This window comes from Cyanobium sp. Aljojuca 7A6, from assembly GCF_024346455.1.
Lineage (GTDB): Bacteria > Cyanobacteriota > Cyanobacteriia > PCC-6307 > Cyanobiaceae > Cyanobium.
Genome location: NZ_JAGQCY010000004.1, coordinates 110538 through 224759, shown reverse-complemented (window position 1 = coordinate 224759; position 114222 = coordinate 110538). Strand labels below are relative to the sequence as shown.

Below are 114222 nucleotides of genomic sequence, written 5' to 3'. Positions count from 1 at the left end.
CAACGCCTCGCTCAACTCCGTCGGAGGCATCATCACCGAGCCCAACTCGGTGAACTTCGTCAACATCCGCCAGTGGTTGGCCTCCACGCAGTTCGTGCTGGCCTTCTTCTTCCTGGTTGGTCACCTGTGGCATGCAGGCCGCGCACGCGCAGCCGCCGCAGGCTTCGAGAAAGGCATCGACCGTCAGGCCGAGCCCACCCTGGCCATGCCGGACCTCGACTGATGAGAAGGGAATCTTCCAGAGATTCCCTTCTCATCAGACCTTCTTCAAGCCTCCGCCCATGGGCGGAGGCTTTTTGCTGCTGGTGGTGATTCTCCCGTGGATCCTTATCATGACAAACTTCACGTACCCAGGGAAGATCGGATGGAAGATCCTGCCCGAACCGCAGCCCAGAGCTTGTGGAGGAGGATTTCCGGCAAGATCCATCGCTCTCCGCGCACCATCAGGGTGTTGCTGGAGCCGAAGATCCATCGCCAAGCCAAAGCGATCCAGAAGCGCCTTCATCGGCGCACGTTCTCAAGAGTCGGAGCTTCGTTGCGCCGCCAGAACCCGAACGCTGAAAACCTGATTCTGAATACGCGGATGGTGGATGCCGTGATCCCATCCATCGCTCACTGGGCCGACTGGAGTCTGACGAAGTATGGCTTCAGCGGGAATCTCAGCTCACAACCAACCGTCATCTACGTCAAGGCCCTTCCAGAATTGCTGGATCAATTCCTGCTCCGCTATCTCCCGCGGCTCAAGGCCTCGACACGCTTCGTCCTGATCACCGGCGATGCCGATACCACCTTGCCCCGACAGGTCGACCAGCGATTTCCTGACTACATCGCCTCAGGGCTGCAGCAGCGCCTGCTGCAACTTCTGGATGATCCCAGACTGCTCCATTGGTACGCAGAAAATCTGGACATGCCCTTGGTCGGTGTCACACCGATTCCGCTGGGCTGCATCAACAGTGATGGCCATGTCCACTACCAGCAGACCGTCAGGGAAGCGGCGCCGATCGACCTGCGATCACGCCCACTCAAGGCCTTCTGCGCCCATTACGTCCGTGACGGCCAGCAGTGGGACACCAGGAGACAGGTCACAAGGCTGGCCAAAGGTCCCTGGAGTCATTTTGTGGACTATCGCGAGCAGATTCCCTACGACGATTTCTTCCCAACCCTCAAGACCTATCCCTTTGTGGTGTGTGTTGGCGGTGGCGGACTCGACCCTTCGCCGAAGGCCTTCACAGCCCTGCTGGCCGGTGCGATCCCGATCATCGAAAGGAATCCCACCACGGCCGCCTATGCAGACCTGCCGGTGGCCTATGTCGACAACTGGGACGCCGGGAGTCTTGATCCTGCCCGGCTGCAGGGTTGGCTGGATCAATTGCATCCCGATTTCGAGGATCCAGAGCGGCGTCGCCGTGTGCTCGAGACAATGTCCATGGCCAGTTGGCTACGCCGGATCCGCGCCCATCACCCTGGCCCCTAAGCCAGCACACCTGGGTCGAGCCAACGCCGCAACAGCGGCAGGCTGAGCCCGATCACGTTGCTGAAGCAACCCTCGAGCCGCTCCACCACCAGACCACCTCGGCCCTCAAGGGCAAAGCCCCCGGCACAGGCCAAGGGCTCACCACTGGCCACGTAGGACGCGATGGCGGCCTCGCTGAGCGCGGCGAAATGCACCCGGGTGGTCACCACCTCCAGCTGGGGGGCCGGGCTGGCGCCAGGGGTGGGTCGCCGCACCAGGGCATGGCCGGTGTGCAGATCGCCCCAGCCACCGGCCATGCGCCGCCAGCGGGCCATCGCCTCGGCGGCATCCCGGGGCTTGCCCCACACCTCCTGCTCCACCACCAGCAGGGAGTCGCAGCCCAGAACCCCCATGGACGGCCACGCCGCCTCGGAGCCCAGCGTGCTCGCCACGGCGCGGGCTTTGGCGAGGGCCAGCCGTTGCACAAGCTGCAAAGGATTCTGCTCCTGGATCCCCTCCTCATCCACGCCACTCACCTGGACCCGGTGGGGAACTCCGGCCTGCTCCAGCAGGCGACGCCGGGCGGGGGAAGCGGAAGCCAGCAGGAGCAAGGGTGGTGATGGCCAGGATCTCCAGCCTGCCCGGCGATTGGGGAGAATGGGGCCATGGCACAGGCCGACACCGAGTCCCGTTCGCTGGCGCGGGCCGCCCTCTCGCTTCGCTGTCTTCCCTTCCGCCGCGGTTTCTACGAGGCGGTGGGAGCCAACCCCCTCAGCAGTGAGGAGCTCGCCCGGCAAGACGATCCGGCCTTCCCCCTCACCTTCGTTCCCCTCAGCAGCGAACGGGCTGAGGACCATTTCCTCTGGCTGATCCGGCTGGGGGTGCTGCGGCGGGAAGTGGACGGTCAGGGACTCACCGAGCGGGTGCGGCTCACGCCCATGGGCCGCCAGGTGCTGCGGCGCTGGCCCAGCGAGATTCCCCGGGCGGGCCGACGGGATCGGATCCTGGAGGCGCTGCGCCGCCACCGCCCCCGCCTTTGACCCGCCCCCATCCCGACTCCCCCCAACCTCTGATGGTGCTGGGCACCAGCAGCGGTGCCGGCAAATCGCTGATGACCGCTGCCCTCTGCCGGGTGCTGCGGCGCCGGGGGGAACAGCCCCTGCCCTTCAAGGGGCAGAACATGAGCCTCAACGCCTGGGTCGACCAGCAGGGCGGTGAAATGGCCTACTCCCAGGCCCTGCAAGCCTGGGCCGCGGGCCTGGAGCCGCGGGTGGCGATGAACCCGGTGCTGCTCAAGCCCAGGGGCGACAGCACCAGTGAGGTGATCCATCTGGGCCGCTCCGTGGGCACGGCCCGGGCGGAGCACTACTACCGCGACTGGTTCCGGCCCGGCTGGGCGGCCATCCGGACGGGCTTGGCGGAGCTTCAGGCCGCCCACCCCGGCGGCCGGCTGGTGCTGGAGGGAGCTGGCAGCCCGGTGGAAGTGAACCTGCAGGCCAGGGACCTGACCAACCTGCGGCTGGCCCAGTACCTGCGCGCCCGCTGCCTGCTGGTGGCGGACATTGAGCGCGGTGGCGTCTTCGCCCAGATCGTGGGCACCCTGGCCCTGTTGCGGCCGGTGGAGCGCCCCCTGATCGGCGGCTTGCTGATCAACCGTTTCCGTGGCCGCCGTTCCCTGTTCGATGCGGGCCGCCACTGGCTGGAGCAGGAGACAGGCCTGCCCGTGCTCGGTGTGATGCCCTGGCTCGATGAGCTGTTCCCGCCGGAAGATTCGCTGGATCTGCTGGAGAGAGGCAGCCGCAAGCCCCGCAGTGAGTTGAGCATCACGGTGCTGCGACTGCCCTCCCTGAGCAACTTCTCCGATCTCGACCCGCTTGAGGCGGAGAGCAGCGTGCAGCTGCAGTGGCGCCGGCCAGGGGAGCCGCTGGACCAGCCCGATGCGGTGATCCTGCCCGGCAGCAAGCAGACCCTGAGGGACCTGGCGAGCCTGCGCAGCAGCGGTATGGCGGAGGAGCTGCAGGCCTACGTGGCCCGGGGGGGGCAACTGTTCGCCCTCTGCGGTGGTCTGCAGATGCTGGGCCAGGAGCTGCACGACCCCGAGGGACTTGAGGGGGATCGGGCCGGGGAATCGGTGGCCGGGCTGGGCCTGCTACCCCTGCGCACCGTGTTCCAGGGCAGGAAGGCCCTGCGGCAACGCCGCAGCCGGGCCCTCTGGCCCCCGGGCCCGGGTGAACCGCCCCTGGTGGAGGGATTCGAGCTCCATCAAGGGCGCAGCGAGCCAACGGATCAGGCCAGCTGCGCCCCCCTGGCCGAGGACGGCCAGCTGGGCTGGTGGACGGCCTCAGGGACCCAGGGCGGTCTGGTGGCGGGCACGTACCTGCACGGCATCTTCGAGAACGGCCCCTGGCGCCGGCGCTGGCTGAATCAGCTGCGCCGTCGGCGCCAGCTGCCGCCCCTGGAGGAGAACCAACCCCACCACGCCCGCCAGCGGGACGCCCTGCTCGACCGCCTCGCCGACGCCTTCGAAGCCCACATCGATCTGGCGCCCCTGATCCCAAGCAAGCCCTAGATTTCCACGAGAGCGAGCTTGCGCCCATCGGCATCCCCCGGCCTGCCATCACCATCGCGTGGCCAGATGGGCAGATCACCTCGGCCATCCCCGGCCAGGACTGGCTGGAGGCCGCACGTCAGGCGGCGGTGCTGATCCCCACCGGCTGTCTGGGGGGCAGCTGCGGCGCCTGCGAGATTGAGGTCAATGGGCGCATGGTGCGGGCCTGCGTGGCCACCGTGCCAGCGAGCCCGAGCGGCCGGCTGTCGGTGAGCCTGGCCAGCGATCCCTTCTGGTAGTGCCTGTGAGCTCCGCCCCCAGGTGTCACATCCTGTCGATCGATTTCCAGGATCTCGATGTGATCTGGAACGTGCGGCTGTTCTATCGGGCGGCCGGGTTTGAACTGATCCGCGAGTGGGTTGATCAGGAGCTGGAGCTGCTGGTGATCCTGCGGGGCGATCCCGGCCTGTCCCACCAGGACCACGGCGGGATCGTCCACGTCTACGACTACGTCAAGGAGCTCCAGGTGGACTGGCGCTGCCGCTTTCCCCTCGCCCGCGAGATCCGGCTGATTTCCCTGCTCCGGCCGCCTTCCCTGCCGGAAGGTGTCCGCTGGGTGCCGGGGTATCTGCCGGTGATTCCCGAGTTCTGGCAGCAGCTTCCCTTCCGGAAGCGGGCCGGCCGGCCCCTGCACATCGCCAACTTCAAGCCGATGGGCGACGACCCCTACCAGCAGGATCTGGCCCGTCTGGCCCACAGGGGTCTGGTGGAGGTCCACGGCGGCCACTGGGACAGGCTCGGGCTGAGCACCCATGGGCTCAGCTATCTGGAGGCGAACCGACGGCTGGCGAGCGCCTGGTGCTGCTACGGGCTCATGTATCCCTACCAACGGGGCACCACCCTGTCCGGCCGGATGTGGCAAGCGCCGTTGCATGGCTGCCTGGTGATCAGCGAGAAGGGCACCAATCCCTTCGGGCTGCCGGGGATCCTTGAGGTGGAGCGCTTCGCCCCGGACACCCTGCTGAGCGTGGCGTCGATCCGGGAGTGCTGGCAGGTTCGCAGTGAAGCGACCCGCTATTGGCAGCAGGCCACCGCCCAACTGGCCCGCCAGCTGGACTTACCGACCTACCGGGGGCCTTCGGCCGCCCAGCTGGCGACCTGCCGGCGGGACAGACGCTCCCAGCATCGGCGGGTGGTCTGGAGCCGCCGCCTGAATCGACTGGCCGGGTGGTTGACCCCTGCCCCGATCAGCTGCTGGTGGCGTCGCCGCCAACGGACGTTCCGATCTCTGGGGCGAATCGTGGGGACGGCGACGAGCAAAGAGGGCCAGGCCACGACCCGCTGAGATCCGCCCTCAGCCCCATCGTTGACGCGTCATCGTGGATCGAAAACCTTGGCAGCTTCGATGTCAGCAAGCAGGAGCTACGCTGAGCGGACGTATGACGCTCAGGAAGACATCTAGATGGCCTTGCCAACAGTTCTTAAGCGTGCCGTTCCCAGCCACGTGCAATCGGCCGTCAAGCGTTTCCTCTGGCCTGAATACTCCCCTAAGCCTCCCGGTCAGAAGGTCATTGAATTCTGGGTGGATGTGGTGAGTGGCTGCAACCTGCGTTGCACGGCCTGCCCCGTTGGCATGCCGGAGTTCACCAACAGCATCGGCCAAAAACTGACGGAGATGCCGATCGAGTTATTCGAAAAGATCTGCCTCAAGGCGAAGGCAGACACCAATGGCAACTGCAGGTTTGGCCTGTACAACTGGACGGAGCCAACGCTGCATTCGAAGCTCCATGAGCTGATTGCCTGCGCTGAGAGCCATGGCGTTCCCTGCGGCATCTCATCGAACCTCAATTATGACTACGACTGGGCGCTGCTCAAGCCACTGCATCTCTGGAATTTTACAATTACGGTGTCGGGCTTTACCCAGCGCACCTATCAGATCAACCACAAGGGTGGGCGGATTGAACCCGTGCTCGCCAATCTGATCCGCATCTCAGAAATTCTGGGCGATTGGGAGTGCTACAAGAATATTGATGTGCGCTATCTGGTGCACAAGCAAAATCTGCACGAAGTGCACCTGTTCAAGCACTTCTGCGACAAGTTGGGCATGAAGTTTTCCCCCTATCACGCCTACTACATGCCCATCGACAAGATGTTTGACGGCCTGGAGGAGATACCCCCAGAACTGGAGTACATCTATTACAGCCCCCAGTTGGTACAGCAGGCCATCGGTAGCCATCGCTCCCAGAATTGCTTCATGCGCGAATCTCAGGTGTGCCTGAATCATGAAGGCAACTTCTCTGTCTGTTGCGTGCAATCCCCCTCGGCCCCCTCAATCGCCAACTACCTCGATACGCCTTACAAGGAGATGCAGACCAAACGCTATGCCAGCGATCTCTGCAAACAATGCACCAGCAGCGGCATCAACATCTTTGCCACCTATGGCATGCAGGAACCGCCGGAGATTCAGCAGGCGATCGAAAATCTGCTGCCTGTGGATCTGAAGGACTTTCGCTGAGGAGTGACCACCCCCCCCTATGACTATCTGATCGTCGGCTGCGGGCTGTTTGGAGCCACGTTTGCGCGGCTGGCCACCGATGCAGGTAAGCGCTGCCTTGTCATTGACCGCCGCCCCCACATCGGCGGCAACTGCTACACAGAGAAACAGGAAGGCATCAACGTCCATTGCTATGGAGCCCACATTTTCCACACGAGCAACAAGGCCGTCTGGAGCTTTGTCAACAGGTTTGCAGAATTCAACAACTATATCAATTCTCCCAAGGCCATCTCAGGTGGGAAGCTCTATTCGCTTCCCTTCAATATGAACACGTTTTATGAGCTCTGGCAAACCCGCACGCCCGTAGAAGCCAAGCAGAAGATTGAGGCCCAGCGCTTTTTCGGTGAGCCGGCCAACCTGGAAGAGCAGGCGCTTTCCCTGGTGGGGAAGGACATCTACGAGACCTTGATTCGCGACTACACCCTTAAACAGTGGGGCAAGGATCCCCGTGAGCTACCGGCCTTCATCATCAAGCGGTTGCCACTTCGCTTCACCTACGACAACAACTACTTCACTGATCGCTATCAGGGTATCCCCATCGGCGGCTACACGTCCCTGTTCAATGCCATGCTGGAGGGCATTGAGGTCCGCCTCAACGTTGACTATCTCGACAATCAATCCCAGCTGACGTGCCTGGCCAGAAAGGTGGTGTACACCGGTTGCATCGATCAGTATTTCAATTACGAGTTTGGCCGGCTGGAGTACCGCTCACTGGACTTTGAGAACAGCATCGAAGAGCTCGAGAATTTCCAGGGGAATGCCGTGATCAACTACTGCGATACCAGTGAGTCGTTCACCCGCATCATCGAGCACAAGCATTTCGAGGCTTCAACTTCCCCGGTGACGGTGATCACAAGGGAGTATCCCAGAGCCTGCAGCGGTGAAGCCATTCCCTACTACCCGGTCAACGACCCGCCCAACCAATCGCTTTACCGGCGTTACCAGGAGTTGGCCCACAGCGCCGACAGCGTGATCTTCGGGGGGCGGCTCTCCGAGTACAAGTACATGGACATGCACGTCGTGATCGAATCAGCGATGAACCGCTTCCGCAGCGAAACCCGTCAGCCGTCGGCCTGAATCAATCCGCCGCCGAGCAGCACGTCACCGCCATAGAAGACCGCGGCCTGTCCCGGTGCCACCGAAAACTGGGGCTCAGCGAAGTCGAGCCGGGCCCGGTGGGGCCGTTCGGCGGCGTGGTCGCCGGCTGTCTCCGCCAGGGGGGTCAGCAGGGCCCGCTCCGGCAGGCTCCGGTATCTCACCTGCACCTCCACCGCGATCGGCTGGTCCGGCGGGGCGATCGACACCCAGTTGATGGCACCCACCTCGCAGGCCTGGCGGGTCGCCTCCCGGCGCGGAGCCACCACCACCCGGTTCATGGCGGCATCCAGCCGCACCACATGGAGCGGTTCGCTCCAGGCCACTCCAAGCCCCTTGCGTTGTCCGATGGTGAAATGCTCGAGGCCGTCGTGGCTGCCGAGCACCGTGCCGTCGGCCAGCACGATTTCCCCCTGGCGCGGCGGCAGATAGGCATCGAGGAAGGCTCGCATCGAACCGTGGTGGTCGGCCAGGCAGAGGTCCTGGCTCTCGGGCTTCTCGGCCGTGCGCAGGCCGAGCCGTGAGGCCTCGGCCCGCGTCGCCTCCTTGGTGAGCTCCCCCAGGGGGAACACCAGCCGGCCCAACACCGTCTGGGGCAGGTCATAGAGGAAATAGCTCTGATCCTTGAGGGGATCCAGGCCACGCAACAGCTGATGGCGATCAGCCCCATCGCCGGCAGGCCGCTGCCGGGCGTAATGGCCCGTGGCCAGGCGGCCAATGCCACGCTCCGCCTCGGCCCACTCGAGCATCGGTCCGAACTTGACCGCCCGGTTGCAGCGGGAGCAGGGCAAGGGGGTGAGGCCCTCGCCATAGCCCTCCACGAGAAACCCAACGATCTGCTCCTGAAAACGGGCCCGGCTGTCGACGACGTGGTGGGGCACCCCCAGCTGGTCGCAGATCCCGGCCGCGTCCACCAGGCCCTCGGCGCAGCAGGAGCCCTTGCCACTCATCAGCCACAGGGTGAGGCCTTCAACCTCCCAGCCAGCCGCCACCAACAGGGCCGCGGTCAGGGAGCTGTCGACGCCGCCGGAGAGTCCCACGGCCACCCGCCGCTCACCGGGCCAGGCGCGCAGCCGTGCGAGCACCGCGGCCACCTCAGGCGAGGTGGTGCTGGTGGCGGTGGTGGTGTCAGACGACGTGGGGGCGGCGGCGGGGCTCAAGGATCCCTGTGGGTGGAACGAGCAGACAGCTCCATCATGGGAGAGCACTGCTCGGGCCGCCGTGAGCTTCCGGCCGATGCCCATCTCCTGGCCGTCCGTGGATGCCGACCACCTCCTGGTGAGCGGCGCCGCGATGGCGGCCATCGAACAGGAGCTGTTCGCCAGCGGCCTGCCGGTGGAGGCCCTGATGGAGAAGGCCGCCCTGGCGGTGAGTCGCCGGCTGCTGGCGCGGCCGGGCCAGGATCGCCACGCTGGCCTGCTGGTGCTGGTGGGGCCGGGGCACAACGGCGGTGATGGCCTGGTGGTGGCCAGGGAATGGCATCTGGCCGGAGGCCGGGCGCGGATCTGGTGCCCCTTCGAGCGCCGCCGCCCCCTCACCGACGCCCACCTGCGCCACGCCCGCTGGCTGGGGATTCCCCTGCTGGAGGATCCGCCTGACCCCGCCGATCCCGCCCTCTGGGTGGATGCCCTGTTCGGCATCGGCCAGCACCGCCCGGCCGGCGCCGCCATCGAAACCCTGCTTCAGGATCGCCAGAGGCAACGGCCCGGCGCCCTTGTGGCCATTGACGTCCCGACCGGACTGGACGCCGACGACGGTGTGCTGCTTGGCACGGTGGCGGCCACCGCCTCCACCACGTACAGCATCGGGCTGATCAAGCGGGGCCTGGTGCAGGATGCGGCCCTGCGCTGGGTGGGGCAGCTGGAGCGGGTCTGTCTTGGATTGCCGCCTGCCCTTCTGGACCAGCCTCCAGGCGATCACCTGCTGGGCCTGTCGGCCGCCGACCGGGCCTCGGCCCCCTGGCCCGTGTCGGATCCGGCCGCCGGGAAATACGAACGGGGACGCCTGTTGGTCCTCGCCGGCAGCCGCCGGTTCAGGGGCGCCGCCCACCTGGTCCTGGCGGGCGCCACGGCGTCGGGATGCGGCAGCCTCAGGGCCGCGCCGCCACGGGAGCTCGCCCCCCAGCTCTGGCAGGTCCATCCCCATGTGGTGCTGGAGCCAAGCCTTGGGGCCACCCCGGCCGGCGGCCTGGCCCTGGGAGATCTGGGCGAGGGCTGGCTGAACCGCCTGGATGCGGTGCTGCTGGGTCCGGGCCTGGGCGGGCTGGGCAACGCCGATGGGCCGGTTGCGGCGGCGGTCGAAGCCCGGGAGCGGCGGCGCTGGCAGGAGCTGGTCGACTTCGGAGGACTGCTGGTGCTCGACGCCGATGGCCTGAACCGCCTCGGTTCCACGGGCAGCGACTGGCTCCAAGGGCGCCGGGGCCCCACCTGGATCACACCCCACGAGGGGGAGTTTCACAGGCTCTTTCCCGATCTGAACTCGCTGCCCCGGCCGGAGGCGGCGCTGGCGGCGGCCCGCCGTTGTGGTGCCAGCGTGCTGCTCAAGGGAGCGCGCAGCGTCGTGGCGACACCCGATGGACGCCGCTGGCAACTGCTCTCGGCCTGCCCGGATGCGGCCAGGGCCGGGCTCGGTGATGTGCTCGCCGGCTACGCCGCAGGGCGGGGGGCGATGGCCCTGGCGACCGTGGGCCTAGCACCTGAACGTGGCTCCAGCGCCGATGGGGCCTGGCTGGCGGCCGCCGTCCTCGACCATGCCCTCGCCGGTCTCCACTGCAGGGAGCGCAATGGATCCGGGGGGGTCACGCCGCTGGCTGTGGCCGAAGCACTGGCCCAACGAGAACCCGAAACCGGGTGATGGGAGCCCGCGTTGAAGATTCAGCGCCTATGGATTAAGGACAACGAGGTCACGCGCAGATGTGACAAGCCTCAGCATTCTCCGTTACATCGACCGGGAAATTAGCCCTCTGCTCATCCAAACGAAGTCAATCACTAAAGAAAAGCAATTGTGTGTGGTTTCAAAAGCAATGGCTTAAAAGTTGTTCCAGACACTTTCCTGACTTGCCAGAGGGTGGATAATTCGATAACACATTCAATGGCGCCACTTCGCCCCCTCCTATGACCGCCTCTGCCGTCGCGACGAGAAGGGAGGGCTCCAGCCGGAGAGGGGGTGATTCCATCACTTGGTATCTAACCTCAATAGGAAGAGAGCCGCTGCTGACACCAGCCGAAGAGATCGAGCTCGGCAATCAGGTTCAGGCGATGATGCACCTGGTGGAGGAGTCGAAAAGCGGCTACTCGGTGCAGGAGAACAAGACGATCAAGGTTGGCCGGCGCTCCAAGGAGCGGATGATGCGCGCCAATCTTCGGCTTGTGGTGAGCGTGGCGAAGAAGTACCAGGGCAAGGGTCTGGAGCTGCTCGATCTGATCCAGGAGGGCTCCCTCGGTCTGGAACGCGCCGTCGAAAAATTCGACCCAACCCGCGGTTACAAGTTCTCCACCTACGCCTTCTGGTGGATCCGCCAGAGCATGACGCGAGCCATTGCCTGCCAGTCCCGGTCCATCCGGCTGCCGGTCCACCTGAGCGAGCGGCTCAGCACAATCCGTAAGGTGAGCCTTGAACTGGCCCACAAGCTCGGCGCCATGCCCAGCCGTAGGGAGATCTCGGAAGCCATGGCGATTCCGATCGAAGAGCTCGACTCCGTACTTCGGCAGGCCCTCACCATTTCCAGCCTGGATGCCCCCATTCATGCGGAGGACGGTCGGAGCTTCCTGGGAGATCTGATCGCCGATGCTTCCGCCGAAGAGCCCCTCGACCGCATCGAGCGAGGCATGCATCAGGAACAGCTGGTCGAACTGATGAGCCACCTGTCTGCCCAGGAAAAGGAGGTCCTGGCCCTGCGCTTCGGACTCGACGGCATGGAGCGCCACACCCTTGCCGAGATCGGCCGGCAGTTGGATGTTTCAAGGGAGAGGGTCCGGCAGATTGAGCTCAAGGCCCTGCGCAAACTGCGCACCCTGTCATCACGCTCCACCCCTCTGCCCTGATCGGGTGGACCTTCAGCGGCGGGGTCGCCATCCGTCCAGGAATCGCTTCAGCTTGCCTTTGGCCTTCAGAGAGGCGATCTTCCATCGGCTCTCTCCCTTAAGGCCGCGATCACGGCGGATCTGGATCGGAGCATCGCCGACCATCTCCCAGTCAGGCAGCCAGCAGTTGTCGGCCCGCGGGAACCAGAATTCGAATACGGAGATCGTCGAGATCGGCAGCAACTTACCAAGAATCGAATAGATCGACTGATCATGGCGATGTTCGACGAAGCCCTCCAGGTTGGGCGCCAGCGAGGCTGAATCATCAATCATGGAGAAATCCTCGCTGAACACGCGGATCCAGCGGCGCATGAAGTCCATGGAGGCAGGGCACTTGCGCACGAAGAAGGTGGTAGCCCCCAGCTGCTGGGTGGTGGTGATGTCCGGCCTGTCTCGAACCCCCAGCCGATCGAGCAAGTCACCCTTGGACCAGTGGCCTTCCCGCTGATCCGGGAACTGCCTCTCCTGGTACACCAAGGATCCATTCGGAGGCAGGCATTCAAAACCCTGAACACCTGACGGCGCCTCCACGGTCATGGCGAACAGTTCGAGCAGCCGCTCTCGACCTGCAGGATTGAGATGGCAGCCGGAATCGATCCAATGCACCTGGTCGCCATCCTGTAAGCGCTCGAGCGTCTGCAAGACGATCTGGGGCTTCCAGGCGTAGTAGCCAAAACCGCGATGCTCAGGCGTCAGAAAGTCTTTGAAATGCTGCCGGAACTCTGGGGCGAGATCCTGCTCCGAAGCTCCAAAGATATCCGTGTAGACCTGCATCTCCTTCGCCTGCCGACAGAGTCGCCGCCGGGCCGTCTTCATGCGGCTGTCAGTGAATGTGACGAGGACGCGTTTGGCCATCAGACCGACTACCTTCTGGGCAATTGAATGATCTTAATCAACAGACAATGGCCCAGCTGATTCAATCTTCGGCCCAGATGTAGCGGGTGAGTTCGCTGCTGTCGGGCTCGGGCGCCGCGAGGGCAAACTCCACGCAATCAGCCACTTCGGCATCGATCTCCTTCTCGATCGCCTTGAGCTCCTCGGCCGTGGCCAGGCCCATGTCCGTCAGGCGCAGCGCCAGTTGCTTGATGGGATCGCGCTTGGCCCAGAATTCCTTCTCGGCTGCTTCGCGGAGCTCGTCAGGATCCGCCAGGGAATGGCCACGGAACCGGTAGGTGAGGCACTCCAACAGGGTGGGTCCTTCGCCAGCCCTGGCCCGCTCGATGGCCCGCTGGGCCGCGGCCCTTACCGCCAGAACATCCATACCATCCACTTCCTCGCCGACCATGCCGAAGCCCGCCGCCTTGCGCCAGATTTCCGGCTCGCTCGTGGCCCGGTTGTGGTCCATGCCGATGGCCCAGCGGTTGTTCTCCACCACAAACAGGATCGGCAGCTTCCACAGCGAAGCCATGTTGAGGCATTCGTAGAACTGGCCGATGTTGCAGGTGCCGTCCCCGAAGAAGGCGGCCGTGACGGCATCGCTGTCCGCCTGGCCGAGGGCGTCACGCTTGTAGCGGCTGGTGAAGGCCGCTCCCAGGGCCACCGGGATGCCCTCGCCAATGAACGCATAGCCGCCGAGCAGATGGTGCTCACGGGAAAACAGGTGCATGGAACCTCCACGGCCCTTGCTGCAGCCCGTGGCTTTGCCGAACAGCTCGCTCATGACCTCCCGGGCCGGTACACCGCAGCTCAGGGCGTGCACGTGGTCGCGATAGGTGCTGCAGAACCAGTCGTGCTGCAGGCGCATCGCCCGGATCACCCCCGTGGAGACGGCTTCCTGACCGTTGTACAGATGCACGAAGCCGAACATCTTGCCGCGGTAGTACATCTCGGCGCACTTGTCTTCGAAGCGGCGCCCCAGGGTCATGTCCCGATAAAGCATCAGGCCCTCCTCCCGGCTGACACTGGCCCGCTCAGCCGGAACCAAACCCTCCAAGCGCACCGCGTGGCTGCCGGCCTGCTCAGAAAACGCGGCTGCCCCTGGCTCAGAGGGCTGGGCTGCCCGCGCCGCAGTCATTTCCTGAGTCATGGCAGGAAGGCAAGGCGAATCGTGGTCCCGACTGTACGGGGTCCGTTCCCAGGTGACAGTCAAAACCACTGCCACTGACTACAGTCGCGCCCCAGCGTCACCATCGGATTGGACCTGCCGATCGATCATTTCCGCTTGCTGGGCGTTCCTCCGTCCGCCGATGCCCAGGGGGTCCTGCGCACCCTGCAGTCGCGCCTGGACCGTCTGCCCCACGGGGGGTTCACCGCCGATACCCTGCAGGCACGGGCGGAGCTGCTCCGGTCCAGCGCCGACCTGCTCTCCGATGCCGACCGGCGCGCCGCCTACGAAGCGGAACTGACCAGCCTGGCCAACACCGACGGCACCCTGCAGCCGGCCTTGGAGATTGCCACAGCCCTGCAGGTGGGCGGGCTGGTGTTGCTGATGGAGGGGGGCCAGCCTCTGGAGGCCTTCGAGCTCGCCAGCCGTTCTCTGCAGCCACCGCAGTCGCCCACCCTTGGCAGTGGCCGAGAAGCTGATCTCACCCTCCTGGCCGGGTTGGCCTGCCTTGCGGCCGCCGGCGAGCTGGAGGAGCAGCGTCGCTTCGAAGCCGCCGCCCGCACCCTGCAGCAGGGTCTGCAGCTACTGCAACGCCTGGGCCGGCAACCCGACCTCAGGGAAACCATGCATGCCCAGCTGGAACACCTCACGCCCTACCGGGTGCTCGACCTGCTGAGCCGGGATCTGGTCGCCGGCGTCGAGAGGCAGGAGGGCCTGGCGCTGCTTGAGCAATTGGTGCAGAGACGCGGCGGGCTTGAGGGGGATGGTGATCCCCATTTCCCCAGCCAGGACTTCCAGCCCTTCTTCCACCAGATCCGCGCCTTCCTCACCGTCCAGGAGCAGGTGGACCTGTTCAGCCGCTGGGCCGCCACCGGCTCCGACGCCGCCGACTTCCTGGCCACCATCGCCCTGACCGCCTCCGGTTTCGCCCAGCGCAAGCCCGAGCGCATCGCCGAGGCCAGACACCGCCTGCAGCGCAGCGGCCGGGAGGGCATCGAACCGCTGCTCGCCAACCTGCACCTGCTGCTGGGGGAGGCCGACACGGCGCGTGCCTGCTTCGACCAGGGGGCCAGCCAGGACCTGAAGGACTGGGCCGCCGGTAAAAGTGCTGATCCCCTGGGTCAGCTCTGTGCGTACTGCAGCGACTGGCTGGTCCGGGACGTGCTGCCGGGCTACCGGGACCTGGAAGCCGAGCCCGATCTGGTGGCCTATTTCAGTGACCGGGACGTCGTGACCTATGTCGAAAGGGAGGATCAGCGCAGGGGGCGGGCCTATCTCACCTCCCCGGCAGCCGTGGAGGGTGTGGACAGCACGGTCTTCCCACCCTTGGACGCACCCAGCTTCGCGGGGACGATGTCGCCCCCTGCATCCCTGAGCCTGGAGGGGGCTACCGCCGGGGGCTTCGCCCCGCTGTCTGCATCCGGCATGGCCACGGATCCCGAAGATGACGGGGAGCTCGATGACGAGGTGCCCCTGCGCTGGCCAGTGACCCCGAGGTCGTGGCTGCTGGGGGGCGGCGCCGTCCTGGTGTTGGTGCTGGCCGCAGCCTGGGTGCTGCGGCAGCGCCAGAGTTCACCTCCACCGGCTCCGGCACCAGCACCCCCGCTCACCTCCCCGGCCCCCACCCCACCGACTCCGGCCCCGAAGGCCGCGACGGGACTGAGCATCACGCCCCTCATGGCCACCCGGCCCGATGCGGCCCAGGTGCGTCGCCTGCTGGAGAACTGGCTGACGGTGAAGAGTGGCGTGCTGGCCGGCAAACCGATCCCGCAGGATCTGGATCGCATCGCCCGGGAGGGGCCGATCGCCCTGCTCGCCAAGGAGCGCCGCAGCGATGCCGCCAGGGGCCAGACCCAGCAACTGGACGTACGGATCACCGATCTCAGCCTGTCCGAAAGCGGCCCCCAGCGCATCGTCGCCGTCGTCCGGCTCCGCTACAGCGACCGCCGCCTCGATGCAGCCGGAAAGGTGGTGGAGACCACGGCGCCGCTGCAACTGCGCAATGGTTATGTATTCGGACGCGACGGCGACAGCTGGCGCCTGGTGGCCACCCAATCCCTCAACTGATGTTCGACGAACTCTCCCAGCGCTTCGAAGACGCCGTCAAAGGACTGCGTGGCCAGGCGGCCATTTCGGAAACGAACGTCGATGGCGCTCTCAAGGAAGTGAGACGGGCCCTGCTGGAGGCCGACGTGAGCCTGTCGGTGGTGAAGGAGTTCGTCGAAGAGGTGCGGCGCAAGGCCGTGGGATCCGAGGTGGTGCGCGGGGTGAGCCCGGATCAGAAGTTCATCCAGCTGGTCCACGAGCAGCTCGTCGACACCATGGGCGGTGCCAACGCCCCCCTGGCCCGGGCGACGGACGCCCCCACGGTGATCCTGATGGCCGGTCTGCAGGGGGCCGGCAAGACCACCGCCACCGCCAAGCTGGGCCTGTACCTCAAGGAGCAGGGTCGGCGTCCCCTGCTGGTGGCCGCCGACGTCTACCGGCCGGCTGCCATCGACCAGCTGCAGACCCTGGGCCGTCAGATTGGCGTGGAGGTGTTCAGCCTCGGTTCTGACGCCAAGCCAGAAGCGATCGCGGCCGCCGGCGTGGCCAAGGGACGGGACGAGGGCTTCGACACCGTGCTGGTGGATACCGCCGGGCGGCTCCAGATCGACACCTCGATGATGGAGGAGATGGTTCGGATCCGGGAGGCGGCGGCCCCGGATGAGGTGCTGCTGGTGGTGGATTCGATGATCGGCCAAGAGGCCGCCGAACTCACCCGCGCCTTCCATGAACAGGTGGGCATCACCGGCGCCGTGCTCACCAAGCTGGATGGGGATTCCCGCGGCGGGGCCGCCCTCTCGATCCGCAAGGTGAGCGGCGCGCCGATCAAGTTCATCGGCACCGGCGAAAAAGTGGAGGCCCTGCAGCCGTTCCACCCGGAGCGGATGGCGAGCCGCATCCTGGGGATGGGAGATGTGCTCACCCTGGTGGAGAAGGCCACCAAGGAGGTGGAGCTGGCCGATGTGGAGAAGATGCAGCGCAAGCTGCAGGAAGCCAGCTTCGATTTCTCCGATTTCGTCCAGCAGATGCGCCTGATCAAGCGCATGGGATCCCTGGGCGGGCTGATGAAGCTGATCCCGGGGATGAACAAGATCGACGACGGCATGCTCCGGCAGGGCGAGAGCCAGCTCAAGCGCATCGAGGCCATGATCGGATCGATGACCGAGGCCGAACGCCGCCAGCCCGAACTGCTCGCCTCCCAGCCCTCCCGTCGCCGCCGCATCGCCTCCGGCAGTGGCCACACACCGGCCGACGTGGACAAGGTTCTCGCCGACTTTCAGAAAATGCGTGGCTTCATGCAGCAGATGACCAGGGGTGGCATGCCCGGCATGCCTGGGATGGGTGGCTTCCCCGGGATGGGCGGAATGCCGGGGATGCCGGGAATGGGCGGCATGCCCGGGATGGGCGGGCCCGGTGGCCGCGGCGGCGGCAAGCCCCCCAGGCCCGCCAAGCCGGCCAAGAAGCGCAAGGGGTTTGGCCAGCTCTGAGCTCCCCTGTAGGATTGGGGGCTGCATTTCGAGCACAATTTTCAGATGATCAAGCTCCGGCTGAAGCGGTTCGGCAAGAAACGGGAAGCGAGTTTCCGTCTGGTGGCCACCAACAGCACCTCCCGCCGCGACGGCCGTCCGCTCGAGGAGCTGGGCTTCTACAACCCCCGCACCAAGGAAACCCGCCTGGACACTGAGGCCATCCGTCTCCGCCTCGGCCAGGGAGCCCAACCCACGGACACCGTGCGCACCCTGCTTGAGAAGGGCGGCCTGATCGAGAAAACCATCCGGCCCGCCGAAACCGTCGGCAAGCTCAAGCAGGCCGCGGCTCGCGAGGCCGCTGCTGCCGCCGCCGTCAAGGAAGCGGAAGCTGCCAAGCAAGCGGCTGCGGCCAAGTTGGCTGAGGAAGCCGCTGCTGCCGCTGAAGCCGCTGCTGCCGCTGAAGCCACGGCTGCCGCTGAAGCCGACCCTGCCACCGCCGAGGCCTGAGCGAACTCTCCTCCACGTTTTCCCTGCCTGACAGCGGTGCTGCCGTTGCCCTGGCCGGGGCGGATGGGGCCTCCCTGCGGCGGCTTGAAGCCCTCACAGGCGCCCAGATCGTGTTGCGGGGTCTCGACCTTCAGATCAGCGGCCGGACGGCCCAAGTGGAGCGACTGCAGGCTTTGATCCACTTGCTTGAGCCCCTTTGGCAACGGGGGGAGTCCATCGGTCCGGTGGACATCCAGGCCGCCATGGCGGCCCTGGACACCGGCCGCTCCGACCAGCACCGCCGCATGGGACTCCAGGTGCTGGCCACCAGCGTCAGCGGCAGGCCCCTGCGGCCCCGCACCCTGCGGCAGAACAACTACGTCGAGGCGATCGAACGCCACGATCTGACCCTGGCGATCGGCCCGGCCGGCACCGGCAAGACGTTCCTGGCCACCATCCTGGCCGTGCGGATGTTGCAGGAACGCAAGGTGGAGCGGCTGGTGCTGACGCGACCGGCGGTCGAAGCCGGCGAACGGCTTGGCTTCCTCCCCGGTGACCTGCAACAGAAGGTGGATCCCTATCTGCGTCCCCTCTACGACGCTCTTCATGGGCTGCTGGGCCAGGAACGCACCGCCCAGCTCCTGGAGAAGGGGGTGATCGAGGTGGCGCCCCTGGCCTTCATGCGCGGTCGCACGCTGGCCGACGCCTTTGTGATCCTCGATGAGGCCCAGAACACCACCTGCGCCCAGATGCGGATGGTGCTCACCCGGCTGGGGGAAAATTCCCGCATGGTCGTGACGGGAGACACCACCCAGATCGATCTGCCCCCGGGCCAGCTGAGCGGCCTGGTGGAGGCGGAGCAGGTGCTGCAGGGGGTGGAGGGCGTAGCCATCTGCCAGTTCACCGATGCGGATGTGGTGCGCCATCCCCTGGTGCAGCGTCTGGTGCAGGCCTACGCCCGACGCGATGCCCGCCCGCCGGCCCCCCCAGCCAGGAAGCGGATGGATGGCACTCCCGTCCGATCGGAACCATGAACAGCGCCGAACGGGTGCGCATCCCCGCCCAGATCGCGGTGGCCGCCCTGGTGGCCTACCTGCTGGGCTTCTGGTTCACGAGTCTGTTTCCGGGCTATCTGCCCAGAATCGGCGGGCTCTGGTCGGCGATCTCCGCCGTCGTCGTGACCCAGGTCACCCGCAAAGATGCGGCCTCTTCCGCCTCGCTGCGGATTCTGGGATCGGCGATCGGCGCCATCACCAGTGCGGTGTACCTGACGCTGCTGCCCTTTCACCCCCTCGGTATGGCCGCGGCGATCTTTGCCACGGTGTTGATCTGCGCGGCGATCAACGTGCCCAGCCACGGCCGTCTGGCGGCGATCACGGTGATCGTCGTGATGGTCACCGGCAGCCTGGATCCGGCCCTGAGTCCGGGTCTGAACGCCCTGCTGCGCTTTCTGGAATCCTGCATCGGCACGGGCGTCGCCCTGCTGGCGGTGTGGCTCTGGCCTGGATCCCGCAACCAGCCCGGGGGCGACGCCTGAAGGATGCCTTCATGGGGAGATCCGAACCGCTCTTCTCGCCGTAACCATGGGGCCGCTGGCAAGATAGATTCAGTTTGAAATGCCAGTGCCATGCCGGCCAGAAGCAATTTCCAGGAAGCGATCCGTGAGGCCCAGTCCGGTGCTCTCATCGGACCCAACGTGGTCAACAAAGCCCTTCCCTATGTGGGCGGCGGCATGGTGCTCACCGCCGTCGGCGTCGTTGGTGGTTTGTCGATGATCGGCAACCCGATCTTCATGCCCCTGTTCTGGGTGTCGCTGATCGGCAACTTCATCCTGTTCTTCGTGGCCCAGAACGCGGCGATGAAGGGCAACAACGGCACCGCCCTGCCGATCCTGACTGCCTACAGCCTGATCACCGGCTTCACCCTCAGCGGGATCGTGGCGATGGCGATCGGCACCGCCGGTATCGGTGCCATCGGCACCGCCGCCCTGGCCACCGGGATCACCTTTGTGATCGCCTCGGTGGTGGGCCGCAACATGAGTGACAACCTCGGTCAGGCCCTCAGTGGTGTGGTGGGCCTCGGCATCGTCGGCTTGCTGATTGCCATGGTGGTGCAGCTTGTGGGCGGCATCTTCATTCCAGGCTTCGGCGGCAATGGTTTTGAGCTGATGATCGCCGGCTTCGGCACCGTGTTGTTCGTCGGAGCGGCCTTCGTCGACTTCTACACGATGCCTCGCACCTACAGCGACGACCAGTACCTGGCCGGTGCCCTTGGCATGTACCTGACTTACATCAATCTCTTCATCTTCATCCTGAGGCTGATCATCGCTCTCCAGGGAGGTGGCCGTCGCGACTGAGCAGGGGACCGTCTTCCATTCATTGACTCTTCTCATGGACCTGTCCGTATCCGGATGGGTTCATGTTTTTTCATTGATGTGGCGATGACACCAGGCGTCATGGTTGACGCGTCGTCCTGCTGTCATTGCGTTGGCGCCGATCGGATCAGGGGTTTCTGACGTCATGCGTTCGTCCGGCTAAGCTCCCTGCGACCTCAATTCCACACGGCTGGCTTGGCACCAAGGAGCTTTAACCGTCAACGCCTGCCCATCACCCCATTGAATGCACAGGAAACCCCATGACCAAAACGGCTCTGATCACCGGGATCACCGGCCAAGACGGTTCCTACCTGACGGAGTTGCTCCTGGAAAAAGGGTATGTGGTGCACGGAATCAAGCGGCGGGCCAGCAGCTTCAACACCGACCGAATCGACCACCTCTACCAGGACCCCCATGAACAGAATCCTCGGCTTGTCCTGCACTATGGCGATCTGACGGACTCCACCAACCTGATCCGGATTGTTCAACAGATCCAACCGGATGAGATTTACAACCTCGGGGCCCAGAGCCACGTGGCCGTGAGTTTTGAAAGTCCCGAATATACAGCCAATTCTGATGCGCTTGGTACCCTCCGCATCCTGGAAGCCGTCCGCATTCTGGGCTTGACGGAAAAGACCCGCATCTACCAGGCGAGCACCAGCGAGCTCTATGGCCTTGTGCAGGAAATCCCCCAGAAAGAATCCACCCCGTTTTACCCCCGCAGTCCCTATGGCGTGGCCAAGCTCTATGCCTATTGGATCACGGTTAATTACCGCGAAGCCTATGGCATGTATGCCTGCAACGGCATACTTTTCAACCACGAAAGCCCCCGACGGGGCGAAACCTTTGTAACCAGGAAGATTACTCGAGGCCTGGCACGCATCGATGCCGGCCTCGACCAGGGACTGTTCATGGGCAACCTGGATTCCCTGCGCGATTGGGGGCATGCCAGGGATTACGTGGAGATGCAATGGCGGATGCTGCAGCAGGACCGTCCCGAAGACTTCGTGATCGCCACGGGCCGGCAGGAATCGGTACGGCGGTTCATCGAACTCACCGCCCAAGAACTCGGCTGGGGGGGCATGATCTGGCAGGGCAGCGGCATCGAGGAGACCGGCTCCCGTCGTGACACCGGAGACATTGTGGTGCGCATCGACCGGCGTTACTTCCGCCCTGCGGAGGTGGAAACCCTGCTCGGGGACCCGACCCGCGCGCGGGAACGGCTGGGATGGACACCCACCACGACTTTGGAGCAGCTGGTGGCGGAAATGGTCGCCACCGACAAGGAGGAAGCCGCCAAGGAGGCCACGTTGCGCCGGGAGGGGTTCACCGTCGTCGGTTCGATGGAGAATCCTCCCCAGGTCGGACTGAAGGCCGCGCCGTGAGAACACGCCCAAAACGCCGCTATGGTCAGCCTTGTGACCCGTTCTCGTCGCAGCGGATCACCGCTGGCCAGACGCCTGCTCCATCGGTCCACCCCTTGCATCAGCGCAGGGGCCTGATGTTTTCCCCATGCTGATCTCACCGAACGACCGGATCTTCATTGCCGGCCATCGCGGCATGGCCGGCTCGGCCATCACCCGTTGCCTGAAGGCGGAAGGCCATCAGCAGCTACTCACCGTGGACCGGTCCGACCTCGACCTGATGGACGGCGCTGCGGTCGCGGCGTGGTTCACCGATCAGCGGCCCGATGTGGTGGTGCTGGCGGCGGCGCGGGTGGGGGGAATTCTGGCCAACTCCACCTATCCCGCCGATTTCCTGCTCGACAACCTCAAGATCCAGCAGAACGTCATCGAGAAGGCCTGGCAGCACGGCACCCGCCGCCTTCTGTTCCTTGGCAGCAGCTGCATCTACCCCAAATTGGCCGACCAACCGATCCGGGAGGAGGCCCTGCTCGGGGGGCCACTGGAGCCCACCAATGAGTGGTATGCCGTCGCCAAGATCACCGGCATCCAGCTGTGCCGCGCCCTGCGCCAGCAGCATGGCTTCGACGCGATCAGCCTGATGCCCACCAACCTCTACGGCCCAGGCGATAACTACCACCCCACCAACAGCCATGTGCTGCCCGGTCTGATCCGGCGTTTCCAGGAGGCCCGCGAAGCTGGCTCCGAGGAAGTGATCTGCTGGGGAAGCGGCCGGCCCCGTCGTGAATTCCTGCACGTCGATGATCTGGCGGCTGCGGCCCTGTTCTGCCTGCGCCATTGGCAACCGGGTGTCGAGGATCTACAGCACATCAACGTGGGGACAGGAACGGACGTGAGCATTCAGGAGCTGGCCACGATGGTGGCCGAAGCGGTGGGATTCCACGGCCGGATCGCCTGGGACACCTCCAAACCGGATGGCACTCCACGCAAGCTGCTGGATGTCAGCCGTCTGGCCGCCCTCGGCTGGCGATCCGCGATCCCCTTGCAGGACGGATTGCGGCGCACTGTGGCGGAGTTCGTCAGTGAGCGGGCCAGCGGCGCCGAGGTGCGGCTGTGAGGATCCTCGTCACCGGCGGCGCCGGCTACATCGGCAGCCATGCCGTCAGGGCCCTGACCCGGGCAGGGCATCAACCCGTGGTGCTGGACAACCTTGTCTACGGCCATGCCGACATCGTCGAGAAGACCCTGAAGGTTCCCCTGGTTCTGGGCCAGGTGGGCGACCGTGAAGTGCTGGAGCCGCTGCTGCGCGGCCGCCACCCCGCCCTTGACGGGACGCCCCTGGAAGGCAAGCCCATTGAGGCGGTGCTCCACTTTGCCGCCTATGCCTACGTGGGCGAATCGGTCAGCGATCCTGCCAAGTACTACCGCAACAACCTTGGCGATACCCTCACCCTGCTGGAGGCCCTGGTGGCCACCGAGCGCCCGTTGCCGATCGTTTTCTCCTCCACCTGCGCCACCTATGGGATCCCCCAGCAGGTGCCGATCACCGAAGACCATCCCCAGGCTCCGATCAACCCCTACGGTCGCAGCAAGTGGATGGTGGAGCAGTTGCTCACCGACTTCGCGGCGGCCTACGGCCTGCCCAGCGTGATCTTCCGCTACTTCAATGCTGCCGGTGCCGATCCTGAGGGCGACCTGGGGGAGGACCACGACCCTGAGACCCATCTGATCCCAAGGGTGCTTGACACCATGAGTGGTCGGGAGCCCTATCTGCAGATCTTCGGCGACGATTACCCCACCCCTGACGGCACCTGCATCCGTGATTACATCCACGTGGCCGACCTTGCCGATGCCCACGTCCTGGGCCTGGAACGGTTGCTGCGGCTGCGGGAACGGGAGGAGTCCGAGCGCAAGCCCCTCATCTACAACCTTGGCAACGGCACCGGCTACTCGGTTCAGCAGGTGATCGAAACCGCCAAAGCCGTGACCGGCCGGGGCCTGCTCGCCCACATGGCCAAGCGGCGGGATGGTGATCCTCCCCAACTGGTGGCCGGGGCTAGCCGGGCCCACCAGGAACTTGGTTGGAGGCCCCGTTTCCCCGAACTGGAAACGATCATCGAGCATGCCTGGGCCTGGCACCAGAGGCGTTACCAGGGCTGAGGGCCTCTCGCACCGGCCAGGGCCTGGCCAAGGGCTCCCCGATGAACACACCCTGGCCGGGCATGGCCACACTGCGCCAGTAGCTCTCGATCAAGGTGTCGCCGCGCCGGTAATAACTGAGCAGCAGACCGGGATCGGAAAACTTGGCTGGAAAGTTGCACGGCTCCACCACCGTTCCATAACTGCCGGTGGCACCGGCCTCAAGCCAGCGAATCGCACTCATCTGCGGACTGTCGGTCAGCTGCCCCCCCAGGGAGGTGAGGTGATCGGCAACGGCTCCCGGCAGGTAGTGGTTGGTGCGGATCCCGACAGGGAAGGCCAGCCCGGTGAAATAGGCCATGACATCCTGAGCTCCCACAAGGGCATCGGAAGCGATGACCCTCACCTGGAACCGCGATCCCATGGCCGCCACGACCCGGCCATAGCCTGGGGCACGGGTGTTGCGTTTGGCGTCCTTGGTGCTCAAGAGGTAGGCCGTTCCCGGCGGTGCCGTTCCGTCCGAGGCCACACCCTGCTGAATCAGGCGCCTGGCCATCGCCAGGCTGGTGGCGGCCAGCATCATGCTGGGCCGAACCCCCAGCTGATCCCAGGGACGGCGCACATCGCCGCGGGCAAACAGGGGACTCAAGGACGTGGACCGGCAACCGGTGGCGCAGAAGCGTGCGTCCAGGCCGAAGCTGAAGGCACTGGTGATCGACTGGCAGCCAACCCGATAGGGGGCTGCCCAGGCCAGGGCATAGACCTGAACATGACCTGGAGTCCGGATATCCACCGTGCGCTTGAGGCGGCGGAAGACAGCCGGGCTCAGCGCCACTTCCCCGGGAGGGAAGCGCACGCGGATCACCTGGTCAGGGGGGATCAGGCGGGCGGCCTGGTAGGTGCGGCCAATGCTCTCGCTGAGGGGATCGGCCGCATTGATGATGATCGCGAGGTGGCGATGGTCGAGGGGACCTTGGGACAACGTCCCGACCCTGGAGACCCGTGACCCGCGCGCGAGGGGCTGGCTGGCCGACAGGGCCAGCAACAGCACCAGCGGTGCCAGCCGCGTGGGCAGCCACCGACATCGGGGAGACCGCCGAAGCCCTCTGAAAAACTCAGCAGCCATGGTGGGCTGACAACGGTATCCCGAGCTCGTCTGGGGGTGCGTTAGAGCCCATTGGACAATGGCCCAAGCCCTCTTTCAACCCTCGCATACTGGCGATGGAGCCTGTCGATGGAGCGTTCAAACGACCTTCGTGCAAGCACCCGGTGACGACCTAGATTCAGGTGCAGAACGCCTTGCAGTTCCTTGGTCATCAATTGCCTCTGTTGCGATTCCCTGATCAACTATTTTGATCAGGTGTACTTATCAGATGCGCCAATGCCAGGCAGATGCCAATCAGGGGTTCCCATCAGCCAAGCCCTTGATTCCTGATTCGACAGTTCAGCCCCCATTATGCAGCGCCGTTGATGCCATTTCTACATCGCATCGCCAGACAACTCCCCAGCCCTCTTCTTGCTCCCCTCACCGACCAAAAACCCGCAGCACGCCTGATTAGGCACTCGGCAAAGAAATACTGGAAGTTACTGGCACTCAACTTCTCCACCAGCCTGGCCGCCAGCCTCAGTGAAGGTGCCACACTTGGGATCATTTTCCTTTCGGTAAGCCTCATCAGTGCTCCCGAGAACAGTGACTGGAGTCAAATTTCGGCTCTCGGGTCTCTGAATCATTTTCCATGGCTGCAAGGCTGGCTCACCAGCGCCCTCAGCACCCGCACGGGTCGCGACGGGATCTTCGTGATGCTCCTGGCCACGGCCGTGGCCCTGCAAGCCCTCATGGCATTGACCAGTTACGTGAACAGCATCAGCACAGCCGTGATGGGGTCACGGATGGGCGCGGACATTACCGCCAAGCTGAATGATCGTGTTTTGTCACTGAGTTTTTCCTGCGCCAGCCGGTACCGAATTGGCGATCTGCTGAACTACGTCGGCTCGGGAGGCAGCACGGTTCAGAAGGAGATCTTCCTGGCCAACGGGCTGTTGATGAACAGCCTGCAGCTGTTGATCTATCTGGTCATCCTGGTGGCCATCTCACCGTGGCTGCTGCTGGTGGCCATTGCCATGGCCGCCGTCATGCAGACGGTGCAGAAGCTGCTACTACCCCGTATTCGCAGGAACTCACGAGAGCAACAGTGCGTGAATGTGGAACTCTCCAGCCACCAGAACGAACAGATTCAGGGGCTACGGTTGCTCCACAGCACGGGCCAGCTGGAAAGCTCCAGAACCAAACTGAAAAGGTTGCTTACCGAAAGCAAGCGGCTGTCAATCAGACAGAGCAAACTTTCCAACATGGTGCAGCCCATTTCCAACATGCTGCCGATCATCTCCATCGCCCTGATCGCAGCGCTCAGTCTCTTGGTTTTCAAAGATCGTAGTAGTGGCGTACTTCCGAGTCTGGTGACGTTCATCATCGCCTTGCAGAGACTCAACCAAAGGGTCGGCAGCTTGACTGGGCTCGCCACAAGCTATGCCGCCAACAGCGCCAATGTGGAACGTTTGAACGACATCTTGCGCGATGAAGACAAGCAGTTCATCCGCTCAGGTGGAGTTCCATTCGCAGCACTACACGAGGGGATCCAGCTGGATTCTGTCTCTCTTCGCTACAGCCCCGAGCTCCCTGAGGCTCTCTCCTCTATTCAACTCACCATTGGGCGCGGTCAGACCATCGCCTTGGTCGGCTCCAGCGGCGCCGGCAAGAGCTCCATCGCCGATCTGCTCGTTGGTCTCTATGACCCAACCGGAGGAAGGATTCTCATCGACGGAGTCGACTTCCGCGCCATCAACCTCGCCAGCTGGCAGCAACGACTTGGAGTCGTCAGCCAGGACACGTTTCTTTTCAATGCCAGTATCGCCAGCAACATCAGTTTCGGTGTGGAGAGCGCGTCTATGGAGGACATCATGGAAGCGGCTGCCAAAGCCCAAGCTGCTGGCTTCATCGCCAACATGCCTGAGGGCTATGACACCAAAATCGGCGAACGCGGCTACCGACTCAGCGGCGGCCAACGTCAGCGAATTTCCTTGGCGAGAGCGATTCTGAGGAAACCCGAGCTGCTGATTCTCGATGAGGCCACCAGCGCCCTCGACAGCCAGAGTGAACGGTTGGTACAGCAGGCGATTGAACAGTTCGAACGCCAGCACACCGTGCTGGTGATCGCCCACCGCCTCAGTACGATCGTCAACGCCGACGTCATCTGCGTGATGTCGGAGGGGAGGATACTGGAACGGGGCCGTCACCACGAATTGCTCGCCCAATCTGGCCTGTACGCCAAACTCTGGAGCGATCAATCCAAGCATCCCCAGCAGGCATCGATGGCGGCGACAACCGTCTGATGCACTTCATTCTGATAAGTATGCAGAGCCACGATCGCGACCATCCCACGGGACGATCGTGGATCAGATCGACGCCCAACATGGTGGGTTATAAAAGATGATCATTGCCTGCACGATCGACAACAACTACATCCGGCACTGCGCCGTGATGCTGAAGTCTCTCCAGCTTTCCAATCCGACTGAATCCATCAGCGTCTACATTCTCCACGGTGTCATTGATACCGGTGAACGTGCCCGATTAGCGGCCTACCTTGGGGAATTTCTGCCTTCGGTCTCCTTCATTCAACTGGATGAGGAGATGCTTTCGGGCTTTCCAGTTTTCGGCCACATCACCCTGGCCACCTACTTCCGGCTGTTGCTGCCAGCGGCTCTACCCCATGCAGTGGAAAAGGTTCTTTATCTGGATTCCGACCTGATCGTGGTTGACTCGATCCGTGATCTCTGGGAGTCGGCTCTCGATCACAACAGCATCGGTGCGGTGGAGGAACATAACCAGGAGCTCGACCGCAACCGCCTCGGCCTGGCTGAAGGTTCCCTGGTGTTCAATGCGGGCGCCATGCTGATCGACCTGTGCCGCTGGCGCAGGGAGAACATCCTGGCCACGGGACTGGAGTTCGCCCGCTGCCATCCCGAGCGCATCAAACACTGGGACCAGGACGTACTCAATTCCCTGCTTGAATCCCGCTGGCTGCCCCTTGACTGGCGCTTCAACGCCCTCCCCCATCTCTGGATGCATGCCGAATACGGCGATAGCACCACCCCCCTGGGCCGGCAAGCTGAGGCCACACGGGCCAACCCCGCTGTGATCCACTTCGCGGGATCAGGTGTGGCCAAGCCTTGGCACCATCGCTGCACCCATCCCTGGCGCCAGCGCTACCTGGAGATTCGCCAGCAGACCCCCTGGTCAAACCTCCCCCTGGAGGGGGCCCCCAGCGCGTCCCTTGGCGATCGCCTCGGGACGTTGCGCTTCCGGATCAAGAGTGCGGGCAAGCGGATGCTCGGCAAGCAGAAGCCCAGGAACCCATGACCATCCAGCTCGGCGACCACCGACTCACCTGCATCGGCTATTGCGACAGCACGGAGGCAGACCTGCTGGGACGCTTCCTGCGCCAGGGAAGCCAAGCACTGGCAAACAGGGAAGGGGAGTACACCCTGGTGATCGAGACCGATGCTGGGGACGTGACGGTAGTCACTTCACCCGTTGGAGCCACGCACTACTACTACGCCGAGCACAACGGCCGCCTCTTCCATGGCGACCTGGTCGCGGAGATCCAGCGTCGCAGCGGCCTGGAGTGGCGCTGGAACTGGCAGGCCCTGGGTGATCTCTGCCAGCTGGAGAACCTGACCGACAACCAGACGCTTCACCCCGAGATCCATCGGGTCCCGCCGGGCAGCATCCTGCACTTCACCGACGGCCGCGTGGCGCTGCGCTCCGAGTCGGTCCTTGACAGGATCCCGGCGGCCCCCGCTGACCCGGACGCCGCCGTTGAGGCGCTCAATGCCTCCGTGCTTCGGCTGGCTGGGGACAACCCCTACCTGTCCCTTTCGGGCGGATTCGATTCGAGGGTGATCCTGGCGTCAATGTTGCACCAGGGGCTGCGCCCCCATCTGATCACCATGGGACGGGAGGAGGCCACCGACGTAAAGGTGGCCCGCCACATCGCCCGGCGCTTCGATCTGCCCCATCAGCTGATCAACCTGGACCTGGAGGAATTCTTCGCCCACGGGCCCAGCATCTCCAGCCTTACCAATGGCACCAAGACCGCCTGCCACTGGCACACCTTCCTCTATCCCCTGAAGGCCAAGATTCCCGCCGATGCCACGTTCTTCGTTGGCACCCTGGGGGAATTCGCCCGTACCTATTACTTCGACCGTGGCTGGCTGGGCCGCATGGCGTCTCTGGCCCCCGAAGCCGCCCTGGGCCAGTTCTGGCGGATGAAACTCGAGCGACACCCCAGCTTCTCGCCCGAGGAACTGCGACATCTGGCCCCACCGCTGGCGGCTGAGCTGGTGGCTGAGGGCCGAGGTCGCCGGGCCGACAAGCTCGCCGGCTTCTGCCGCGGGAAATTCCTCGATGGCCTCACCCGCTACTACTTCGAGCAACGGGTACCCAATTTCTACGCCAATGGCATCCGTATGTACCGGGCCTCCAGCGCCTGGCGATCCCCCTTCCACGATCGCCGCTGGATCGAGACGATCTGGAATCTTCCCGATGGTTGGAAGCTGGGCTCCAATTGGCACCGCCATGCCATCGTCCGCAACTGCCCGGAGCTGCTTTCGTTTCCTGAGGAGAACGGTTTCGATAAGGGCCGCATGCTGCCCAAGGCCCCGCCCTTCTACTGGACACCTCCCGTGAGGCGGTCCCGCTACGTGAGCTACGACCTCAGCGCCGACTGGTACCGCGACCCCCGCATGCATGCCTTCCTGCTCGAGCACGGCGGGCTGATCGAGGATCTGGTCGATCCGGAGTTGCTTGGCCGCGTTCTCGACGCCCATCGCCAAGGCACCGACAGGACCCGAACCCTGGCTTTCCTGCTGACCCTGATCTACTGGAAGCAGGTGATCGCCCCATGAGGGTCCTGTTCGTCTCCCACATGGCCACCCGCAGCGGGGCCCCCCTGCTGCTGCTGTGGCTGTTGCGCTGGCTGATGGAACACGAGTGCGGGATCGATCCGGCCGTCGTGCTGCTCAGCGATGGGCCTCTGAGGCCCGAGTTCGAAGCCCTGGCGCCTACCGAGACCTGGAGTCGGCCCCTCTTCCAACCCCTTCTCAAGCGACTTACGACCCGGTTGGGCAGGGGGCAAGCCAGCAGTCCCGCCGGCCTGCTGGAGGCAGCGGTGAAGCGTCACAGCCCCGACCTGATTTACCTGAACACCCTGGTGCTGGGCCAGCACCTGAAGGGCCTCAGCGCCGACTCTGCGCGACCGGCTTGCCTCAGCCACGTCCATGAACTCGAAACCACGCTTGCGACCATGAGCACCCCGGAGGCTGTGGCCCGCCAGCTGGCCCTCTCCACCGAGGTGGTGGCCTGCGCCGCAAGGGTCAGACAATCCCTGCACCTCCATCACGGTCTGCCCCTGGATCGCTGCTCGGTGATTCCAGGCTTCCTTCACCTCTCGCCTCCCGGCGACGGCCACCCCGAGGGCGGAGAGCTCGTCGGGCAGGAATCGCTCCTGCAGCCTCTGGAGACAGCCCTGGCTGCGGGCAGCTTCGTGTTCGGCTTTGCGGGCCAGGCCATTCCCCGCAAGGGGTTCGACCTCTTCCCCCTGTTGGTGCGGGAATGCGAACGGATCTTTGCCGGCCAGCCCTTCCTGGCCGTGTGGCTCGGGGCCTCCCCCCAGCAGGAGTCAGTGATCCTGGCCCGGCGTGACCTGCAGCTGCTGGGCCTGGAGCACCGCGCTCTGCTGCTGCCGCCGATGCCCTCCGGCATCGCCGTGATCCGGCGTTATGCCGTCCACGGACTGCTGTCGCGGGAAGATCCCTACCCTTTGGTGGCGCTGGAGGCCGCCGCCTCGTCGGTGCCCACGGTCTGCTTCGAGGGGGGTGGCGGCATGGTGGAGTTTGTCGCCGATGGCTGCGGCATCGCCGTCCCCTATCTCGACCTGGAGGCCTTTGCCGCGGCCCTGCTTCGGCTCAGCAACGACCAAGAAACGCGCCGACGCCTGGGCGAACGCAGCCGGGCCAGGGTGCTGCGGGAGTCCAGCATCGACGACGTGGCGCCCCAGCTGCTGGCGTCAATGCAACGGGCCGTGGCGGCCGGAGCCCACTGTGGTTGAAGTGCCCCTGCCAAGCTCCCACCGCCTCTACGGCTGGCCCGAGGGAGAGGCGATCGCCATGCCGGAACGCTTCAACGCCGATCCATCACGGCCGTTGTTCTCCATCGTCATCCCCACCCTCAACCAGGGCCCCTTCATCGAGGACACCCTGCTCTCGATCCTCTGGCAGGGCTACGACAACGTCGAAATCATCGTGGTGGACGGGGGCAGCACCGACGAGACCCCGGCGGTGCTGGAGCGCTACCGGCCCTGGATCCGGGTGCTGATCCGCGAGCCCGACAAGGGCCAGTCAGACGCGATCAACAAAGGATTCCGCCAGTCCAGCGGCTCGATCCTCGCCTGGCTCAACTCCGACGACATTTACCTGCCCGGAGCCTTCCGCACTGTGCTGGGCTGTTTCGCCGCCGACTCCAGCGGCCGCTGGGTGATCGGCAGCGGCGACATCATCAGTGCTGATCAGCAGTTTCTGCGCCATGTGCCCGCCCGGGAGGGATCGGAGCAGACCCTGCTGGCCATCGAAAACGACTGCTTTCTGCTGCAGCAGAGCTGCTTCTGGAGCGCCTCCCTCTGGCAGGAGGCCGGGGGCCGGGTGGACGAGTCCCTCAGCCTGCTGATGGACTACGACCTCTGGTGGCGCTTCTCGCAGCGCTGCTCCGGCATCGTCACCCAGGAGAAACTGGGGGCGATGCGCTACTACGCCACCGTGAAGACCCGGCGCCAGGGGGAACGCTTTCCGTCCGAACTGGCCACCATCTATGCCCGTTATGGTGCCAGCGAACCGCTGGAGCGGCTGGTGCACCGGCTGCTGAAGGAGAAATCCGCCCTCGACGAACGCCTCCAGACCCTGGAACGTCAGCTGCCGGTGCGGCTGTTGAAGCGGCTGCGGCTCCTCCCCAGACCATGACCACACCCGAACTGTTCGTCGGCATCACCAGCTGGAACAGCGAGCTGTTCCTGCCCCACTGTCTGGAGGCGCTCCAGGCCACCACCCGGGGCCTCGACACTGAGATCTGGGTGCTGGACAACGGCTCCACCGACCGCTCCGTGGCGATCGCCAGCGAACGAGGCGCCGAGGTGGTGCAGCGCCGCTGCAGCCAGCCGGACGCGCTCAATGCCCTGCTGCGCCGATCCCGCTCCCCCTACACCCTGCTGCTGCATGCGGATGTGATCCTGCTGTCACCGCAATGGTTCAACCTTTGCCGATCCCGGCTTACCGACGGGGTGGCGCTGGTGTCGCCACAGGACATCGGCTGCGGACCGCTGACTCGCCCCTTCGGTGCCGGCATGCCGGAGAGCTCCTTCCTGCTGATGCACACGCAGCGGTTCCGCCGATGCCGGCGTCTCCACTGGAGACGCAAGGGACGCTGGCCGCGACCGCGGATTGAGGTCGACTTCCACGGCCCCCACATCACCCACCACCTGCCGCAGGAGCTGCACCGGCAGCAGCTGGACTGGGTGCCCATGGACGTCTACGTCTCCAACCGGGCCGGCGAACCGCTGTTCACGCCGCCATCGCCTCCGGCGGTCTGGAGCGACGAGCTGGCCTATCTGCGCTACGGCCTGGGTAACTTCTACGGCCTCGACGGCACAATCACCCACTACCACAACTGGTACGACCGAATCGCCGCCCGGGAAAAGAGCGAATCGGCACCAGTCCCAGGCCGCAAGGATTTTCCTGTGGAGTTCATCCGCTCCTACACCCAGCGCCTGCTGGAGGACTACGTCGCCGGCAGGCTGGAGTTGCCGACCGACCTCAGCACCACCCGCACCCCCAAAGCGCTCTAGCCCCATCCCTTCCTCCATGACCGGTCCCTCGCCACCACGGCCGATCGCCGCCCACTTCCTGCTGGTGCCGGAACTGCTGCATTCGCCGCCCAATGAGGCGATCATCTCGGCCCTGCTGGAGAACGGCTTTGACGTCCACGTCTACGCCCCCGGGCCCTGTGGCAGCACGGCTCCCTACGGGGAGAGGGTCACCACCCACCCGGTGTCCTACGCAATGCGCTGGCTGCTCGCTCAGTCCTGGCGCCCTCGCTGGCGCCGCTACAGCTGCTTTTCGGGCACCACGGAGGATCCGATCGCTGTGGTGGGCCTCCTGGCCCGTCTGCACCGCCGCCCCTGCTTCGTGCTGGGGGATGAGATCCGCGCCGGCAGCTACCGGGGTCCCCGCTCGAAACGCTGGAAACAGTTCTGCCTGGACGCCTACCGGCGGGCGCGCTTCACGATCGTCAACGACAGCCACCGGGTTCCGCTGGTGCGGGAGTACGCCAGCCTGCCGCCGGCCCAGCCGGTGCTGGTCTACCCGGGCTGCTTCCGCCACCCGCCGGAGCGGGATCCGGCCCTGCGGCAGCGGCTGCGCCAGAGCTGGGGGATCGGGCCCGACGCCCTGACCCTGGCCATTTCCGGGGGCTTCAACCTCACCGCCGGCGCCGACTGGCTGCTCGACGCCCTCCACGAGGACCCCTCTCTCTGCGCCGTGATCCAACCCCTGGGGGTGGATCCCCTGGCTCTCTACCTGCTGCGGCGGCTGAGTCTGGGTGGCCGGCTCCACATCGAGACCGAGCGGCTGTCGTGGCAGGAGGCCTGGCGATCGGCCGTCGGCTATGACATCGGCCTGGCCGTCTACACCAATCCGGCGCCCCAGTTCCAGGCCATGGGGATCAGCTCGAATCGGCTGTGCATGTACCTGGCCATGGGGGTGCCGGTGATCTGCAGCCGCCAGGCCAGTTTTCAGTTCGTCGAGGACTTCGGCTGTGGCGTGATGGTGGACGATGGCGCCGGCTTCCTGGCGGCGGCCCACCATCTGGGGGCCGACCTGGACGCCCGGCGGGAGGACTGCGCCCGCTGCTTCCGCGATCACATCCGCCCCCAGGAGCGCTACCGCGCGCTCGTGGAGGCCATCGGCACCCTCGGGCGCCCCTGAGACGGGAGCCACCACCAACGCCATGAACCGCTCCAGCCTCAACCTGCGCCTTTACCTTGCCGCCAGGGCCGTCCTGCATGGAAGCCGCCGCCGCATCCCGCGGGCCCTGCTGCCGCCGCGGCGGCCCCTGGGTGATCACGTCACGATCGCGATCACCACCTTTGAGGCCCGCTACGAGAGCTACTTCCGACCCCTCTACCGCTCCCTTCGCCGCAGCTTTCCGGAGGTGCCGATCCTTGTGGCCGTCAACGGCCACGGTGATCAGGCCAGCCAGAGCCGCTATCTGGAACGGATCTGCCGCGAGTTGGCCACTGGCGAGCCACCCCATCGACGCTTCCTGCTGCACGATCGGGTGGTGGGGCTCTGCCAGCTCTGGAATGAACTGCTCCAAGCCAGCCCGACGGCCACCACCCTGGTGCTCAACGACGATCTGTGCATCGATCCCTGGCTGAGGCGCTGGGCGGAGACCATGGCGTGGGAAACGGTGGATCTGTCCCTGCTCAACAACACCTGGTCCCACTTCGCCATCGGTCGCCATTGCTGGCAGCGGATCGGCGCCTTCGACCAGACCTTCAGTGGCATCGGCTTCGAGGACATGGACTACACCGCCCGGGCTTCGCTGGCAGGGGTCCAGATCGGAGGCGTGGCCTGCCCCTATCTGCACCATGCGAACGACCAGCCGGTCACCACCTCCTTCGATGATCAATCGGCGCGGGTCTGGGGCAAGTACACCTCCGCCAACCATGAGAGCTTCTTCCGCAAGTGGGAGAGCTGCCCGGCGCCAGAGGGGATCTACATCCGCCAGCTGGGCCACAACGTGCGCCCCATCGCTCCCCTGCCACCCCTGCCCGTGCCAACCCTGGGCCTGGCCGGGAGCGGGGTCGTCTACATGGATCGGACGCCATGAGGGTTCTGGTGCTCGCCCCCTCCGCCTATCTGCTCGGTGGGGTCCAGGACTGGCTGGCCAGCCTGGTGCCGGGCCTGCGGGCGGGCGGGCACGCGGTGACGGTGGCGGTTCCCGATGGCGACCATCACCGCCATGGCCCCTACGACCAGGCCTATCCGGCGCTTTCGGCCCAACCGCTCGCCAACCCCAGCGGCAGCGCCGAAGGCAGGATTCGTGCCATCGCCAACCTGCTGGGAGGGCTCAATCCCCAGCTTGTGCTCGGCGTCAACCTGGTCGATCTCTACCCCGCGGCCCAGCGGGCCCGCCGTCAGGGGCAGTTTGATGGGCGGGTGGTGATGACCCTGCATGCGCTGCAGGCGGCCTATTTCGACGATCTAGGGCGCCACAGGGATGGCATCGATGCCGTGATCGCCACCAATCGGCTGGCCTGCCGGCTGGCGAGCGAGCTGGGCGGGATGGATCCCGACAGGGTGCTCTATGCCCCCTATGGCGTGCCGGTGCCGCCCTGGCAGGCCCCCGACGGCGATCCGGCCGCCACTTTGAAACTGGCCTGGGTGGGCCGGCTGGAGCAGGCCCAGAAACGGGTGCACGATCTGCCGCCGCTGCTGACAGCCCTCGAGGCCCTGGGCATCAATCTGCACCTCACCATTGCCGGCGATGGTGTGGAGCGCCCGGCTCTGGAGCGATCCCTGACGCCCTGGATCGGGGCGGGCAGGGTGCGATTCCTTGGCCACGTCGACCAGCCCCGACTGGCCAAAGAAATCTATGGACATCACCATGCCCTGGTGATCACCTCGGCCTGGGAGACAGGCCCGATCGTGGCCTGGCAGGCCATGGCCAGCGGCATGGCGGTGGTGAGCAGCCGTTATGTGGGGTCAGGCCTGGAGGGGGCCCTGGAGCACAACGCCACGGCCCTGCTGTTCCCCAGCGGCGATGTCGCCGCCGCCGCCGCCCAGCTGGCACGGTTGCGACAGAGCGCCCTGCTGGAGCGGCTGTCCAGGGCTGGCCACGCCCTGGTGGCCGGGCGCTACAGCGAAGCCGCCTCGCTGGAGGCCTGGCGGCGGGCGCTCGAGAGGGTGATAGCGCTCCGCCCGCTGGCGGCGGGTCCTGCGGCACCATCACCGCCCCCCGCGGGCCGGCTGGATCGCTGGCTGGGCCGCCGCCGCGGTGAGGATCTGCGCCGACTGCTGGGGCAGCGCTTCTGCCACCACAGCGCCGGCAGCGAGTGGCCCCATTCCAGCGGCGCAAGCGATGGGGCGGCGGAAGCGGCCTTGCTGGCGGCGGCCGGCCGGCTCGACCATCCCAGTGATTCCCATGGCTGAACCGGCAAGACCCTCCCGGAAGGAGTGGTTGGGCGTCTGGCTGAAGGAGCGACTGCGCTACGAGTGGTTGCTGCGCCGGCCCGCGCCAGCTCACCTGACGATCGCCAACCGCGACGAACGGCTGGAGGCGGCCCCCGATGGCCGCGGCCAGGCCTGTCTATGGCGCTACACCTCCCGACTGCATGCAGCTGGCATCCAGCCGGAGCTGGGCCGGCGCCTGCTGCACCGGTCCCTGGCTGCGGCACCGATCCGGCGTCGCGCCGTCCCCGGCTGGGGCGATGGGCCACCGGAACTGAGTGTGCTGATCGGCCACCGGGGCAACGAGCGGCTGCCCCTGCTGCTGGCCACCCTGGAGTCCCTCGCCGCCCAGGAGGACGTGCGGATCGAGTGCCTGGTGATCGAGCAGGACAGCGAGCCCCGCATCGCCGAGCAGCTACCCCCCTGGGTGCGCCACATCCATGGCCCCCTTCCGGACCCCGCCGCGCCCTATAACCGCTCCCACACCTTCAATCTGGGCGCCCGCCAGGCCCGCGCTCCGGTGCTGCTGCTGCACGACAACGACATGCTCGTGCCGTCCGGCTACGCCCGCCGCCTGCTGGAAAGGGTCGCCCGCGGCTATGCGGTGGTGAACCCGAAGCGATTCGTCTTCTATCTCGATGCGGTCCACAGCACCTCGGTGCTCGATGGTTCGGAGAACTACGCCGAGCGGCCCGCCGAAGCCATCGTGCAGAACCTGGAGGCGGGAGGCTCGATGGCGATCACCGCCGAGGCCTATGCCGCCATCGGCGGCATGGACGAGGGCTTCGTCGGCTGGGGCGGTGAAGACAACGAGTTCTGGGACCGCTGCCTCACCCGACCCACCTGGATCTGGGGCTACGAGCCGATCGTGCACCTCTGGCACCGCGGCCAGCCCCTCAAGTACCAGCCCGGCAACCCCAACCTGGAGCGGGCCCGTGCCGTGATGCGGCGCCCCGCCCTCGAACGCATCGCCGCCCTGCGGCCTGCGCCGGTGCCCGGCCTGGTGAGCACGATCATCCCGGTGCACAACCGCTCCGCCCTGCTGCGCGAAGCCGTGGCCAGCGTGTTGGCCCAGGACCACCGGCCGATCGAGATCGTCATCGTTGACGACGGCTCCAACGACGACACTGGCGCCGTGGCCGATGGCCTGGCCACCGCCCATCCGACGGTCATCCGGGTGATCCACCAGCCCAATGGCGGGCCCGGCGCCGCCCGCCAACGGGGCCTCGACCACAGCCACGGCGAATTCGTGCAGTATCTCGACAGCGACGACCTGCTGCTGCCTGGCAAGTTCAGCGCCCAGGTGGCGGCCCTGAACAGCTCCACCGAGGCCCGGATCGCCTACGGCCCCAGCCTGGAGGAGGACCATTCCAGGCACCCGATCCAGCGCCGCGGACCGATGCGGGCCACCGGCACACCCCTGGAGCGCCTGTTCCCCCTGCTGCTGCTGGAGCGCTGGTGGACCACCAGCTGTCCGCTGTACCGGCGCGAGCTGCTCGACCGGATCGGCCCCTGGCAGCCGTGGATCAACGAGGAGGACTGGGAGTACGACGGCAGGGCCGGCGCCGCCGGGGCCCCGCTGGTGTGGGTGCCGGAGCCGGTGTCGGTGCGGCGGATCCACATGGGCAACGACCACCTCAGCGACCGGGGTCACCTCGACCCCCGCAAGCTGGGGGACCGGGCCCGGGCCCAGGACTCCCTGCTGCGCAGCGCCCTGGCCGCCGGCGTCGACCGCCGCAGCCCCGAGATGGCGCGATTCTCCCGCTCCGCCTTCCTGCTCAGCCGCCAGTGCGGCGCCGCCGGTGCGGAGCAGGCCTCAGAGCGGCTGTTCCAGCTCGCCTGGCGGACCGGGGCCTGGCAGGGGCGCCGGCAGCAGCTGGAGTTCGTCTTCTACAGGCTGCTCGCCGCCGTGCTGGGCTGGGGCCGGGCCGCACGCCTGAGCATGGGGGTCCGGACACGGCTGCCTCCAGAACCCCGCCCAGGGGGGAACATGACCTGAGCTGATGCAGGAGCCTGTGGAGCTTGAAACCGGCACGGCGCCGCTGGTCTCGGTGGTGATGGGGGTTCGCAATGGCGGCGCCGGTCTCAGCGCCAGCCTCGATTCCCTAACCAGCCAGGAGGGGGTGAATCTGGAGATCGTGGTGATCAACGATGGCTCCAGCGACGACACCGGCGCGCAGCTGGCGGCCCGCGCCGCCTGTGAGCCGCGCCTGCGGGTGCTGGAGCGGCAGGGGCGCGGCCTCACCCGCTCACTGATCGAAGGCTGCCAGGTGGCCCGCGGCTGCTTCATCGCCCGCCAGGATGCCGGCGACATCTCCCTTCCCGGCAGGTTGCAACGCCAGCTGCGCTGCCTGCAGGAGAACCCCGACGCCAGCCTTTGCTCCACCCATGTGCGCCTGGTGGTGCCCGAGGGAGCCACCGTGCGGGTGAACGCGCCGAAGCCAGAGGAGCTCGCCGATGGCCTCACCGGGCCCGCCATCCACGGCTCGGTGATGCTGCGCCGCAGCGCCTATGAACGGGCCGGCGGCTACCGCGAGATGTTCTACTTCGCCCAGGACATCGATCTGTGGAGCCGCATGGTGGAGGTCGGCAGCCACCTGGTGGTGCCGGAGGTGCTTTACGAGGCCACCCTCTCCCCCGGATCGATCAGCGGCTCGCGGCGCCAGGAGCAGGAGGCCTTCCACGCCCTGATCGTGGCGGCCACCCGGGCCCGCCGCGGCGGGCAGCCGGAGGCTCCCGTTCTGGCCGAGGCGGAGGTCCTGAGCGAGCGCTGCCGCGGCTTGCGGGCCCAACCCCGCCGGCAAGCCGATGGGGCCTACTTCATCGGCGCCTGCCTCAGCGGCGAGCGCCCTGACCTGGCCCGCCACTATCTGCGCCAGGCCCTCAGCCTCAACCCCTGGCACCTCAAGGCCCGGCTCAAACTGGCCACCCTGCCATGACCATCAGCGTCGCGATTCCCACCTACGGCCGTGATCGGGTGCTGATCGACAGCGTCGCCGCCCTGCTGGCCCTGGATCCCCCCCCCTTTGAGCTGCTGGTCATCGACCAGACCCCCCGCCACGATCCGGACTGCGAAGCCCAGCTGAGCGTCTGGCAGGCGCAGGGAAGCATCCAGTGGCTGAGGCTGCCGACTCCTTCCATCACCGGCGCCATGAATGTGGCCCTGCAGGAGGCCCGCGGCGACAGGGTGCTGTTCCTCGATGACGACATCCTGCCGGACCCGGAGCTGCTCAACGCCCACGCACTGGCCGGAGCTGGCAGCAGCGAGGCCATGCTCGCCGGTCGGGTGCTGCAGCCCTGGCACCAGGGCCAGAGCGATCCGGAGGACGGACCCTTCCTGTTCAACAGCCTGCGGCCCCGCACGGTGGCGGAATTCATGGGGGGCAACGTGGCCATCCCTCGCCAGCTGGCCCTCGACCTGGGCGGGTTCGACCAGAACTTCGTGCGGGTGGCTTACCGCTTCGAAGCCGAATTCGCCCACCGCTGGCGCCAGGCCGGCCACCCGATTCAGTACGTGCCCGGCGCCCTGATCCACCACCTCAGGGCCGAGCGGGGCGGAACCCGCAGCTATGGCAAGCACCTCACCACGGTGAAGCCCGACCATGCCGTGGGGCGCTACTACTTCCAGCTGCGCACCCAGCCCCTGACCGTGGCTCTGGCGGCCTGCCTGCGGGGCTGGCTGGGGTCGGTGCGCAGCCGGCACCACCTGCGCCATCCCTGGTGGATCCCACCCACCCTGGTCGCCGAAGGACGTGGCCTGCTCTGGGCTTTGCGCCTGCAGAAGCGGGGTCCGGCCCTGCTGCCGACGCGCCGGCGCCGGCTGCTGATCGCCGGTAGCCATCCGGTGCAGTACCAGACGCCCCTGTTCCAGACCCTCGCCCATGCCCCCGGTGTGCGCAGCGAGGTGCTGTATCTCACCCTTCCGGATGCCCGGACCCAGGGGCTGGGATTCGGGGTTGCCTTCGAGTGGGACGTGCCCCTGCTGGAGGGCTACGCCTGGCACGAAGCCACCAGCGGCCGTGGCCGCGGCATCACCTCCGGCTATCGGGGGGTCTGGCTGGCACGTCCCCTGGTGGAGCTGGGGTTCGGTCCAGGCCGGGAGCGGCCCGATGCCCTGCTGCTGACCGGCTGGCACTTCCTGGGAATGGTGCAGCTGTTCATCGCCGCCCGCCTGCAGGGTCTGCCGGTGCTGCTGCGAATGGATTCCAATGCCTTCCGCCCCAGGTCCTGGCCCCTGACGCTCGCCTATTGGCTCCTGTTCCGGGGGGTCGGCGTCGGCCTTCCGGTCGGCACGGCCAATGCCCGCTGGTACCGCCAGTTCGGGGTCCCCCAGAGGCAGCTGGTGCACTCGCCCCACTTCGTGGATAACGCCTACTTCAGCGACAGGGCCAGGGCCCTGCGCCCGCGCCGGGACGCGCTGCGCCAGGACTGGGGCATCCCCCAGGAGGCCTTCTGTTTTCTGTTCGCCGGCAAGCTGCAGCCCAAGAAGCGCCCGTTCGACCTGCTTGAAGCGCTGCGGTTGCTGCTGGTGGACCCCTTGGTCCCATCCGTGCATCTGCTCCTCGTGGGGAGCGGGCCCCTGGAGGAGGCCTGCAGGGCGCTGGCCAGCCAGCACGGCCTGCCGGTGAGCTTCGCCGGCTTCCTGAACCAGTCCGCCATGCCGTCGGCCTACGCGGTGGCCGACTGCCTCGTACTGCCCTCCGACCACGGCGAAACCTGGGGGCTGGTGGTGAACGAGGCCATGGCCTGCGGGCTGCCTGCGATCGTGAGCGACCAGGTGGGATGCGCCGAGGATCTGGTGCTCGAGGGCCGCACGGGCCTGGTGAGCCCCGTCGGCCAGCCAGCGGCCCTGGCCGTGGCCATGGGCCGGATGGCCGCCGATCCCGCCGCCGCCGCTCGCATGGGGGCAACGGCAAGGGAGTTGGTCAACAGCCACTACAGCGTGCGCAACGCCGCCGAGGGAATCCTGGCAGGCCTGGCCCTGCTGGAGCAGCGCTGACATGCCCAAGGCCCTGATCCTCTCTCTGCAACCCCCGGGGGGCAGCGGCGTCCAGGCCCGTCGCTACGCCAAGCTGCTGCCCCATCTGCCAGCGGCAGGCTGGGAGTTCCATGTCGTCGGTCCCGACCCCCGGCTGGATGCCGTCACACCGGAGCCCTGCCCCGGCCAGGACCGGTTCTGCCACTACAGCCAGCGGGTCTCCCGCTCCCATCGCTGCTCCATCCGCAAGAACCGCCGCCGGGCCGGCACCCCGCTCCACCTGTGGTTCGGCCTGCGGCAGCTGATCCATGGCCAGTTGGAGCGGCTGATCGGCCACGCCCCCCAGAGCCACACCCTTGGGGGCCTCAGGGCCACGGCCCTGGAGACGGCAGCGACGATCCCGTTCGATCTGGTGGCCGGGATCTGCCCGGATTTCCTGGTGCTCGAGGTGGCCCGGGACGTGGCCAGGCAACTCGGCAAACCCTTCATCGCCATCTATGACGACCCCTATGGCCATCGGGAGAAGGGCCTGTTTCACCCGGCCCACCCCGAGCGCCAGCGGGCCGTGCTCACCGCGGCGACGGGGGCCGTGTTCGCCTCGCCCCTCACCCTCGAGCGCTACCGGGAGCAGGGCCTGCTGGGAGCCACCCCAGCCAGCTTCCTGCCGGACTGCTTCGAGGTCGGCGAAGCCTTCCCGCCAACGGCCGGGACAGGCCCGGCGGCCCCCGCGGAGCCAACCGCCGCGGCCCGCACACTGACCCTGTTTCACCCAGGCAACCTGGGGCCATGGCGGCCGATCGAACCCCTGCTGGAAGCCGTGCGTCGCTGGCAGAAGAGTGGCCAGGGCCCGCTGCGGATCCTTCTCTACGGCTACCTCTACGAAGCGGCCCGAACGGCCATCCGCACTGACGCCAGCCTGCGCCCCATCTTCAGGGTCCATGCCGCGGTGAGTAACGACCGCTCCCACCAGCTCGCCGAGGCCGCCGATGCCCTGCTGGTTCTGATCGGACCGCGCCACACGGACAACCTGCCCTCGAAATTCTTCGAGTACCTCCCCCACGCCACCCCGGTTTTGGTGGCCGGACCGGCGGGCAACCCCCTCCAGGCCATCCTCGAAGACCTGCACAAAGGCCTCTACTGCGACATCGAGAGCAGCACGGCCATCTTCAACGCCCTGGTGGCCTTGCAACGCCAGGCCGGCTGGTATCGGGACCGCCATCACCACAACCCCGACGCCATCGGCGCCTACGCCGCCTCCCGGGTGGCCAGGGCCTGGGCCGCTGCGTTTGATGACTTCCTGGCGGCTCGCCCCTTGCCATGAGGGTCCTGCATGTCATCCCCTCGATCAGCCCGCTGCGGGGCGGTCCCAGCCGGGCCGTGATCGACATGGTGGCGGCCCTGCGCCTTCAGGGCGTGGACGCCACCATCCTCACCACCAACGACCATGGCCCGAGCCTGCATCCTGATCTGGTCACAGGGCGGTGGCAGTGGCACCAGGGGGTGCCGGTGCTGGCCTTTGCTCGCTGGAGCCCGCCCGTGGCGGCCCTGAGGGAATTTGCCGTCAGTCCCGGGCTCAGTCTGTGGCTGGCCAGGCACCTGAAGCAGTACGACCTGCTCCACGTCCACGCCCTGTTCTCCTTTCCCTCCACCAGTGCCATGGTCCAGGCCCGCTGGGCCGGTGTTCCCTACATCCTGCGCAGCATCGGCCAGCTGAGCCCGTGGAGCCTGGCCCAGAGCCGTGGCCGCAAACGCCTGCTGCTCCACCTGATCGAACGGGGCAACCTGCAGCGGGCGGCCGCCCTGCACTTCACCAGCGCAGCCGAACGGGATGAAGCCGCCGCCCTGGGCCTGACCTCCCCGAACCTGGTGCTGCCCCTGGGGGTGCACGGCCCCGACTCCCCAGCCCAGCCGACGGGTTCATCGAACACTTCAGCGCCGGTCCGCTTTCTGTTCCTGTCCCGGCTGCACCCGAAGAAGCAGCTGGAGAACCTCCTGGAAGCTCTGGCCCTGCTGCAGCGGCACCGGCCCGAAGCGAACTGGGAACTGGCCATCGCCGGCGACGGGGAGCCCCGCTACGTTGCCGGCCTTCAGGAGGAAACCAGGACGTTGGGGATCGACGTTCGCTGTCACTGGCTGGGATTCGTCGAAGGGGAAGCGAAATGGAGGGCCCTGCAGGCGGCCGATTGGTACGTGCTGCCATCGGCAGCAGAGAACTTCGGCATTGCAGCGGTTGAAGCTCTTGCCACGGGCACCCCTGTGATCCTTTCCCGTGAGGTGGCGGTCGCCGCCGACGTGGCCCGCACCGGAGCTGGTCTGGTCAGCGCCAGTGACCCGGAAGCTCTGGCCCTGACCCTGGCCAGGGCACTGCAGCGGCCTTCCCTGGCAATGCGGGCTTCCGCCATTAACCTGGCGACAATGGATTTTTCCTGGAGCTCGATCGCCCTTCAGCTGCGCGACGCCTACCGCCAGGTGCTGACCTCCTCCGCCGGCCGATGACCATTTTCTTGCTAATCGTGCTCTTCGGGGCGCTCACCGCCGTGCTTCTCGACGGGGACTGGCGCACCGGTCTGATGGTCACTCTGATCATCGGTTTCGTTCAGGATCCCCTGCGCAAGATCACGCCAGACCAACCCGGCTACATGGTCGGTCTGGTGCTGATCGGATTTGCCCTTTGCGGGGTAGTGCTCCTGGAGCGGGCGGGGCGCTTCAACCTGCGAGCCATGTTCTGGACAGTGCCGCAATTTGATGGCTGGGTGACGATCTACTTCAGCCTGATCGCCCTGCAGAGCCTCAACAGCTTCGCCCGCTTCGGCGATATCCGGCTCACCGCCATTGGGGCCGCTTTCTATCTGGCTCCGGCCTTCGGCCTGTGGGTGGGCTTCCAGGTGGGATGCAACCTGCCCGTACTGAAGCGCCTGCTGACTCTTTATCTTGTCGGCTCGGCGGTCATGGCGCTTACCGTCTACATCAGTTTCCAGGGGGTCGACCATCCCACCCTCAAGGAAGTGGGCGACGGTCTGCTGATCACCTTTCGCCATGGCTTTTCGGCCCAGGGGGCCTCGGGTTTCTGGCGAACCAGTGAAATCGCCTCCTGGCAGCTGTCGGCCGCCGCGTGCATCGCAGCGTCGATGGCCCTCGCCAGCCAGAAGCCCACTACCCAGTTCGGGCTGCTGCTGATGGCGGCCGGCTTTGCCTTCCTCACCCTACTCACCGGCCGCCGCAAGGCCCAGGTGCTCATCCTGGCGTTCGTGGCCGTCTATTTGCTGCTCTTCAGCCGCAGGGCCAGTCCCGCCTCCAAGGAACGGGTGATCGCCAGTGTGCTTGGGGTGGCAGGGATCTCCTATCCCCTTTACTCCTTCTTCCTCTCGGAGAACCTTGGCGAAAACTTTGGCGAGTACACCAATCGATCCCTCACCATCCAGCAAGATCTGGTCGAGCGCTTCGACTCCCAGGGCATCGGCGCCACTCTGAGGGCGATCGAAATCTCCGACGGCATCGGCATGGGGGTGGGGGCAGGCGCCAGCACAGGCGGCCTCGTCAGGAATGCCGCTCGCGATGCGATTCAGAGCGTGGCTTTCGTCTCCGAAGGTGGAGGAGGGCGATTGATTCTGGAACTGGGCATCCCGGGCATGGTGGTTCTTGGGGTGATCCTTGTGCTGCTGGGCCTGGTGCTGTTGCGCAACTTCCGACTCCTCAAGCAACTGCCCCAGTCCACCTCAGCCTTGCTGATGGGTCTCATGTCCTTCGCCCTTGCCAATGTCCCTGCGTTCTTCTCGGCGGCCCAGCTCTATGGCGACCCCTTTGTACTGATCTTGATGAGTCTGTCTCTGGGATCCTTCCTGGCCATTCCCAGCCTGGTGTCCCAGCAGCAGGAGCAATGGGCTCAGTGGCAACAGCACCAAGACCAGCAACGGCAGAGGCTCCTGGAGCCACGCTCCCAGCCCCTGGCATGAGCCTGCCAGAGGCTTCCAGTGCCCTCCTCACCGCACTGATCCTGACCTACAACGAAGAGGCCAACATCGGCCGGACCCTCGATCATCTGGGCTGGCTGGATTCCATCCTGGTGATCGACAGTGGCAGCAGCGACGCCACCCTGGCCATTCTCGCCGAACATGCTGCGGTGCGGGTGCTCTATCGCCCCTTCGACAGCTTTGCGCAGCAATGCAACTTCGGCCTGGACCAGATCGCCACCCCCTGGGTCCTGAGCCTGGATGCGGATTACCGCATCCCGCCGGCCCTGGCCAGCGAGATCCAGACGGTGATCAGGGATCCTGGCAACGCGGCGGTGGCTGGCTTCGCCATCCCGTTTCGTTATTGCATCGCTGGCCATCCCCTGCGCAGCGGCATGCTGCCGCCCCGGATCAGCCTGTATCGCCGCGGCCTGGGCCGCTACCGCAACGACGGCCATGGGCACCGCATGGACCTGTCGGGCCAGGTCCAACGCCTGCGGCAGCCGATCTTCCACGACGACCGCAAACCCTTGCAGCGCTGGCTGGCCTCCCAGGGCCGCTACCTGGCGATCGAAGCGGTCAAACTGCGCACCACTCCCTCCCGACAGCTGTCGCTGACGGATCGGCTGCGCAAGCACACGCCACTGGCCCCTATCGCCGCTCTGTTGTTCTGCCTGCTCTGGAAAGGTGGTGTCCTCGAGGGCTGGCGCGGCTGGGCCTATGCCCAGCAACGCATGTATGCCGAACTGCTGCTCCAGCTGATGCTTCTGGAGGACCACACCAGCCTGTCGACACCTTCTTGATTGGACGCACGATTCCGCAGGATGTGGATGTTGGATTAAGGTCCGCCCTGATTGGTGGAGGCCTTCCAGCTCCGTCACTCCGCCACACCCTTCGCGATCGGAAGGCTCACCCGCCTGCCGCGCCGTATCCGTCGATTCCCTCGCCTCGCCCATCTCGATGCCTTCGATCCTGATCACCGGCGGCGCCGGTTTCATCGGCGTCAATGCCGCCCAGCACTTCGCCTCCCTGGGGTGGGAGGTGGTGGTCCTCGACAACCTGTCCCGTCGGGGCACGGAGGACAACCTCCGCTGGCTGCTGGAGAAGCATCCCGCCATCGTCTTTCATCGGGTCGACATCCGCCAGGCGGAGGCCCTTGCCGAGGTTGTGGCCAGCCTGCGACCCGCGATGCTGCTGCACCTGGCGGCCCAGGTGGCGGTCACCACCTCTTACACCAACCCGCGGGAAGACTTCGAGATCAACGCCCTGGGCACGTTCAACGTGATGGAGGCCGTCAGGCTCCATTCCCCCGAGAGCTTCGTGCTCTACGCCTCCACCAACAAGGTCTATGGCGGCATGGAAACCGTGGCGGTGGAGATGACACCCCATGGCTATCGCTTCCGGGATCTGCCCGCCGGCGTACCCGAGACCCAGCCCCTTGACTTTCACTCGCCCTACGGCTGCTCCAAGGGGGTCGCAGATCAATACACGATCGATTACGCCCGCATCTACGACCTGCACACCTGCGCCTTCCGCCAGTCCTGCATCTACGGCACCCGGCAATTCGGCATCGAAGACCAGGGCTGGGTGGCCTGGTTCAGCATCGCCGCCCTTCTGGAGCGGCCGATCACCCTCTACGGCGACGGCTGGCAGACGCGGGACGTGCTTGACGTCCGGGATCTGGCCCGGGCCTACGAAGCCGCCTGGCACCATCGCGACACGATCAGCGGCCAGGCCTTCAACATTGGTGGTGGCCCCGTCAACACCCTCTGCCTTCGGGATCTGCTGCGCTTTCTTGAAGAGGAGCTGACCATCAAGCTCACCCCCCTCAGCGGCCAGTCCCGACCCGGCGATCAGCCCGTGTTCATCTGCGATGTCACCAAGGCCGCCGAGCAGCTGGGCTGGACACCGGAGATCAGCGTTGATGCGGGCGTCCGGCACCTGATCCGCTGGGTCCGCGACAACCGCGACCTTTTCGGCTGGCTCAAACAATGAGGCGGCCGCGGGCCCTGATCAGCACCATCGAGCCAGTGGATGGTGGTGTTCCCGCCATGACCGCCTGCGTCGCCAGGATGCTGGAGGAGCTCGACATCGAGCCCGTCTTCGCCTGGTACGCCCCCTGGAGCACCCATCCGAAGCTGTCGGTTCCGCTCCATGCCGTCGCCAGCGGCCGGCGGCCCGGCCAGATGCAACGCCGCGTCTACGGAGGCCACGAGGGCCACGGCCTTGGGGCCTGGCTGCCGGAGCTGGAATTCACCCACTACCTACCAAGGCGGGCCTGGCGGGAACTGGTCGCCGGCTGCGACCTGCATCTCTCGGTCACGGGCAATCCCCTCTGTGCCACCCCTTTCACGAGGCTGGGGATCCCCTTTCTGGCCTGGGTGGCGACCCCCTGGCAGGACGATCGGGTGGACCGCGTCAAACGCTTTTCCCGGCCGAGGCGGCTGCTCGACCGCACCCTCAACGGCCCGGTGCTGCGGCGCCTGGAGCGCCAGGTGCTCCAGGCGCCCCGGGGGCGGATCCTGGCGTTGAGCGGTTATACGGCCACGGCCCTGGCGGCCATCGCCCGCCGTCCCATGGACGGGGTGATGCGCATGCCGGTGAATCCCGCCATCTTCCATCCCGCCCCTGAACGGCTTGTGCCCTGGCGCATCGGCTTCGCCGGCCGCTACGCCGACCCGCGAAAGCAGATCACCCTGCTGCTGGAGGCCGTGGCCCGGCTCGTGGCGCAAGGGCGACCGGTGCAGCTCGTCCTGGCCGGTGAGCAGGGCGTCCATCGACTCCAGGGCCCCCTGGCGGCGATGGGACTCGAAGGACGGGTGCGGTGTTACCCCTGCCTTGGCCCCAGCGCCCTGGCGGAGCTGCTGCAGGGCCTGGACCTGTTCGTGATCCCCTCCCACCAGGAGGGCCTGTGCATTGCGGCCTTGGAGGCGATGGCCTGCGGTGTTCCTGTCGTCAGCACCCGCTGCGGCGGCCCGGAGGACTACGTGATCGACGCCTGCACAGGCCAGCTGGTGGCCAGCGAGCCCGCCGCCATGGCGGCGGCGATCGCGGCCATCTGTGCCGATCGGGACCTCCGAGAACGCCTCTCCGCCGGGGCCCTGGCCTGGGTGCGGGAGCAGGCCAGTCCGGAGGCGGCCCGGCGCACCTTCCTGGCGCACCTGGAGGCCTAGAGCGGATGTGCGGCATCGCGGGCCAGCTGGGCCGGGAACCGGACACCTTCGCCGCCAGGGTCGGCCCACGCCTGGCCCACCGGGGACCGGATGACGCCGGCGTCTGGCAGGACGCGGAGGCCTGCCTGGTCCACCGGCGCCTGGCGATTCTGGATCTCTCCCCCCTGGGCCATCAGCCGATGGCCTCCGCCTGCGGCCGCTGGCAGCTGGTGTTCAACGGCGAGATCTACAACCACGCCGAGCTGCGCTGCCGGCTGGAAGCCCAGGGGCAGCACTTCCGGGGCAGCGGCGACACCGAGGTGCTGCTGGCCTGGCTGATCCGCTGGGGCCGGGACGGGCTGGCGGCGTTACGTGGCATGTTCGCCTTCTGCCTGTACGACACCCGGGAACGCAGCGCCCTGCTGGCCCGTGACCCCCATGGCATCAAACCCCTCTACCTGCGCAGCGGGCCAGGGGGCTCTTTGTCCTTCGCCTCGGAGCTGCGGGCCCTGCTGGCGGCCGATCCAGAGCGGCCCTGCCTCAATCGTGAGGCTCTGGGGCAGTACCTGGCCACCGGATCGGTGCCGGAGCCCGCCACCCTGGTGCAAGGCGTGCAACGCCTGCCCAGTGGCCACGCCGCCACCTGGCGACAGGGTGAGCTGAGCGTGCATCCATGGGGGGCCCTGCCGGAGAGCCTCGCCGGCGCCACCAGCGACTCCGGCATGACAGCGGCGGCTGCCGTGGCCCTCACCCGCTCGGCGCTCGAGGACTCCGTGGCCGCCCACATGGTGAGCGATGTGTCGGTGGGGCTGTTCCTCAGCGCCGGACTCGACTCCGCCTCCCTGCTGGCGCTGGCCCCCCGGGGCCTGCACACCTTCACGATCGGGTTTGAGGCGGCAGGGGCGGGCGGCTTCGACGAGTCGGAGCCGGCGGCCCGCATCGCCAGCCACTTCGGGGCCCATCACACGCCCATGAACCTCACGGCCGACCAGGCCCGGGAGTGGCTGCCTTCCTTCCTGGCCAGCCAGGACCAGCCCTCCATCGACGGGTACAACACCTGGTGCGTAGCCCGGCTGGCCCGGGAGCACGGGCTGAAGGTGGCCCTCTCCGGCCTTGGCGGCGATGAACTGTTCGGGGGCTATCCCAGCTTCCGGATGGTGCCGAAGCTGTGCCGCTGGCGCCGCCGGATCGGCCCGGCCGGGCCGGCGGCGGCCTGCATCCTGCACCGGCTGCCCCAGGGGCGCCGCGCCCGGCTGCAGCGGATCACGGGTCTGCTGGAGGCTCCAGCCTCCCTGGGGCGGGCCTATGGGTGTTTCCGGGGCCTGTTCTCCCCCACCGAGACCGAGCGCCTGCTGGAGCACTGGGGGCTCTGCGCTTCCACTGGCGCTGCTGCGGCCGGTGTGGCCTCCGGGGGGGAGACACCGGGCGGGCGTGAAGGGGTGGCCTGGCTGGAAGGCACCCGCTATCTGCGCAACCAGCTCCTGCCGGACAGTGACGTGATGGCGATGGCGGCCGGACTGGAACTGCGCCTGCCCCTGGTGGATGCCCAGTTGCAACGCCGGCTGGCGCCGATCCCCGCCGCCCTGCGGCTGGCGGAAGGCAAACAGCTCCTGGCAGACAGCCTGCCGGAGCTCCCCGGCTGGTTCCTCAACCGCCCCAAGCAGGGGTTCCGCTTCCCGTTCCAGCTGTGGCTCGACGACCCGGCCTCACCCCTGGGCCTGCGACTTCCCTCGACACCGCGGGGAATTGACCTGGCCCCCTGGTACCGGCGCTGGAGCCTGATGGTGCTGCAGCACTGGCTGGAGGCGCACCTCGACGTCAGCCTGTCTGCGGCCCCGCACCTGGGTCCATCTGGGAAGGTCCCCTAAGATCCCCCTGCGGTTGGACATCCCGCCTCCCGGGTTCATTGGCCCCTTTGTTCCATCCGTTCGTTCGGGCTTTTCATGCAGGGATGTCGAGGCCGAGCGGATCCTGAGAGCCACCGCACCGGCTCCATGACTTTGCAATCGCTAACCGGTTCACCAGCTCCATGACGCTGATCCTGGGCATCAATGCCTTCCACGCCGATGCGGCCGCCGCCCTAGTCCGGGATGGGGTCATCGTCGCTGCAGCAGAAGAGGAGCGCTTCCGTCGCATCAAGCACTGGGCCGGCTTCCCCACCGAGGCCATGGCCTGGTGCCTGGCCGATGCCGGCGTGGGGCCAGCCGAACTCGACCACATCGCCATCAATTCCCAGCCCGGGGCCCACCGCTGGCGCAAGGTGGCCTACACCCTGGGGCACCGCCCCGATCCGCGCTTCCTGATGGCCCGCTGGCGCAACAAGCGCGAACGGGCCGGCCTGGCCCAGCAGCTGGCCCTGGCCTTTCCAGGGGCGGAGATCGGAGCGCGGCTTCACTTCGTGGAACACCACCGGGCCCACCTGGCCTCGGCCTTCTTCGCTTCCCCCTTCCAGGAAGCAGCCGTGATCTCAGTCGATGGGTTCGGCGACTTCGCCAGCGGCGCCTGGGGCCATGGCCAGGGCAACCAGCTCAGCCTGGATGGCCAGATCTGGTTCCCCCATTCCCTGGGCGCCTTCTACACCGCGATCACCCAGTACCTGGGCTTCCCCAACTACGGCGACGAATACAAGGTGATGGGACTGGCGCCCTATGGCCAGCCCACCCGGATGGAGGCCATGCGCCGCATCGTGCGGCTCCAATCCGACGGCACCTATCGCCTGGATCTGCGCTACTTCCTGCATGCCACCCAGAAACTGCCGCACCAGTGGAGCAACGGGGCCCCGGTGGTCGGCAGCCACTGGAGCAAGGAGCTGGAATCCCTGCTCGGCCCTGCCCGCCTGGCGGAGGAGCCGCTCCAGCAGCACCACATGGACATCGCCCGCTCCGCCCAGACGATGTACGAGGAAGCCTTCTTCCACCTGCTGCGAGCCCTGCACCGGAGCCACCCCAGCGAGCAGCTCTGCATCGCCGGCGGCTGCGGTGCCAACTCGGTGGCGAACGGCAAAGTGACCCTGGCCACCCCGTTCCAGCGGGTCTATGTGCAGGCGGCCGCCGGTGACGCCGGGGGCGCCCTCGGCGCTGCCCTCGAGGTGTGGCATGGGCTGGGGCGCACCCGCTCCGCACCGATGCGCCATGCCTACCTGGGCAGCCAGCCGGCACCTGGAGAGGTGGAGGATCTGCTGGCCAGTCCCACCACCCGCACGGCCTTGGAGCAGGCCCAGTGCAGCCTGGAGCGACCGGAGGAGAGTGCCCTCTGTGAGCAGGTGGCGGCGGCGATTGCCGAGGGGTTGGTGATCGGCTGGTTCGATGGCCGAATGGAATGGGGACCCAGGGCCCTGGGCCACCGTTCGATCCTCGGTGACCCCCGTCGCGCCGACATGAAGGACATCCTCAACCTCAAGATCAAGCGGAGGGAATCGTTTCGTCCCTTCGCCCCTTCCGTGCTGGAGGAGGCGGTGGGCGACTGGTTCAGCCTTGAAGGGGAGGTGCCCTTCATGATGCAGGTCTACCCGATCCGTGAGGAGCAGCGCGCCCGCATCCCGGCCGTCACCCACGTCGACGGCAGCGGCCGTCTCCAGACCGTGAACGCGGCGGACAATGGCCGCTACTACCGCTTGATCCGAGCCTTCGCCGATCAGACGGGGGTGCCGATGGTGCTGAACACCTCGTTCAACGAAAACGAGCCGATCGTCTGCACTCCCGCCCAGGCCCTCGACTGCTTCCTGCGCACCCGCATGGACCTTCTGGTGCTGGGTGACGTGCTGATCCGCCGGCAGGGGTGAGCGCCACGCCGCCACCCGGCGCTGCCCCAGGCGCCCCGTTCCCCCCCGGTGCCGCCACCGGACTCAGCCTGATCGTTCCCACGCTCGATTCCTACCGGCTGCTGCCCCGACTGGTGACGTCCCTGCAGCGCCAGAGCTGGCCCCACTGGCGGGTGCTGTTCATCGACGGCCCCAGCGGCCCTGAACATCGGGCCTGGCTGGATGCCCTCTGCCACAGGGACAAGCGCTTCACCTGGCAGCCCCAGGATCCGGCGTTTCCGGGCATCTTCGGTGCCATGAACCAGGGCATCCTCGCCACGCCCCTGGAGCACTGGCTGCTGTTCTGGGGCAGCGATGACTGGGCGGCCGGCCCAACCGTGCTTGAGGAGGCGCTCAAGGCGACCAGGCCGGAGACACCAGGGGGCGGCCTGCCGGATCTGGTGGTCTGCCATGGACGTTACGCGGGGACCGGACAGGACGGAGCCACGCAACTGGGACGCCGCACGGCCTTCTCGAGCTGCGGGACCTATCGCCTCAGCCTGTTTCTGGGCTCCACGCCACCGCACCAGGCCACCCTGATCGGGCCTGGGGCCCGCCGCCATGTCGATCAGTTCGCCGCACCCTTCCGGCTCTCCGCCGACCTCGACTTCTTCCTCCGCCTGAGCGCCTACGCCGACCTCTCGGCGCGGGGGCTGGATCTGGAGCTGGTACACATGGGCCAGGCGGGGGTCAGCGGCCAACAGACCCGCCGGCGGCTTGAGGAGGTCAGGCTGGCCTATGGCCGGACGTTCGGCTGGCTCTGGTGGATTCCCTTCAGCCTGCGCTACATCAGGCGTGTCTGGAGTCGGGGGCCTGCGCTGAGACGGGCGCGTAAGGAAACGGGACGGGGCGAATAAGCTGCCACAAGCCAGCGCTTCGATTCCCTTGCCAGAGGAGAGCGGGCCTGCCAAGCCGGGCCGGGAACGGCAGCGGCAGCGGGTCAGGAGCAAAATCCGCCGGCCGATCGAGGGGCCGCTCCTGCGGCGCCTACGGGGCGACCGCAGGGTTCGGGTTGGAAGTGTGGTCCTGGCCGGCCTGGCCATGGTGGCCTGGTTCTTCGCACCGGCCTGGCAGGGGACGCGGGGCACCGCACCACGACCTTCAAGGGAGGGTGCTAGGTCAGTTCAGGCAGGGACTGGACAGGGAACCCAGGTGATTTCCGCCTTCATTGAAGATCCCTGGCGGAGCCAGTCGGCCCTTCTTCTCTGGCGGGACCGGCCAGGAGCCTATCTGGTACTGCAGGGCAACGCCGAGTACCAGTCCATCACCTACAACCATCTCAAGAACCGCCAACTCTGGCCCGAGGACAGTTCACGGGTGGTGCGACTGCTCCCGGCCTGCGACACGGTCGGTCTCGTCACGCACCTAGCCAGGCTGGTGCAGAAATGGCCGAAACCAGGCCGGGTCACGATCGTGACAGCCCCTACCCACATGGATCGAACCATGGCCATCGCCAAGATCGTCTATGCCGGCACTGGCTGGCAGGTGGAGGGCTCCGACGCCGAAACCGGTGATCTGCGGCCCGAATCCCAGCTGCGGCTCTGGCGCGACCAGCTGCGCGCCTCCCTTTGGCGCCTCACTGGATGGGATGGACGCCTTGATGGCAACGAATGCCTCTGATCCCCCCTTTGGCCCTCCCCTCCCCTGTCCCGATCACGCTCTTCGGAGCCACCACACCGAGTGGCCAAGCCCTGATCGAGCTGGCCGGGGGGCGGCGGCGGCAGTTGGTGGTCGCTGGCCGGCGTCCGCCGCTACCGCCAGCCGGAGGCGACGATCCACCGCCATTTCTACCCTGCGATCTGGAGGATGCCTGCGGGGAGAACAGAGCGCCGAAGGGGTTGCTGGTGAGCTTTGCCCCCATCTGGACGTTTGCCCCCTGGCTGGCCCGTTTTGCCCGTGACAACCCAGCCGGCTTCGCCGCCCTGCGGGGGGTGATAGCCTGCTCCTCCTCCTCGGTGATCACCAAACGGTTCGCTGCCAATCGCTTCGACCGGGATCTGGTGCAACGGCTGGGGCAGGCGGAAGAGCAGTTGACCCTGACCTGTACCAGCCACGCCCGCCCGCTGCAGATCCTTGCGCCCACCTTGATCTACGGGCAGGCCGGCCCCCTGGGCGATCGCAACCTGAGCAAACTGCGCCAGCTGCTGCGGCGCCTGCCCCTGCTGCCCCTGCCCGGCCAGGGTGGTCTGCGGCAGCCCATCCACTGCCGCCAGCTGGCCGCCGTGGCCCTGCACCTGGCCGACCGCCTGCCCCTGGCCGGAGGCGACCCTTCGCATCAAGTACACCTGCCCCTCGGTGGCGATGAGACCCTGACCTACGCCACCATGCTGCGACGCCTTCAGGACGCAAGCGAGCCAGGCGATGCGGCCCGACGCTGTCGGCTGCTGGCCCTGCCGCCGCGCCTCTTCCAGTCCCTCGCCGCGCCACTGCTGTTGCTCTCTCCGAAGAACTTCGAGGCGCTTCTGCGGATGAGTGCCGACCTGGCCGGGTTCACACCGGCCCATCGCATCCTGGGGGGACCTCCCGAACCGTTCCCTGTGCTCCCGCTGGCGCCATGACCGCCCTGCACGCCCCCGCTGTCCTGCTGCTGGGGAGTGGACTGGGCGCCTTGCTCCTTCACCTTCTGCTGCCTCTGCTGCGGCGCGGGCTGGTGGCTCAGCCCAACGCCCGCAGCTCCCACCAACGGCCCACCCCGCGGGGAGGCGGCCTGGCCTTTGTGCTAGTCGGCAGCGCCCTGGCTCCCCTGGCCGGTGACGGCTGGCCGGCCTGGATTCCCCTGATCTGCCTGCCTCTGGCCCTGGTGGGCCTGGTGGACGACCGACTCGATCTGCCGGCCGCAGGGCGCTACTGCATTCAGATCGCCACTGCCCTGGCCCTGGTGGCGATCACCCCCCTGACCATGGCGTGGTGGCTGCTTCCCGTGGCCTGGTTCGCCGTCACCGCAGTGATCAATTTCGTCAACTTCAGCGATGGCCTCGATGGGCTCGTCGCCGGCTGCGCCTCGGTGCTGCTGGGCGTTGCCGTTCTGGCGATGGCTCCCGCTGCCGGCAACGGCCTGCTCCCCCTGCTCGGCGCCCTGCTGAGCTTCCTGGCCTGGAACTGGAGCCCGGCCCGGGTGTTCATGGGGGATGTGGGCAGCACGTTCCTCGGGGCGGTGATCGCCGGCATGGTGCTGCAGCAGGCCACACCGGCCATGGCCCTGGGCCTGTTGCTGGCGGGCTCTCCCCTGCTGGGGGACGCCTGTCTCTGCGTTCTGCGCCGCTGGCAGGCAGGCCAGCCGATTTTTCAGGCCCACCGCCTGCACCTCTACCAGCGACTGCATCAGGCCGGCTGGCCCCACGACCGGGTGGCCCTCCTCTACATCGGCGCCACCGCCCTGCTGGGCTGGGCCCTTCTCGTCCATGGCCTGGCCCTGGAACTCGGCCTGCTAGCCGCGGAACTGGTTGTTGGCCTCTGGCTGGATCGGCACCGCGCCGTCCCCTTCTCTCCATAAAATGGCAGTAACATCGTTTGAAGAAGCTCTTACCCAGCCCATGATCCATTCCTCCATAACATCAATGTTGGATGAGAATGTCGATCCAAGCGTCATTGGCTAGGGTCGATTCTTCGCTCCATCCATGGGGGTACTATCCGAGCCTCATCATCAGACCAGCGGCCTTGGGCCCGGGGTTGGCCATTCTACTTTTCAGAGATTTCAGGCTCAACCTCATCTTTCTATTTATTGGTTGAATTTTCAGCCCTTCATCACCTGATTCATCGATCCTCATCGATCTGAACGATTGATTCCCAAGCTCTCATTCCTTCGTTACGTCCAGAAGCAGCTGCTCGCCCGCAGGCTGCTTCTGGTCGTTTTTGATGGTCTGATGATCATCACGGCCTACCTCGGGGCTTTCATTCTGCGCTTGCCTGACGCCGAATCTCTCAGGGGGTTCCTACCTTCCACCATCCTGCTGCTGCCCCTCGCCGTGATCACGGGCCTGCCCGTGTTGGTCGTCTCCGGTTGGTACCGTGGGCTCACGCGTTACGCCGGCAGCCATTCTCTCTACGGGCTCGTGCCCCGCTCAGGCTCGATGGTGCTGATCCTTCTGCTGATCAGCACCCTGATGGGGGGCCCCCAGCCGCCACGTTCTTTCTGGATTCTTTACTGGCTGTTGTTCACCGGAGGGGCCATTGCCAGCCGCATCGTGCTGCGCGACGTGCTCGTCCATCACCTGGACCAACGCGAGAACCACAACCCAGGCAATGCCAAGGGCGATGCCACCCTCATCTATGGGGCCGGGGCCTCCGGCATGGGTCTGCTGCTGGCCCTTCGCAACGACCCCAGCTTCCGAGTGGTCGGATTTCTTGACGACGATGAAGGGATCCAGGGCCGAACCCTTCAGAACATGCCCATCCACACCCCCCTGCGGCTACCCCGACTGATCGAACGCCACGGCGTGAGCAAGGTTCTCCTCGCCATGCCAGCCATGTCCAGGCGCCGCAAGAGGCAGCTGGTCGACCAGCTCACCCACAGGGGGCTAGAGGTGCTCTCGATCCCTTCCCTGGCCCAGATGGCCAGTGGCCAGAGGATCGTTTCCGACCTGCAGGCGGTGGCCATCGAAGATCTGCTGGGCCGCGAACCCTCCAACCCAGATCCGGTGCTCCTGAAGGCTGGCGTCGAGGGCAAAGTGGTCATGGTGACAGGAGCTGGTGGGTCCATCGGCAGCGAGCTCTGCCGCCAGATCGTGGCTCTCGGCGCGTCCCGGCTCCTGCTGGTCGAGCGCAACGAATTCGCCCTTTACGCCATGGAGCGCGAGCTGAAATCCCAACCCTGCGGCGTCGAACTTCTTGCCGTCCTGGGCGATGCCTGTGATGCCGGTCGCCTCACCCTCCTCTGCCGCCGCTATGGCGTGGATACGATCTTCCACGCTGCGGCCTATAAGCATGTGCCGCTCGTGGAGGCCAATCTCTGCGCAGGCATCGCCAACAACATCGGCGCCACCGCGGCCGTGATCGCTGCCACCCGATCCTCGGGCGTCAGCCGGCTCACCCTGATCTCCACCGACAAGGCCGTGCGTCCCACCAATGTGATGGGAGCCAGCAAGCGGATCTGCGAATTGCTGATCCAGGCCGCCGCCGCCGAGTTCGAAACGGGTGGTCCGATTCTTTCCATGGTCAGGTTCGGCAACGTGCTGGGATCCTCCGGTTCTGTGATCCCCTTGTTCCACCAGCAGATCTCCAGAGGAGGGCCCGTCACCGTCACCCATCCGGCCATCACCCGTTACTTCATGACCATCCCGGAGGCCGTCCAGTTGGTGCTCCAGTCGACTGGCATGGCCATCGGCGGCGATCTCTTTCTGCTCGACATGGGAGAACCGGTGCGGATCGCCGACCTGGCCCGGCAGATGATCGAACTGTCAGGCCTCCGGGTACGGGACGATCACAACAGCGACGGTGACATCGCCATCCAGTACACAGGTCTTCGGCCAGGGGAAAAGCTCTACGAAGAACTGCTGATCAATGCCGACGACCAGCCCACCAAGCACCCGCTGATCCGTCGGGCCACAGAGCCGCGTTGCGAAAGCGAGCAGTTGTTTCCGCTCATCCAGCAACTGAACAAGGCCCTCGCCAACTGGGACGAAGCGAAGACCGCTGAGCTGCTGCGCCGGCTGGTGCCGGAATACGATCCTTATGAAGCCGCAGCGACCCCACCATTGGTCGACGCCCTGGCCCGATGAACAACATCGTCGCGCGTCTCTACAACGATTTCCTGCTGAGGCTGCCTGCGTCCTGGCGGGCCTCCATTCCGGCCTTTCCTCCACCGACACCCCGCAATCTCTGGCTGGCCCTTTCCGCAGCCGTAGCCATCCAGAACGTCGCCGTCTTCCAGAGCAGCCAGAGTGAGCACATCACTGTGTTCTCCCTTCTGGTCTGGGGAGGAGCAGTGATCTGCATGGAAGATCAGTTCGAGGACCTTGAACCCCGACCTGCCGCCTGGGGGCTGATCATCGGCACCCTGGTGCTGCTCTGGGTCCTGACCCGCTCGGCTGTGATCCTGCACTGGGACGGCCTGTTGTTCGCCCTCGCGCCGATCGGCGGTGCTGCCCTGGGTCTGCTGGCCGAAAAGCCCAGCCAGCTTGGCCGCTTCCGCGATCCCCTGCTCTGCCTGATGCTGCTACCAGGCTTCGCCCTGTTGATGCGAATCCTGCCGGAAGCCCCCATCAGCCTGCTCACCGCCCGTGTCTCCGGCTTCTGGCTCAGCATCCTGGGACTGGACGTGATCGTGAATGCCCGCAGCGTGCTTCTTCCCGGGGGTGGCGTGAAGGTCCTGGGACCGTGCAACGGCGTCGACCTGATGGCTCAGATTCTCTGCGTGGGCGTGATCTTCCTGTTGGCCTTTCCAATCCGTTCCTGGACCAGTCGTTTCCTGCTGTTTCTGGCCGCTCCGCTGATTGGGCTGATCTGCAACACCTTCCGTATCGCTCTGCTGGCGGTGTTTGCCGGTAACGGTTACTCCAAGGGAAGCTGGTGGTTCGATTTTTTCCATGAGAGCACCGGATCGCTTGTCTTTTCGGGGGTGGCGGTCCTGATCTTCGGCAGGCTTTACATGCAGCTCCTCGAGAGGGAATTGCCTCCCTTGCCCTCGCCGCCGGCACAGGGAGAAAGCTCGTGATCACCTCTCCACTTCTGGTGCGGTGGTATGGGACACTCGCCGCCGTGGCAGCCGTCCTGGCCACCCAGGCGATCGTGCTGCCACGCTGGCCCACAGCACCCGCCCCGCTCCCCGCTGAACAACTGGAGGCCAAACTAGGCGAGGCCAAGCTCCTCTCTCTGAAAGATCGCCCCTCAACTGCCAGCCTCTGGCATGCGAAGCGCAACATCGAACTCGCGACGTCGACACCGGTGGTGATCCCCCTGCGGGGTGGGTATGAGCTCACCGTCATTGAGGGCTCCATGCGCCAAAGGTTCAATTTTCAGGCCGGCACCATCGCTCGAGATCAACCCAGCCTGAAGCTCAGAAAGCGTCATCTGACCATGGCACCGGTACCCACAGCGGCGGGCCTGGCCCAGGATCGCCCCGTGCTTCAGACCTGCCTGGTGAGGGGGCCTGGCCTTGATGAGCCCTTCGGGGTGACGCGCGAACAACTCACAGCCATTGCCGACCGTCGGGCCAGCGGCAAGGTCGCCGCTCTCGAGCGTGTGATCGGACTCCAGGCCAATCGCTCCTATGCCTGCACGCTGATCAGTCTGCGGGGGCCCCAAGGGGAACCACCGTCCGACGGCCTCTGGCAGCAGGTGCTGGGCTTGGTGAAGCCAGTGCTGCAATCCCAGGATTAGGCAGGGAGCGCACCCCCCGTAGCCGAAAAGCGCAACGTTTGCACCTGAATCACCGCTCCCCCTTCCCGTCATCGCCGTCACACCCTCCACGCGCCCCTTTGCCGATGCCGCTCAACAGCCTGAACAGGCGATGGTGACCTCGCGGCAGGCTGGGGTCAACGCCCAGGTGATCCACTAATGGTCGGCGTTCTGAGGCGGTTTCTGCAGAGCCTGAGAGAGGCCGACAACCCAAGCCATGGGCTGCCCGAAAGCTCGCTTCCCTGCAGCTGGATTCTCACCAATCGGCTGGCTGTGGGTCCGATGCCCCGCAGCGACAGGCACTGGCAGCAACTGGAGCAGGCCGGATTTCGCAGCCGCTTCAGCTGTTGCTATCCAGAGGAGGAAACCGGACTTGTCCTTCCGCCTGGGTGGTCGAGTGACAGGGTCTCCCTGCCCGATCATCGGGAGCAGGAGCCAATGCAGCAAGCCAGGCTCGCCCTTGCCCTGGCCAGGGCGAAGGACCTGGTGGATGACGCTGCCCCGGTTTACCTGCATTGCATGGCGGGATACGAGCGCTCGCCACTGCTGGCTGTAGGCCTCACAGCGCGGCTGCGCGGTTTTGACATGCTGGCAGCCCTGGCCTGGGTGAGACGCTGCCATCCGATGGCAATGCCGATTTACACCCACCTGGTGATGCTGGAGAGCATCCTGTCAAGCGGGCCTAGGGCCACAGATTTCACTCAAGACTGAGAGGGGGCGCTCAGCTCTTGTTACCGAAGCGTTTGCGCAGCCAGCGCATCGGACCGCCACCGGAGTCGCTGCCCTTGTGATGATGACGGGAAAGGACCCTTTCGACAGGAGGCAAGGAGCTGCTGGAGGTCAGGCTCGAAACGTTGCCTCCGTTGGAAGTGGATGGGCCGGAGCCCTGACCACCCTCATCGCGAAAATAGGTTTTGACGTCTGACTCTCCCTCGTTGTACCGAGCGCCACTCGACGCATTGGTGGCGGCACCCTTCATGTAACTATCGCGGTAGCGCTGCACATAACTGCCAAACCCACCGGGGGTTGACTCGGTACCGCTCTTGGCATATCCAGAGGCCGATGCAATAAGCATAGTGATAGTAGTAACCATATTCATAACCATAATCATTGAGACGACTTGGGAAGTTCACCTGGTTGCAAATTACGCCCAACACATCGACTCCAGAGGCTTTGATCCGCCGGCTCGCTTGCGGGGCCAGCTCGCGACTCACCTTGCCAAGTCCAACAAGAAAAAGGATTCCATCCAGCTTCTCCCCGAGGAGGATCGGATCGGCCAGCATCAGACAGGGAGGTGCATCCAGCACGATGATGTCGTAGCCGGGAAGGGCACGGATCTCGTCCATGATTTCCTTGCAGCGACTGGAGTTCAGAAGCTTGGCGGGATCGGGTGGCTTCGGACCGGCAGGAAGCACATCCAGATTCTCAACAATGGAATGAATGAAATCCGTGGGCTTTCGGGTGGAATCAGACAAGAGAGTGGAAAGGCCATCACCCTGCTCCACTCCAAGATATCTGGCCTGCATGGGCAGACGCATGTCGGAGTCAACGACAAGCACCTTTAGGCCAAGATCTGCGAGAGTACGGGCGAAAACAGAAACGGCTGTGGATTTTCCCTCCCCTTGGGTGGAGGAAGTGATCCCCACCATGCGGATGTTGTTGTCAGCACGAAGCAGGCGGAAGGTTGTGAACAGGCTGCGCAGGGACTCTTTGATCGCAAAGCGCTCGCTGGAGGACATCTTGGAGATACTGGTAGCGATGTCGACACCGGGCTCTAGGGGCAGGTATGGAATCAGGCCTAGCACGGGCATCTGAAGTTCCTTTTCCACTTCCATGGGGGTATGGAAGACGTTGTCCGTTCGCTCCCTCAGGATGGCCGCACCGAGACCAGCCAGCAGGCCGATCATGATGGCTCGCAGCAGGTTGCTCTGGATGTCGGGCTCGACAGGGCTGCCGCCGAAATCTGGGGGACCGATCACTTCCCAGGGAGAGATTGAGCGGGCCATCTCCAAGCGATAACGCTCCCTGGCCTGGATGTAGGAGGAGTACTGCTCCCTTGCGATCGACAGACGCTGGTTGATATTCTCGAACTCCGACAACTTCTGCGGGTTGTTCCGGAAATTCTCGCTAAGCAGCAGAATCTGCCGGTTGATCTCATCTTGTTGGGCCGCATTGGAGAGCAACCGAGCCTTGACGGCGTCCGCGGCTTGGCGCTGGACCACTGGAAGCAGTTGGTTACGTCTCGCCAGCAAGGATTGCACGATTGGAGAGTTTTCCTTGAAGGTGCCTTTGGCCGTGGCGAGCTCCTGCTCGAATTGGTTGAGCAGATCGAGAGGCGTGGGAGTGCCGCTGGCGGCCTCCGCCCCTGAGGATGCTCGTCCAGGCACGAGAACGCTGTTGCGACCAAGCTGTTCTAAGGCGGTGGGGGCTCCGCTGGGGGTGAACTGCAGCTTTCCGGTCTGAATCGATTTCAGTTGGCTGTCCAGCTGAACCTGTTCGTTCTGCAGGGCGCGCGCCTGGTTGACGAGTCCTTCACGGGCTCCGAGGATTTGACTGGCGGCCGTGGCAGGGTCGACAAAATTGTTGCGTTCGCGGAATTTGAGCATCTCCTGAGAGAGCTTCTGAACACGGGCCTCAATGGCCGGGGCCTGCTCATCGAGGAATCGGACGCCTGAATTGACTGCAGCCTGGCGCTGGGTCATGGAGAAGGCTGTATAATCCTTCGCAAGCTGACGCAGAATAACCTTGCCTTTGGCGGGATCAGGCCAGCGCAGCGAGACATTCAAAACGTTGTCGACCCGTGCCGACTCCTGGTTGATCGACAGGTTGCGCTCAAGGGCGCGAAGCGGGACTCCTTGGCGCTGGGCGACCGGTCCGAGCAGCAGGGGACTGCGCATCAGGACGATGAGGCTGGGGACGTCGGTCTTGATTTCGCTGCGGGCGATACTTTCCACGGATCCGCCGCCTCCGCCTCCGCCGCTGCCGGGGTTATCAAACGGATTGCTGATCTGCATCTGAAACCCCCCCTGGTAGACGGGATCGAAGATGCGTTGCCGCAGGGTGTTGATCGCCAGCACACCTGTCACCACAGCGAAGGTGAGCAGGAAGACGGATTGGCGGCGCTTGACGGTCCGCACCAGCCCGCCCAAGCCACCGGAGCCTGACTGGCCTTCGCCCGTGGGGTTCAGGGGACTCTGAAGCGATGGATCAAAAGGGAGATTGGGGGTGGGACCCTGACTGGTCGTCGCCGGGAGGGACAGTGGGCGCGGCGTTCCACCCGGAAAGGTCTCAGGAGGAACACCCGTCGTTGTCACGTTATGAACTGCGAGGAAAGTTGTTCCGATGATAATGGCAACCGGAGAAGAATGCCCTCTTGACTCGGGCGTCTATGGTGGAAATCCGATCAAAGTATGTCGGTGGCTTCTCCTCCAAGAGCATCTGTACCCAAAAGGCCCATCACTGGGCAGAAGCAGGCCGTCGTTCGGTGGTTCCCCTACGCCCAGTGGATGGGCAGAAGGTCCGCCCGGCGGCGACTTTCCGCCTTGAGCCTGCTGGGTCTCACCGGCGTGATGTTCGTTCCGACCGGCCTGAGGGCCTCGGTGCCCCAGGGGATCTCCCCTAAGTCCCAGTGGCCGGGAGCTGGCCCTGTCAGTGCCGCACCACCCGCAGGCCCTGCCTCGTCGGCTCCGCTTCCCCTCTCGGTGACGGAGGTCTACAACGATCTTTACGTTCTCGGGCCTGGCGATGGTCTGCAGCTCACCTTCACCGACCCTTCGGCCGTCGCCATCGGCGGTCCGGTCGTCATTCTTCCCGACGGCACGTCCACCCTGTCGCTACTTGGTTCGGTACAGCTGACAGGTCTGACCATCGGCCAGGCCACGCGGTGGCTGATCTCCCTGTATGAAAAGCAGTTGGTGCGGCCCGAGCTGATCCTCAGCCTCACCTCACCCCGACCTGTCAAGGTCACCATCATCGGGGAGGTGGGTCGCCCTGGGTTGTATCCCCTCGCCTCCTTTTCCACTCCGGTTTCCGCCATCCAGACAGCTGGGGGGGTAACTCTAAACGCCGACATTCGCAAAGTGCTGCTGCGCCGTCTGGCCGGGCCAGACGGCAGCCAGAAGCAGACCGTCCTGGATCTGGCCCAGGTGTTCCAGGTGGGCAACCAGCGTCAGAACCCGATTCTGTTCGACGGTGACACCATCGTCATCGCCCGTACCGAAGATCTGATCCCCGAGGAAATCCTTCAGATCGGAGCGACAAACCTGGCCCCGGCGACGATCACCGTTTCGGTGATCGGTGAAGTCAGAAGCCCCGGCACCATCAGCCTGCCCGCCAACACCCCCTTGGCTGAAGCCATCTTCCGGGCCGGTGGCGCCGAGAACTGGCGGGCAAACAAGAACGACATTGAGCTTGTCCGACTCAACCGTAACGGAACCACCACCCGTGAAGTGTTCAGTTATAGAGACGGGATCGGCGTCTCCAAGGGGCTGAATCCCCCGCTGCGGGACAGGGACACGATCATCGTGAACCGCACCTTTTACGCCGAGGCCCTCGACGTCATCAATCAGGTCATTGTTCCTCTCAGTCAGGCCGCAAGCTCTTATTATTTCTTCCGAGATACCTTCAACGGCAACAGGAACAACAACTTCCGCCGTTAACATTCCGATCAGTCACCCGCCTCTTCACAAAACGTCGCCTCCTCCGACAGCCATGTACCGCGAACCCACCATCAGCCCCAAAGCCATAGCCTGGGCCCTGTTGAGCCAGTCCATCTGGCTGCCCTTGCTGGCCATTGATGCCCATGACCGCTGGCAGGCCGATGTCAAGGACATGGCCATTCCCCAGCCCGCCGATCCCAAAGCCGCTGAAGGGACGATTGCTTCCCTGCCTGAAGCGCCAATTAAAGCCACCGAAACGTCCTCAACGTCACCGCTTGACGAGCTTGGTGTCACCACGGGTCATGTGCTCAGTTCTGCCTCCGAAAAGATCGGTTCGCTCCTGGATGCCCCGCTGTCGCGCAGCCTCGACCTGAGCGGTCCTTCCAACTCCTCCCGTGCCAGGCCCGATCCAGGCCGGCGCCCCGCCGTCGCGCTCAGAAGCACCAGTCCTGCTCGCACCGCCAAGGCCCCCGCCGCCACGGCCACGTTCCGTATGGAAGGGCCATCCCTGGGGACCACAGGCCTGGGGAGTGCCAACCCCCTGCTCCAACGCAACTTCTCGAACTCCGAGCTTCTTGGCGGTGTGCTCACCATCCAGGACCTGGGTTCACCCGCCATGCCACCTGTGGCCAGGGCAGAGCGGGCCCGATGGGCCAGCAGCGGAGACCCCATGGCTCCCTTGCCCAAAAGCCTGAGGGAACCCATGCGCCAGGCCATCCGTACCCTGCCGGCCCCGACCCCCACCAAAACGGCCAAACTTCAGCAGGGCCGCGTGATCTACGTGCCCTCCACCCGGGTCAGCAAGCCCACCCAAGTCCCCCTCGCCGTGCAGGCCGACGGCACCGTGGATGTTCTCAGCCAGACCGATGATCCCGCGGTGATCGAGGACATCAAGGAATGGTCGAGCCGCCAACCGGCCCAGGTCCCCGGAACGGTCACCCCAACGATCGTCAACCTGCAGCCGATTCCTGCCGAGGACAGCTCCACCCCCGCCCCTGCCAAGGGTTCCCCCGTGGCAACGGCCCCGATCGCACCTCCGCCGGTTCCTGCCAGCGCCAGCGCCAGCGTGGCCCCGGCTGAGCAAGCGCCTGCCGGAGCCGGCGGTTCGTTGGTGTCTCCCCAGTGAGGCGGCCGGGGCTCCAAAACCGTGGCATTGCCCTGATGGGCCTCGCCTGCCTGGTCCTGGGGGCGCCGCCTGCGTGGGCCCAGTCCCTTCCAGTGGGCCCCGCCCCCTGGGTCCCCATCGCGCCGGACCCCGCCGCGGCCAGCTGGGAACCCGTGAGTGACGCGGCCACCCTGCCAGCGGATTACTTGCCGCCGCCCGCCAATCGCAACCCAGCCGAACTGGCGATCGTGCCCCGCCAAGGCAAACCCATTGAGAACGTGGGCATCTACGGCATCGGCGGAGGCGTGAATTTCGGCAATGATCTGCCCAACAGCGGTGTATTCACCGGCCGGGTGGGTTACAAATTGAACGAAACCCTCGCCGTCTCCCTGCGTCCCAGCCTGATCTTCGGCAACAGAGATCTGCTTGGCCGGTATAACGGCCAGACCTCCTTCCAGTTACCCCTTACCCTCGACCTCTTCCGTCGCTCGGTGGTGTCCCCCTATCTTGGTGGTGGCATTGCCACCAACACGTATTCCACCGGTGAGACCAACGCCATGCTCACCGGTGGTGTCGATGTCAGTATCACCCAGAATGTAACGCTGGGCTTCAACGTCAACTACGTCTTTCTGCCCGCTGGTGTCACCTTTGATGCCCTCCAGGCCATGACGCTGCTCTACTTGAAGTTCTGAACTCCGGACGGTTTCAACCCCCTTCAGCCACCGCCTCGATGGCGGCGACGATGGCCTTTCTTTGTTCAGTGTCGTAACCCCATCGCTCCAGAAAGGCCCGGTCCTCCATCACGGCCTGCTCGGCACCATCGCGCTCCGCCGCCGCTGCCAGCAGGGTTTCCAAGCGTTGCTTGACGGCCACGGGCTCCAGGTGCCGCAGCAGTTCGGTGCTGCGCAGCTGCACACGCTCCGAACCAGCCTGGTGTTCCTGATCACCGCAACGCCGGTGATGCAGGGCCATGGCCGTACTCATGGCCAGATTGCGGGCGGTGAGATCCACCACCCCTGCCCCGGCCTGGCGCAGGGCGGCCACCAGGGCTTCCGGCAACCTGTCGAGCAACGGGGCCTCGCCGGTCAGGCTCACCACAAAGAAGCCGCGGGCGCCATCCCGGCTCGCCACAAGTTCCCCGACCCGATCGGCCAGCACCTCATCACTGAGCTCCCCGCCCTCCCAGAGGCCGATCCAGTGAGCGGCGATCTCCATGGCCTGGGGAAAACTTGGCGCCAGGGGGGGGACGGGCTGTCCGGTCTCGTTGACGGGGGCGGCATCGGTCATGGAGAAAGGCGGGCGGTACGGCCCTTGGACTGGCAGTGTTGAGGCTATGGACCCGAGCACCCCGACCGCCAGCCCCGGCGACGCCCAGCCCGACGACGGCAGCACGGAAGGAGCTCCCTTCCGCTCCGGCTTCGTGGCTCTGATCGGACGGCCGAATGTGGGCAAGTCCACCCTGCTGAATCAGCTGGTGGGCCAGAAGGTGGCGATCACCTCCCCCGTGGCCCAGACCACCCGCAACCGGCTGCGCGCCATCCTCACCACCCCCGCGGCCCAGCTGATCCTTCTGGACACCCCGGGCATCCACAAACCCCACCATCTGCTGGGGGAGCGCCTGGTGCAGAGCGCCCGGGGAGCCATCGGCGAGGTGGATGTGGTGCTGCTGCTGGTGGACGCCAGTCAGCCGGCCGGGCGCGGGGACGGCTTCATCGTCGACCTGCTGCGCCACTGCAGGATTCCGGTGCATGTGGCCCTCAACAAGAGTGACCGGGTGGGGGCCGATGCTGAGGATCTGGCCGCCACCTACCGGGAGATGCTCGCGGCGACTGACGATCGCGCCGTGGCCTGGCCCCTGCACCCCTGCAGCGCCCTCAACGGCGACGGCTGCCAGGAGTTGGTGGAGGCGCTGGCCGCCGATCTGCCCCCGGGGCCGCTGCTCTACCCCGCCGATACGGTCAGTGACCAGCCAGAGCAGTTGTTGCTGGCGGAGCTGATCCGTGAACAGGTGCTGACCCTCACCCGGGAAGAGGTGCCCCACTCGGTGGCGGTGCGGATTGAGCGGATCGTTGAGGAGGAGGGCAAGGTCAAAGGCAAAGAGCGCACCGCCGTGCTGGCCACCGTGCTGGTGGAACGCAGCAGCCAGAAGGGAATCCTGATCGGCAAGGGCGGTCAGATGCTCAAGGCGATCGGCCAGGGGGCACGGCTGCAGATGCAGAAGGTGTTTGACGGCCCTGTGTATCTGGAACTGTTCGTCAAGGTGGTGCCAAACTGGCGCAGCCATCCTGGCCGGCTGGCGGAGCTGGGCTACCGCGGCGACTGAGGGCGCCGGCGAACGGACCGTGCTGGCTGGGGGTTTGCGAAGATCCCAACCGGGTCCACCGGCCCCGATCTCCCGCCGCCCCCACCGTGACCAGCGCGACTGAGCCTCCCACCCCAGCGACGATCGGCCCCTTCCCGCCCGAGACGATCGCGGCCTTTCTGGCCTTCTGCGCCGGGGACTGGCTTTCTCTGCGCAGTCGCTTCAGCCTGGAGGAGGCCGCAGGCGAGGCCCGACAGGCCGAGGAGGAGGAGGTCAGCTGGCACAGTTCCGAGCGCGGTGAACTGCAGGTGGCCTACCTGGCGCCCGAAGAAAGCGACGCGCCGGGGGGGCTGGAGATCACCCCGCCCAGCGGCGGCCGCCACCGGCTGCTGTTTCACCCCGACGGTGGCTTCGAGGGCCAGGCTCCTGACGGGGCCGTCAGCACGGGTCGTTGGCAGCTCTGGCCGGATGGCAGCCTGGAGCTGACCAGTGCGCGGGCCGGGATCTCGGTGCGGGAAAGGATCTGGTTCACCAAAGCGAATCTGCGTCTGCGCAGCAGCGTGGAACACCACCCCGACGGCCGCCCGGGCCGGGCCAGCTTCAGCTCCGAGATCCGGCGGCTCAGCCGACCTGCCGGCTGAACCTGCCATGCGCTTCGACGTGGTGAGCCTGGTGCCGGACGCCTGCACACCCCTGCTGGGGCAGGGGGTGATCGGCCGTGCCTTCGCGGCCGGCATCGCCGAGGTCCACGCCCACAACCCCCGCGACCACGCCACGGATCGCTACCGCAAGGTGGACGATGTTCCCTATGGCGGCGGCGCTGGCATGGTGCTCAAGCCCGAGCCTGTCTACGCCGCCTTCGAGGCGATTCCGGTGCTGCCCCGGCGCCGGGTGCTGCTGATGAGCCCCCAGGGCCAGCCGCTGCACCAGCGTGACCTGCGCCGCTGGGCGAGCGAGTACGACCAGCTGGTGCTGCTCTGTGGGCACTACGAGGGCTTTGATGAACGCATTCGCCCCCTGGCGGACGAGGAGGTGTCCCTGGGAGACTTCGTGCTCACCGGCGGCGAACTTCCCGCCCTGGTGGTGATCAGCGGCGTGGTGCGGCTGCTGCCGGGCACCGTGGGTTCGCCGGACTGCCTCGAAGCGGAAAGCCACAGTGGCCTGCTGCTCGAGCACCCCCACTACACCCGGCCGGCGGAGTTCCGCGGCATGGCGGTGCCGGAGGTGTTGCGCAGCGGTGACCACGGCGCCATCGCCCGCTGGCGCCAGGAGCAGCAGGTGGCACGCACCCGCGAGCGGCGCGCCGACCTGCTGGCCCTGTGGCAGGCGGAGCAGGCCCCCTGAAGCCCAGCGTCGCCCAGAACCGGCGACACTGGAGCCGCCCCCATCGCCCCCCATGCAGCTGCGCATCGGCAACGGCTACGACATCCACCGGCTCGCGCCCGGTCGTCCCCTGATCCTCGGCGGCGTGCGCCTGGAGCATCCGGACAGCCTGGGGCTGGCGGGCCACAGCGACGCCGATGTGCTCGTGCACGCCCTGATGGATGCCCTGTTGGGGGCTCTCAGCCTGGGGGACATCGGCACCCACTTCCCTCCGGAGGACGAGCGCTGGCGCGGGGCCGACAGCCTGGTGCTGCTCGAGAAGGTGATGGCGCTGGTGACGGAACGGGGCTGGCAGGTGCTCAATGTCGACACGGTGGTGGTGGCAGAGCGCCCCCGCCTCAAGCCCCACATCGCCGCCATGCGCGAGTCCATCGCAGGCCGCCTGGGCCTGGCTCCCGAGCAGGTCGGCGTCAAGGCGACCACCAACGAGGGCCTCGGACCCACCGGACGGGGGGAGGGCATCGCCTGCCATGCCGTGGCCTTGCTGCACCAGCCATGACCCGTGCCCTCCTGAGCCATCTGGCTAGCTTGCTGGGCAGTTTCTGCCTGGTGGTTCTTCTGCTGGCCGGCCTTCCTGGAAATGCCGGCGCCCTCAGCCCCCAACGCGCCGGCTCAGGCGGGAGCGAAGCTCCCGCAGCGGTGGTGGAACAGCTCAGATTGAAGGTGCCGGCCGGCACCCAGAGGGCCTGGCTGCAGGCGGAGCAGGAGAGCTGGGGGCCCTGGCTGCGGCGCCAGGACGGCTTCCTCGGGAGGGATCTGCTCTGGGACGCCGAACGGGAGGAGGGCCTGCTGCTGATCCGCTGGCGCAGCCGCCGCCAGTGGCTGGCCATTCCCAAAAGCGACATTGACGTGGTGCAGGGCCAGTTCGAGGCAGCGGCGCGCCGGGTCCTGGCCCAGGCGACCCCGACCGCCGCCAACCCCTTCCCCCTGATCTATGCCGGCGAACTGGAATGGGTGGGCCTGACCCCGGCCGCGGCTGCCGAGGAGCTGCGGTGAGCAAGGACGTCCGGCTCGACCTGGGCCGCCGCCAACGGCTGGGCATGGTGGAAGCGGTGTGGGGCGAGCACAAGAGTGCCGACCAGATCACCGCCGTGATGCTGGGGCTGCGCCAGGCCGGTGAACTGGCCCTGGTCACGCGGGTCTCGGTGGAGAAAGCCGCGGTGGTGGAGCGGCAGCTGGCGGACCAGCTCGGCAGCGATGGGGCCGTCCCGCTGCCGAAGCACCATCCCCTGGCCCGCTGCCTCACCTGGCCCACCCCGCCGCCAGCCGATCCGGCCTTCGGGCGGGTGGCGGTGCTCAGCGGCGGCAGCAGCGATCTGGCCGTAGCTTCGGAGGCCCAGATAGCCCTGGCCTGCCATGGGGTGGCCAGCGATCTCGTGCTGGATGTGGGCGTAGCTGGGCTGCATCGGCTGCTGGCGGAGCTGGAGGGGCTGCGCCGGGCCAAGGTGCTGATCGCGTGCGCCGGGATGGAGGGAGCCCTTCCCACCGTGCTGGCCGGGCTCCTGCCCCAACCGGTGATCGGGGTGCCGGTGGCGGTCGGCTACGGGGTGAGTGCCGGGGGCCAGGCGGCCCTGATGGGCATGCTGGCCAGCTGCGCCCCCGGGCTCACCGTTGTGAACATCGACAACGGCTATGGCGCTGCCATGGCGGCCCTGCGGATCCTGCAGTTGGCGACAGGGGCGGGGGTTGTGGGTTCAGCCGCCTGGGAGAAGGGGCCCTGAGGGGGGTCCTTCAAGCTCCAGCATCGTCTGCAACCAGAGTGTGAGAGAGCGGGGCAGGCGACCCTGCTCGTAGCGCTCGATCGCCTCGATCAGGACCGGTGTGTTGATCCAGCTGATCCGATGGGGAATCATCGGTGCCTGCGGCTTATCAGGCGCAGTGTGAGGTACTGCATCCGGCCTGACAAGCAGGGTGGCTCAGAGATGTTGCAGGTCGGGATAGGCGGTGATCACCTGTTCGGTGCTGAGCACTTCTCCAACCCCTTCCGGCTGCCAGATCACCTCCAGGGCAATCAGGTCATCCGCACCGAGCGCCCCGAGTTTCTGGAGCGAATCGCGCAGATCATCGGCGGAGCGGGCCCCTTTGATCGCCAGTCGCTGACGGCTGGCCACCAACAGGGTGACCACAATGAAATCGCTGGCCGCGTCACTGGCCCCGGGGGCCACGGGGGCCGGTTCGCTGAAACGGCGTCCCGCCACATTGGCGGTGAGCTCGCGCTCCAGCTTGCTGCGCTCCTGCATGGTGAGCCGGTTGAAGGTGGACTCGGCACTGGCGAAGGGCACCTGGCCCACTTCGCCATTCGCATACACCCAGAGATCGGGGTGGCGCAGCAGGGAGAGGCTGGTTTCCTGCAGGACCCGCTGAAGGCCGGAGCTGCTGGAGGTATCGGAAGAGCCGGCCAGGCGGCGCAGATCGTCCTGAAGGTCGCGGGCGGACGCCAGCAGCCCCACCTGGATCTGGGCGATCGCCACAGGGCCGTCGGGGCGGGGGTTGTAGGCCAGACCAGACCCGGAGCCGCCCAGGGCCGGCCCGCCGCCACCCCCGCCTCGCAGGGCATTGACCACCACGCCCGCCACAGCCATCAGAATCAGGAAACCGAACAGCCCACCGCCGCCAAAGCCGAAGATCGGCACGATGAAGGGGAAACCCATGCCGCCGCCCCGGAAGCCGCCGCCACCGAAGTTCCCTCCAGAACCGCCACCGCTGAAACTGCGGGGCATGGAAGGAGCAGAACGGAAGCTGCCGCCACCGATGCGGCCGCCGCTGGCCGCCTGGGCCGGCTGGGGGGCCGCCATCACCAGGCCTGCCACCAGCACAGGGACAACCATCAGACCGGCCAGGCGCCGGAACAAGCGGGAACCCATCTCTAATGACCTTTTGTTGTCGGGAATCTAGGAACCTCCCCCAACGATGGTGACCACCTCCAGCACATCGGATTCCCCCACAGACTGCGTAGCCCAGCGGTCCCTGGGCAGGATCTCGCCGTTGAACTCGACCACCACCAGACGCAGCTGGTAGCCAAGGGACACCAGCACAGCATCCAGGCAGAGGCCCGCTGGGCAGGAACGCGTTTCGCCGTTGACCCGCAGCAGCAGGGCCCCCGGTTCCTTCGCGGCTGCCGGTTCCGTCATGCCAGCGTCTCCAGCTCCGCCAGCAGGGCGGCAGCGGCGGCCCCGGGATCCCCTGCCTGGGTGATCGCCCGCACGACGGCCACACGCTCCGCCCCGGCCTGGCGCACGGCAGCCAGGTTGGTCCGATCGATGCCACCGATGGCAAAAAGGGGCAGGGGGCACTCCGCCGCCGCCTGGCTCACGTAAGCCAGCCCCACCGGCTCGCGGCCCGGCTTGGTGGGCGTCGCGTTGACGGGCCCCACTCCGACGTAGTCGCAACCGTCCGCCACCGCCTGGCGCAGGTCCTCGAGGCGATGGGTGCTGCGGCCGATCAGGCGGTCGGGGCCCAGCAGACGGCGGGCCACGGCCGGCGGCAGGTCGCCCTGGCCGAGATGGACACCGTCGGCCCCCACCGCCAGGGCCAGGTCGATGCGGTCATTGACCAGAAACAGGGCCCCATGGCGATGGCAGAGCTGGCGCAGGGCGCTCGCCTGCGCAAAACGGCTCCGGTCATCGAGGGCGGCTCCTGCCGGGGTGGGGCCGTCCCCAGGTTTGGCGCGGTACTGCACCAGCCGTACCCCCGCCGCCAGTGCAGCGGTCACCACCGCCTCCAGCCCCTGCACCGGACTGGTGATCAGATACAGGTGGCAGCGGCGCAGCAGGGCCCGGCGTTCGTCGCCGCCGCGGCCGGCCTGGAGCAGGTTCACCTCGAGGTCGTAGAGGGCATAGCGGATCGCCGCCGCCTCTGCCACCAGCTGGGGATCCTCAAGCCGACCAAACTCCTCCAGCACCCGCAGGGCCTCCTGCACCCGGCCCGCATTGGCAGCGAGCACGCTGGCGCCGTCGTGCCGCTCGGCCTGGGCCGGATGGGCCATGCCGGCGGCGGGATCGGTGGCGGTGTGCCGCGCCAGCTTGTAGCGGGTCTGGTGGAGGAGCCCCAGGCGCTGGCGCAGGTCCTTGGAGCGGGCCACCAGGTCGGGTCGGTCCAGGGCGAAGCGGGCCCAGTCCTCCAGCACCCGCAGCCCCTCCCGGGCCCGATCGAGGTTGGCATCGAGAAGACGCTCGATGGCGGCGCGCTCGCTGCCGTTGGTCGGCGACGGGACTGGAGGCTGCGGCGTCACCGGACCGGCACGGGTGAGCCTTCCAGGGTATGGGAGAGGTTGTTCTTCAGGCGGGCGGAGGGGCCTTGGTTGGCTCCGGTCCAAGGGCCAGGGCCAGAAGAGCGATCAAGACCTCGTCAAGCAAGTAGAGCACCCGATGCACGGCCACGACCACCAGGGAAGTGTCCGCAGCGACGAACGGATCCAGGGCCAGGGCCAGCACCACCTCCCTCACCCCCAGCCCCGCCGGGGCGAAGGGCACCAGGTACCCGGCCACCCAGGCGAGGCAGTACACCCCGATCACCGCCGGCCAGGGCGGTCCACCGGCCAGAAATGGCCGCAGGCAGAGCCAGAAGGAGGCCCCGAGGGCGAACCAGCCCAGCGCCAACGTCGCCCAGGCCGCCGGTGGGGGGCGCAGCCGGAACAACCAGGGCCCCAGCCGGGACCCACGGTGGCGCAACCACAGCAGGGCAACCACAAGGCCCAGCAGCGCAGCCGCCCCCAACAGCACCTGCAGGGGGGCAGGAACGCGCGCAACGGAACCCACCAGCCGTGGAAAGAACCCCGGTTGGGCCAGCCCCAGCAGGGCGGCGCCGATCAGCAGGGCCGAACCGATCACCCAACCGTTCTCGGCGAGCATCGAATCGCGGATGGCTGTGGCAGGGGCCTGGCGGGCCCGCAGCATGGCGATACGACTCACGAATTGCCAGATCGATCCCGGCACGTACTTGGCCAGCTGGGCCAGGTTGTACATGTAAAAGCCATCCCGGAGGCTCACGGGAATGGCGCAGTGGCGCGTCGCCAACAGCATCGTGGCGTTCATCCCCAGCTTGCCGACCAGGAGCAGGGCCGCCACGGCCACCAGCTCCTGGGAGGAGAAGCGGGCGAGGTCCTGAAGGATCACCTGCCGGCGGGTGATGGCGAAACCGGCCACAGCGACGGCGACCAGGCCGATCCAGGCCCACTTCACCAGCACACCCAAGGAGCCGGAGGGCCGCTTCAAGGGGCGAGCAGGTCCTGCACCGCATCGAATTGAAGGGAGGCGAGCGCCTTCACTTCAGGCAGGGCGGCCACGATGCGGCCGTGCCGATCAGCCCGTTCCGCGAGCAGCCGCTGGATCAGCGCCACGGTGCGGGGGCCGTCGAGATCGGCACCATCAAACACCATGTCGGCCTGGCCAAAGCGTTCCATCACCTCCAGGTATTTGTGGCTCCATCCCATCACCAGCACGGGGACCCCCACCACCAGGGCCCCCACCATGGCGTGAAAGCGGGAGACCGCATGGACGTCACAGGCCCCGAGGATGCGATGAATCTGGGCGGCGTTCCAGCCGTCCTCAAAGCCCACCACGGACGCGGCCACGGCCGGGTCGAGACAGGCCAGGATGCCCCGCAGCAAGGGCAAGTCGTTGTTGTGGAGCCTGGGTTCGTCCCGGCCGCGAGTGGCATTGGGGAACAGGGCCACCCCATGGCCCAGCCCCACCAGCTCAGCGATCAGGCCAGCCATCCAGCGTGGGTAGTCGTGTCCCTCGGCCGCCGCCCGGCGGGCGATCACGGCACTGGGGCAGACGCCGATGATGGGACGGCCTCGGTTTCTAAGCGCCTGCAGGGCCGCCAGTCCCCCATCCAGGCCGGGGGCGGGGGTACTGAGGCAGTACCGCACCTCAAACAGAAAGGCCACGTCATCGCTGCGCCCATAGGTGCCCCGGGAGCCCAGCAGGGCGGCCACGTGGCGCTGGGTCGCCGCTCCACGGGTGTGGAGGCGGTGGCAATGACCAAGAAACCAGTGGGCCAGGGGCCGGTTGGGCCAGCTGCGAAACGGCCCCATCGCCTGGGACATCTTGACGACGGGCACGTTGAGGATCATCGCCGGCCAGATCGTGGCGATGTTGAAGGGCAGGAACTTGGCTCGGCCATCGATGAAGGAGACCCCCGCAAGGCAGAGCAGGGCCCGGGACCGGGCCAGGGCCCGCACCGATGCCGGCAGCAACCCCTGCAGCCAATGCAGGCGCAGAGCGCCCAGCAGCCGATGCAGCAGGGCCCCCGGCACCAGAACCAGCACGAGATAGGCCGGCGTGCTGGAGAAGATACGTACCCGATCGTCCGAGACCAGTTGACGATCGGCCTCGGGATAATAGCTGAAGACCTCAAAGCGCGTCTGAGGCCCGCAGCGATCGGCCAGCACCCCGATGGTGGTGCTGAGCATCGCCTCGGCACCGCGGTTGCCGTGGAAGGTGGCGGCAATGATCGAAACGGTGCTCATCGGATCCCCCCCCTCATTTGACCGACTCCAGCCCCTTCTTGAGATACAGAAGGGATCGGATGAGCGGGCGCGGCATCGCGAAGATCAGACGGCGACCCCAAGTGGTCTCACTGAGACGCACATTGGCGAGGGTCCAGAAGGCATTGAGCTGATCGTGCCAGGTGACCGCCGCCTGCACCCGATCGGGAATGTGCAACCCCAGCCATCGGCCCACCCGGGCCCGGGCGGTGACGTTGTAATGGGCCGGGCCGATGCGGGCCTGGCCATCCATGATGTCGCGGATGTCGAGGGTATGGGCCGCCACGGCGCCAGCATTGGTCGCGGCGTCAAACAGGGCCTGGCCCGCGGAGGTGCGCGTGATCACAGCGGTGTGTTTGATCGGGTCATCCTTTAGCCGGAACAGCCAGATGTCCCCCATGGTGAGGTCGGCCGCGTAGCCGTAATGGTCATAGCAGGAGAGACATTTACGCTCGCAGAAGAAGAACATGTTCTGGTAATCGTTGAATGTTTTGGTGGGCCTGCGCAGCAGGGAGCCATCAGCGAACTCCGCCTCCAGATGTCCGCGCCAGTGACCAATCCGGAAGCGATAGGCGCGCAATGGCTGGCCGGCCTGCTTCTCCAGCCGGCTCGTGACGGCATCGATGAGGGGGGTACGGGAGTTGTGTCCGCAGACCAGGGCGATGGTGACGGCAAGCTTGGCCGCGAGGGCCGGATCCGACTGGGCACGCTGGCGCAGGGCAGCGATGTCGCAGGGCAGCCCCACCACCGCCACACGCCCCTGGAAGGCGCGCAGCAGGGGCAGCACCGACGGCAGAAAGCGCGATTCCACGTATTTGCTGCCGCGGGCGGCCAGGATCTGGGCAGGCTCGGTGGCAATCTGAAAGCGGGGGCGCACCTTGCCGTCCTCCACCACCGCCACACAGACGACGGCGCCTTCGAACAGCCCCTGGCGCAGTCCTTCGATCAGGATGGCGCTGGTGGTGCCGCCCGAAGCGGCCCGCTCGCGAATGGCGCCATCCGTGGCATGGGTGAGCCAGGCTTCCCTGTAGATACCCACATAGCGCTCAATGTCGGACGGGCTCCAACGCTTCTTGAGAAAGCGATCCAGGATGGTGCCGAAGCTGCGACGTTCCTCCATGGTCAGGAGCGGCTGCGGCGGAACTCGAAGCGCAGATCCTCGAGCAGTTTGCGATTCGCGGCGATCACATCGGTGACGAAGGCGACGAGGAACGACTGAAAGCCGGCCACCAACAGCACGGCCGCCAGGATCAGGGACTGGATGTGGCCGCCACCGCGACCGATCGAGACCATGAAGAGATAACGCAGACCGATGACTGCGCCGATGCCGAAGAGAAAGGTGCCCAGCAGCGAAAAGAAACGGAACGGCCGGTAGATCACGAAGATCCGAACGATCGTGACGATGCTCCGCTGGATGTAGGAGGGGATGCTCTTGACCAGGCGGGAAGGCCGCTGGTAGCCATTCACCCGCACCGGAACTGACGTGATACCGATGTTCTTCTGGCCGGCCTGGATGATCGTTTCCAGGGTGTAGGTGTAATCGCTGAACACCATCAACTGCTGGGCCGCCCGCCGGCTCATGGCCCGGAATCCGCTCGGTGCATCGGGGATGTCCGCACCACTCAGGCTGCGTACAACGCCACTGCCGATCTTCTGGAGCAGCTTCTTGAGCGGAGAGAAGTGCTGGATCTGGCTGATCGGACGTGCCCCCACGACGATCTCGGCCTGCTGATCGAGAATCGGGGCCACCAGCAGGGGGATATCGCGGGCATCATACTGGTTGTCAGCATCGGTGTTGATGATGACATCAGCATTGCGGGAGAGACAGGCGTCAAGGCCGGTCATGAACCCCCGCGCCAGCCCCCTGTTGTGGAAGTGGCGCACCACATGATCCACACCGTGGGCGAGGGCGACCCCGGCGGTGTCGTCGTGGCTGCCATCATCGATGACCAGCCATTCCACCTGATCGAAACCCTCGACATGCCGCGGCAGGGCCGCCAGTGCCAGCGGCAGGGTGGCGGCCTCGTTGTAGCAGGGAATCTGGATGATGAGCTTCATGAAGCGATCAATCAGAAGGAGGAGGAATCGAAGACATCAACCAATACATTCATACTATGGGTCTTCCTGCAGATGCTCGCCCATCCACTGGCTGGGGCTGTCACGAATGTCCACGAAAGGCTACTCATAGCAATTGGGTAGTGAGAGGATGGCTCAGCGAGAAGATTTGCAATGTCAAATAATTTATCAGCCAAAAGCATAAGGACCTTGCTAAATTCATGATTTCATAGTGAAATGATTAACGTCGGATAAAGAGCTCTTGTGACGTGAAATCCTATCCACAAGTACCGCCATCGAGATAATCATGAGTGGGATGGCTGGCGAAGAGTAGCGAGGAATGTTGTGACTAAGGAATCCATAGGCGAGGATCATTCCTATGGGCATAACTGTTATTGAAAGAAAAAATGCATTGCGACGAATCACACCCAACAGGAAAAGGCCCAAAAGGGAGACATAGGATACCAAGGCCAGTACATCCTTCAAAATTACATAGGAACTAGTGGATTTCAAGATTCGCACCCCTTCGTTCGGCCACGACCAAATCCCTCTCCACATGAACAAGGGTGTCATCGATAGGTGACGCCAAGGATCTGAAAGAATTAGTCGCTTGCCAATATCTCCTACTTTTGATTCCGCATATCGATAAGGATCATCTATACCCTTGGCTGTAGCCTCAATCGTAATTCTGTTAACTTCAGCCCCCCCTTGCCTCATGTAGCTGGTAGCATTTTGAGGACGGCCTGCCTGGACGGCTTCTAGATCGGATTGCTTAAAGTCTGACTCTTCTCGATTAATTCTTTGATAGCGACCTCCCGCTTGAAAATCCTTTGGAAAAGCTCCAAAGCCGAGTAGAGCAGAGGCATGGCGATAGAACGAGGGGCCCCAAAAGTAGACTGCGCCTGGAATTTCAGAATTATTCATATTATTCTTGATTGCACGTACGTACATCACTCTTCCTCCTCTCTGGGTCAACTGAAAAGTCCCAAGCTGCAACTTGTTGCGCAGCATCCAAGGCATCACAGCGAGGGAGAATCCCGCTACCATCATGAGGGGAAAGAGTCGGAAACGGTAAAATTTACCTTTAAGAGGCTTCCACACTACTCGTAAAAACAGAAGGACAAATAGCAAAATACTTACATAGAAGAAAATTGCTTTTGTTAAGCTCAACAAGCCTAAAAAAAGGCCCGCCAGAATGAAATTTAGCCTTCCTCCCTTGGAAGCAGCCATCAAAAGATACCAACTTGCCCAAAGCATGAGCACTGCTGTCTGCAACTCAGTGTAAAGAGTGTCGACGAACATCGGCACAGAAAAGAAAAAGAGACCTACCAGGGAGATAGACAAAGGGACTAACAAGAAATTGCTCAATAGTCTATTGGCAATCAGTGCAGTCGCCACGAGGCCAAGGGCCACCCACAGAAGATTAACGAGCTTCACCTGGCGGGATCCTTCCCCTTGCAGCAGGTCTCGGTAGGTGAGGTCAGGTGTAACCAAATCTACGAAACGAAGGTGCAAACCTGTTACGATGTTGGGTAAGGGCTCGCGAGCATTGGAGGGCAGATAGGGAGAACTGTCATTGAGTGACAAAACTCCATGGCGAGAGAGATTGTGAGCAAACCTGAGATTAGCCAGTGCATCCTTTTGATGGACTGCACCAGTAATTTGCGATGCACTGACTGCAAGCAAACATAACAGAAGAAGACTGATGACAATAATCTTCAGCCTTTGGACACTCAGTCCAAGCGAATCAGAAAGCCTGAGCATCGATTCATCAACATAATTAGAGCAGGCAGCTATAAACTTAGTGATTTTGCCACCCACCCTCTAATCCCCCTTAAGCTATAAATACATTATCAGCAATTGCCGAGCTTGTTGGTGCTTTGCTTCATCCCGTTAGCGCATCGCGACAGGCCTGACAATCCTGTAAAGCCAGATCCGCATCCAGCCGGATCTGGCGACTGAGGGCCTCGAGACTGGCAAACGCCTGCTGCCGCCGCAATAGTTTCAAAGGTTGCACGGTCAGCCGAGAGCCCGCCAGCTCGAGGTTTCGCTCCAGCAGGTGCACCTCCACCGTCGACGGAGCCAGGGGGTCCACCGTGGGCTGGGGGCCGAGGTTCATCACCGCCGCCATCGCCCCGTCCTCGCCGTCCCGCCAGGCCAGGGCCGCATACACCCCTTCCAGGGGCAGGAACTTGCGCCCGTCCACCGCCAGATTGGCGGTGGGCCAGCCCAGCTGGCGGCCCAGACCCCGCCCCCCTACCACCGCGCCGCTGAAGCGGTAGGGGCGCTCCAGCAGGCGCCCCGCCTCCTCGATGTCGCCGGCCGCCAGGGCGCGCCGGATGCGGCTGCTGCTCACCCGCTCGGCCCCATCCCACAGCATCGGTAGCACCCGCACATCGATGCCGAGGGCGGCGCCGATGCGGGCCAGATCATCCACGTCACCACTGCGGTCGACCCCAAAGCGGAAGTTGGTCCCCACGGCGATCTGCCGGGCCTGGAGCCGCTCGGCCAGCACCTCCTGCACGAAGCGCTCCGGCGTGAGCGCCGCCAGCTCCCGGCTGAAGGGCACCAGCACCAGCTGCTCGATGCCGAGGGGTTCGAGCAGCTCCAGCTTCTCCTCGGGCAGATCCAGCCGCAGCCGCGTCTCGCCATGGAGCACCTCCCGGGGGTGGGGCCAGAAACTGACCACCGTGGGCACCACCGGCTCCTGCGCCGCCGGCTGCGCCTCGGTGACTGCCGTGATCACACGGCGATGACCCCGATGCAACCCATCAAAGCTGCCCAGGGCAATGGCGGTGGGCCGCAGTGCGTGGGAGGGGTCATGAAGCGGGATCAACGGCCTGCGCCCTCGCCGCCTGGATCCTCCCATGCCAAGTTTGGGGCCTTCGCCGTTCTCCCCATGGTCGACACGCTGGATCTGCAGCGCATGGCCGATGCGCTCCGCCGCATGGGCTGGGTGCGCTTCTGGATCCAGCTGGCCCTTGGCGTGGTGGTGGTGGGGGTGCTGCTGTTCAACAACATCGGCGGGCGGCTGGTGGCCAATGCCGACCGGTCCCTCGGGCTGGGCCCCGGTCTCTCGATCACCACCCTTTCGTTCCTGGTGTTGCTCTGGAGTCTGTGGCAATCCTGGCTGGTGGTGCGCTGCGGCCGGGCCCTGGCCAGTCCGGTCCGCCCCAGCCGGGGGGAAACCTCCGGCCTGGTGAAGCGGGGTCTGATGGCTGACCTGATCGGCCTGACCCTGGCCTCGGTGGGGTACCAGTCCCTGGCCGGAAGCCTGTTCCTGCAAGCCTCCCTGCAGGCGCCGGGGCTGTTCGGTCCGATGGCGGTGCCCGGCGCCCGGGGTCCGATCAGCAGCTTTCCGATCACCTCGATCGAAATGCTCTCGGTGCTCAGCAACACCCAGGTGCTGTTTGCCCACCTGATCGGCCTGATCATCAGCTTGTGGCTGCTGCAGCGGATCTATCGCAAGAGCTGATCACTCAGCCCCAGGGCCTCCACGGCCGGCAGCGACGCGACGGAACCACGCCAGAAGAGTTCGGGCTGCAGGGGGGTCAGGGAAGGCCCCCCCTGCTGCACCCAGGCCACATCGGTGGGCCACGCCGCCGGGCCGACACCGGTGCCCTCCAGATCGTCGACCACTTCGCCGGCCAGCCAGTAGTAGGTGCGACCGCGGGGGTCGGTGCGCTTCTCGAACTGATCGATGTAGCGACGCACGGCTGTGCGGCACCAGCGCAGGGGGGCGAGGGCCTCGGCGGGCCGGGGCGGGACATTGAGATTGAGCAGCAACCCCTCGGGCCAGCCGCCGGCATGCATCCGCTCCGCCACATCGAGGGCCAGGGCCGCCGCCGCCTCGAAGCGGCGCCAGTGGAAATCAGCACTGCTCACCGCCAGGGCGGGGAGGCCCTCAATCGTCCCCTCCATGGCGGCTGAAACCGTGCCCGAATAGAGCACGTCGGTACCGAGGTTGGGGCCGTGGTTGATGCCAGAGAGCACCAGGTCGGGCGTCTGCTGCAACAGCCTGAACAGGGCCAGCTTGACGCAGTCGGAAGGGGTACCGCTGCAGGCCCAGGCGGTGACTCCCGCGGCGAAGAGTTCATCGGCCCGTTCCGCCCGCAGGGGGGTCTGCAGCGTCAGCCCATGGCCGGTGGCAGAGCGCTCCCGGTCTGGGCAGACCACCGTGACCGCATGGCCGCGGCCCACGGCCTCGGCGGCCAGGGCCTGGATGCCATCGGCGAAGACCCCGTCGTCGTTGCTGATCAGGATCCGGAGCGGTGCCATCGGCCTCGACCGCGGGGACTGCCGGCAAGTTAGACGCTGCTGCCTACAGTCGCTTCCTTCCCCGATCCGTCCCGTGAGCGCCACCGTCAGCCTGCAGCAGCTCACCGACCAGCTGGAGCACCTGGAGGCGGAGGCCGCCGCCGCCATCGCCAACGCCAGTGATGCCGCCGCCCTCGAGGAGCTGCGGGTGGGGCTGCTGGGCAAGAAGGGTCGGCTCTCGGGCGTGCTTGGGGCCATGGGCCGCCTCCCCGGCGACGAGCGCCCCCTGGTGGGCCAGCGGGCCAACCGCCTCAAGGACCAGGTGCAGCAGCTGCTGGGCGCCAGGCTCGAGGCCGTGCGCGGCGCCGCCATGGCGGAGCGGCTGGAGCGGGAGCGGATCGACGTGACGGCGGCCTGCAGCTACGTGCCTCCGGGCCACCGCCATCCGCTGCAGAGCACGATCGAGGAGATCGTCGACATCTTCGCCGGCCTCGGCTACCGGGTCTCGGAGGGGCCGGAGATCGAGACCGACCACTACAACTTCACCGCCCTCAACATCCCGGAGCACCATCCGGCCCGGGACATGCAGGACACCTTCTACCTGGGGGGCGACCGGCTGCTGCGTACCCACACCTCCCCCGTGCAGATCCGCCACCTGGAGGCCAACCCGCCACCGGTGCGGGTGATCGCCCCCGGCCGGGTGTACCGCCGCGACGCGGTGGATGCCACCCACTCGCCGGTGTTCCACCAGGTGGAGGTGCTCGCCCTCGATGAGGGGCTGGATTTCAGCCATCTGCGCGGCACCGTCACCACCTTCCTGCAACAGTTCTTCGGCGATCTGCCGGTGCGTTTCCGGGCCAGCTACTTCCCCTTCACCGAACCCTCCGCTGAGGTGGACGTGCAGTGGCGGGGCCGCTGGCTGGAGGTGATGGGCTGCGGCATGGTTGATTCGGCGGTGCTCGAGGGCCTGGGCCTCGATCCGGAGCGCTGGAGCGGCTTTGCCGCCGGCCTGGGGGTGGAGCGGTTCTGCATGGTGCGCCACGGCATTGATGACATCCGCAGGCTGTTCAGCAGCGATCTGCGCTTCCTGGAGCAGTTCTGATCTCCCCCCATAAGCTTGATGGGCTCCCATGCCCGCGATCGGTGCCCCGGGTCGGACTGATCGTCAACGACGGCAAGGATCTGGCGATCAACACCGCCGATCTGATCGAGAGCCGGCTGACTGCGGCGGGGCTCGAGGTGGCACGGGTGAGCAGCTCCGGCGGCGTGGTGGGTTTCGCCAATCCCGACCAGCACCTGCGCTCCAGGGGCTATGCCGCCTGCGTCCCCGCCAGCTTCGATGCGGAGATGGCCCTGGCGGTGGTGCTGGGGGGGGATGGCACGGTGCTGTCCGCCGCCCGCCAGACCGCCCCGATCGGGGTGCCGATCCTGACGATCAACACCGGCCATCTAGGTTTCCTGGCTGAGGCCTACCTGAAGGACCTCGACAAGGCCCTGGCCCAGGTGGTGGCCGGGGAGTGGACCGTCGAGGAACGCTCCATGCTCGTGGTGAGTGTGATGCGCGGCGAGCAGCGGCGCTGGGAGGTGCTGTGTCTCAACGAGATGGCCCTGCACCGGGAGCCGCTCACCAGCATGTGCCACTTCGAGATCGCCATCGGCCGCCACGCCCCCGTCGACATCGCCGCCGACGGGGTGATCCTCTCCTCCCCCACCGGCTCCACCGCCTATGCCCTCAGCGCCGGCGGCCCGGTGATCACCCCCGACTGCCCGGTGCTGCAGCTGACGCCGATCGCCGCCCACTCCCTCGCTTCCCGGGCCCTGGTGTTCAGCGACCAGGAGCCGGTCACGGTGTTCCCCGCCACCCCCGAGCGCCTGATGATGGTGGTCGACGGCAGCGCCGGCTGTTATGTCTGGCCCGAGGATCGGGTGCTGGTGCGGCGCAGCGAGCACCCGGTGCGCTTCGTGCGGCTGGCCGACCATGAATTTTTCCAGGTGCTGCGCAACAAGCTGGGCTGGGGCCTGCCGCACGTGGCCAAGCCCTCCAACAACCACGCCGACGCCCCGCTGTGACGACAGCTGCCACGGCCACCCCTGCGCCAGTGGTGGTGCTGCTGGTGGGTCCGGAGGCCGCCGACCTCGCCCCTCGGCTGGAGGTCTCTGGTTACCGGACCCTGGAGCAGGAGCCTGGCGATGAACGTCCCGCAGCGGTGATCCTGTCGCCCGGCAGCGAAGGGCGGATTCCTGAGCTGCGCCGCAGGCTGGGGGCCCGCCCCCTGCTGCTCGGCATCACCAGCGACAGCGTCGAAAGCCGCAGCCACTGCCTGGAATGGGGTGCCGATGATTTCTGGCTGCCCAGTCTCGGCACGAGCGATCTGCTGACCCGGTTGCGGCTGCACCTGGGTCTGGCCCAGCGTCAGGCCCCCACACCGGTCTCCGCCCATCTGAAGCTGGCGGATCTGCGCATCGACCCAGTGGCCTGTCAGGGATGGCGCGGGCAGCGCCAGCTCAGTCTGACGACCCGGGAGTATCAGCTGTTGCTGTTGCTGCTGCGACACCGTGGATCGGTGGTCAGCCGGGAGCGCATTCTCGAGGAGATCTGGGCCGACCAGGGGGGCGGCGCCAGCAATGTTATCGAGGTGTATGTGCGCTACCTGCGCCAGAAACTGGAGCAGGATGGCGGCTCTCGGCTAATCCACACCGTGCGTGGCCAGGGCTACCGCCTCAGCGACGGCCGCCCCCCGACGGGGCCCGGGCCATGAACACCTCCATGCTCCGGCGCTGGGCCTTCGCCGGCGTTGTCGTGCTGGCCGGCTGCGGACCGGGTCTGACCCAGGGCCCACCCCAGTACCTGCCGATCACCGCCCAGTGGTGCCTGGAGGGCCCGGCGCCGGCGCGCTGCATCCAACTGGAGGTGCCCCGGGGCGAGCGCCAGCAGGCCATGGGGATGCAACTGCGACCGCCCCTGCCCCACCTGCGCGGCATGTGGTTCCCCTTCGCCCCCCCCACGGTGGCCCGCTTCTGGATGCACCGCACGCCGGAACCCCTCGACATGCTGTTCGTCCGCGACGGTCGCGTTGTGTACCTCGAGCCTGCCGTGCCCCCCTGCATGACCCTGCCCTGCCGCAGCTACGGCCCCTACACGCCGGTGGACGGGGTGCTGGAACTGGCGGCTGGCCAGGCCGCCGTGCTCGGCCTCACGGTGGGCACTCCGGTGCGGATCACCCCGCTGACGGGCGCGTCCCCTTCAGCACCAGCACCGGATTGAGGGGGGCCAGGCGGGTACCATCCGCCAGGGGAGCGCCACGCCAGGCCTGGATCTGGGTGACGGTCACCCCCAGGCCAGCCTGCTCCAGCTGGGGGCGCCACAGGGCCAGGCCCTCCACCGTGGCCAGGGGCAGCACCACCACCCCGCCGGGCCGCAGCCGCCCCAGCACCGTCTCCAGCAGCGCGCTGCGTCCAGCACCACCGCCACCGATCAGTACCCGATCGGGATCGGGCAGGTCCGCCAGGGCCGCTGGCGCTTCCCCCTCCAGCACGCCCGCGGGCCGCACCCCCAGCCGGTTCGCATTGGCACCGATCAGGGCGGCGGCCCCGGCCCTGCGCTCCACGGCCCACAGGGCCAGCCTGGGGCGCAGCCGCAGTGCCTCCAGCCCCACCGATCCCACCCCGGCACCGATGTCCCACAGCACACCCGTCTCGGGCAGCTCCAGATCGGCCAGCAGCTGGATGCGCACCTCCCGCTTCGTCATCAGTCCCGGCTGGTCGGGGTGCTGCAGCCAGAGGCCATCGGCCAGACCGAACAGGGGCAGAGCCTCCGGCTGAAGTACCGCAGGCTGGACAGCGATCAGCAGCACCAGGTGCAGGGGATCGAGATCCGGCGGCAGAGGGTCGGCGGGCGCCAGCCGTTGCAGACGCTCCGCCGGATGGCCGAGGCGCTCCGCCAGCCAGACCCCATAGGCGGCCTCCAGCCCCGAAGCCCGTAGGAGTGCGCGCACCTCGGCCACTCCCCCCCGGCCGGGATCGGTCAGCACCGCCAGGGCGGCGGGCCGCTGCTGCAGCCGCGCCGCCAGGGGCTCGGGATCGCGGCCGTGCAGGCTGATCCAGGAGGCGTCCTGCCAGGGGCGGCCCAGGCGGGCGAAGGCCAGCTGCAGGGAGGTGGGGGCCGGGTGGAAGCGCAGGCGCTCGGCGGGGAGGTGTTGCAGCAGCAGCCGACCGATACCGAACCAGAGGGGATCGCCGCTGGCCAGCAGCACCACCCGCTCACCAGCGGCGAGGGACTGCTGCAGCCGCGGCAGCAGTTCGGCGGGCCGGTCACTGGCCAGCAGCTCCGGTGCTGTGGCGTTGCCACGCCAGGCCTCGAGATCCGCCAGCAGCCGCCGGGGGGCCGCCACCAGATCGGCCCGCAGGATCTCGTCCTGCCAGTGGCGGGAGAGGCCCGCCATCCCGGCGGCATCGGTGCCCAGCACCTCCAGCAGCGAACCCTCCAGCCGTGCCCCTGCGCCACTGCTGGCCATGATGCTCCCCACCAGTGCCGGCCACACCCCCCTGCCCATGAGCGATCGACGCCAGCGGATCCACACCCTGGTGCTGGCCCTGCTGGCCCACCAGAGCGATCTCGAACTGCTCGAGGATGATCGGCCCGGTGCCATCGCCAGCCCCCTGGGGGGCGGCGGTGACCCGGGCAGCTGGATCGAGCGCAACCGGCGCGTGGTGCAGCGTTACCAGGCCCTGGTGCGCAGCGCCGTCACCCTCGATGCCCTGATCGAGCAGGAGCTGGGCAGCGATCAGCTGGGGGGCGGCTCCCCCTCCGGCTGATCGGCGAGGAACGCCATCAAGCGGGGATAGAGGAGCAAGGCCCCGGCATTGGTGAGGTGGGTCTCGTCGCTGTAGAGGAGCGTGCCGGACCGGACGCTGGCGCAGACCTGCTGCTCTGGCGGGCAGAGGCTGTCGAAGGGGCTGAACAGGCGCGTGCCGGGCAGGTCCGCGCTGATCCGCTCCTGCAGGCGCTGCACCGACGCGATCGCGGCGAGTTCCTGGCGCCGGGGCCGCAGCACCGGCTGGCACTGGGGACCCAGGGACCAGGCAGGGCGAAACCATTCCGGCTGGCAGAGGGTGAGCGGACCGCCGATCTTCTTCTGGGGAAAGGTGGGCAAGGGACCGAACAGCACCAGTTCCGCCCCGCGGCGGCGCACCCGGCCATCGAGCTGGCGAACAGCGGCCGCATAGGAGGCTTCGGCGCTAAGGCGTTCTGGGCCCTTCGGTCGGCTGAGATAGCCAGCCAGGTTGGACACCAACACGACACGGTCGGCCGGCCGCAGACGGGCCAGCACCCGGCGCACCTCGTTGTCGGCATAGGGCCGGCAACGCCGATAGCGGGGCGGCACCGGAGCGGCCTCCCCCCAGCGGGAGAAGAAGGGCACCGGGCAGCCGCCCCGGGCCATGAAAGCCACATTGAAGCGGCCGCTGGCCAGCAGCTTCTCCCCCAGGGGGATCAGCACATGGGTATGGCTGTCCCCCAGGAAGAACAGGGTGGGGAGGTCCTGTTGTGCTGTCGCTGTGCAGGGATCCGGACCATCCAGCCTGGCGATGGGATCGGTCGGCTCTTGGAAGCAATGGACCGTGTCAACAGTCGTGCCGCCGATGCGTTTCATGTTGGCCGTGGTGCCGACGGTGTGGCTCCGCTTGCCGAGGAACAGCTTGCCCAGGAGGGGGCCCTGGAGGCCGGCGCTGAACACGGCGGCCAGCACCGTGATCGCCGGGTAGGCCAGTCCGGGACGCCCCAGACCGGGAATGGCGAGGTTGCCATAGCGGAACAGACACTCAAGCCGGTAGGACAGCGCCGTGCACAGGGTGATCAGCACCAGGACCGGCAGCAGGGTCAGGGCGTTGAAGCCCACCGTCCAGCGGGCCAGCACGATCACGGGCCAGTGCCAGAGATACAGCGAGTACGACACCATGCCGATGGCCAGGCTGACCGGATGGCAGAGCCAGCGGCCGAGGCCCGTGGAGGGCCGCAGCAGCAGCAGCAGCGCCGCCGTCAGCGCCGTGATGCCCAGGGTGGTGGCCATCCGCCAGGCCTCCGGCAGCATCAGCACCACCAGCAACGCCAAGGCGGCCAGCAGGCTCAGGGGTTGCCGCCAACGCGGCAGGGACAGCCTCTGGCCCAGATCCTGGGCGCTGCCGCTGCCCCGGTGCAGCAGGTAGGCCCCGCAGCCCGCCGTCAATTCCCAGAACCGGGCGGTCGTGAGGAAAAAAGCCCGCTCGGGATTCCCCCGGAGGCTCAGCCCCAGGAACAGCGCCAGGGAGAGGCCCAGCAGCAGCAGACTGCCGATCTTGAGACGCCGCAGGGCGCCGCCGCCGGCGCCGGCCACCCCGAGGCCACAGAGCAGCAGCACCGCCGGCCAGACGAGATAAAACTGCTCCTCCACCCCCAGCGACCAGGTGTGCATGAAGGCATTGAAATAGTTGTCGGTGGCGAAGTAATTCGAGCCCTGCCGCAGCAGGTAGAGATTGGACACGCCGAAGAGGGCGGCCATGCCGGTCCGCATGACCGGCGCAAAGAAATCATCCAGTGGCGAGACGACCATCGAAAACAGGGCCGAAACGACGGCGATGTTCACCACCAACGCCGGCATCAGGCGCCGAATGCGGCGTCCATAGAAGCGGCGCAGAAACTGCCAGCGGCTGCCATCCCGCCGCGCCAGCAGGGAGGACGTCACCACGTAACCCGAGATCACGAAGAAAATGTCCACCCCGAGAAACCCGCCCGGCAGCCAGCGGGGATCGAGGTGGTTGATCAGCACCGCGATGACGGCCACCGCCCGCAGGCCATCGATCTCCGGGCGGTAGGCCCTCGACCGCTGCGGCGGCACGATGCCCGCGCCAAAAAGCCCGACCAGAGGTTTCACGCCGTCCCGACGATTGCAGGCAGGGTAATGGCGGTCTGCCTGGACCTTCGCCCAGGGCCCAGCTCTGACAAGCTGGCCCCACCTCGCCTGGCCCCATGGCGCCCTTCGGCCTCTCCGCTCTTCAGAACCTGCGGCGCGGCAGGACCCCCTGGCAGCCACCCGAGGCCAGCTGGTCGCGGCCCTTCGGCCAGGGCTGGGACAAGCCCTACACGGTGCGGTACGCCAGCAACCTCGACGACGGCCCCAACCACGGCATGCCCCTGGGGGGCTTCGGCGCGGGTTGCCTGGGGCGGGGCCTCGACGGCGCCTTCAACCTCTGGCACCTCGACGGGGGCGAGCACTGGTTCGGCGTGCTGCCCGATTGCCAGTTCGCCCTCTTTGAGCACGATGGCCGCGGGACCCAGGCCCACGCCCTGGCCACGGCGCCCCAACGCGACGATTCCCGCCCGGATAGCGGCCAGCCCCTCTCCGCCTGGAGCTGGTATCCCGCCGCCACAGCGGCGCAACCGAGCGGCACCGTGGCGGTGCGCTACCCGGTCAGCTCCCACCATTACGCCGCGGTCTTCGCCGCCGACGTCCGCTGCGAGACCTTCAGCCCGATCCTGCCGGGCGACTACCGCCGCACCAGTTACCCCGTCGCTGTCTTCGCCTGGACCCTGAGCAACCCCACCAACCAGCCGCTGGAGCTGTCGCTGCTGCTGAGCTGGCGCAACACCGTCGGCTGGTTCACCAACACCGACCCGGCGGCGGAGGTCCACTTCCGCGACGACGGCAGCCCGGAGCACAACTACGTGCCGGCGATCGGCCGCGGCAAGGGGCAGCGCAACCGCTGGGTTGACGCGGACGGCCTCAAGGGGCTCCTGCTGGAGGGCGAGCGGTCGCAACCCCTGGCCGAAGGGGAGGGCCAGTGGTGCCTGGCGGTGCCCGACGAGGCGGCGCTGAACCACCCGGGGGTGGAGGTGTTGCGCTGCAGCCGCTGGGATCCCAGCGGCGACGGGTCGGAACTCTGGGAACCATTCAGCCGTGACGGCTCCATCCCCGACGGTGACAACGACCGCCGCAGCACCGGCGATGATCCCCTCAGCGGCGCCCTGGCGGTGCGCTTCCGGCTGGAGCCGGGGGCCTCGCTCGAGATCCCGGTGGTGATCAGCTGGGACCTGCCAGTGACGGCCTTTGCCACCGGCACCCGGGCCCTGCGTCGCTACACCGATTTCTTCGGCACCGAAGGCGACAACGCTGCCGCCATCGCCGGCGAAGCCCTGACCGAGTGGCGCGACTGGCAGGCCGCGATCGAGGCCTGGCAGGCGCCGGTGGTGCAACGCCATGATCTGGCGGAGCCGTTGCGCATGGCGCTGCTCAACGAGCTCTACGACCTGGCCAGCGGCGGCAGCCTCTGGACGGCCGCCAGCCCGGCCGATCCGGTGGGTCGCTTCGGGGTGCTGGAGTGCCTCGACTACGCCTGGTACGAGAGCCTTGATGTGCGGCTGTACGGCTCCTTTGCCCTGCTGCAGCTCTGGCCGGAGCTCGACAAGGCGGTGCTGCGCAGCTTCGCCCGCGCCATCCCCGCCGCCGATCCGACGCTGCGGCCGATCGGCTGGTACTTCACCCAGGGCCGGGGCCGGGTGGAGGCGGCCCGCAAGCTGGCGGGGGCTACCCCCCACGACCTCGGCGCCCCCAACGAGCGCCCCTTCGACGCCACCAACTACACCGCCTACCAGGACTGCAACCTCTGGAAGGATCTGGCCAGCGATTTCGTGCTGCAGGTCTGGCGCACCTACAGGCTGGCCCCCGGTGGCCCGGACATCCGCTTCCTGGCGGACTGCTGGCCGGCGGCGGTGACCGCCCTCGACTATCTCAAGCAGTTCGACGTGAACGACGATGGCCTGCCCGACAACGGCGGTGCCCCGGACCAGACCTTCGACGACTGGCCCCTGCAGGGAGTGAGCGCCTACTGCGGTGCCCTCTGGATCGCCGCCCTGGAGGCGGCCCTGGCCATCGGCCAGCAACTGCAGCTGGAGCTGGGGCTGGACACCGCCGAGGAGCAACGGCGCTTCGGTGGCTGGCTGGAGCAGTCCCGCCGCCACTTCGATGCCCTGCTCTGGAACGGCGAGTACTACAAGATCGATGTCGGCAGCGGCACCCCGGTGGTGATGGCCGACCAGCTCTGCGGCGACTTCTATGCCCGGCTGCTGGGGCTCCCGCCGGTGGTGGCCGACGAGCGGGCCCTCTCGGCCCTGAACGCGATCCGGCAGGCCTGTTTCGAGTCCTTCGAGGGGGGCCGCCTGGGGGTGGCCAATGGTCTTCGCCGCGACGGCACCCCCCTCGATCCCGAGGGCACCCATCCGCTGGAGGTCTGGACCGGCATCAACTTCGGCCTGGCCGCCTACTACCGGCTGATGGGGCAGAGCGGCACCGCCTTCGCCATCACCGGCGCCGTCGTGCGCCAGGTGTACGAGGGGGGGCTGCAGTTCCGCACCCCGGAGGCGATCACCGCCGCCGGCACCTTCCGCGCCTGCCACTACCTGCGGGCCATGGCGATCTGGGCCCTCTGGGCCACCCACACCGGCTGGCAACTGATCCCCGGCGCCGACCGCCAGCCATGAGCGCATCCGGCCGATTGAAGTCTCTGGCGGCAGGGTTTCTGGCTCTGTTTCTGGGCTCCCTGCTGGTGCTGACCGTGGCCCCGGCGCCGGCCCTGGCGCTGCTGCACGCCCACCCGGATAACAACGGCACGCCGGTGGTGCGCAGCCTGGAGAGCCTGCGCGACCTCGACGACCAGAGCTGGCAGGTGGTGGCTTACCGGGAGGGGCCGCCCCGTGGGCCGCTGCGGCTGCGGATCGTCGGCTACCCCGGCAAGGTGCGCCTCGACCACCCCACCGCCCTGGAGGTGCGCAGCGGCCGCCTGCTGTGGGCCCTTGAAGATGTGACCCTCAGCAACCCCGCCCTGGCCGGCGACACCCGTTCCGCGGCGGCCGAGTTCGATCTGACGCCGCTGCTGGCCGATCTGGAACGGAACCGTCCCCTGCGGTTGCGGCTGCCAGGGGTGTTCAGCGAGCTGGCGGTGCCGCCCTACGTGGTGGCGGAGTGGCGCCGCCTCCCGGACGCCCCGGCCGCGTGAGCAACGCCTCGCCTTGGCAACCCTGGATGGCCAGGGCCCTGCAACTGGCTGCCCTCGCGGAGGGCCGCACCAGCCCAAACCCACTGGTGGGTGCTGTTGTGCTCGGCGCCGACGGCCAGCTGGTGGGGGAGGGGTTCCATGCCCGCGCCGGAGAGCCCCATGCGGAGGTGGGGGCCCTGGCCCAGGCCGGCGAACGAGCCCGGGGCGGCACCCTGGTCGTGACCCTGGAGCCCTGCTGTCACCACGGCCGAACCCCCCCCTGCAGCGAGGCGGTCCTTGCTGCAGGCATCGCAAGGGTGGTGCTGGCCATGGCCGATCCCCATCCGCTGGTGGCCGGTGGCGGCGTGGCCCAGCTGCGGGCGGCGGGCCTGGAGGTGATCGAAGGGGTAATGGAAGCCGAGGCACGAAGTCTCAATAGGGCCTTCTTGCACCGGGTCGCCACCGGCCGGCCCCTGGGGATCCTCAAGTGGGCCATGAGCCTGGATGGCCGCACGGCCCTGCCCAATGGCGTCAGCCAGTGGATCAGCGGTCCACAGGCCAGGGGCTGGGTGCATCGTCTGCGCGCCCGCTGCGATGCGGTGATCGTCGGGGGCGGCACGGTGCGGACCGACGACCCCCTGCTCACCAGCCGGGGGCAGCGTCAGCCCGAGCCATTGCGGGTGGTGCTGAGCCGCGGCCTGGATCTGCCCCAAGCCGCCCACCTCTGGGACACGGAAACGGCGTCGACACTGCTGGTCCACGGCCCGGAGGCGCCGCAGGAGCGCCGCGACCGCTTTGATCGGCTGGGCTTAGAGCGGCTGGCCCTGGAGGTCTGCGAGCCGGGGGCCCTGGCGCTCGCCCTGGCCCAGCGGGGCTGCAACCGGGTGCTGTGGGAATGCGGCCCTGAACTGGCAGCGGCGGCCGTGCGCCAGGGTTGCGTGCAGCAACTGGCTGCGGTGATCGCGCCCAAGCTCCTTGGCGGCCATCCGGCCCGGACAGCTCTGGGGGATCTGGGACTGGAACGCCTGGATGGGGCCTGGGCCCTGCAGGGGCTGGACATCCGCTGGCTGGGGCCGGACCTCCTCTGGCAGGGGCGCCTTGACGGGGCCGGGCTCAGCGCAGTTCCGGGTGCAGGGGGTCCCCCTTGAACGGCCCCTCGACGGCGCTGGTGATCCAACCGCCGTAGAAGCCACCTGGCTGGGGGATCACCCGTTCACCATCCAGCCAGCAGCCGTCCATCAGTGCCGGGTAGCAGGCCAGCCAGCCGGCCAGGGGGGCGAAGGCCGGCGTGGGTGAGGGGTAGGCCCAGAGGGCCCGGCGCAGGCGTTGCGCCTCGCCCGTCCCGTTCGTGGCTACGAGATCGAAATAGCTGGCCAGGCCTTTCCATTCGCAGAAGCTCGCGCCGGGAACGGGCTCCAGCAGGCTCAGGTCCACATCGTCCGGGCAGAGATAGAAGACGGGGGGGTGGAAGGTTTCGAGCACCCGCAGGCTGCGGTGGGTGTCACACAGCACCCGCCCCAGGGCCTCCACCCGCACGTGTTGGAGGCAGGGCACCAGCACCGGGGGGCGGGGATAGCCGGCAACGCGCTCTGCCATGGGGATCAACCAGGAATGAAGTGGCGCAGACGCCGTGCCTCGGCGCCGGCGCGGGCCTGCAGCTCCTCGTCGCTGAGGCTGGCTTCGGCCCGTTGCTGGGCGGCGATCACGTCGGCCTCCTCGACGGCGAAACCGGCACCGCGGGCCAGGGCCAGAAAGGCCGCCAGATCAGGGGGATCGGCGGGGTCGTGGAGGCGGCGATCGAGGGCGGCATCGGCCCGGGCGTGGGCCAGGAAGGCATCCAGCTGGTCGAGGCTCATGGGACCGGCATCAGGGTCTGTCCTCTCTAGCCGCCGGCGGGGGCGTCCGGGGCCTGATCCAGGAGATCCAGCTGGACACCCGCCCCCGGCATCCGCTCCAGCTTGACCGCCTCCCACGCCGCCGGATCCCAAGGGGCCATCAGGGGCTCCAGGGCGCGCAGCTCCGGTCCATCGACGGCCGCCAGCCAGGCCTCCTCCAGCCCGTCGGGGATCACCACCGGCATGCGGTCGTGCACCCGGGCCAGCAGATCGTTGGGGGCCGTGGTGAGGACCGCGCAGGTCTCGAGTTCACCGCCATCGCCTCCCAACCAGCGCTCCCAGAGGCCACCGAGCCAGAAGGGGCGCCGATCCCGGCGGCGGAACAGCCAGGGTTGCTTGAAGGGCCGGCCCTCCACCGTCTTCGTCTGCCATTCGTAGAAGCCATCGGCGGGGATCAGGGCGCGGCGGTGGCGCCAGGCACCCCGGAAGAAGGGTTTCTCCCCCACCGTCTCGCTGCGGGCGTTGATGGGTCGGCGGCGGGCCATCGGGTCGGGGCACCAGTCCGGCACCAGTCCCCAGAGGGCGAGGGCCACCTCCAGGCGGCCGTGCTCCTGGCGCTGCAGCAGCACCGGTTCACCGGGCCGCACCTGGGGCCGGGGGGCGTAATGGTCGACCAACCCGGGCGGCATCGGTCCCTTCAGCCGGGGCAGCAGCTGATCGAGGCGGGTGGCCAGGGAGTAGCGGCCGCACATGGGTCAGGGGGGAGCCGAAGGGGAGGGGCGTTCGGTTCTCCCGACCGGGTGGTGGAACGGCCGTTGACGACCAGACCTAGCTTGGGCTTAATCGCCGTTTTGTGCAGCATGGCCATCCGTCAGGACGACAATCGCCCCACCCGGCGGTTCGGACTCGTCAATCTGCTCCTGATCGGTTTCGGCGTCCTGCTGCTGTTCAGCAACTTCCTGCCCAATCCCGCCACCCAGGTGCCCCGGGTGCCCTACTCCCTGTTCATCGATCAGGTGAATGACGACAACGTCAAACGGGCCTACATCACCCAGGACCAGATCCGCTACGAGCTCACCAAGGCTCCAGAAGAGGGCGCTCCCACGGTGCTCTCCACCACACCGATCTTCGACATGGAGCTGCCCCAGCGCCTGGAGCAGCACGGGGTTGAATTCGCCGCAGCCCCGCCGAAGCGGCCCAGCTTCATCACCACGGCCCTGAGCTGGGTGGTGCCGCCGCTGATCTTCATCCTGGTGCTGCAGTTCTTCGCCCGCCGCAGCGGCATGGGTGGCGGCGGCGCCCAGGGGGCCCTGAGCTTCACCAAGTCGAAGGCGAAGGTCTACGTGCCCGATGAGGAATCCCGGGTCACCTTCGCCGACGTGGCCGGCGTGGATGAAGCCAAGACCGAACTCACCGAGATCGTCGACTTCCTCAAGACGCCGCAGCGCTACATGGACATCGGCGCCCGCATCCCCAAGGGCGTGCTGCTGGTGGGCCCCCCCGGCACCGGCAAGACCCTGCTCTCCAAGGCCGTGGCCGGCGAGGCCAGCGTGCCCTTTTTCATCATCTCCGGCTCCGAATTCGTCGAGCTGTTCGTGGGAGCCGGCGCCGCCCGGGTGCGCGACCTGTTTGAAGAAGCCAAGAAGAAAGCGCCCTGCATCATCTTCATTGACGAACTCGACGCCATCGGCAAGAGCCGCTCGGGGTCCATGGGTGTGGTGGGCGGCAACGACGAGCGCGAGCAGACCCTGAACCAGCTGCTCACCGAAATGGACGGCTTCACTGCCCAGGACAAGCCGGTGATCGTGCTGGCGGCCACCAACCAGCCGGAGACCCTCGATGCCGCCCTGCTGCGTCCGGGCCGCTTCGACCGCCAGGTGCTGGTGGACCGTCCCGACCTCTCCGGCCGCAAGATGATCCTCGACATCTATGCCAAGAAGGTGAAGCTGGCCGATGGGGTGGATCTCGACAAGATTGCCCAGGCCACCAGTGGCTTTGCCGGCGCCGACCTGGCCAACCTCGTCAATGAGGCAGCCCTGCTGGCGGCCCGGGTGTATCGCACCCAGGTGGAGCAGGCCGACCTCAATGAAGCCATTGAACGGGTGGTGGCGGGTCTGGAGAAGAAGAGCCGGGTGCTGCAACCCGATGAGAAGAAGGTGGTGGCTTACCACGAAGTCGGCCACGCGATCGTGGGTCACCTGATGCCCGGCGGCAGCAAAGTGGCCAAGATCTCGATCGTGCCCCGCGGCATGGCGGCCCTCGGCTACACCCTGCAGCTGCCCACCGAGGAGCGCTTCCTGAATTCCAAGGAGGACCTCGAAGGTCAGATCGCCACGCTGCTGGGCGGCCGCTCCGCCGAGGAAGTGGTCTTCGGTGAGGTCACCACCGGTGCCGCCAATGACCTGCAGCGGGCCACCGACATCGCCGAGCAGATGATCGGCACCTACGGCATGAGTGAGACCCTCGGCCCCCTCGCCTACGACAAGCAGGGCGGCAGCCGCTTCCTGGGTGGTAACTCCAACCCCCGCCGGGCCGTGAGTGATGCCACCGCCCTGGAGATCGACAAGGAAGTGCGCGGTCTGGTGGACCGGGCCCACGACCGGGCCCTGGCGATCCTGCACCACAACCGGGACCTGCTGGAGGCCATCTCCCACAAGATCCTCGAGAAGGAAGTGATCGAAGGCGACGAGCTGAAGCAGCTGCTGGCCTCCAGCTGCCTGCCCGATGCACCGGTGCTGGAGGGTGCCGTCGCCTGACGCCGGAGCCGTCCCACCGACAGGGTTCCCCCTGGAAGGGGCGTTCACTGATTGGGCACCAGAGGATCCAGCTCGCCATCAGTGCGCTGCTGGTCCTCTTTTTCCTTGTGGCCGCCAGTCGCGGCCTGGGTGAGAACTACTCCTACTGGGTGGATGAGCTCTGGTCGGTGTCCGCCAGCCGGGCCGCCTGGGGCGTGATGCTGCGGGACTGGCTGATTCCCGACACCCATCCCCCCCTCTACCAGTCCCTGCTCAAGCTCTGGATCGGCTTCAGCGGCAGCGGCGAAATGGCCACCAGGAGCCTGAGTCTGCTGATGGCCGGCATCGGCCTGGTGGCCACGGCACTGTTCACCTCAGGTCGGGGGGCAGGCCGCCGCCTGGTGAGCGTCGCCTTCCTGGGCACCAGTCCGGCGTTTCTGTTTTACGCGCAGGAATCCCGCAGCTACGCCACCTCCCTGGCCCTGTCGGCCGTGATGCTCGGAGCGGCCCTGGAACTGAGGCAACGGCGCCTGGGCAGCTCCAGCAACAGCCTTCTGGTCGGCTGGAGCGACCCGGCCCTGCGGCGCCTGTTCGGCCTCGCCTGTCTGCTCCTCTCCCTCACCCACTACTTCTCGCTGCTGTTCGTCCTGGTGGTGCTGGCCGTGGTCTGCGCCGAAGGCCTGGTGCTGCGTCGACGCCGGCAGGTGCTCCCCTTGCTGCTGGGCCTGTTGGCCTGGCCCCTGGCCCATCTGCTGTCGAGTTCGTTCGCGAACAAGTTGGAGCGTCTCGACTGGATTCAGGTGACGCCGATCAGCGGCACTCTCAGGGAGTTCCTGAGCGGCACCCTGCCGTCCCTGTCAGCCCAGGCCGGACAGGGACGGCTGCTGCTGATTGTCCTGGCGGCAGCCACCGCCCTGGTGTTCGCCCTCACGGCCGCGCAGCGTCACCCGGAGCCCGCAACGCCAGCGGCGCTGGGGGAGGCTCGCCTCCTGCTGCTGGCGATCGGTGGCTTCGTCGCTGTGATGCTGGCCGTCGACCTGATCAAGCCCCTGTCCCAGGCCAGGTACTACATCGTGGTACTGCCCGCCCTGGCCTATCTCTGCGGCGATGGCTGGGAGCTGGGCCGTCAGTTCGGCCGTTGGCGGCGGCTCTCTTTGGCCATCCTGCTGGCGGTCTGGCTGGTGTTGCAGTGGCAGCTAGGCCAGCGGCAGCTGGGCGAGAAACGGGCGCCCCTGCAGAACTTCAAACTGATGGCCCGTTTCGTTGAGCGCAGCAACGTCTGCGACCGGGGCTGCTGGAGCGACGGCTGGCCGCTGGAGGCTCTCAGCCCCCTTTACTTCCAGGCCGGCCAGTTGCAGCAAGCGCCAATCGATTCTTTGGCCCTTGCCGGACCCCTGCAACAGCCGTTCCTTGGCTTTCAAGGGGCCTTCGAGGATCGGCCCGCCCTTCGTGCGGCCAATCCCACCATGACCTGCTGGGAAGCGCCCGGCGCCTGGCCCAGCACTCCTTTCATCCTCCTCCCCAGCAGCACCACCGCACGGCCCAAGCAACATGGCCTGCGCCCCTGCCCTTGACGTGGGGGGGGTCGATCCCGCATAAGGGTTCTTTGGGACGTGGGCCATGGTGTCCCCCTTAGCCCCACTTGCCGCCCTGAGGGGCCGCGACCTTCTCTCTTCGGCGGACCTCAACGGTGCCCAGACCCTCGCCCTGCTGGAACTGGCCCGCCAGCTCAAAGCCGGCGAGCAGCGCATCGACCTGTCCGGGCGGGTGCTGGGGCTGATCTTCTCCAAGGCCTCCACCCGCACCCGGGTGAGCTTCATCGTCGCCATGGCCCGGCTCGGCGGCCAGACGATCGACCTCAACCCGGCCGTCACCCAGGTGGGCCGTGGCGAGCCGATCGCCGACACCGCCCGGGTGCTGAGCCGCTACTGCGATGCCCTGGCGATCCGCACCTTCGCCCAGGAGGACCTGGTCGACTACGCCCACTGGGCCTCGATCCCGGTGATCAACGCCCTCACCGACCTGGAGCACCCCTGCCAGGCCCTGGCTGACGCCCTCACCATTCAGGAGCGCTTCGGCCATGGCCCCACCGGCCTGCACGGCCTCACCCTGGCCTACGTGGGCGACGGCAACAACATGGCCCACTCGCTGATGCTCGTCGGGGCCCTGCTGGGGATGGATGTGCGCATCGGCAGCCCCGACGGTTTCGCCCCAAGCCCGGCGGTGGTGGAGCAGGCCCGGGCCCTCGCCGGCAGGCAGAGCGCGATCACGGTGCTGCAGGAGCCCCTGGCCACGGTCCGCGGCGCCCATGTGCTCTACACCGATGTGTGGGCCTCCATGGGCCAGGAGGAGGAGCAGGCCCAAAGGGAGCAGGCCTTCGCCGGCTGGTGCCTCGACGAGGACCTGCTGGCCGAAGCCGATCCGCGGGCGATTGTGCTGCACTGCCTGCCGGCCCACCGGGGCGAGGAGATCAGCGCCGGGGTGATCGAGGGGGCCGCCAGCCGGGTGTTCGACCAGGCGGAGAACCGCCTGCACGTGCAGCAGGCCCTGCTGGCCACCCTGCTGGGGGGCGTCTCCGACTGAGTGCGCCCCCGAGCGGCCGCCGGCCCAGCCCTGGACAAACCGCGCCCGGGATGGCAGAAAGGGAGTGGTTCATCCGTACTGTCCGTGCTCGCCACACTCCAGGAGCTCACCGAGGCTCAACGGGAGCTCTACGACTGGCTCGCCGATTACATCGGCCATCACCGCCACAGCCCCTCGATCCGCCAGATGATGGAGGCCATGGGCCTGCGCTCGCCGGCACCGATCCAGAGCCGCCTGCGCCACCTGCAGCAGAAAGGCTGGATCACCTGGCAGGAGGGCCAGGCCCGCACCCTGCAGCTCCTGGGCAACGCCCCCACGGGCATCCCGGTGCTCGGGGCCGTGGCCGCCGGTGGCCTGGTGGAAACCTTCGATGACGTGCAGGAGCACCTCGACCTCGCCCCGGTGCTCGACACCCGCGGCCTGTTCGCCCTCACCGTCAACGGCGATTCGATGGTGGACGCCCACATCGCCGATGGCGACGTGGTGCTGATGGAGCCCGTGGCCGACCCCTCCCGGCTGCGGGAGGGCACGATCGTGAGCGCCCTGGTGCCGGGCAGCGGCACCACCCTCAAACACTTCCACCGCCAGGGGGCCCAGGTGCGGCTGGAGGCCGCCAACCCCGCCTACGCACCGATCCTGCTTCCCGCCGACCAGGTGAGCGTGCAGGGGCGCCTGGTGGCGGTCTGGCGCCAGGTCTGAGCGGCGCCTGGGGGGCGATCGGCCACGTTGTAAGCTCCTCAAGCACCGGTCAGCCGGCGCATCAATGGGGCCATAGCTCAGCTGGTAGAGCACCTGCATGGCATGCAGGGGGTCAGCGGTTCGAATCCGCTTGGCTCCATTTCATTGATCCAGGGCTCTCCTGGGTTTTCTTTAATCGGGCCCCTGGTGGGCCTTTGTGCTGTGGGCAACCTGGCTGCGAAGGAACGTGCTGACGCCGGTGCGGCCGACAGGATGGCCCCATCCGCTGCCAGCTGCCCCTTGGCCACCCGCCCACCCCGGGCCCCATGGCGGGGACGTCGGGCCGCCGGCCTCACGGCGGGCCTTGCCGTGCTCGTCTCGTTCGTTGTCCCGTCCATCGGCCGGGCCCAGGGGATCGTGGAACCCGGGAACAGTTCCCTGGCGCCGATCGATCGCGAAGCCTTCCGGCAGCAGTACGGCCAGGAAAGCCTGTTCCGGCTGCGGCTGGGGGTGGAGGCGGCCGAACAGACGCCCAAGGCTGGAGCCTCTCCCCAGAGCTGCCCTGCCGCCTCCTGGGCCGGCTCAATGCAGAAGCAGAGCTACGACACGGCCCTGAGCCTGCGCAAGTACTACGCCGCCGGCGAGGCCCTGGGGGAATGGCGGCGGCTGTGTCCTGCCAGGCCCTGAGCCGCGGCAGCACCGTGGGCCCCCTGCTCACTCACTGGCGGCCTTGGTGCGCATCGCCGCCTCCAGGCTCCTGATCTCCTCCGGCGACAGCTTGGGCCGGTCCAGCTTGATGGTGAGCTTGTTGAGGGTGCCGGTGAAGCGGAACGGCGGCTTGTAGTCGGCGTCGTTGACGCCGGTGAGGGTGTCGGAGCCCACGTCGAAGCTCTCGTCCCACTGCAGGATCATCGGCAGGGTTTTGGCCATGGTCTTGGTGGCCACCGCCTTGCCATCCACCTTGAGGGTGCCGGTGCCAGGGCGGCCAACGCCGCTGAAGTCGTTGAAGGCAAGGGTGCCGGCCCCCTTGCCGTCGTAGACGAAATCGAACTCCACCTTGTGCTTACCGGGGGTGAGGGGCTCGCTGCCCTCCCACTTGAGGCGCTCCAGATCGACCATGTTCCACAGCCACACAGGCCGGTTGTTCTTCAGGTAGAAGCCGTAGCCACCGAAGCGGCCGCCCGAGGTGAGCAGCATGCCCTCGGCGCCGGCGGCCGGCACCTCAATATCGGCGCTGACCGTGTAGGAGGTGTTGAGCAGCACAGGCGAAGCGCCCTGGGGCAGCCCCACCATCGGATGGGTGTAGACGAACTCGGAGCGGCCGGCGGTGATGTTGGGCCGTGGCGCCACGATCCGCGCCGCCACCGAGGCATCGAGCGGGAACACCTGGTACTTGTTGGCCTCGGCGATGAAGGCGTCCTTCATCTCCTTCAGCTTCTGGGGATTCTGGGCCGCCAGGTCGGTGGTCTGGCTGAAATCGTTGTTGAGGTTGTAGAGCTCCAGGGTCTGGTTGTTGAGCGGGTCGGGGTTGGCCGGGCCAAAGGCCTCCCAGGGGGCCCGGTTCACCTTGGTGCTCAGCAACCAACCCTCGTTGTAGAGCGCCCACTGGCCCATCATCTCGAAGTACTGGGTCTTGTGGCGTGACGGCGCCTTGGCGTTCTTGCTGTCGAACGTGTACACGAAGCTGGTGCCCTCGATCGGCTTCTGGGGGATGCCATCCACCACCTCGGGCGCCTGGAGACCGGCCGCCTCCAGGATTGTCGGCACCACGTCGATGACGTGCACGAACTGCTCCCGCAGGCCCCCTCGGTCCTTGATCCGGGCCGGCCACGACACCACCATGTTCTGGTTGACGCCGCCCAGGCGGGAGGCGTTCTGCTTGAACCAGCTGAACGGGGTGTCGAAGGCCCAGCTCCAGCCCGCCGACATGTGGTTGTAGGTGAGATCGGTGCCCCACACGTCGTAGAACTTCATCTGCACCTCGACCGGCAGCTTGTTGAGGCCGTTGAAGAAGGCCACCTCGTTGGGAGTGCCCAGGGGCCCGCCTTCGGCGCTGGTGCCGTTGTCGCCGTTGATGTACACGATCAGCGTGTTGTCGAGCTTGCCGAGGTCGTCGAACTGCTGGATCACCCGGCCGATTTCGTAGTCGCTGTAGGCGGCATAGGCGGCGAACACCTCCACCTGGCGGATGAACAGTTTCTGGGCCTCCGGGCTCAATTGGTCCCAGGGGGTGATCACGTCGGCGGGCCAGGGGTCGAGCTTGGCGTCTTTCGGAATCACGCCGAGTTTCTTCTGGTTGGCGAAGATGCGTTCCCTCAGCTTCTCGTAGCCATCATCAAACAGATGCATGGCGTGGATCCGCTCCACCCACTCCTTGGTGGGGTGGTGGGGTGCATGGGTGGCTCCGGGGGCGTACTTGATGAACAGCGGCTTGCTGGGGTTGATCTGGTGCATCCGCGCCATTTAGTCGATGGCGTCATCGGCCATCTCTGTCACCAGGTTCCAGCTGCCAGGCTCCTTGCCCTCGAAGGGATAGATCTGGGTGGTGTTGCGGAACAGGTTGGGCTGCCGCTGGTTGGCGTCACCGCCCACGAAGCCGTAGAAGTATTCGAAGCCCATGTCCGTGGGCCACTGATCAAACGGCCCGCTCTGGCTGGCCTGGAAGGCGGGCACGTTGTGGTCCTTGCCGAACCAGGCGGTGGAATAGCCGTTGTCCTTGAGCAGGCGGCCGATCGTGGCCTTGTCCCGCTCGATGAGGCTGTTGTAGCCGGGGAAGCCGGTGGACTGCTCCGAGATCACCCCGAAACCGGCCGAATGGTGGTTGCGGCCCGTGATCAGGGCGGCGCGGGTGGGGGAGCACAGCGCCGTCGAGAACATGCGGTTGTAGCGCAGGCCCGCCTTGGCCACCCGCTCCATCGCCGGGGTGGGGATCACGCCGCCGAAGGTGCTGGGCACGCCGAAACCGGCGTCGTCGGTGATGATCAGCAGCACGTTGGGGGCGCCCGCGGGCGGCGTAATCCGTGGCGCCCACCAGGGCTTGGACTGCAGCGCCCCGTCCTTGATCACCCCACCGAAGGGGGGCGCCGGGGCCGGCAGCTGGGTGCCGGAGATCGTGGTGGTGGCATTGGGGGCCCCCGGCGTGCCGGTGATCCGCTGGGCCAGGGCCGGCACGGTCCTGAACGACCAGCCCATCAGGGCCAGGGCCAGGCAGGCCGGCACCAGACGGCGCAGCAGGCGGCCGAACGCGGCGCTGAGGCGGTTCGGGGGACGCTCAGGCATGGGTGCTCAGGGGTGGGGAAACGAGTCGGAAACCGATGTGGGAGGTACCGGTGTCGGGGCTTTCGGCCTCCCGCGCCGCCGGCCGGTAGCGGCTGCAGTAGTTGGGGGCGCACAGGAAGGAGCCCCCCTTGATGACGTGCTTGGCCACCCCGGGCTCCCGCGTGTCGCTGCTGGCGGCAGGGTCGGCCAGCACCGGATCGTCCTGGCCGGCGAGGCGCTCGTGGCCGGGCCGGTACCAGTCCGCCGTCCACTCCCAGACATTGCCGGTCATGTCCTGCAGTCCATACCCGTTGGGGGGGAAGCGGCCCACCGGAGCGGTGCCGGCGAAGCCATCGTCGGCGGTGTTGCGCACGGGGAACTCCCCCTGCCAGGTGTTGGCCAGGCCGGGGCGCCAGGTGTTGCCCCAGCTGAAGGCCCGATCCCGCAGGCCGCCCCGGGCGGCGAACTCCCACTGGGCCTCGCTGGGGAGGGCGGCGCCGGCCCAGGCCGCGTAGGCCTCCGCATCCGCCAGCGACACCTGCACCACCGGATGGTCGAGCCGGTCGTCGATGGAGCTGCCGGGGCCCTCGGGGTGGCGCCAGTCGGCCCCCGGCACCCACTGCCACCAGCTGAGCTCCGCCAGGGGCTCGCCGGGGGAGGGCGGCCGGAACACCACCGAGCCCGGGCGACGCTCGGCGGCGGTGAGCTGCGGGAACTGCTCCTGCGGCAGGGGCTGCTCCGCCTGGGTCCGGTAGCCGGTGGCGGCCACGAAGGCGGCGAAGGCGCGGTTGGTCACCTCCGTGCGGCCGATGCAGAAGGGCTGCAGCCGCACCGAGGCCTCCGCCTCCTCCGGCAGGCGGCCCGCCGCGCCGATCCGGTAGCCGCCGCCGGGGATCGACACCATCAATGGAGGGCAGCTCTCCGCCGCCGGGGCGGGAGCGGGCGCCAGCAGCACCATTCCCACCGCCAGAGCCAGGATCAGCAGGGCGGCAAGCGCATGAGAGCTGACCTCAGGACGATGAAGATGAAGAAGCACGGATTCGCTGGGCCCTGCGGATGGCTCACGAACCGCATTGTGGGGCCGTAAATGTGAGCTCCAGGGTCGCATCGATCACCTTCGACACACTCGTTGGCACAGCGGAGTGGCACACCCCATGGTCACCGCCATCGGACATCCGGCCGCCGTTGAACGCAGGACGGCAAGACTGTTGCAGCGGCGCAGAAGTTCTGCCCGGGTCTTGTCAGGAAAAACAGCAGGCTGTTCCATATCTTGTACGGGCTGTGCAGGCTGGCACGATGGGCCAGTCTGCTCAGGGGCACCGGCGCCGGAAGAGGAGACACCTCGGGAGGCAGGTTGTCGGCACAACCGGGCTGAGGCCATTCCCCGTCCTGTTCCACAGCCCGATCCCGCCTCCAGGATTTCCTCTCCCCCACCCATGACTTTCCCCCTTGTCCGCAACGCCCGCCCGACGCTGCTGGCCTGCCTGGTCCTCGGCATCGCGGCGGCCTGCCCCGGAGCCCGGGCGCAGCCCCAGGCGAGCCCTGATCAGACGGCGGCGCTCAACGCCGTGGCCCGGATGATGGAAGCGCAGCGCACCTACTTCCAGAAGAACGGCGCCTTCCGGGCCACGGTCTCGAACATCCAGCAGGATTTCGGCATCACCCTGCCGGCCTCCTTCAACTACGCCGTGCGCACCACCACCGAAGCGGCCTACAGCTATGTGATTCCGGCCCAGTCGCCCAAGGTGGGGCAGCTCAATGCCTACGTGGGCGCGGCCTTCCTCACGCCCACCCAGAATCCCAAAATCACCACGATCATCTGCATGAACATCCAGCCAGGCCAGATCCGTCCGGCCGATCCCCAGCTTGTGCTCGGCAGCCTGGTGGCCAATCCCACCGGCCGGATCGTGCAGTGCGGCGATGCCTCGGTCGAGGTCACGGCGTCGGTCGTCAACGAATGAGACCTGTCTCAGCCCGCAGCCAAGAAGAGCGTACGCGCATGAATGAGTCGATGGCTAATCTAGCATGATTTGGCTTTATCTCATTGCTGACTCTTACCCATACCGTGAAGACTCTTTATATCGACTTATGCTGGGTCGAGCCGTTTTGCTTATTTCATGGGGCCATTGGCGATGAGACACGCGAACATGCGCTCGGCAAACGTCGCGTTCCGAGCTGGGCTGATCAGCTTCCTGCTCGTATCGGTGCCGGCGCTCGCCGCCTATGGCAAGAGTGCTGACGCCTTAAGTCAGGCGGGTAAGCAGGCCGTTAAGGCCGATGTCCCTGCGCACGGCATCGAGGAGACGAAGCGTATTGCCGAGCAGGCCTACATCTATGGCTTCCCGATGATCGCTGCCTACAAGGCGATGTACGAGTTCAACGTCGACAAGGCATCGCCGCAGTTCAAGGCTGGCTTCAACAAGGTCTGGAACGACGCCAAGACCTTCACCCCCAAAGATACCGCCATACCGACGCCAAACGCCGACACGCCCTACTCGATGATCCAGGCCGACCTGCGCGCCGAGCCGCTGGTGTTCTGCGTGCCCGAGGTCGAGAAGGGGCGCTACTTCTCGGTGCAACTGGCCGACCTGTATTCGTTCAACTACGGCTACGTCGGCAGCCGCACCACCGGCAACGGAGCGGGCTGCTATCTGGTTGCCGGCCCCAACTGGAAGGGTGAAAAGCCCGAAGGCATCGCCAAGGTGTTCCGTTCGGAAACACAGTTCAGCCTGATCATCTTCCGCACCCAGCTCTTCAACGCCGCCGACATCGACAACGTGAAGAAGGTGCAGGCTGGCATCCGCGCCAAGCCGCTGTCGGCCTTCCTGAAGCAGCCCGCGCCGCCCGCCGCACCGGCCATCGCGTTCCCACCTTTCGTTGGCCAGGACCCCTTCAAGACCGACTTCGCGGCCACCCTCGACTTCCTGCTGCAGTTCGCGCCCGTGGTGCCGGAAGAAAAGGAGCTGCGCGCCAAGTTCGCCAGCATCGGCATCGGCCCAGGCAAGACCTTCAACTTCCATGACCTCGCGCCCGAACGCAAGGCGGCGGTTGGCCTGGCTGTAAAGCAGGGTTACGAGGCGATCGAAAAGCGCCGCGACAAGATCGGCAAGGACATCAACGGCTGGCTCGTTGGCGCGGCCTTCGGCGACCGCGCCTTCTTCAAGGGTGACTACGAGCTGCGCGCCGCGGCCGCAATGGCTGGCATTTACGGCAACGACGCCGCCGAGGCCATGTACCCGCTGGCCAAGACCGACGGCACCGGCGCTGCGCTGGACGGCAGCAAGCACCGCTACACCCTGACCTTCGGTAAGGACCAGTTGCCGCCAGTGAACTCGTTCTCGTCGGTGACGATGTACGACGGCAAGACGCAGTTGCTGATCGACAACCCGATCAACCGCTACTTGATCAATTCACCAATACTGCCCGCAATGAAGAAGAACGCGGACGGCTCGCTCACGCTGCTCATCCAGAAGGATTCGCCCGGCAAGGACAAGGAAGCCAACTGGTTGCCCGCGCCGGATGGGCCGATCTACATGGTGATGCGCCTGTACTGGCCGAAGGTCACGCCGCCTTCGATCCTGCCACCCGGCCAAGGCAGCTGGCAGCCGCCAGCGTTGATGCAAGTCAAATGATTCGCTGTCTCGATTCGCCCTCACTCAACCCCCTGAAAGGTTTGATCATGATGAGTATTCAGTACGCTTTGCCTGCTTTCTTTACAGCTGCCACATTGGTCACTGTGCTGGCTTGGCACCCCACCACGGCACAAGCGCAAGCAAAACCGGCAGCCGGACCGATCGTCAACCTGACGGATCCTTGCCCGATCAAGGCTGAGAACTGGCGCGGCAATGCCTTCTACGAGATTCTGTTCATGTTCCGCCAGCCCAACGGCGGCGGGATCGGCAACTACTTCAACTCTCTCAGCAACGCCCTTCCCGCGCCCAACGACGTGATGGACGCGCGCTTCCGCGCCCTGAATGGGGATACCTTGAAGAAGGAGTTCGGGGGCGACGGGATCTTCTTCAATGGCCCGCGGCGTCTGGTGGCGAATACCGTAACCGCGTCGTCCTGGGATGGCTGCAAACAGAGAGTGATCGGCACGATCCCCTTGAACCTGGACGGCACCTTCGAAGTCCCAAGTTTCAAGGCTTTCGTTTCCGGACCGCCGGTGGCCTACAAGCCGTTGGTCTCCAAACGTGACAGTCGCATGATCTTCAATGCGGGCGAAACGGTGTATGAGCTGATCACTCCCGAGGGCGCTGTCTACACCATGTTCAGCCTATCCCTGAAAGCCGACCCCAAGAACACCATCGAAAACCTGCCCACCCTGGGCAAGCGCCTGACATTGCCGAAGGGATGGCAGTTCAGATCACGCAAACTGGACAAGGAGATGGTTCTGACGGCCGCCGCCGACTCCAACCCGCCCAACACCGTCGTTCTCGACCAGCTTGAGGGCAACTACCAGTACAACGCTGGCGCCAAGTAGTGGCCTGTGTGCAGCGCGGCGGAGCCAGCTGGTAGTCGCCCGCCTGGGTGCAAGCAGAACGATTTCTTAAACAACGAATCGCGAAGGAAGTAGAAATAGAAATGTTTCTGCTGACTGCTTTCAGGCTTGCTGATGCTGGCAGGGCCGTCGTTATGAAGGCATGCGTGAAGGAGAACCAGAGCAAGTTGTCCGCAAGCTGCGTCGACACCATGCTCTCGGCGGCCGCGGCGCATGGGTTCAACCAGCAAGGTCAGGTAGGCGCGGTACTCCGCCGGCGAACGGGCGCGGCGAAGGAGCAGGTCCTCGTACTCGCTCTTGAGCCGATCGTGGCTCAGGCACTGGTAGGCGGGACCCAGGTGGGGCAGATCGCCTTCCCCGAAGGCCGAGTCGTTGAGCGGCGTGGCTGCTGGCGCCATAGAGGCTGACGGGCATGCCGCTGGCCGCCGCGTTGTTGGGCACGGCGGCGAAGGCGACGACCGCAAGCCCGTCATCACCGAGGGGCGCTTGGTGGCACAGCCAGTCCTCGAGTCGCGGCGCATCGGCGCCATCAGAGATGTGATCCACCGGGATGGCGCTGTCTTTCAGCGGCTGCGGCGAGGCCCATCGATCCTGATGCCAGTTCAGTCGGTGCAGCGGGTTGTCGGGGCTGGGCAGGTGCCGATCCAGCAGATCACCACGCCGGATCGAATCGAGCCGATGACCTTCGGATGGCCAGCCCCGCAAGGGCGGCAGCACCAGCAGATCGGCCAGAAAGAGGAGCACGCCCAGATCGGTGCCGCGCCCATCCACATCCGAGATCACCCGCTGCAGCGATGGCGGCAGGGCCAGGGACTCCCTGAAGGAGAGCATCCCGGCGGAAGTGCGCAGCGCATTCCGGAAGAAGCCGCTATGTGACTCCAGCCCAGTCGCCCAAGGTGGGTCAACTCAATGCCTACGTGGGCGCGGCCTTCCTCACGCCCACCCAGAATCCCAAAATCACCACGATCATCTGTATGAACATCCAGCCAGGTCAGATCCGTCCGGCCGATCCCCAGCTTGTACTCGGCACCTTGGTGGCCAATCCCACCGGCCGGATCGTGCAGTGCGGCGATGCCTCGGTCGAGGTCACGGCGTCGGTCGTCAACGAATGACGGCCACGGCCCCGCTCACGCTGCTGGAGTCACGGGCGGTGGAGGTCAACGACCCCGCCGCCCTGCTCGATCGGGTGGCGCGGAATTTTCCCCTCCATGCCTTCCTGGAGAGTCCCATGAGCGGGGGCTTCTTCCATCGCAGCGGCGTCATCCACATGGGGCAGATCGCGGTGTCCTGCAGCCGCCACTCCCCCCTGGAGATCGGCTTCGACGATTCCCCGATCGCCACCCTGACCCTGCCGCTGTCTGGTGTTGCCGAGGTGGCGAGCGACGGTCAACGGCTGAAGCTCGAGGCCGGGCCGATGGCGGCGTACCTGCCGGGCGCCGCCTTCACGGCCAGCACCGGCACTTTCGAGGAGGTGATGATCTGCCTTGATCGGCGGCGGCTGGCCGAGACGGCCGCCGCCATCGGCGGCTTCGGCGACAGGGCCGGTGGCTGGGCGCCGGCCTTTGTGCGCACCCTGCGGGTGGATGGCAGCGCATCAGCGGAGCAGGCCGAGCTGCTGCGCCATCTCCACCTGGCGCTGCGGATGCTGGAGGCCCCGCTGCTGCAGTCGGTGGGCGGGCTCAGCGCCTCCCAACTCGAGGATCTGCTGTTCCGGCTGGTGGCCGCCATCGTCTGCCCGGACGCGGTGAGGGGGATGGATCGCGCCGACCCCGACCCGCGTCGGGATCACCCCTTCAACGAGCTGCTGGAGTGGATCCGGGCCCATCTGCACACCCCGATCACCCCCACCGAGCTCAGTCGGCGCAGCGCCTACTCCCAGCGCAACCTGCAGTATCTGTTTCAACGCAGGTTCGGCTGCAGCCCCATGCAGTGGGTGAAGCGTCAGCGGCTCAGCGCCGTGCACGCCGATCTGCAACGGGCCCAGCCCGGCGAGACCGTGGCCGCCATCGCCCGCCGCCACGGTTTCGTCCAGCTGTCGTCCTTCGCCGCCAGCTTTCAGCAGCGCTACGGGATCGCTCCCTCCATCCTGCTGCGCCGATCGCGCACCCACACCAGCTGATGCAGCAACGGTGCCACCCATGCGAGGAGCCGTTCGCTACCGACAGGGGCCCCCTCGCAGACTTAGATCAATGTCACCGTTCTCCCTGTGCACGCCGATGTCCACCTCCTTCACCCAGGCGGTAGAGGCCCTCACGGCCCAGGCCCAGACGCTGATCGCCGCCACCACCGCCGAAGTCGACGCCCTGCGCGAGGAACTGGAGCAGGAGCGGCGCTTCCGGCGCCACCTGGAGGCCAACGCCGCCGCCAGGGCCCACGAGGTGGCCGCCCAGCAGGAGGAAGCCCGTCGGGTGCGGGAACGGCTTGAGGCCGATCTGGCCGAAGCCCGGGAGGGCCGGCGCCTGGCCGAAGCGGAGGTGGAACGCTTCCACGAGGCCGTGCGCCAGCAACTGGCCATCGCCGAGCAGGAGCAGGCGGCCCTGGAGGAGGCCGAGCGGGAACGGGACCGCCTGCGCCAGGAGGCCGCCGAACGGCAGTGCCGGATGTTGACGCAGGAGCTGGAGCAGGAGCAACAGGTACGCCTCAGGCTGGAGAGGCGCCTCTCAGGGGTGCGCCAGGCCGTGCTCGATCTGCTGGAACCCCTGGACGAGGAGGGGGGAGGAGCAGACAGCGCTCTGGAACCGGAGGGAAACGCCCCGGAGGGGTATCCGGAGCACTCGGACGGGGCCGCACGTCTCTCGATGCGCAAGATCCTGGTGCCCCGGTCGGCGAGCCAGGACCCCCAGCCGGTCCTCACCTGAGCCCCACCCTGCCGCGGCGCTTCTGGTCGGGTCGCCATCGGGGCCGATGGCTGGCCCTGTCCGCCCTGATGGTCCTGGCCATCTGGGTGGTCGTGCCCCCGTTCGGTAGGGCCCGCTCCCAGGAGCCGATGGAGGCCCAGGCCTTCCTCCAATTGGATGGCAACCGCCTTTTCCCGGTTGCCACTTCGAAGGACTACACGGCTGACCAACGGGTGGAGCGGGCCAACCGGCTGCTGCAGGAGGCGGTGGCGACCGGAAGCCCGGCCAGGATCGGCGTGAAGAAGCTTCACAACCTGCCCGTGATCACCCTCGATGACGCGGTGGTCCTCACGGTGACCCGGCGCGACACGCCGGAGGGCCTGACGGTGCAAGGGCAGGCCGAGCTCTGGCGTCAACATCTGACAACGGCCCTCAACCGGGGGCGACTCGAACGCCAGCCCGGCTATACGGCCCGCATGGTCCCCATCTCCCTGGCGATCCTGGGGGCCACGTTCCTGCTGCAGCGGCTCCTCTGGCTGCTGTGGCGGCGGTACCTGCCCTCAGCCCTCACCCAACCCCTGGTCAGTGAGCCCGGCAGCCGACCGCTGCGGGCCATGGACTGGCTGCTGCACGGGGTGCTGGTGATCCTGCGGCTTGGCCTCTGGGTGGCGGCGATCCTGGTGATCGCCGGTTTCTTTCCGGTCACCCGGTTGCTGATCAGCCGCCTGCTGGAGGCCCTCACCGAGAGCGTGGGCTCCCCTTTCCTGCCCCTGGGGGGTCGCCGCTACTCCGTGCTGGATGCCTTCGTCCTGGTGGCGCTGTTCCTCGTGCTGGTGCGCGGGGTGGCGTTCCTCAAGGGCCTGCTCCAGATCCGCGTCCTGCAGCGCACGGGCATTGAGCCAGGTTCCCAGGAAGCGATCGCCTTCATCCTTCAGTACGGCCTGCTGTTCCTCGGCACGCTGGTGCTGCTGCAGTTGTGGGGCCTCGATCTCACCTCCCTGGCCCTGTTCGCCAGCGTCCTGGGGGTGGGGGTGGGCCTGGGCCTGCAGGGCATCGCCAAGAACCTGATCAGTGGCCTGATCATCATGTTCGAGCGGCCCATCAAGGTGAACGATTTCGTCGAAGTGGGCGACCTGCAGGGCACCGTGACCCGCGTCAATCTGCGCAGCACCGAGGTGGTGACCCTCGACCGCATCTCGATCATCGTTCCCAATGTGGAGTTTCTCGAGTCCCGCGTCGTCAACTGGAGCCACGGCAGTTCGGTGGCCCGGCTACGGATTCCCGTGGGCGTGGCCCACGGAAGTGACCCTCAGGTGGTGCGCCAAGCCCTGCTGCTGGCCTGCCAGGACCTGCCCGACATCCTTGAGACCCCACCAGCCCAGGTGTTCTTCAAGGGCTTCGGGGACAGTTCCCTGGATTTTCTGCTGCTGGTCTGGATCAACCAGCCCCGGCGCCAGTACGAGATTCGCAGCGAACTCAATTTCCGCATCGAAGCCATCCTGCGCCAGTACGACCTGACGATGCCCTTCCCCCAGCGGGATCTGCATCTGCGCAACGAACGCCTCGAGGTGGCCTTCCCCGCCGAGATCAGGGATGCCCTGTTGCACCGGCTGGCCCCATCGCCGCCGGACGGGGCGGACTGAGCTTCGCGGCTGCTACGGCAACTGGGTGATCGCCATCAGGCGATCACAATGGACGGATTTGAAGGGATGGGCCCGATCCTGAACCCATCGCTGCAGGCCGCGGGAGTCGCCCTGCTGATGGCCCTCGCCAGGGTGCTGCTGGGTTCGCTGGCCGTGTGGCTGCTGGTGCGGTTGCTGCGCCGCTGGCTCCGGCGCGCCGTCCCCCGCCCCGACTCCCTGCCCGACGGTCTGATCGCGCCCCTGCTGCTGAACAGCCTGGCGTCGCTCGGCTACCTGGCCATGGTGGTCTGGGGCTGGCGGTCGCTGGTGCGCGGCTGGCAGGTGCTGCGCATCGATCCCGGGCCCGATCGGCTGGTGGAGGGGGCGGCCCTGCTGGTGGCTGTCGTGGTGGTGTTGCGACTGATCAACCGCAGCCTGCTGCTGCTGTTGGAGCGCTCCCTGCAGCGCCTCGGGCGGGAGGAGCAGACCAGCACCCTGCAGGCCCTGGCACCGATGATCCGCGCCCTTTTCTGGGGCCTCGGCAGCCTGGTGTTCCTGCAGCAGCAGGGGGTGCCCCTCGGTGCCATCTATGCCTCCCTGGCCGGAGCCGGCATCGGCCTCGGCCTGGCCCTGCGCGGGCCGCTCAGCCACTTTCTGAGCTACATCACCATCGTCATCGACAAACCTTTCCAGATCGGCGATCTGATTGGTTTTGCCGATGTCCTCGGGCCGGTGGAGCGGGTGGGGATCCGCTCCTCCTCCATCCGCAGCCTGGGCGGCGAGCGGATCGTGATCGGCAACGAGGAACTGCTGCAGAAGACGATCCGCAACTTCGGTGATTTGCCCCGGCGCCGGGTCGCCCACACCCTGCGCCTGTCTGATCAGCTGCCGGCGGAGCAAGCCGCCGCCATTCCTGGACTCGTGGAAGGGGTCGTGCGGGCCCATCCGCCGGCCACGTATGACCGTTGCCACTTCACCCGCTTCACCGACGGCGCCCTGGAATTCCAGTTCGTGTTCTTCGTTCCCGACAGCAACGTGGTGGTGTATCTCAATCTGCAGCAGGCCATCAATCTGGGCCTCCTCCAAGCGTTCCAGGATCAGGGCATCGCCTTCGCCGGCTCTGCCCAGGACCCCTCAGCGCCGCCCCTCAGCGGCCCTCCCGACTGACAGCTCCCGCCCCATCGGGGACCACAGCGGCGATCCAGCGCCAGGCAGCCGCCAGCAGGGCGATCAAGAGCAGGGGGCCTTCTCCCCAGCGGTCGTAGGGGGTGAGCTGGGTGCGTTGCTGCACGGTGAGCACTCCAGTGGCGGGACGGCCGGCGGGCAGCTGCTCCAGCACCCGTCCAGCGGCGTCCACCAGCAGGCTCGGACCCGTGTTGGCGGAGCTGACCAGCCAGCGGCCGGTCTCGATCGCGCGCAACTGCGCCAGGGCGGCAAATTGCCCCTGCAGCTGAAGGGGGTAAGGATCGAGGTTGGCACTGGCCAGCAGCCAGCGGGCCCCCTGGCGGGTGGCAGCGGCCAGGGCCGTCCCATCGGAAAGCTCGTAACAGATGGCCACCGCCACGTCCCCCCCGGGGCGCGCCAACAGCCGGGAGACGGGGCCCGGTTCCACGCCTCCCACGGCCGAGAGGCCGCTCCAACGCCACAGGTCCGCCAGGGGCACCCATTCGCCGAGGGGCACCAGCCGGTGCTTGTCGATCCAACGGTCGGCCTGGCGCTGGCCGGGCTCGAAGCGCAGCAGGCTGCTGCGCAACTCCACGCCTTCGCGGCGGAAGCCGCCGCTGAGCACCTCCACCGGCGCCGCTTGCGGCAACAGCTGCCCGAGGGCCAGGGAGCCCTCCGGCAGCAGCACCCCCTGCAGCGGCGGTTCAGCGCTGGCGGCCCGACGCTGGGCCTGGGCCAGCCGCTGCAGCAGCCGTCGCTGCTGATCGGCCTCGAACTTCTCCCGGGTGGGGATGGCCGGCTGCAGCACCAGCCAGCGCTCGGCCCTGCCACCGGGGGGAACGGAGGCCTGGTCCAACAGGGCCACACCGGCCAGATGGCAGGCGGCCACCAGCAGCAGGGTGATCAACAGCCAGCGGCTGCGGCGGGGGGGCACCGCCAGCAGGGCCCGCCAGAGGCCCCAGCCGATCAGCAGCTGAACCGCGGCCAGCAGCCCGGCGCCCCCCAGGGCCGCCAGACCCGCCAGGGCCCGGTCCCCCGGCAGGGCCGCCGCCCCCAGCCCCAGCCAGAACAGGGGACCACGGGCCAGCAGCACCTCGGCCAGTCCCCACAGGGTCGCCGCCAGCAGTGCCGTGCTGGGCCGTGCGGGCTCGAGCCGGCCCACCAGCACCGTCCAGGACCCCACCAGCAGTCCGGCGGCCAGGCCGATGGCCAGCCACAGCGTCAGGCAGATCGGCAGGCTCAGGGGGCCCGGAACGCCGATCCAGTCGAGGGGGTGGAGCCAGAGCAGCCAGCGGTGGCTCACCAGCACCGCCGCCAGCCCCCACAGCCCGCCGCGCCAGAACCTGAACGGCGCGGTGCCACCGCGACTCGCCGTCAGGGACCAGAGCACGATCAGGGCGGGCCAGAGCAGCCAGGGCCAGCCCACCGGCGGCAGGGCCACCCCCGCCAGGAGCCCGGCGGCCCCGACGATGACCCAGCCGGCACGACGGTCATTGCCCATGGTCAGCTGACGCTGGAGGCGCCAAGGTCGGAAGAGTGACGCTGTTCCT

At 66.7% G+C, this 114222-nt stretch carries 104 protein-coding genes, 1 tRNA gene and 1 pseudogene (1 of these 106 cut by a window edge); 80 read left to right on the top strand and 26 right to left on the bottom strand.

What is annotated here, in order from left to right; translation table 11 throughout:
• Positions 1-223, top strand: partial view of a photosystem II reaction center protein CP43 gene (psbC, locus tag KBY95_RS05900; protein WP_254964032.1) — the 3' portion only. The gene continues 1166 nt to the left of window position 1, outside the view; the window shows 223 of its 1389 coding nt (coding positions 1167-1389); the start codon falls outside the window, past its left edge; the stop codon is at positions 221-223.
• 33 nt (positions 224-256) lie between these two features.
• On the opposite strand, the gene KBY95_RS05895 is transcribed toward psbC, so the two are convergent.
• Positions 257-505, bottom strand: a complete 249-nt coding sequence (locus tag KBY95_RS05895) for a hypothetical protein (RefSeq protein ID WP_254964031.1) — start codon at positions 503-505, stop codon at positions 257-259.
• 90 nt (positions 506-595) lie between these two features.
• Here KBY95_RS05895 and KBY95_RS05890 point away from each other — a divergent pair, with 90 nt between their 5' ends.
• On the top strand, positions 596-1474 hold the full coding sequence (locus tag KBY95_RS05890) for a hypothetical protein (protein WP_254964030.1): 879 nt from the start codon (positions 596-598) through the stop codon (positions 1472-1474).
• Here the strand turns inward: KBY95_RS05890 and KBY95_RS05885 are convergent.
• Positions 1471-2064, bottom strand: a complete 594-nt coding sequence (locus tag KBY95_RS05885) for a nucleoside triphosphate pyrophosphatase (protein ID WP_254964029.1) — start codon at positions 2062-2064, stop codon at positions 1471-1473. The genes KBY95_RS05890 and KBY95_RS05885 overlap by 4 nt on opposite strands.
• A 54-nt stretch (positions 2065-2118) precedes the next feature.
• Here KBY95_RS05885 and KBY95_RS05880 point away from each other — a divergent pair, with 54 nt between their 5' ends.
• From KBY95_RS05880 to glf, 6 genes are all read left to right on the top strand, one after another.
• The gene (locus KBY95_RS05880; RefSeq protein ID WP_254964028.1) at positions 2119-2493 is read left to right on the top strand and encodes an Npun_F0494 family protein; all 375 of its coding nucleotides are present in this window, start codon (positions 2119-2121) and stop codon (positions 2491-2493) included.
• A gap of 32 nt (positions 2494-2525) precedes the next feature.
• Positions 2526-4022: a cobyric acid synthase gene (locus tag KBY95_RS05875; protein WP_254964046.1), complete on the top strand. Its 1497-nt coding sequence runs from the start codon at positions 2526-2528 to the stop codon at positions 4020-4022.
• 53 nt (positions 4023-4075) lie between these two features.
• Positions 4076-4300 (top strand): 2Fe-2S iron-sulfur cluster binding domain-containing protein, encoded by a 225-nt coding sequence (locus tag KBY95_RS05870; RefSeq protein ID WP_396094877.1) that lies wholly within the window; start codon positions 4076-4078, stop codon positions 4298-4300.
• 5 nt (positions 4301-4305) lie between these two features.
• The gene (locus KBY95_RS05865; protein WP_254964027.1) at positions 4306-5346 is read left to right on the top strand and encodes a hypothetical protein; all 1041 of its coding nucleotides are present in this window, start codon (positions 4306-4308) and stop codon (positions 5344-5346) included.
• Between the two features lie 117 nt (positions 5347-5463).
• On the top strand, positions 5464-6516 hold the full coding sequence (locus tag KBY95_RS05860; RefSeq protein ID WP_254964026.1) for a radical SAM protein: 1053 nt from the start codon (positions 5464-5466) through the stop codon (positions 6514-6516).
• A gap of 3 nt (positions 6517-6519) precedes the next feature.
• Positions 6520-7632, top strand: coding sequence for a UDP-galactopyranose mutase (gene glf / locus KBY95_RS05855; RefSeq protein WP_254964025.1), 1113 nt, complete (start codon positions 6520-6522; stop codon positions 7630-7632).
• Here glf and mnmA read toward each other — a convergent pair.
• Complete coding sequence (gene mnmA, locus KBY95_RS05850; RefSeq protein WP_396094875.1) at positions 7617-8810, bottom strand: tRNA 2-thiouridine(34) synthase MnmA; 1194 nt, start codon at positions 8808-8810, stop codon at positions 7617-7619. The two genes, glf and mnmA, sit on opposite strands and share 16 nt — an antisense overlap.
• Before the next feature lie 76 nt (positions 8811-8886).
• On the opposite strand from mnmA, the gene KBY95_RS05845 reads away from it, so the two are divergent.
• Both KBY95_RS05845 and KBY95_RS05840 read left to right on the top strand, forming a co-directional pair.
• Positions 8887-10503, top strand: a complete 1617-nt coding sequence (locus KBY95_RS05845) for an NAD(P)H-hydrate epimerase (RefSeq protein WP_254964024.1) — start codon at positions 8887-8889, stop codon at positions 10501-10503.
• A gap of 260 nt (positions 10504-10763) precedes the next feature.
• Positions 10764-11693 carry a sigma-70 family RNA polymerase sigma factor gene (locus KBY95_RS05840; RefSeq protein WP_254964023.1) on the top strand — a complete coding sequence of 310 codons (930 nt, stop codon included), beginning with the start codon at positions 10764-10766 and terminating at the stop codon, positions 11691-11693.
• 12 nt (positions 11694-11705) lie between these two features.
• Here KBY95_RS05840 and KBY95_RS05835 read toward each other — a convergent pair whose 3' ends face one another.
• Positions 11706-12587 (bottom strand): hypothetical protein, encoded by an 882-nt coding sequence (locus KBY95_RS05835; protein ID WP_254964022.1) that lies wholly within the window; start codon positions 12585-12587, stop codon positions 11706-11708.
• A 61-nt stretch (positions 12588-12648) separates the two neighbouring features.
• The gene (gene pdhA, locus KBY95_RS05830) at positions 12649-13758 is read right to left on the bottom strand and encodes a pyruvate dehydrogenase (acetyl-transferring) E1 component subunit alpha (protein WP_254964021.1); all 1110 of its coding nucleotides are present in this window, start codon (positions 13756-13758) and stop codon (positions 12649-12651) included.
• 135 nt (positions 13759-13893) lie between these two features.
• Here pdhA and KBY95_RS05825 point away from each other — a divergent pair, with 135 nt between their 5' ends.
• From KBY95_RS05825 to galE, 9 genes are all read left to right on the top strand, one after another.
• A complete protein-coding gene (locus tag KBY95_RS05825; protein WP_254964020.1) occupies positions 13894-15843 on the top strand; it encodes an ARC6/PARC6 family protein in 1950 nt (649 codons plus the stop codon).
• Positions 15843-17309 (top strand): signal recognition particle protein, encoded by a 1467-nt coding sequence (gene ffh, locus KBY95_RS05820; RefSeq protein ID WP_254964019.1) that lies wholly within the window; start codon positions 15843-15845, stop codon positions 17307-17309. Before KBY95_RS05825 ends, ffh begins: the two co-directional genes overlap by 1 nt.
• Positions 17310-17354: 45 nt before the next feature.
• Positions 17355-17798 (top strand): 30S ribosomal protein S16, encoded by a 444-nt coding sequence (rpsP, locus tag KBY95_RS05815; RefSeq protein ID WP_254964018.1) that lies wholly within the window; start codon positions 17355-17357, stop codon positions 17796-17798.
• Between the two features lie 182 nt (positions 17799-17980).
• Positions 17981-18811, top strand: coding sequence for a PhoH family protein (locus KBY95_RS05810; RefSeq protein ID WP_315861408.1), 831 nt, complete (start codon positions 17981-17983; stop codon positions 18809-18811).
• Positions 18808-19314, top strand: a complete 507-nt coding sequence (locus KBY95_RS05805) for an aromatic acid exporter family protein (RefSeq protein ID WP_254964017.1) — start codon at positions 18808-18810, stop codon at positions 19312-19314. The genes KBY95_RS05810 and KBY95_RS05805 overlap by 4 nt, the downstream gene beginning before the upstream one ends.
• A 90-nt stretch (positions 19315-19404) precedes the next feature.
• Positions 19405-20133, top strand: a complete 729-nt coding sequence (locus KBY95_RS05800) for a Bax inhibitor-1 family protein (RefSeq protein ID WP_254964016.1) — start codon at positions 19405-19407, stop codon at positions 20131-20133.
• Between the two features lie 278 nt (positions 20134-20411).
• Positions 20412-21536, top strand: a complete 1125-nt coding sequence (gene gmd / locus KBY95_RS05795) for a GDP-mannose 4,6-dehydratase (RefSeq protein WP_254964015.1) — start codon at positions 20412-20414, stop codon at positions 21534-21536.
• Between the two features lie 127 nt (positions 21537-21663).
• The gene (locus KBY95_RS05790; RefSeq protein WP_254964014.1) at positions 21664-22632 is read left to right on the top strand and encodes a GDP-L-fucose synthase; all 969 of its coding nucleotides are present in this window, start codon (positions 21664-21666) and stop codon (positions 22630-22632) included.
• The gene (gene galE / locus KBY95_RS05785) at positions 22629-23675 is read left to right on the top strand and encodes a UDP-glucose 4-epimerase GalE (protein ID WP_254949655.1); all 1047 of its coding nucleotides are present in this window, start codon (positions 22629-22631) and stop codon (positions 23673-23675) included. Before KBY95_RS05790 ends, galE begins: the two co-directional genes overlap by 4 nt.
• Here galE and KBY95_RS05780 read toward each other — a convergent pair.
• The gene (locus tag KBY95_RS05780) at positions 23629-24636 is read right to left on the bottom strand and encodes a TIGR03790 family protein (RefSeq protein ID WP_254964013.1); all 1008 of its coding nucleotides are present in this window, start codon (positions 24634-24636) and stop codon (positions 23629-23631) included. The two genes, galE and KBY95_RS05780, sit on opposite strands and share 47 nt — an antisense overlap.
• A gap of 488 nt (positions 24637-25124) precedes the next feature.
• On the opposite strand from KBY95_RS05780, the gene KBY95_RS05775 reads away from it, so the two are divergent.
• The 28 genes from KBY95_RS05775 to KBY95_RS05640 all read left to right on the top strand — a co-directional run bounded on the left by KBY95_RS05775 (position 25125) and on the right by KBY95_RS05640 (position 59915).
• Positions 25125-27044 carry an ABC transporter ATP-binding protein gene (locus KBY95_RS05775; protein ID WP_254964012.1) on the top strand — a complete coding sequence of 640 codons (1920 nt, stop codon included), beginning with the start codon at positions 25125-25127 and terminating at the stop codon, positions 27042-27044.
• Positions 27045-27141: 97 nt separating this feature from the next.
• A complete protein-coding gene (locus KBY95_RS05770; protein WP_254964011.1) occupies positions 27142-28071 on the top strand; it encodes a glycosyltransferase family 8 protein in 930 nt (309 codons plus the stop codon).
• On the top strand, positions 28068-29618 hold the full coding sequence (locus KBY95_RS05765; protein WP_254964010.1) for an asparagine synthase C-terminal domain-containing protein: 1551 nt from the start codon (positions 28068-28070) through the stop codon (positions 29616-29618). Before KBY95_RS05770 ends, KBY95_RS05765 begins: the two co-directional genes overlap by 4 nt.
• Positions 29615-30820: a glycosyltransferase family 4 protein gene (locus KBY95_RS05760; protein WP_254964009.1), complete on the top strand. Its 1206-nt coding sequence runs from the start codon at positions 29615-29617 to the stop codon at positions 30818-30820. Before KBY95_RS05765 ends, KBY95_RS05760 begins: the two co-directional genes overlap by 4 nt.
• Position 30821: 1 nt before the next feature.
• A complete protein-coding gene (locus tag KBY95_RS05755) occupies positions 30822-31724 on the top strand; it encodes a glycosyltransferase family 2 protein (RefSeq protein WP_254964008.1) in 903 nt (300 codons plus the stop codon).
• Positions 31721-32605: a glycosyltransferase gene (locus KBY95_RS05750; protein WP_254964007.1), complete on the top strand. Its 885-nt coding sequence runs from the start codon at positions 31721-31723 to the stop codon at positions 32603-32605. Before KBY95_RS05755 ends, KBY95_RS05750 begins: the two co-directional genes overlap by 4 nt.
• Positions 32606-32621: 16 nt before the next feature.
• A complete protein-coding gene (locus tag KBY95_RS05745) occupies positions 32622-33743 on the top strand; it encodes a hypothetical protein (RefSeq protein WP_254964006.1) in 1122 nt (373 codons plus the stop codon).
• Positions 33744-33765: 22 nt separating this feature from the next.
• The gene (locus KBY95_RS05740; protein ID WP_254964005.1) at positions 33766-34650 is read left to right on the top strand and encodes a glycosyltransferase family 2 protein; all 885 of its coding nucleotides are present in this window, start codon (positions 33766-33768) and stop codon (positions 34648-34650) included.
• Positions 34647-35972, top strand: a complete 1326-nt coding sequence (locus KBY95_RS05735; RefSeq protein WP_254964004.1) for a glycosyltransferase family 4 protein — start codon at positions 34647-34649, stop codon at positions 35970-35972. The genes KBY95_RS05740 and KBY95_RS05735 overlap by 4 nt, the downstream gene beginning before the upstream one ends.
• The gene (locus tag KBY95_RS05730) at positions 35965-37989 is read left to right on the top strand and encodes a glycosyltransferase (protein ID WP_254964003.1); all 2025 of its coding nucleotides are present in this window, start codon (positions 35965-35967) and stop codon (positions 37987-37989) included. Before KBY95_RS05735 ends, KBY95_RS05730 begins: the two co-directional genes overlap by 8 nt.
• A gap of 4 nt (positions 37990-37993) precedes the next feature.
• A complete protein-coding gene (locus KBY95_RS05725; RefSeq protein ID WP_254964002.1) occupies positions 37994-38929 on the top strand; it encodes a glycosyltransferase in 936 nt (311 codons plus the stop codon).
• Entirely contained in the window at positions 38926-40989 is a 2064-nt protein-coding gene (locus KBY95_RS05720; RefSeq protein ID WP_254964001.1) for a glycosyltransferase, read from the top strand. Before KBY95_RS05725 ends, KBY95_RS05720 begins: the two co-directional genes overlap by 4 nt.
• 1 nt (position 40990) lies before the next feature.
• Positions 40991-42289 carry a hypothetical protein gene (locus KBY95_RS05715; RefSeq protein ID WP_254964000.1) on the top strand — a complete coding sequence of 433 codons (1299 nt, stop codon included), beginning with the start codon at positions 40991-40993 and terminating at the stop codon, positions 42287-42289.
• The gene (locus KBY95_RS05710) at positions 42286-43464 is read left to right on the top strand and encodes a glycosyltransferase (protein WP_254963999.1); all 1179 of its coding nucleotides are present in this window, start codon (positions 42286-42288) and stop codon (positions 43462-43464) included. The genes KBY95_RS05715 and KBY95_RS05710 overlap by 4 nt, the downstream gene beginning before the upstream one ends.
• Complete coding sequence (locus KBY95_RS05705) at positions 43461-44921, top strand: hypothetical protein (protein ID WP_254963998.1); 1461 nt, start codon at positions 43461-43463, stop codon at positions 44919-44921. The genes KBY95_RS05710 and KBY95_RS05705 overlap by 4 nt, the downstream gene beginning before the upstream one ends.
• Complete coding sequence (locus KBY95_RS05700; RefSeq protein ID WP_254963997.1) at positions 44918-45721, top strand: glycosyltransferase family 2 protein; 804 nt, start codon at positions 44918-44920, stop codon at positions 45719-45721. Before KBY95_RS05705 ends, KBY95_RS05700 begins: the two co-directional genes overlap by 4 nt.
• Before the next feature lie 157 nt (positions 45722-45878).
• Complete coding sequence (locus KBY95_RS05695; RefSeq protein WP_254963996.1) at positions 45879-46913, top strand: SDR family NAD(P)-dependent oxidoreductase; 1035 nt, start codon at positions 45879-45881, stop codon at positions 46911-46913.
• A gap of 56 nt (positions 46914-46969) precedes the next feature.
• Entirely contained in the window at positions 46970-48091 is a 1122-nt protein-coding gene (locus tag KBY95_RS16255) for a glycosyltransferase family 4 protein (protein WP_261353490.1), read from the top strand.
• Between the two features lie 5 nt (positions 48092-48096).
• Complete coding sequence (gene asnB, locus KBY95_RS05685) at positions 48097-49938, top strand: asparagine synthase (glutamine-hydrolyzing) (protein ID WP_254963994.1); 1842 nt, start codon at positions 48097-48099, stop codon at positions 49936-49938.
• A 161-nt stretch (positions 49939-50099) separates the two neighbouring features.
• A complete protein-coding gene (locus tag KBY95_RS05680) occupies positions 50100-51851 on the top strand; it encodes a carbamoyltransferase C-terminal domain-containing protein (RefSeq protein WP_254963993.1) in 1752 nt (583 codons plus the stop codon).
• On the top strand, positions 51848-52726 hold the full coding sequence (locus KBY95_RS05675) for a glycosyltransferase (RefSeq protein WP_254963991.1): 879 nt from the start codon (positions 51848-51850) through the stop codon (positions 52724-52726). The genes KBY95_RS05680 and KBY95_RS05675 overlap by 4 nt, the downstream gene beginning before the upstream one ends.
• Positions 52727-53021: 295 nt before the next feature.
• Complete coding sequence (locus tag KBY95_RS05670) at positions 53022-53489, top strand: hypothetical protein (protein WP_254963990.1); 468 nt, start codon at positions 53022-53024, stop codon at positions 53487-53489.
• Complete coding sequence (locus KBY95_RS05665; RefSeq protein ID WP_254963989.1) at positions 53480-54427, top strand: hypothetical protein; 948 nt, start codon at positions 53480-53482, stop codon at positions 54425-54427. The genes KBY95_RS05670 and KBY95_RS05665 overlap by 10 nt, the downstream gene beginning before the upstream one ends.
• Positions 54424-55362 carry a glycosyltransferase family 4 protein gene (locus tag KBY95_RS05660; RefSeq protein ID WP_254963988.1) on the top strand — a complete coding sequence of 313 codons (939 nt, stop codon included), beginning with the start codon at positions 54424-54426 and terminating at the stop codon, positions 55360-55362. The genes KBY95_RS05665 and KBY95_RS05660 overlap by 4 nt, the downstream gene beginning before the upstream one ends.
• Before the next feature lie 370 nt (positions 55363-55732).
• Positions 55733-57586: a nucleoside-diphosphate sugar epimerase/dehydratase gene (locus KBY95_RS05655; RefSeq protein WP_254963986.1), complete on the top strand. Its 1854-nt coding sequence runs from the start codon at positions 55733-55735 to the stop codon at positions 57584-57586.
• Positions 57583-58521, top strand: a complete 939-nt coding sequence (locus KBY95_RS05650; RefSeq protein ID WP_254963984.1) for an exosortase/archaeosortase family protein — start codon at positions 57583-57585, stop codon at positions 58519-58521. Before KBY95_RS05655 ends, KBY95_RS05650 begins: the two co-directional genes overlap by 4 nt.
• A gap of 44 nt (positions 58522-58565) precedes the next feature.
• On the top strand, positions 58566-59186 hold the full coding sequence (locus KBY95_RS05645; protein ID WP_254963982.1) for a hypothetical protein: 621 nt from the start codon (positions 58566-58568) through the stop codon (positions 59184-59186).
• Positions 59187-59486: 300 nt separating this feature from the next.
• Positions 59487-59915, top strand: coding sequence for a hypothetical protein (locus KBY95_RS05640; RefSeq protein ID WP_254963980.1), 429 nt, complete (start codon positions 59487-59489; stop codon positions 59913-59915).
• A 272-nt stretch (positions 59916-60187) separates the two neighbouring features.
• On the opposite strand, the gene KBY95_RS05635 is transcribed toward KBY95_RS05640, so the two are convergent.
• Complete coding sequence (locus KBY95_RS05635; protein ID WP_254963979.1) at positions 60188-62353, bottom strand: polysaccharide biosynthesis tyrosine autokinase; 2166 nt, start codon at positions 62351-62353, stop codon at positions 60188-60190.
• Between the two features lie 393 nt (positions 62354-62746).
• Here KBY95_RS05635 and KBY95_RS05630 point away from each other — a divergent pair, with 393 nt between their 5' ends.
• The 3 genes from KBY95_RS05630 to KBY95_RS05620 all read left to right on the top strand — a co-directional run bounded on the left by KBY95_RS05630 (position 62747) and on the right by KBY95_RS05620 (position 65659).
• Positions 62747-63862, top strand: coding sequence for a polysaccharide biosynthesis/export family protein (locus KBY95_RS05630; protein WP_254963977.1), 1116 nt, complete (start codon positions 62747-62749; stop codon positions 63860-63862).
• A gap of 52 nt (positions 63863-63914) precedes the next feature.
• On the top strand, positions 63915-64988 hold the full coding sequence (locus tag KBY95_RS05625) for a hypothetical protein (protein ID WP_254963975.1): 1074 nt from the start codon (positions 63915-63917) through the stop codon (positions 64986-64988).
• 152 nt (positions 64989-65140) lie between these two features.
• The gene (locus tag KBY95_RS05620) at positions 65141-65659 is read left to right on the top strand and encodes a hypothetical protein (protein WP_254963973.1); all 519 of its coding nucleotides are present in this window, start codon (positions 65141-65143) and stop codon (positions 65657-65659) included.
• A 13-nt stretch (positions 65660-65672) separates the two neighbouring features.
• Here the strand turns inward: KBY95_RS05620 and KBY95_RS05615 are convergent, their stop codons facing one another.
• Positions 65673-66254: a hypothetical protein gene (locus KBY95_RS05615; protein ID WP_254963972.1), complete on the bottom strand. Its 582-nt coding sequence runs from the start codon at positions 66252-66254 to the stop codon at positions 65673-65675.
• 46 nt (positions 66255-66300) lie between these two features.
• Between KBY95_RS05615 and era the strand changes: the two genes are divergently transcribed.
• From era to larB, 6 genes are all read left to right on the top strand, one after another.
• Entirely contained in the window at positions 66301-67290 is a 990-nt protein-coding gene (era, locus tag KBY95_RS05610) for a GTPase Era (RefSeq protein WP_254963970.1), read from the top strand.
• An 86-nt stretch (positions 67291-67376) separates the two neighbouring features.
• On the top strand, positions 67377-67910 hold the full coding sequence (locus KBY95_RS05605; RefSeq protein ID WP_254963968.1) for a phycobiliprotein lyase: 534 nt from the start codon (positions 67377-67379) through the stop codon (positions 67908-67910).
• Between the two features lie 7 nt (positions 67911-67917).
• A complete protein-coding gene (trmD, locus tag KBY95_RS05600) occupies positions 67918-68613 on the top strand; it encodes a tRNA (guanosine(37)-N1)-methyltransferase TrmD (protein WP_254963966.1) in 696 nt (231 codons plus the stop codon).
• 52 nt (positions 68614-68665) lie between these two features.
• Positions 68666-69151, top strand: a complete 486-nt coding sequence (gene ispF, locus KBY95_RS05595) for a 2-C-methyl-D-erythritol 2,4-cyclodiphosphate synthase (protein ID WP_254963964.1) — start codon at positions 68666-68668, stop codon at positions 69149-69151.
• A complete protein-coding gene (locus KBY95_RS05590) occupies positions 69148-69648 on the top strand; it encodes a TIGR03792 family protein (protein WP_254963963.1) in 501 nt (166 codons plus the stop codon). Before ispF ends, KBY95_RS05590 begins: the two co-directional genes overlap by 4 nt.
• A complete protein-coding gene (gene larB, locus KBY95_RS05585; RefSeq protein WP_396094876.1) occupies positions 69603-70373 on the top strand; it encodes a nickel pincer cofactor biosynthesis protein LarB in 771 nt (256 codons plus the stop codon). Before KBY95_RS05590 ends, larB begins: the two co-directional genes overlap by 46 nt.
• A 195-nt stretch (positions 70374-70568) precedes the next feature.
• On the opposite strand, the gene KBY95_RS05580 is transcribed toward larB, so the two are convergent.
• From KBY95_RS05580 to KBY95_RS05540, 9 genes are all read right to left on the bottom strand, one after another.
• Positions 70569-71516, bottom strand: coding sequence for a DUF1517 domain-containing protein (locus tag KBY95_RS05580; RefSeq protein WP_254963961.1), 948 nt, complete (start codon positions 71514-71516; stop codon positions 70569-70571).
• 27 nt (positions 71517-71543) lie between these two features.
• Complete coding sequence (gene thiS, locus KBY95_RS05575) at positions 71544-71783, bottom strand: sulfur carrier protein ThiS (RefSeq protein ID WP_254963959.1); 240 nt, start codon at positions 71781-71783, stop codon at positions 71544-71546.
• On the bottom strand, positions 71780-72883 hold the full coding sequence (locus tag KBY95_RS05570; protein ID WP_254963958.1) for a thiamine phosphate synthase: 1104 nt from the start codon (positions 72881-72883) through the stop codon (positions 71780-71782). Before KBY95_RS05570 ends, thiS begins: the two co-directional genes overlap by 4 nt.
• A 46-nt stretch (positions 72884-72929) precedes the next feature.
• Positions 72930-73865: a hypothetical protein gene (locus KBY95_RS05565; protein WP_254963957.1), complete on the bottom strand. Its 936-nt coding sequence runs from the start codon at positions 73863-73865 to the stop codon at positions 72930-72932.
• Entirely contained in the window at positions 73862-75124 is a 1263-nt protein-coding gene (locus KBY95_RS05560; protein ID WP_254963956.1) for a polysaccharide pyruvyl transferase family protein, read from the bottom strand. The genes KBY95_RS05565 and KBY95_RS05560 overlap by 4 nt, the downstream gene beginning before the upstream one ends.
• Positions 75125-75137: 13 nt before the next feature.
• Positions 75138-76262 carry a Coenzyme F420 hydrogenase/dehydrogenase, beta subunit C-terminal domain gene (locus tag KBY95_RS05555; protein WP_254963955.1) on the bottom strand — a complete coding sequence of 375 codons (1125 nt, stop codon included), beginning with the start codon at positions 76260-76262 and terminating at the stop codon, positions 75138-75140.
• Between the two features lie 2 nt (positions 76263-76264).
• Complete coding sequence (locus KBY95_RS05550; protein WP_254963954.1) at positions 76265-77200, bottom strand: glycosyltransferase family 2 protein; 936 nt, start codon at positions 77198-77200, stop codon at positions 76265-76267.
• A gap of 216 nt (positions 77201-77416) precedes the next feature.
• Positions 77417-78961: a hypothetical protein gene (locus KBY95_RS05545; RefSeq protein WP_254963952.1), complete on the bottom strand. Its 1545-nt coding sequence runs from the start codon at positions 78959-78961 to the stop codon at positions 77417-77419.
• Between the two features lie 121 nt (positions 78962-79082).
• Positions 79083-80033, bottom strand: a complete 951-nt coding sequence (locus KBY95_RS05540; RefSeq protein ID WP_254963951.1) for a bifunctional riboflavin kinase/FAD synthetase — start codon at positions 80031-80033, stop codon at positions 79083-79085.
• 63 nt (positions 80034-80096) lie between these two features.
• Between KBY95_RS05540 and KBY95_RS05535 the strand changes: the two genes are divergently transcribed.
• On the top strand, positions 80097-80672 hold the full coding sequence (locus tag KBY95_RS05535; protein WP_254963949.1) for a DUF3611 family protein: 576 nt from the start codon (positions 80097-80099) through the stop codon (positions 80670-80672).
• On the opposite strand, the gene surE is transcribed toward KBY95_RS05535, so the two are convergent.
• Positions 80657-81475, bottom strand: a complete 819-nt coding sequence (gene surE / locus KBY95_RS05530) for a 5'/3'-nucleotidase SurE (protein ID WP_254963948.1) — start codon at positions 81473-81475, stop codon at positions 80657-80659. The genes KBY95_RS05535 and surE overlap by 16 nt on opposite strands.
• A 73-nt stretch (positions 81476-81548) precedes the next feature.
• Here surE and KBY95_RS05525 point away from each other — a divergent pair, with 73 nt between their 5' ends.
• Genes KBY95_RS05525 through KBY95_RS05510 form a run of 4 tightly spaced genes read left to right on the top strand, consistent with a single transcriptional unit; the run spans position 81549 to position 84719 of the window.
• On the top strand, positions 81549-82556 hold the full coding sequence (locus KBY95_RS05525; RefSeq protein ID WP_254963946.1) for a phenylalanine--tRNA ligase subunit alpha: 1008 nt from the start codon (positions 81549-81551) through the stop codon (positions 82554-82556).
• A gap of 41 nt (positions 82557-82597) precedes the next feature.
• Positions 82598-83524 (top strand): NAD(+) kinase, encoded by a 927-nt coding sequence (locus KBY95_RS05520; RefSeq protein ID WP_254963944.1) that lies wholly within the window; start codon positions 82598-82600, stop codon positions 83522-83524.
• Positions 83521-84213: a response regulator transcription factor gene (locus KBY95_RS05515; protein WP_254963942.1), complete on the top strand. Its 693-nt coding sequence runs from the start codon at positions 83521-83523 to the stop codon at positions 84211-84213. Before KBY95_RS05520 ends, KBY95_RS05515 begins: the two co-directional genes overlap by 4 nt.
• Positions 84210-84719, top strand: a complete 510-nt coding sequence (locus KBY95_RS05510; protein ID WP_254963940.1) for a DUF192 domain-containing protein — start codon at positions 84210-84212, stop codon at positions 84717-84719. The genes KBY95_RS05515 and KBY95_RS05510 overlap by 4 nt, the downstream gene beginning before the upstream one ends.
• Here KBY95_RS05510 and cbiE read toward each other — a convergent pair.
• Positions 84673-85968, bottom strand: a complete 1296-nt coding sequence (cbiE, locus tag KBY95_RS05505) for a precorrin-6y C5,15-methyltransferase (decarboxylating) subunit CbiE (RefSeq protein ID WP_254963938.1) — start codon at positions 85966-85968, stop codon at positions 84673-84675. The genes KBY95_RS05510 and cbiE overlap by 47 nt on opposite strands.
• On the opposite strand from cbiE, the gene KBY95_RS05500 reads away from it, so the two are divergent.
• Positions 85967-86269, top strand: coding sequence for a hypothetical protein (locus KBY95_RS05500; RefSeq protein WP_254963936.1), 303 nt, complete (start codon positions 85967-85969; stop codon positions 86267-86269). The genes cbiE and KBY95_RS05500 overlap by 2 nt on opposite strands.
• On the opposite strand, the gene KBY95_RS05495 is transcribed toward KBY95_RS05500, so the two are convergent.
• A complete protein-coding gene (locus KBY95_RS05495; RefSeq protein WP_254963934.1) occupies positions 86239-88362 on the bottom strand; it encodes an acyltransferase family protein in 2124 nt (707 codons plus the stop codon). The genes KBY95_RS05500 and KBY95_RS05495 overlap by 31 nt on opposite strands.
• Before the next feature lie 95 nt (positions 88363-88457).
• Between KBY95_RS05495 and KBY95_RS05490 the strand changes: the two genes are divergently transcribed.
• Genes KBY95_RS05490 through ribD form a run of 3 tightly spaced genes read left to right on the top strand, consistent with a single transcriptional unit; the run spans position 88458 to position 92607 of the window.
• Positions 88458-90965 carry a GH116 family glycosyl hydrolase gene (locus KBY95_RS05490; protein ID WP_254963932.1) on the top strand — a complete coding sequence of 836 codons (2508 nt, stop codon included), beginning with the start codon at positions 88458-88460 and terminating at the stop codon, positions 90963-90965.
• On the top strand, positions 90962-91480 hold the full coding sequence (locus tag KBY95_RS05485) for a DUF3122 domain-containing protein (RefSeq protein WP_254963930.1): 519 nt from the start codon (positions 90962-90964) through the stop codon (positions 91478-91480). Before KBY95_RS05490 ends, KBY95_RS05485 begins: the two co-directional genes overlap by 4 nt.
• Positions 91481-91506: 26 nt before the next feature.
• Positions 91507-92607: a bifunctional diaminohydroxyphosphoribosylaminopyrimidine deaminase/5-amino-6-(5-phosphoribosylamino)uracil reductase RibD gene (gene ribD, locus KBY95_RS05480; protein WP_254964042.1), complete on the top strand. Its 1101-nt coding sequence runs from the start codon at positions 91507-91509 to the stop codon at positions 92605-92607.
• Here ribD and KBY95_RS05475 read toward each other — a convergent pair.
• From KBY95_RS05475 to KBY95_RS05465, 3 genes are read right to left on the bottom strand one after another with little or no spacing between them, the layout of a single operon-like run.
• Positions 92573-93055 carry a DUF427 domain-containing protein gene (locus KBY95_RS05475; protein ID WP_254963929.1) on the bottom strand — a complete coding sequence of 161 codons (483 nt, stop codon included), beginning with the start codon at positions 93053-93055 and terminating at the stop codon, positions 92573-92575. The two genes, ribD and KBY95_RS05475, sit on opposite strands and share 35 nt — an antisense overlap.
• A gap of 5 nt (positions 93056-93060) precedes the next feature.
• Positions 93061-93315, bottom strand: coding sequence for a Nif11-like leader peptide family RiPP precursor (locus KBY95_RS05470; protein ID WP_254963927.1), 255 nt, complete (start codon positions 93313-93315; stop codon positions 93061-93063).
• A 26-nt stretch (positions 93316-93341) separates the two neighbouring features.
• Positions 93342-94046, bottom strand: coding sequence for an SOS response-associated peptidase (locus KBY95_RS05465; protein ID WP_254963926.1), 705 nt, complete (start codon positions 94044-94046; stop codon positions 93342-93344).
• Positions 94047-94154: 108 nt separating this feature from the next.
• Between KBY95_RS05465 and ftsH the strand changes: the two genes are divergently transcribed.
• The 6 genes from ftsH (at position 94155) to KBY95_RS05435 (ending at position 99977) form a co-directional block, all read left to right on the top strand.
• Positions 94155-96050: an ATP-dependent zinc metalloprotease FtsH gene (gene ftsH / locus KBY95_RS05460; protein ID WP_254963924.1), complete on the top strand. Its 1896-nt coding sequence runs from the start codon at positions 94155-94157 to the stop codon at positions 96048-96050.
• Between the two features lie 107 nt (positions 96051-96157).
• Positions 96158-97603 carry a hypothetical protein gene (locus KBY95_RS05455; protein ID WP_254963923.1) on the top strand — a complete coding sequence of 482 codons (1446 nt, stop codon included), beginning with the start codon at positions 96158-96160 and terminating at the stop codon, positions 97601-97603.
• A gap of 46 nt (positions 97604-97649) precedes the next feature.
• The gene (argF, locus tag KBY95_RS05450; protein ID WP_254963922.1) at positions 97650-98612 is read left to right on the top strand and encodes an ornithine carbamoyltransferase; all 963 of its coding nucleotides are present in this window, start codon (positions 97650-97652) and stop codon (positions 98610-98612) included.
• A gap of 84 nt (positions 98613-98696) precedes the next feature.
• On the top strand, positions 98697-99311 hold the full coding sequence (gene lexA, locus KBY95_RS05445) for a transcriptional repressor LexA (RefSeq protein ID WP_254963921.1): 615 nt from the start codon (positions 98697-98699) through the stop codon (positions 99309-99311).
• A gap of 66 nt (positions 99312-99377) precedes the next feature.
• Positions 99378-99450: transfer RNA gene (locus KBY95_RS05440), tRNA-Ala, on the top strand.
• Between the two features lie 140 nt (positions 99451-99590).
• On the top strand, positions 99591-99977 hold the full coding sequence (locus tag KBY95_RS05435; protein WP_254963919.1) for a hypothetical protein: 387 nt from the start codon (positions 99591-99593) through the stop codon (positions 99975-99977).
• 27 nt (positions 99978-100004) lie between these two features.
• Here KBY95_RS05435 and KBY95_RS05430 read toward each other — a convergent pair.
• Positions 100005-102482: pseudogene (locus KBY95_RS05430) on the bottom strand (arylsulfatase).
• A gap of 79 nt (positions 102483-102561) precedes the next feature.
• On the bottom strand, positions 102562-103506 hold the full coding sequence (locus KBY95_RS05425; protein ID WP_254964041.1) for a formylglycine-generating enzyme family protein: 945 nt from the start codon (positions 103504-103506) through the stop codon (positions 102562-102564).
• A gap of 478 nt (positions 103507-103984) precedes the next feature.
• Between KBY95_RS05425 and KBY95_RS05420 the strand changes: the two genes are divergently transcribed.
• The 9 genes from KBY95_RS05420 to KBY95_RS05380 all read left to right on the top strand — a co-directional run bounded on the left by KBY95_RS05420 (position 103985) and on the right by KBY95_RS05380 (position 112675).
• Complete coding sequence (locus tag KBY95_RS05420) at positions 103985-104509, top strand: type IV pilin-like G/H family protein (protein ID WP_254963917.1); 525 nt, start codon at positions 103985-103987, stop codon at positions 104507-104509.
• A gap of 171 nt (positions 104510-104680) precedes the next feature.
• Positions 104681-106180 carry a DUF1254 domain-containing protein gene (locus tag KBY95_RS05415; protein WP_254963916.1) on the top strand — a complete coding sequence of 500 codons (1500 nt, stop codon included), beginning with the start codon at positions 104681-104683 and terminating at the stop codon, positions 106178-106180.
• On the top strand, positions 106177-107031 hold the full coding sequence (locus tag KBY95_RS05410) for a hypothetical protein (RefSeq protein WP_254963915.1): 855 nt from the start codon (positions 106177-106179) through the stop codon (positions 107029-107031). The genes KBY95_RS05415 and KBY95_RS05410 overlap by 4 nt, the downstream gene beginning before the upstream one ends.
• A gap of 390 nt (positions 107032-107421) precedes the next feature.
• Positions 107422-107925, top strand: a complete 504-nt coding sequence (locus tag KBY95_RS05405) for a hypothetical protein (protein ID WP_254963913.1) — start codon at positions 107422-107424, stop codon at positions 107923-107925.
• A 41-nt stretch (positions 107926-107966) separates the two neighbouring features.
• A complete protein-coding gene (locus KBY95_RS05400) occupies positions 107967-108161 on the top strand; it encodes a hypothetical protein (RefSeq protein ID WP_254963911.1) in 195 nt (64 codons plus the stop codon).
• Positions 108158-109168: a helix-turn-helix domain-containing protein gene (locus KBY95_RS05395; protein WP_254963909.1), complete on the top strand. Its 1011-nt coding sequence runs from the start codon at positions 108158-108160 to the stop codon at positions 109166-109168. The genes KBY95_RS05400 and KBY95_RS05395 overlap by 4 nt, the downstream gene beginning before the upstream one ends.
• Positions 109169-109265: 97 nt before the next feature.
• A complete protein-coding gene (locus tag KBY95_RS16250; RefSeq protein WP_261353491.1) occupies positions 109266-109907 on the top strand; it encodes a hypothetical protein in 642 nt (213 codons plus the stop codon).
• A 68-nt stretch (positions 109908-109975) separates the two neighbouring features.
• Positions 109976-111529, top strand: a complete 1554-nt coding sequence (locus KBY95_RS05385) for a mechanosensitive ion channel family protein (protein ID WP_254963908.1) — start codon at positions 109976-109978, stop codon at positions 111527-111529.
• Between the two features lie 66 nt (positions 111530-111595).
• Positions 111596-112675, top strand: coding sequence for a mechanosensitive ion channel family protein (locus KBY95_RS05380; RefSeq protein WP_254963906.1), 1080 nt, complete (start codon positions 111596-111598; stop codon positions 112673-112675).
• Here KBY95_RS05380 and KBY95_RS05375 read toward each other — a convergent pair.
• The gene (locus KBY95_RS05375) at positions 112656-114173 is read right to left on the bottom strand and encodes an apolipoprotein N-acyltransferase (RefSeq protein ID WP_254963904.1); all 1518 of its coding nucleotides are present in this window, start codon (positions 114171-114173) and stop codon (positions 112656-112658) included. The two genes, KBY95_RS05380 and KBY95_RS05375, sit on opposite strands and share 20 nt — an antisense overlap.
• Between the last annotated feature and the right edge of the window lie 49 nt (positions 114174-114222).

What these genes read in the sequence shown, in the direction of transcription:
- KBY95_RS05545 (WP_254963952.1), bottom strand. Translation starts at nt 78,961, where the DNA reads ATGCTCAGGCTTTCTGATTCGCTTGGACTGAGTGTCCAAAGGCTGAAG.
- asnB (WP_254963994.1), top strand. Translation starts at nt 48,097, where the DNA reads ATGTGCGGCATCGCGGGCCAGCTGGGCCGGGAACCGGACACCTTCGCC.
- gmd (WP_254964015.1), top strand. Translation starts at nt 20,412, where the DNA reads ATGACCAAAACGGCTCTGATCACCGGGATCACCGGCCAAGACGGTTCC.
- larB (WP_396094876.1), top strand. Translation starts at nt 69,603, where the DNA reads ATGGGTGGGCCTGACCCCGGCCGCGGCTGCCGAGGAGCTGCGGTGAGC.
- KBY95_RS16250 (WP_261353491.1), top strand. Translation starts at nt 109,266, where the DNA reads ATGTCCACCTCCTTCACCCAGGCGGTAGAGGCCCTCACGGCCCAGGCC.
- KBY95_RS05775 (WP_254964012.1), top strand. Translation starts at nt 25,125, where the DNA reads ATGCCATTTCTACATCGCATCGCCAGACAACTCCCCAGCCCTCTTCTT.
- KBY95_RS05770 (WP_254964011.1), top strand. Translation starts at nt 27,142, where the DNA reads ATGATCATTGCCTGCACGATCGACAACAACTACATCCGGCACTGCGCC.
- KBY95_RS05705 (WP_254963998.1), top strand. Translation starts at nt 43,461, where the DNA reads ATGACCATTTTCTTGCTAATCGTGCTCTTCGGGGCGCTCACCGCCGTG.
- KBY95_RS05700 (WP_254963997.1), top strand. Translation starts at nt 44,918, where the DNA reads ATGAGCCTGCCAGAGGCTTCCAGTGCCCTCCTCACCGCACTGATCCTG.
- era (WP_254963970.1), top strand. Translation starts at nt 66,301, where the DNA reads ATGGACCCGAGCACCCCGACCGCCAGCCCCGGCGACGCCCAGCCCGAC.
- KBY95_RS05710 (WP_254963999.1), top strand. Translation starts at nt 42,286, where the DNA reads ATGAGGGTCCTGCATGTCATCCCCTCGATCAGCCCGCTGCGGGGCGGT.
- KBY95_RS05665 (WP_254963989.1), top strand. Translation starts at nt 53,480, where the DNA reads ATGCCTCTGATCCCCCCTTTGGCCCTCCCCTCCCCTGTCCCGATCACG.
- KBY95_RS05720 (WP_254964001.1), top strand. Translation starts at nt 38,926, where the DNA reads ATGACCATCAGCGTCGCGATTCCCACCTACGGCCGTGATCGGGTGCTG.
- KBY95_RS05615 (WP_254963972.1), bottom strand. Translation starts at nt 66,254, where the DNA reads ATGACCGATGCCGCCCCCGTCAACGAGACCGGACAGCCCGTCCCCCCC.
- KBY95_RS05655 (WP_254963986.1), top strand. Translation starts at nt 55,733, where the DNA reads ATGATCATCACGGCCTACCTCGGGGCTTTCATTCTGCGCTTGCCTGAC.
- ispF (WP_254963964.1), top strand. Translation starts at nt 68,666, where the DNA reads ATGCAGCTGCGCATCGGCAACGGCTACGACATCCACCGGCTCGCGCCC.
- ftsH (WP_254963924.1), top strand. Translation starts at nt 94,155, where the DNA reads ATGGCCATCCGTCAGGACGACAATCGCCCCACCCGGCGGTTCGGACTC.
- ffh (WP_254964019.1), top strand. Translation starts at nt 15,843, where the DNA reads ATGTTCGACGAACTCTCCCAGCGCTTCGAAGACGCCGTCAAAGGACTG.
- KBY95_RS05650 (WP_254963984.1), top strand. Translation starts at nt 57,583, where the DNA reads ATGAACAACATCGTCGCGCGTCTCTACAACGATTTCCTGCTGAGGCTG.
- KBY95_RS05730 (WP_254964003.1), top strand. Translation starts at nt 35,965, where the DNA reads ATGGCTGAACCGGCAAGACCCTCCCGGAAGGAGTGGTTGGGCGTCTGG.
- KBY95_RS05555 (WP_254963955.1), bottom strand. Translation starts at nt 76,262, where the DNA reads ATGGAGGAACGTCGCAGCTTCGGCACCATCCTGGATCGCTTTCTCAAG.
- KBY95_RS05550 (WP_254963954.1), bottom strand. Translation starts at nt 77,200, where the DNA reads ATGAAGCTCATCATCCAGATTCCCTGCTACAACGAGGCCGCCACCCTG.
- KBY95_RS05880 (WP_254964028.1), top strand. Translation starts at nt 2,119, where the DNA reads ATGGCACAGGCCGACACCGAGTCCCGTTCGCTGGCGCGGGCCGCCCTC.
- KBY95_RS05625 (WP_254963975.1), top strand. Translation starts at nt 63,915, where the DNA reads ATGTACCGCGAACCCACCATCAGCCCCAAAGCCATAGCCTGGGCCCTG.
- thiS (WP_254963959.1), bottom strand. Translation starts at nt 71,783, where the DNA reads ATGACGGAACCGGCAGCCGCGAAGGAACCGGGGGCCCTGCTGCTGCGG.
- KBY95_RS05590 (WP_254963963.1), top strand. Translation starts at nt 69,148, where the DNA reads ATGACCCGTGCCCTCCTGAGCCATCTGGCTAGCTTGCTGGGCAGTTTC.
- KBY95_RS05490 (WP_254963932.1), top strand. Translation starts at nt 88,458, where the DNA reads ATGGCGCCCTTCGGCCTCTCCGCTCTTCAGAACCTGCGGCGCGGCAGG.
- KBY95_RS05840 (WP_254964023.1), top strand. Translation starts at nt 10,764, where the DNA reads ATGACCGCCTCTGCCGTCGCGACGAGAAGGGAGGGCTCCAGCCGGAGA.
- KBY95_RS05380 (WP_254963906.1), top strand. Translation starts at nt 111,596, where the DNA reads ATGGGCCCGATCCTGAACCCATCGCTGCAGGCCGCGGGAGTCGCCCTG.
- KBY95_RS05740 (WP_254964005.1), top strand. Translation starts at nt 33,766, where the DNA reads ATGAACCGCTCCAGCCTCAACCTGCGCCTTTACCTTGCCGCCAGGGCC.
- KBY95_RS05875 (WP_254964046.1), top strand. Translation starts at nt 2,526, where the DNA reads ATGGTGCTGGGCACCAGCAGCGGTGCCGGCAAATCGCTGATGACCGCT.
- KBY95_RS05695 (WP_254963996.1), top strand. Translation starts at nt 45,879, where the DNA reads ATGCCTTCGATCCTGATCACCGGCGGCGCCGGTTTCATCGGCGTCAAT.
- KBY95_RS05845 (WP_254964024.1), top strand. Translation starts at nt 8,887, where the DNA reads ATGCCCATCTCCTGGCCGTCCGTGGATGCCGACCACCTCCTGGTGAGC.
- KBY95_RS05375 (WP_254963904.1), bottom strand. Translation starts at nt 114,173, where the DNA reads ATGGGCAATGACCGTCGTGCCGGCTGGGTCATCGTCGGGGCCGCCGGG.
- pdhA (WP_254964021.1), bottom strand. Translation starts at nt 13,758, where the DNA reads ATGACTCAGGAAATGACTGCGGCGCGGGCAGCCCAGCCCTCTGAGCCA.
- KBY95_RS05725 (WP_254964002.1), top strand. Translation starts at nt 37,994, where the DNA reads ATGCAGGAGCCTGTGGAGCTTGAAACCGGCACGGCGCCGCTGGTCTCG.
- KBY95_RS05800 (WP_254964016.1), top strand. Translation starts at nt 19,405, where the DNA reads ATGCCGGCCAGAAGCAATTTCCAGGAAGCGATCCGTGAGGCCCAGTCC.
- KBY95_RS05500 (WP_254963936.1), top strand. Translation starts at nt 85,967, where the DNA reads ATGATGCTCCCCACCAGTGCCGGCCACACCCCCCTGCCCATGAGCGAT.
- KBY95_RS05750 (WP_254964007.1), top strand. Translation starts at nt 31,721, where the DNA reads ATGACCACACCCGAACTGTTCGTCGGCATCACCAGCTGGAACAGCGAG.
- KBY95_RS05410 (WP_254963915.1), top strand. Translation starts at nt 106,177, where the DNA reads ATGATTCGCTGTCTCGATTCGCCCTCACTCAACCCCCTGAAAGGTTTG.
- KBY95_RS05470 (WP_254963927.1), bottom strand. Translation starts at nt 93,315, where the DNA reads ATGAGCCTCGACCAGCTGGATGCCTTCCTGGCCCACGCCCGGGCCGAT.
- cbiE (WP_254963938.1), bottom strand. Translation starts at nt 85,968, where the DNA reads ATGGCCAGCAGTGGCGCAGGGGCACGGCTGGAGGGTTCGCTGCTGGAG.
- KBY95_RS05395 (WP_254963909.1), top strand. Translation starts at nt 108,158, where the DNA reads ATGACGGCCACGGCCCCGCTCACGCTGCTGGAGTCACGGGCGGTGGAG.
- argF (WP_254963922.1), top strand. Translation starts at nt 97,650, where the DNA reads ATGGTGTCCCCCTTAGCCCCACTTGCCGCCCTGAGGGGCCGCGACCTT.
- KBY95_RS05560 (WP_254963956.1), bottom strand. Translation starts at nt 75,124, where the DNA reads ATGAGCACCGTTTCGATCATTGCCGCCACCTTCCACGGCAACCGCGGT.
- ribD (WP_254964042.1), top strand. Translation starts at nt 91,507, where the DNA reads ATGGCCAGGGCCCTGCAACTGGCTGCCCTCGCGGAGGGCCGCACCAGC.
- KBY95_RS05745 (WP_254964006.1), top strand. Translation starts at nt 32,622, where the DNA reads ATGACCGGTCCCTCGCCACCACGGCCGATCGCCGCCCACTTCCTGCTG.
- KBY95_RS05465 (WP_254963926.1), bottom strand. Translation starts at nt 94,046, where the DNA reads ATGTGCGGCCGCTACTCCCTGGCCACCCGCCTCGATCAGCTGCTGCCC.
- KBY95_RS05760 (WP_254964009.1), top strand. Translation starts at nt 29,615, where the DNA reads ATGAGGGTCCTGTTCGTCTCCCACATGGCCACCCGCAGCGGGGCCCCC.
- KBY95_RS05580 (WP_254963961.1), bottom strand. Translation starts at nt 71,516, where the DNA reads ATGGGTTCCCGCTTGTTCCGGCGCCTGGCCGGTCTGATGGTTGTCCCT.
- KBY95_RS05895 (WP_254964031.1), bottom strand. Translation starts at nt 505, where the DNA reads ATGAAGGCGCTTCTGGATCGCTTTGGCTTGGCGATGGATCTTCGGCTC.
- KBY95_RS05735 (WP_254964004.1), top strand. Translation starts at nt 34,647, where the DNA reads ATGAGGGTTCTGGTGCTCGCCCCCTCCGCCTATCTGCTCGGTGGGGTC.
- KBY95_RS05860 (WP_254964026.1), top strand. Translation starts at nt 5,464, where the DNA reads ATGGCCTTGCCAACAGTTCTTAAGCGTGCCGTTCCCAGCCACGTGCAA.
- surE (WP_254963948.1), bottom strand. Translation starts at nt 81,475, where the DNA reads ATGGCACCGCTCCGGATCCTGATCAGCAACGACGACGGGGTCTTCGCC.
- KBY95_RS05805 (WP_254964017.1), top strand. Translation starts at nt 18,808, where the DNA reads ATGAACAGCGCCGAACGGGTGCGCATCCCCGCCCAGATCGCGGTGGCC.
- trmD (WP_254963966.1), top strand. Translation starts at nt 67,918, where the DNA reads ATGCGCTTCGACGTGGTGAGCCTGGTGCCGGACGCCTGCACACCCCTG.
- KBY95_RS05420 (WP_254963917.1), top strand. Translation starts at nt 103,985, where the DNA reads ATGACTTTCCCCCTTGTCCGCAACGCCCGCCCGACGCTGCTGGCCTGC.
- KBY95_RS05640 (WP_254963980.1), top strand. Translation starts at nt 59,487, where the DNA reads ATGCCCCGCAGCGACAGGCACTGGCAGCAACTGGAGCAGGCCGGATTT.
- KBY95_RS05485 (WP_254963930.1), top strand. Translation starts at nt 90,962, where the DNA reads ATGAGCGCATCCGGCCGATTGAAGTCTCTGGCGGCAGGGTTTCTGGCT.
- KBY95_RS05835 (WP_254964022.1), bottom strand. Translation starts at nt 12,587, where the DNA reads ATGGCCAAACGCGTCCTCGTCACATTCACTGACAGCCGCATGAAGACG.
- KBY95_RS05510 (WP_254963940.1), top strand. Translation starts at nt 84,210, where the DNA reads ATGAACACCTCCATGCTCCGGCGCTGGGCCTTCGCCGGCGTTGTCGTG.
- KBY95_RS05680 (WP_254963993.1), top strand. Translation starts at nt 50,100, where the DNA reads ATGACGCTGATCCTGGGCATCAATGCCTTCCACGCCGATGCGGCCGCC.
- KBY95_RS05425 (WP_254964041.1), bottom strand. Translation starts at nt 103,506, where the DNA reads ATGGTGCTGCTGGCGCCCGCTCCCGCCCCGGCGGCGGAGAGCTGCCCT.
- KBY95_RS05385 (WP_254963908.1), top strand. Translation starts at nt 109,976, where the DNA reads ATGGTCCTGGCCATCTGGGTGGTCGTGCCCCCGTTCGGTAGGGCCCGC.
- KBY95_RS05790 (WP_254964014.1), top strand. Translation starts at nt 21,664, where the DNA reads ATGCTGATCTCACCGAACGACCGGATCTTCATTGCCGGCCATCGCGGC.
- KBY95_RS05765 (WP_254964010.1), top strand. Translation starts at nt 28,068, where the DNA reads ATGACCATCCAGCTCGGCGACCACCGACTCACCTGCATCGGCTATTGC.
- KBY95_RS05415 (WP_254963916.1), top strand. Translation starts at nt 104,681, where the DNA reads ATGAGACACGCGAACATGCGCTCGGCAAACGTCGCGTTCCGAGCTGGG.
- KBY95_RS05475 (WP_254963929.1), bottom strand. Translation starts at nt 93,055, where the DNA reads ATGGCAGAGCGCGTTGCCGGCTATCCCCGCCCCCCGGTGCTGGTGCCC.
- KBY95_RS05715 (WP_254964000.1), top strand. Translation starts at nt 40,991, where the DNA reads ATGCCCAAGGCCCTGATCCTCTCTCTGCAACCCCCGGGGGGCAGCGGC.
- KBY95_RS05660 (WP_254963988.1), top strand. Translation starts at nt 54,424, where the DNA reads ATGACCGCCCTGCACGCCCCCGCTGTCCTGCTGCTGGGGAGTGGACTG.
- rpsP (WP_254964018.1), top strand. Translation starts at nt 17,355, where the DNA reads ATGATCAAGCTCCGGCTGAAGCGGTTCGGCAAGAAACGGGAAGCGAGT.
- KBY95_RS16255 (WP_261353490.1), top strand. Translation starts at nt 46,970, where the DNA reads ATGACCGCCTGCGTCGCCAGGATGCTGGAGGAGCTCGACATCGAGCCC.
- KBY95_RS05535 (WP_254963949.1), top strand. Translation starts at nt 80,097, where the DNA reads ATGGTCGACACGCTGGATCTGCAGCGCATGGCCGATGCGCTCCGCCGC.